The sequence below is a fragment of the Agrococcus sp. ARC_14 genome, from assembly GCF_022436485.1.
Lineage (GTDB): Bacteria > Actinomycetota > Actinomycetes > Actinomycetales > Microbacteriaceae > Agrococcus.
In genome coordinates this window covers 1,735,259-1,848,743 of record NZ_JAKUDO010000001.1, presented here as the reverse complement: position 1 = coordinate 1,848,743, position 113,485 = coordinate 1,735,259, and the positions used below count along the sequence as shown (strand labels likewise).

At 70.4% G+C, this 113,485-nt stretch carries 102 protein-coding genes and 4 tRNA genes (2 of these 106 cut by a window edge); 31 read left to right on the top strand and 75 right to left on the bottom strand.

Features of this window, described 5'->3' with window-relative positions:
- The 7 genes in view from carB to MKD51_RS09070 are tightly spaced (at most 56 nt apart) and all read right to left on the bottom strand, a layout consistent with a single transcriptional unit that may run on beyond the window.
- Positions 1–2,998 carry the 5' portion of a carbamoyl-phosphate synthase large subunit gene (gene carB / locus MKD51_RS09100; RefSeq protein WP_240239991.1) on the bottom strand. 290 nt of this gene lie to the left of the window's left edge, so only the first 2,998 of its 3,288 coding nucleotides appear in the window; its start codon is at positions 2,996–2,998; its stop codon lies off the left edge, out of view.
- Positions 2,998–4,137: a glutamine-hydrolyzing carbamoyl-phosphate synthase small subunit gene (carA, locus tag MKD51_RS09095; RefSeq protein ID WP_240239990.1), complete on the bottom strand. Its 1,140-nt coding sequence runs from the start codon at positions 4,135–4,137 to the stop codon at positions 2,998–3,000. The genes carB and carA overlap by 1 nt, the downstream gene beginning before the upstream one ends.
- Entirely contained in the window at positions 4,134–4,655 is a 522-nt protein-coding gene (locus MKD51_RS09090; protein WP_240239989.1) for a hypothetical protein, read from the bottom strand. The genes carA and MKD51_RS09090 overlap by 4 nt, the downstream gene beginning before the upstream one ends.
- The gene (locus tag MKD51_RS09085; RefSeq protein ID WP_240239988.1) at positions 4,652–6,013 is read right to left on the bottom strand and encodes a dihydroorotase; all 1,362 of its coding nucleotides are present in this window, start codon (positions 6,011–6,013) and stop codon (positions 4,652–4,654) included. Before MKD51_RS09085 ends, MKD51_RS09090 begins: the two co-directional genes overlap by 4 nt.
- Positions 6,010–6,960: an aspartate carbamoyltransferase catalytic subunit gene (locus tag MKD51_RS09080; protein ID WP_240239987.1), complete on the bottom strand. Its 951-nt coding sequence runs from the start codon at positions 6,958–6,960 to the stop codon at positions 6,010–6,012. The genes MKD51_RS09085 and MKD51_RS09080 overlap by 4 nt, the downstream gene beginning before the upstream one ends.
- On the bottom strand, positions 6,957–7,583 hold the full coding sequence (gene pyrR / locus MKD51_RS09075; protein WP_240239986.1) for a bifunctional pyr operon transcriptional regulator/uracil phosphoribosyltransferase PyrR: 627 nt from the start codon (positions 7,581–7,583) through the stop codon (positions 6,957–6,959). The genes MKD51_RS09080 and pyrR overlap by 4 nt, the downstream gene beginning before the upstream one ends.
- A gap of 56 nt (positions 7,584–7,639) precedes the next feature.
- On the bottom strand, positions 7,640–8,890 hold the full coding sequence (locus tag MKD51_RS09070; RefSeq protein WP_240239985.1) for an FAD-dependent oxidoreductase: 1,251 nt from the start codon (positions 8,888–8,890) through the stop codon (positions 7,640–7,642).
- A gap of 38 nt (positions 8,891–8,928) precedes the next feature.
- Between MKD51_RS09070 and MKD51_RS09065 the strand changes: the two genes are divergently transcribed.
- Positions 8,929–9,504 carry a TetR family transcriptional regulator gene (locus MKD51_RS09065; protein WP_240239984.1) on the top strand — a complete coding sequence of 192 codons (576 nt, stop codon included), beginning with the start codon at positions 8,929–8,931 and terminating at the stop codon, positions 9,502–9,504.
- A 28-nt stretch (positions 9,505–9,532) separates the two neighbouring features.
- Here the strand turns inward: MKD51_RS09065 and nusB are convergent, their stop codons facing one another.
- The 14 genes from nusB to MKD51_RS08995 form a co-directional block, all read right to left on the bottom strand.
- Positions 9,533–9,949 carry a transcription antitermination factor NusB gene (nusB, locus tag MKD51_RS09060; protein ID WP_240239983.1) on the bottom strand — a complete coding sequence of 139 codons (417 nt, stop codon included), beginning with the start codon at positions 9,947–9,949 and terminating at the stop codon, positions 9,533–9,535.
- A 4-nt stretch (positions 9,950–9,953) separates the two neighbouring features.
- Positions 9,954–10,514 carry an elongation factor P gene (gene efp / locus MKD51_RS09055; protein WP_240239982.1) on the bottom strand — a complete coding sequence of 187 codons (561 nt, stop codon included), beginning with the start codon at positions 10,512–10,514 and terminating at the stop codon, positions 9,954–9,956.
- 70 nt (positions 10,515–10,584) lie between these two features.
- Positions 10,585–11,019 carry a type II 3-dehydroquinate dehydratase gene (gene aroQ / locus MKD51_RS09050; protein WP_240239981.1) on the bottom strand — a complete coding sequence of 145 codons (435 nt, stop codon included), beginning with the start codon at positions 11,017–11,019 and terminating at the stop codon, positions 10,585–10,587.
- 162 nt (positions 11,020–11,181) lie between these two features.
- On the bottom strand, positions 11,182–11,538 hold the full coding sequence (locus MKD51_RS09045) for a VOC family protein (RefSeq protein WP_240239980.1): 357 nt from the start codon (positions 11,536–11,538) through the stop codon (positions 11,182–11,184).
- 343 nt (positions 11,539–11,881) lie between these two features.
- Positions 11,882–12,943 (bottom strand): 3-dehydroquinate synthase, encoded by a 1,062-nt coding sequence (gene aroB / locus MKD51_RS09040; protein WP_240239979.1) that lies wholly within the window; start codon positions 12,941–12,943, stop codon positions 11,882–11,884.
- A 49-nt stretch (positions 12,944–12,992) separates the two neighbouring features.
- Complete coding sequence (locus tag MKD51_RS09035) at positions 12,993–13,535, bottom strand: shikimate kinase (RefSeq protein ID WP_240239978.1); 543 nt, start codon at positions 13,533–13,535, stop codon at positions 12,993–12,995.
- 37 nt (positions 13,536–13,572) lie between these two features.
- Entirely contained in the window at positions 13,573–14,769 is a 1,197-nt protein-coding gene (aroC, locus tag MKD51_RS09030) for a chorismate synthase (protein WP_240239977.1), read from the bottom strand.
- Between the two features lie 2 nt (positions 14,770–14,771).
- Entirely contained in the window at positions 14,772–15,617 is an 846-nt protein-coding gene (locus MKD51_RS09025; RefSeq protein WP_240240905.1) for a shikimate dehydrogenase, read from the bottom strand.
- A 10-nt stretch (positions 15,618–15,627) separates the two neighbouring features.
- Complete coding sequence (gene mltG, locus MKD51_RS09020) at positions 15,628–16,713, bottom strand: endolytic transglycosylase MltG (protein ID WP_240239976.1); 1,086 nt, start codon at positions 16,711–16,713, stop codon at positions 15,628–15,630.
- A gap of 2 nt (positions 16,714–16,715) precedes the next feature.
- Positions 16,716–17,192, bottom strand: a complete 477-nt coding sequence (ruvX, locus tag MKD51_RS09015; protein ID WP_240239975.1) for a Holliday junction resolvase RuvX — start codon at positions 17,190–17,192, stop codon at positions 16,716–16,718.
- A 14-nt stretch (positions 17,193–17,206) separates the two neighbouring features.
- Positions 17,207–19,864: an alanine--tRNA ligase gene (gene alaS, locus MKD51_RS09010; RefSeq protein WP_240239974.1), complete on the bottom strand. Its 2,658-nt coding sequence runs from the start codon at positions 19,862–19,864 to the stop codon at positions 17,207–17,209.
- A 77-nt stretch (positions 19,865–19,941) separates the two neighbouring features.
- Entirely contained in the window at positions 19,942–20,121 is a 180-nt protein-coding gene (locus MKD51_RS09005) for a hypothetical protein (protein ID WP_240239973.1), read from the bottom strand.
- Between the two features lie 114 nt (positions 20,122–20,235).
- A complete protein-coding gene (gene rpsD / locus MKD51_RS09000) occupies positions 20,236–20,865 on the bottom strand; it encodes a 30S ribosomal protein S4 (protein ID WP_240239972.1) in 630 nt (209 codons plus the stop codon).
- 158 nt (positions 20,866–21,023) lie between these two features.
- Entirely contained in the window at positions 21,024–22,364 is a 1,341-nt protein-coding gene (locus MKD51_RS08995; RefSeq protein WP_240239971.1) for a replication-associated recombination protein A, read from the bottom strand.
- Between the two features lie 117 nt (positions 22,365–22,481).
- On the opposite strand from MKD51_RS08995, the gene MKD51_RS08990 reads away from it, so the two are divergent.
- Positions 22,482–23,240, top strand: coding sequence for a peptidylprolyl isomerase (locus MKD51_RS08990; protein ID WP_240239970.1), 759 nt, complete (start codon positions 22,482–22,484; stop codon positions 23,238–23,240).
- A gap of 76 nt (positions 23,241–23,316) precedes the next feature.
- On the top strand, positions 23,317–24,825 hold the full coding sequence (locus MKD51_RS08985; RefSeq protein WP_346986704.1) for a DUF349 domain-containing protein: 1,509 nt from the start codon (positions 23,317–23,319) through the stop codon (positions 24,823–24,825).
- A 12-nt stretch (positions 24,826–24,837) separates the two neighbouring features.
- On the opposite strand, the gene MKD51_RS08980 is transcribed toward MKD51_RS08985, so the two are convergent.
- The 7 genes from MKD51_RS08980 to MKD51_RS08950 form a co-directional block, all read right to left on the bottom strand.
- Positions 24,838–25,845, bottom strand: coding sequence for a sugar phosphate isomerase/epimerase (locus tag MKD51_RS08980; RefSeq protein WP_240239969.1), 1,008 nt, complete (start codon positions 25,843–25,845; stop codon positions 24,838–24,840).
- Positions 25,846–25,861: 16 nt separating this feature from the next.
- On the bottom strand, positions 25,862–26,983 hold the full coding sequence (locus MKD51_RS08975) for a Gfo/Idh/MocA family oxidoreductase (RefSeq protein WP_240239968.1): 1,122 nt from the start codon (positions 26,981–26,983) through the stop codon (positions 25,862–25,864).
- Positions 26,980–27,834 carry a sugar phosphate isomerase/epimerase family protein gene (locus tag MKD51_RS08970; protein WP_240239967.1) on the bottom strand — a complete coding sequence of 285 codons (855 nt, stop codon included), beginning with the start codon at positions 27,832–27,834 and terminating at the stop codon, positions 26,980–26,982. Before MKD51_RS08970 ends, MKD51_RS08975 begins: the two co-directional genes overlap by 4 nt.
- A gap of 73 nt (positions 27,835–27,907) precedes the next feature.
- The gene (locus MKD51_RS08965) at positions 27,908–29,125 is read right to left on the bottom strand and encodes a substrate-binding domain-containing protein (RefSeq protein WP_240239966.1); all 1,218 of its coding nucleotides are present in this window, start codon (positions 29,123–29,125) and stop codon (positions 27,908–27,910) included.
- Positions 29,122–30,177: an ABC transporter permease gene (locus tag MKD51_RS08960; RefSeq protein WP_240239965.1), complete on the bottom strand. Its 1,056-nt coding sequence runs from the start codon at positions 30,175–30,177 to the stop codon at positions 29,122–29,124. Before MKD51_RS08960 ends, MKD51_RS08965 begins: the two co-directional genes overlap by 4 nt.
- Positions 30,174–31,187 carry an ABC transporter permease gene (locus MKD51_RS08955; protein WP_240239964.1) on the bottom strand — a complete coding sequence of 338 codons (1,014 nt, stop codon included), beginning with the start codon at positions 31,185–31,187 and terminating at the stop codon, positions 30,174–30,176. The genes MKD51_RS08960 and MKD51_RS08955 overlap by 4 nt, the downstream gene beginning before the upstream one ends.
- Positions 31,184–32,695 carry a sugar ABC transporter ATP-binding protein gene (locus tag MKD51_RS08950; RefSeq protein WP_240239963.1) on the bottom strand — a complete coding sequence of 504 codons (1,512 nt, stop codon included), beginning with the start codon at positions 32,693–32,695 and terminating at the stop codon, positions 31,184–31,186. The genes MKD51_RS08955 and MKD51_RS08950 overlap by 4 nt, the downstream gene beginning before the upstream one ends.
- A gap of 106 nt (positions 32,696–32,801) precedes the next feature.
- On the opposite strand from MKD51_RS08950, the gene MKD51_RS08945 reads away from it, so the two are divergent.
- A complete protein-coding gene (locus MKD51_RS08945; protein WP_240239962.1) occupies positions 32,802–33,998 on the top strand; it encodes an ROK family transcriptional regulator in 1,197 nt (398 codons plus the stop codon).
- On the opposite strand, the gene MKD51_RS08940 is transcribed toward MKD51_RS08945, so the two are convergent.
- Genes MKD51_RS08940 through ruvA form a run of 6 tightly spaced genes read right to left on the bottom strand, consistent with a single transcriptional unit; the run spans position 33,968 to position 40,860 of the window.
- Positions 33,968–36,199, bottom strand: a complete 2,232-nt coding sequence (locus MKD51_RS08940; RefSeq protein WP_240239961.1) for a bifunctional (p)ppGpp synthetase/guanosine-3',5'-bis(diphosphate) 3'-pyrophosphohydrolase — start codon at positions 36,197–36,199, stop codon at positions 33,968–33,970. The two genes, MKD51_RS08945 and MKD51_RS08940, sit on opposite strands and share 31 nt — an antisense overlap.
- Before the next feature lie 35 nt (positions 36,200–36,234).
- On the bottom strand, positions 36,235–37,206 hold the full coding sequence (secF, locus tag MKD51_RS08935; RefSeq protein WP_240239960.1) for a protein translocase subunit SecF: 972 nt from the start codon (positions 37,204–37,206) through the stop codon (positions 36,235–36,237).
- On the bottom strand, positions 37,206–38,864 hold the full coding sequence (secD, locus tag MKD51_RS08930) for a protein translocase subunit SecD (protein WP_240239959.1): 1,659 nt from the start codon (positions 38,862–38,864) through the stop codon (positions 37,206–37,208). The genes secF and secD overlap by 1 nt, the downstream gene beginning before the upstream one ends.
- A 3-nt stretch (positions 38,865–38,867) precedes the next feature.
- Positions 38,868–39,197 (bottom strand): preprotein translocase subunit YajC, encoded by a 330-nt coding sequence (yajC, locus tag MKD51_RS08925; RefSeq protein ID WP_240239958.1) that lies wholly within the window; start codon positions 39,195–39,197, stop codon positions 38,868–38,870.
- A gap of 56 nt (positions 39,198–39,253) precedes the next feature.
- Positions 39,254–40,267, bottom strand: a complete 1,014-nt coding sequence (gene ruvB, locus MKD51_RS08920) for a Holliday junction branch migration DNA helicase RuvB (RefSeq protein WP_240239957.1) — start codon at positions 40,265–40,267, stop codon at positions 39,254–39,256.
- Entirely contained in the window at positions 40,264–40,860 is a 597-nt protein-coding gene (ruvA, locus tag MKD51_RS08915; protein WP_240239956.1) for a Holliday junction branch migration protein RuvA, read from the bottom strand. The genes ruvB and ruvA overlap by 4 nt, the downstream gene beginning before the upstream one ends.
- A gap of 70 nt (positions 40,861–40,930) precedes the next feature.
- Here ruvA and MKD51_RS08910 point away from each other — a divergent pair, with 70 nt between their 5' ends.
- The gene (locus tag MKD51_RS08910) at positions 40,931–41,125 is read left to right on the top strand and encodes a hypothetical protein (protein ID WP_240239955.1); all 195 of its coding nucleotides are present in this window, start codon (positions 40,931–40,933) and stop codon (positions 41,123–41,125) included.
- A 19-nt stretch (positions 41,126–41,144) separates the two neighbouring features.
- Here MKD51_RS08910 and ruvC read toward each other — a convergent pair whose 3' ends face one another.
- The 17 genes from ruvC to MKD51_RS08825 all read right to left on the bottom strand — a co-directional run bounded on the left by ruvC (position 41,145) and on the right by MKD51_RS08825 (position 56,676).
- On the bottom strand, positions 41,145–41,747 hold the full coding sequence (gene ruvC, locus MKD51_RS08905; protein ID WP_240239954.1) for a crossover junction endodeoxyribonuclease RuvC: 603 nt from the start codon (positions 41,745–41,747) through the stop codon (positions 41,145–41,147).
- Between the two features lie 4 nt (positions 41,748–41,751).
- Positions 41,752–42,516, bottom strand: a complete 765-nt coding sequence (locus MKD51_RS08900; RefSeq protein ID WP_240239953.1) for a YebC/PmpR family DNA-binding transcriptional regulator — start codon at positions 42,514–42,516, stop codon at positions 41,752–41,754.
- A 46-nt stretch (positions 42,517–42,562) separates the two neighbouring features.
- On the bottom strand, positions 42,563–43,171 hold the full coding sequence (locus MKD51_RS08895) for a hypothetical protein (protein WP_240239952.1): 609 nt from the start codon (positions 43,169–43,171) through the stop codon (positions 42,563–42,565).
- A gap of 23 nt (positions 43,172–43,194) precedes the next feature.
- The gene (locus MKD51_RS08890; protein ID WP_240239951.1) at positions 43,195–44,133 is read right to left on the bottom strand and encodes a DMT family transporter; all 939 of its coding nucleotides are present in this window, start codon (positions 44,131–44,133) and stop codon (positions 43,195–43,197) included.
- A 29-nt stretch (positions 44,134–44,162) separates the two neighbouring features.
- Entirely contained in the window at positions 44,163–44,771 is a 609-nt protein-coding gene (gene pdxT / locus MKD51_RS08885; protein WP_240239950.1) for a pyridoxal 5'-phosphate synthase glutaminase subunit PdxT, read from the bottom strand.
- A 2-nt stretch (positions 44,772–44,773) separates the two neighbouring features.
- Positions 44,774–45,664 carry a pyridoxal 5'-phosphate synthase lyase subunit PdxS gene (gene pdxS / locus MKD51_RS08880; protein WP_240239949.1) on the bottom strand — a complete coding sequence of 297 codons (891 nt, stop codon included), beginning with the start codon at positions 45,662–45,664 and terminating at the stop codon, positions 44,774–44,776.
- Between the two features lie 34 nt (positions 45,665–45,698).
- Positions 45,699–46,217, bottom strand: a complete 519-nt coding sequence (locus MKD51_RS08875) for an HIT domain-containing protein (RefSeq protein WP_240240900.1) — start codon at positions 46,215–46,217, stop codon at positions 45,699–45,701.
- Between the two features lie 152 nt (positions 46,218–46,369).
- The gene (gene thrS / locus MKD51_RS08870) at positions 46,370–48,295 is read right to left on the bottom strand and encodes a threonine--tRNA ligase (RefSeq protein ID WP_240240899.1); all 1,926 of its coding nucleotides are present in this window, start codon (positions 48,293–48,295) and stop codon (positions 46,370–46,372) included.
- 107 nt (positions 48,296–48,402) lie between these two features.
- Complete coding sequence (locus tag MKD51_RS08865) at positions 48,403–49,869, bottom strand: protein adenylyltransferase SelO family protein (RefSeq protein WP_240239948.1); 1,467 nt, start codon at positions 49,867–49,869, stop codon at positions 48,403–48,405.
- Positions 49,870–49,970: 101 nt separating this feature from the next.
- The gene (locus MKD51_RS08860) at positions 49,971–50,516 is read right to left on the bottom strand and encodes a Fic family protein (RefSeq protein ID WP_240239947.1); all 546 of its coding nucleotides are present in this window, start codon (positions 50,514–50,516) and stop codon (positions 49,971–49,973) included.
- A 32-nt stretch (positions 50,517–50,548) separates the two neighbouring features.
- On the bottom strand, positions 50,549–50,758 hold the full coding sequence (locus MKD51_RS08855) for a hypothetical protein (RefSeq protein ID WP_240239946.1): 210 nt from the start codon (positions 50,756–50,758) through the stop codon (positions 50,549–50,551).
- 66 nt (positions 50,759–50,824) lie between these two features.
- On the bottom strand, positions 50,825–52,339 hold the full coding sequence (locus MKD51_RS08850) for a class I SAM-dependent DNA methyltransferase (protein ID WP_240239945.1): 1,515 nt from the start codon (positions 52,337–52,339) through the stop codon (positions 50,825–50,827).
- Positions 52,317–53,555 (bottom strand): restriction endonuclease subunit S, encoded by a 1,239-nt coding sequence (locus MKD51_RS08845; RefSeq protein WP_240239944.1) that lies wholly within the window; start codon positions 53,553–53,555, stop codon positions 52,317–52,319. Before MKD51_RS08845 ends, MKD51_RS08850 begins: the two co-directional genes overlap by 23 nt.
- On the bottom strand, positions 53,555–56,353 hold the full coding sequence (locus MKD51_RS08840; RefSeq protein ID WP_240239943.1) for a DEAD/DEAH box helicase family protein: 2,799 nt from the start codon (positions 56,351–56,353) through the stop codon (positions 53,555–53,557). Before MKD51_RS08840 ends, MKD51_RS08845 begins: the two co-directional genes overlap by 1 nt.
- A gap of 53 nt (positions 56,354–56,406) precedes the next feature.
- A tRNA-Val gene (locus tag MKD51_RS08835) sits at positions 56,407–56,481 on the bottom strand.
- A 14-nt stretch (positions 56,482–56,495) separates the two neighbouring features.
- A tRNA-Cys gene (locus MKD51_RS08830) sits at positions 56,496–56,566 on the bottom strand.
- A gap of 38 nt (positions 56,567–56,604) precedes the next feature.
- A tRNA-Gly gene (locus tag MKD51_RS08825) sits at positions 56,605–56,676 on the bottom strand.
- A gap of 145 nt (positions 56,677–56,821) precedes the next feature.
- Between MKD51_RS08825 and MKD51_RS08820 the strand changes: the two genes are divergently transcribed.
- From MKD51_RS08820 to MKD51_RS08810, 3 genes are all read left to right on the top strand, one after another.
- A tRNA-Val gene (locus MKD51_RS08820) sits at positions 56,822–56,894 on the top strand.
- 97 nt (positions 56,895–56,991) lie between these two features.
- The gene (locus MKD51_RS08815) at positions 56,992–57,666 is read left to right on the top strand and encodes a Pr6Pr family membrane protein (protein ID WP_240239942.1); all 675 of its coding nucleotides are present in this window, start codon (positions 56,992–56,994) and stop codon (positions 57,664–57,666) included.
- Between the two features lie 9 nt (positions 57,667–57,675).
- A complete protein-coding gene (locus MKD51_RS08810; protein ID WP_240239941.1) occupies positions 57,676–58,353 on the top strand; it encodes an SDR family oxidoreductase in 678 nt (225 codons plus the stop codon).
- Positions 58,354–58,425: 72 nt separating this feature from the next.
- Here MKD51_RS08810 and MKD51_RS08805 read toward each other — a convergent pair whose 3' ends face one another.
- A complete protein-coding gene (locus MKD51_RS08805) occupies positions 58,426–59,652 on the bottom strand; it encodes an ammonium transporter (RefSeq protein WP_240239940.1) in 1,227 nt (408 codons plus the stop codon).
- Between the two features lie 144 nt (positions 59,653–59,796).
- Between MKD51_RS08805 and MKD51_RS08800 the strand changes: the two genes are divergently transcribed.
- The gene (locus MKD51_RS08800; RefSeq protein WP_240239939.1) at positions 59,797–61,029 is read left to right on the top strand and encodes a Na+/H+ antiporter NhaA; all 1,233 of its coding nucleotides are present in this window, start codon (positions 59,797–59,799) and stop codon (positions 61,027–61,029) included.
- 30 nt (positions 61,030–61,059) lie between these two features.
- Here the strand turns inward: MKD51_RS08800 and zapE are convergent, their stop codons facing one another.
- The gene (gene zapE / locus MKD51_RS08795; RefSeq protein ID WP_240239938.1) at positions 61,060–62,064 is read right to left on the bottom strand and encodes a cell division protein ZapE; all 1,005 of its coding nucleotides are present in this window, start codon (positions 62,062–62,064) and stop codon (positions 61,060–61,062) included.
- Between the two features lie 120 nt (positions 62,065–62,184).
- Here zapE and MKD51_RS08790 point away from each other — a divergent pair, with 120 nt between their 5' ends.
- Entirely contained in the window at positions 62,185–63,075 is an 891-nt protein-coding gene (locus MKD51_RS08790) for a sulfurtransferase (protein WP_240239937.1), read from the top strand.
- On the top strand, positions 63,072–63,497 hold the full coding sequence (locus MKD51_RS08785; protein WP_240239936.1) for a SufE family protein: 426 nt from the start codon (positions 63,072–63,074) through the stop codon (positions 63,495–63,497). The genes MKD51_RS08790 and MKD51_RS08785 overlap by 4 nt, the downstream gene beginning before the upstream one ends.
- Before the next feature lie 2 nt (positions 63,498–63,499).
- On the opposite strand, the gene MKD51_RS16335 is transcribed toward MKD51_RS08785, so the two are convergent.
- Positions 63,500–64,678, bottom strand: coding sequence for an alpha/beta fold hydrolase (locus MKD51_RS16335; RefSeq protein WP_240239935.1), 1,179 nt, complete (start codon positions 64,676–64,678; stop codon positions 63,500–63,502).
- A gap of 22 nt (positions 64,679–64,700) precedes the next feature.
- On the opposite strand from MKD51_RS16335, the gene MKD51_RS08775 reads away from it, so the two are divergent.
- The 5 genes from MKD51_RS08775 to MKD51_RS08755 all read left to right on the top strand — a co-directional run bounded on the left by MKD51_RS08775 (position 64,701) and on the right by MKD51_RS08755 (position 71,542).
- Positions 64,701–65,297, top strand: a complete 597-nt coding sequence (locus MKD51_RS08775) for a DUF3000 domain-containing protein (protein ID WP_240239934.1) — start codon at positions 64,701–64,703, stop codon at positions 65,295–65,297.
- 70 nt (positions 65,298–65,367) lie between these two features.
- The gene (locus MKD51_RS08770) at positions 65,368–66,561 is read left to right on the top strand and encodes a ribonuclease D (RefSeq protein ID WP_240240898.1); all 1,194 of its coding nucleotides are present in this window, start codon (positions 65,368–65,370) and stop codon (positions 66,559–66,561) included.
- A 72-nt stretch (positions 66,562–66,633) separates the two neighbouring features.
- Complete coding sequence (locus MKD51_RS08765; protein WP_240240897.1) at positions 66,634–67,839, top strand: thiolase family protein; 1,206 nt, start codon at positions 66,634–66,636, stop codon at positions 67,837–67,839.
- Positions 67,839–69,980 carry a 3-hydroxyacyl-CoA dehydrogenase NAD-binding domain-containing protein gene (locus MKD51_RS08760; protein WP_240239933.1) on the top strand — a complete coding sequence of 714 codons (2,142 nt, stop codon included), beginning with the start codon at positions 67,839–67,841 and terminating at the stop codon, positions 69,978–69,980. Before MKD51_RS08765 ends, MKD51_RS08760 begins: the two co-directional genes overlap by 1 nt.
- A 29-nt stretch (positions 69,981–70,009) precedes the next feature.
- Positions 70,010–71,542 (top strand): methyltransferase, encoded by a 1,533-nt coding sequence (locus tag MKD51_RS08755; protein WP_240239932.1) that lies wholly within the window; start codon positions 70,010–70,012, stop codon positions 71,540–71,542.
- A gap of 28 nt (positions 71,543–71,570) precedes the next feature.
- Here MKD51_RS08755 and MKD51_RS08750 read toward each other — a convergent pair whose 3' ends face one another.
- From MKD51_RS08750 to dut, 7 genes are all read right to left on the bottom strand, one after another.
- A complete protein-coding gene (locus MKD51_RS08750) occupies positions 71,571–72,380 on the bottom strand; it encodes an ADP/ATP-dependent (S)-NAD(P)H-hydrate dehydratase (protein ID WP_240239931.1) in 810 nt (269 codons plus the stop codon).
- A complete protein-coding gene (locus tag MKD51_RS08745; RefSeq protein WP_240239930.1) occupies positions 72,377–72,781 on the bottom strand; it encodes a hypothetical protein in 405 nt (134 codons plus the stop codon). The genes MKD51_RS08750 and MKD51_RS08745 overlap by 4 nt, the downstream gene beginning before the upstream one ends.
- Positions 72,782–72,844: 63 nt before the next feature.
- Positions 72,845–74,815 carry a 1-deoxy-D-xylulose-5-phosphate synthase gene (gene dxs / locus MKD51_RS08740; RefSeq protein ID WP_240239929.1) on the bottom strand — a complete coding sequence of 657 codons (1,971 nt, stop codon included), beginning with the start codon at positions 74,813–74,815 and terminating at the stop codon, positions 72,845–72,847.
- A 69-nt stretch (positions 74,816–74,884) separates the two neighbouring features.
- Complete coding sequence (gene acnA, locus MKD51_RS08735; protein ID WP_240239928.1) at positions 74,885–77,707, bottom strand: aconitate hydratase AcnA; 2,823 nt, start codon at positions 77,705–77,707, stop codon at positions 74,885–74,887.
- A gap of 107 nt (positions 77,708–77,814) precedes the next feature.
- Positions 77,815–78,597, bottom strand: a complete 783-nt coding sequence (locus tag MKD51_RS08730) for a DUF3159 domain-containing protein (protein WP_240239927.1) — start codon at positions 78,595–78,597, stop codon at positions 77,815–77,817.
- Positions 78,597–79,193 (bottom strand): DUF3710 domain-containing protein, encoded by a 597-nt coding sequence (locus MKD51_RS08725; protein ID WP_240239926.1) that lies wholly within the window; start codon positions 79,191–79,193, stop codon positions 78,597–78,599. Before MKD51_RS08725 ends, MKD51_RS08730 begins: the two co-directional genes overlap by 1 nt.
- Positions 79,190–79,642: a dUTP diphosphatase gene (gene dut / locus MKD51_RS08720; protein WP_240239925.1), complete on the bottom strand. Its 453-nt coding sequence runs from the start codon at positions 79,640–79,642 to the stop codon at positions 79,190–79,192. Before dut ends, MKD51_RS08725 begins: the two co-directional genes overlap by 4 nt.
- A gap of 69 nt (positions 79,643–79,711) precedes the next feature.
- Between dut and MKD51_RS08715 the strand changes: the two genes are divergently transcribed.
- Positions 79,712–80,167, top strand: a complete 456-nt coding sequence (locus tag MKD51_RS08715; RefSeq protein ID WP_240239924.1) for a DUF3093 family protein — start codon at positions 79,712–79,714, stop codon at positions 80,165–80,167.
- Positions 80,168–80,189: 22 nt separating this feature from the next.
- On the opposite strand, the gene MKD51_RS08710 is transcribed toward MKD51_RS08715, so the two are convergent.
- Complete coding sequence (locus tag MKD51_RS08710) at positions 80,190–80,477, bottom strand: DUF4193 domain-containing protein (protein WP_240239923.1); 288 nt, start codon at positions 80,475–80,477, stop codon at positions 80,190–80,192.
- Positions 80,478–80,711: 234 nt separating this feature from the next.
- Here MKD51_RS08710 and sepH point away from each other — a divergent pair, with 234 nt between their 5' ends.
- The 4 genes from sepH (at position 80,712) to MKD51_RS08690 (ending at position 85,670) form a co-directional block, all read left to right on the top strand.
- Positions 80,712–81,965 carry a septation protein SepH gene (sepH, locus tag MKD51_RS08705; protein ID WP_240239922.1) on the top strand — a complete coding sequence of 418 codons (1,254 nt, stop codon included), beginning with the start codon at positions 80,712–80,714 and terminating at the stop codon, positions 81,963–81,965.
- Between the two features lie 160 nt (positions 81,966–82,125).
- A complete protein-coding gene (locus MKD51_RS08700) occupies positions 82,126–83,508 on the top strand; it encodes an MFS transporter (protein ID WP_240239921.1) in 1,383 nt (460 codons plus the stop codon).
- Between the two features lie 105 nt (positions 83,509–83,613).
- Complete coding sequence (locus MKD51_RS08695; protein WP_240239920.1) at positions 83,614–84,528, top strand: NAD(P)-binding domain-containing protein; 915 nt, start codon at positions 83,614–83,616, stop codon at positions 84,526–84,528.
- Positions 84,528–85,670, top strand: coding sequence for an alcohol dehydrogenase catalytic domain-containing protein (locus MKD51_RS08690; protein ID WP_240239919.1), 1,143 nt, complete (start codon positions 84,528–84,530; stop codon positions 85,668–85,670). Before MKD51_RS08695 ends, MKD51_RS08690 begins: the two co-directional genes overlap by 1 nt.
- A gap of 87 nt (positions 85,671–85,757) precedes the next feature.
- Here MKD51_RS08690 and MKD51_RS08685 read toward each other — a convergent pair whose 3' ends face one another.
- Both MKD51_RS08685 and MKD51_RS08680 read right to left on the bottom strand, forming a co-directional pair.
- Positions 85,758–86,165: a hypothetical protein gene (locus MKD51_RS08685; RefSeq protein ID WP_240239918.1), complete on the bottom strand. Its 408-nt coding sequence runs from the start codon at positions 86,163–86,165 to the stop codon at positions 85,758–85,760.
- Positions 86,166–86,215: 50 nt separating this feature from the next.
- Positions 86,216–87,211: an alkaline phosphatase family protein gene (locus MKD51_RS08680; protein WP_240239917.1), complete on the bottom strand. Its 996-nt coding sequence runs from the start codon at positions 87,209–87,211 to the stop codon at positions 86,216–86,218.
- Positions 87,212–87,309: 98 nt separating this feature from the next.
- Here MKD51_RS08680 and MKD51_RS08675 point away from each other — a divergent pair, with 98 nt between their 5' ends.
- Entirely contained in the window at positions 87,310–89,775 is a 2,466-nt protein-coding gene (locus tag MKD51_RS08675; protein WP_240239916.1) for a DNA topoisomerase IV subunit A, read from the top strand.
- Between the two features lie 128 nt (positions 89,776–89,903).
- Here the strand turns inward: MKD51_RS08675 and MKD51_RS08670 are convergent, their stop codons facing one another.
- Positions 89,904–91,988 carry a DNA topoisomerase IV subunit B gene (locus MKD51_RS08670; RefSeq protein WP_240239915.1) on the bottom strand — a complete coding sequence of 695 codons (2,085 nt, stop codon included), beginning with the start codon at positions 91,986–91,988 and terminating at the stop codon, positions 89,904–89,906.
- 253 nt (positions 91,989–92,241) lie between these two features.
- Between MKD51_RS08670 and MKD51_RS08665 the strand changes: the two genes are divergently transcribed.
- Entirely contained in the window at positions 92,242–92,433 is a 192-nt protein-coding gene (locus MKD51_RS08665) for a hypothetical protein (RefSeq protein WP_240240896.1), read from the top strand.
- Positions 92,434–92,517: 84 nt separating this feature from the next.
- Here the strand turns inward: MKD51_RS08665 and MKD51_RS08660 are convergent, their stop codons facing one another.
- The 6 genes from MKD51_RS08660 to MKD51_RS08635 all read right to left on the bottom strand — a co-directional run bounded on the left by MKD51_RS08660 (position 92,518) and on the right by MKD51_RS08635 (position 98,829).
- Positions 92,518–93,315 carry an amino acid ABC transporter ATP-binding protein gene (locus tag MKD51_RS08660; protein ID WP_277603931.1) on the bottom strand — a complete coding sequence of 266 codons (798 nt, stop codon included), beginning with the start codon at positions 93,313–93,315 and terminating at the stop codon, positions 92,518–92,520.
- Complete coding sequence (locus MKD51_RS08655; RefSeq protein ID WP_240239914.1) at positions 93,305–93,961, bottom strand: amino acid ABC transporter permease; 657 nt, start codon at positions 93,959–93,961, stop codon at positions 93,305–93,307. The genes MKD51_RS08660 and MKD51_RS08655 overlap by 11 nt, the downstream gene beginning before the upstream one ends.
- An 83-nt stretch (positions 93,962–94,044) precedes the next feature.
- The gene (locus MKD51_RS08650; RefSeq protein ID WP_240239913.1) at positions 94,045–94,866 is read right to left on the bottom strand and encodes an amino acid ABC transporter substrate-binding protein; all 822 of its coding nucleotides are present in this window, start codon (positions 94,864–94,866) and stop codon (positions 94,045–94,047) included.
- 121 nt (positions 94,867–94,987) lie between these two features.
- Complete coding sequence (locus MKD51_RS08645; protein WP_240239912.1) at positions 94,988–96,418, bottom strand: RNA polymerase sigma factor; 1,431 nt, start codon at positions 96,416–96,418, stop codon at positions 94,988–94,990.
- Between the two features lie 165 nt (positions 96,419–96,583).
- Complete coding sequence (locus MKD51_RS08640) at positions 96,584–97,912, bottom strand: MFS transporter (RefSeq protein ID WP_240239911.1); 1,329 nt, start codon at positions 97,910–97,912, stop codon at positions 96,584–96,586.
- Positions 97,909–98,829 (bottom strand): PAC2 family protein, encoded by a 921-nt coding sequence (locus MKD51_RS08635; RefSeq protein ID WP_240239910.1) that lies wholly within the window; start codon positions 98,827–98,829, stop codon positions 97,909–97,911. Before MKD51_RS08635 ends, MKD51_RS08640 begins: the two co-directional genes overlap by 4 nt.
- A gap of 45 nt (positions 98,830–98,874) precedes the next feature.
- On the opposite strand from MKD51_RS08635, the gene MKD51_RS08630 reads away from it, so the two are divergent.
- The 3 genes from MKD51_RS08630 (at position 98,875) to sucB (ending at position 103,776) form a co-directional block, all read left to right on the top strand.
- On the top strand, positions 98,875–100,326 hold the full coding sequence (locus MKD51_RS08630) for a leucyl aminopeptidase (protein WP_240239909.1): 1,452 nt from the start codon (positions 98,875–98,877) through the stop codon (positions 100,324–100,326).
- A 103-nt stretch (positions 100,327–100,429) separates the two neighbouring features.
- Complete coding sequence (gene lpdA, locus MKD51_RS08625; protein ID WP_240239908.1) at positions 100,430–101,803, top strand: dihydrolipoyl dehydrogenase; 1,374 nt, start codon at positions 100,430–100,432, stop codon at positions 101,801–101,803.
- Between the two features lie 26 nt (positions 101,804–101,829).
- Positions 101,830–103,776, top strand: coding sequence for a 2-oxoglutarate dehydrogenase, E2 component, dihydrolipoamide succinyltransferase (sucB, locus tag MKD51_RS08620; RefSeq protein WP_240239907.1), 1,947 nt, complete (start codon positions 101,830–101,832; stop codon positions 103,774–103,776).
- On the opposite strand, the gene MKD51_RS08615 is transcribed toward sucB, so the two are convergent.
- Complete coding sequence (locus tag MKD51_RS08615) at positions 103,773–105,131, bottom strand: hypothetical protein (RefSeq protein WP_240239906.1); 1,359 nt, start codon at positions 105,129–105,131, stop codon at positions 103,773–103,775. The genes sucB and MKD51_RS08615 overlap by 4 nt on opposite strands.
- Positions 105,132–105,212: 81 nt before the next feature.
- On the opposite strand from MKD51_RS08615, the gene MKD51_RS08610 reads away from it, so the two are divergent.
- Complete coding sequence (locus MKD51_RS08610) at positions 105,213–105,902, top strand: DUF4191 domain-containing protein (RefSeq protein ID WP_240239905.1); 690 nt, start codon at positions 105,213–105,215, stop codon at positions 105,900–105,902.
- A gap of 103 nt (positions 105,903–106,005) precedes the next feature.
- Positions 106,006–107,430, top strand: coding sequence for a type I glutamate--ammonia ligase (gene glnA, locus MKD51_RS08605; protein WP_240239904.1), 1,425 nt, complete (start codon positions 106,006–106,008; stop codon positions 107,428–107,430).
- A gap of 70 nt (positions 107,431–107,500) precedes the next feature.
- Here the strand turns inward: glnA and MKD51_RS08600 are convergent, their stop codons facing one another.
- Positions 107,501–110,449, bottom strand: a complete 2,949-nt coding sequence (locus MKD51_RS08600) for a bifunctional [glutamine synthetase] adenylyltransferase/[glutamine synthetase]-adenylyl-L-tyrosine phosphorylase (RefSeq protein ID WP_240239903.1) — start codon at positions 110,447–110,449, stop codon at positions 107,501–107,503.
- A gap of 2 nt (positions 110,450–110,451) precedes the next feature.
- On the bottom strand, positions 110,452–111,783 hold the full coding sequence (locus MKD51_RS08595) for a glutamine synthetase family protein (RefSeq protein WP_240239902.1): 1,332 nt from the start codon (positions 111,781–111,783) through the stop codon (positions 110,452–110,454).
- A 62-nt stretch (positions 111,784–111,845) separates the two neighbouring features.
- On the opposite strand from MKD51_RS08595, the gene panB reads away from it, so the two are divergent.
- Positions 111,846–112,724 carry a 3-methyl-2-oxobutanoate hydroxymethyltransferase gene (gene panB / locus MKD51_RS08590; RefSeq protein ID WP_240239901.1) on the top strand — a complete coding sequence of 293 codons (879 nt, stop codon included), beginning with the start codon at positions 111,846–111,848 and terminating at the stop codon, positions 112,722–112,724.
- A gap of 1 nt (position 112,725) precedes the next feature.
- On the top strand, positions 112,726–113,235 hold the full coding sequence (locus tag MKD51_RS08585) for a DUF1697 domain-containing protein (RefSeq protein ID WP_240239900.1): 510 nt from the start codon (positions 112,726–112,728) through the stop codon (positions 113,233–113,235).
- Between the two features lie 8 nt (positions 113,236–113,243).
- Here MKD51_RS08585 and MKD51_RS08580 read toward each other — a convergent pair whose 3' ends face one another.
- Positions 113,244–113,417 carry an SPOR domain-containing protein gene (locus MKD51_RS08580; protein ID WP_240239899.1) on the bottom strand — a complete coding sequence of 58 codons (174 nt, stop codon included), beginning with the start codon at positions 113,415–113,417 and terminating at the stop codon, positions 113,244–113,246.
- Positions 113,418–113,464: 47 nt separating this feature from the next.
- On the opposite strand from MKD51_RS08580, the gene map reads away from it, so the two are divergent.
- Positions 113,465–113,485 carry the 5' portion of a type I methionyl aminopeptidase gene (gene map, locus MKD51_RS08575; RefSeq protein WP_240239898.1) on the top strand. It continues 849 nt past the right edge of the window, so only the first 21 of its 870 coding nucleotides appear in the window; it begins with the start codon at positions 113,465–113,467; its stop codon lies beyond the right edge, outside the window.

The following is a 113,485-nucleotide window of genomic DNA, read 5'->3' as shown; positions in this document are numbered from 1 at the left end:
CGAGCACCTCCGCGGTGCCCTGCGTGGCCACGATGCGGAAGCCCAGCTGCTGCAGGCGGTGCACCGGCAGCACGGCCTGGCGCTTGTCGCGATCCGAGAGCGAGACGAACACGGTGCCGCTGGTCGGCAGGCCACCGTAGGCCGCGGCCTGGCTCTTGGCGAACGCGGTCGGGAAGTCGCGGTCGATGCCCATCACCTCGCCGGTCGAGCGCATCTCCGGGCCCAGCAGGCTGTCGACCATGCGGCCGTCGGCGGTGCGGAAGCGTCGGAACGGCAGCACCGCCTCCTTCACCGCGATCGGGGTGTCGATCGGGAGGATCGTGCCGTCCTGCTCGGGCAGCAGCCCCTCGGCGCGCAGCTCTGCGATCGTCGCACCTGCCAGCACACGCGCATTGGCCTTGGCGATCGGGGTGCCGAGCGCCTTGGCGACGAAGGGCACGGTGCGGCTCGCGCGCGGGTTCGCCTCGATGACGTGCAGCACGCCCGTCGCGTAGGCGAACTGCACGTTGATGGGGCCGCGCACGTCGAGCCCCTGCGCGATGCGGAGCGTCGCGTCGCGGATCTCGAACAGCTGCGCGCGGCCGAGACCGACGGGCGGCAGCGTGCAGGAGGAGTCGCCGGAGTGGATGCCGGCCTCCTCGATGTGCTCGAGGATGCCGGCGACGAAGAGCTCCTGGCCGTCGTAGATGCCGTCGACGTCGATCTCGACGGCGTCATCGAGGAAGTGGTCGACGAGCAGCGGACGATCCGGCCCGACGATGCCGTGCGAGGCGATGCGATCGAAGTAGCCGTGCAGGCTCGCCGTGTCGTACACGATCTCCATGCCGCGGCCGCCGAGCACGTACGAGGGGCGCACGAGCACGGGGTAGCCGATGCGCTCGGCGATCTCGACCGCCTGGTCCTCGGTGGTGGCGGTGCCGTTGCGCGGCGCGACGAGGCCCGCCTCGTCGAGGATGCGCTGGAACAGCCCGCGCTCCTCGGCTGCGTCGATCGCGTCGGGCGTCGTGCCCAGGATCGGCACGCCGGCAGCCTGCAGTCCGCGGGCGAGGCCGAGCGGCGTCTGGCCGCCCAGCTGCACGATCACGCCGACGAGCTCGCCCGAGGCCGACTCCGCGTGCACGATCTCGAGCACGTCCTCGAGCGTGAGCGGCTCGAAGTAGAGCCGGTCGCTCGTGTCGTAGTCGGTCGAGACGGTCTCGGGGTTGCAGTTGACCATGATCGTCTCGAAGCCGGCGTCGGCGAGCGCGAAGGACGCGTGCACGCACGAGTAGTCGAACTCGATGCCCTGGCCGATGCGGTTGGGTCCGGAGCCCAGGATGATGATCTTGCGCCGGTCGCTCGGCTGCACCTCGGTCTCGAGGTCGTAGCTCGAGTAGTGGTACGGCGTCTCCGCCGGGAACTCGCCTGCGCAGGTGTCGACCGTCTTGTAGACCGGTCGCAGCCCCTTGGCCCAGCGCGACTCGCGCACCTCGGCCTCGGCGATGCCGCGCAGCTGCGCGATCTGGGCGTCCGAGAAGCCGTGCTCCTTGGCCAGCAGCAGATGCTCGGCGTCGAGGTCGCCGGTGCCGTCCCCGAACGCGCGGATCTCGTCGGCAACCTCGTTGATGAGCACCATCTGGTCGAGGAACCACGGGTCGATCCCGGTCGCCACATGCGCCTGCTCGACGGTCGCACCGGCGCGCAACGCCTGTTGCAGCGTGACGATGCGGCCGTCGGTGGGGATGCTCGCGGTCGCCAGCAGCGCGGCGGCGTCGCCGGGCTCTCCCTCCCAGTGGAAGGAGGAGCCCTTCTTCTCGAGCGAGCGGAGCGCCTTCTGCAGCGCCTGCGTGTAGGTGCGGCCGATGGCCATCGCCTCGCCGACCGACTTCATGGTCGTCGTGAGCGTCGCATCCGCCGCCGGGAACTTCTCGAAGTTGAAGCGCGGCACCTTCACCACGACGTAGTCGAGCGCGGGCTCGAAGGATGCCGGGGTCACCTTGGTGATGTCGTTGGGGATCTCATCGAGGCGGTAGCCGAGCGCGAGCTTCGCGGCGATCTTGGCGATCGGGAAGCCGGTGGCCTTGGACGCCAGCGCCGAGGAGCGCGAGACGCGCGGGTTCATCTCGATGACGATGATGCGGCCCGTGGTGGGCTCGACGGCGAACTGGATGTTGCAGCCGCCCGTGTCGACGCCCACGTCGCGGATGACGCGGATGGCGATGTCGCGCATCCGCTGGTACTCCTTGTCGGTGAGCGTGAGCGCTGGGGCGACCGTGATGGAGTCGCCCGTGTGCACGCCGACCGCGTCGACGTTCTCGATCGAGCAGATCACGACCGTGTTGTCGGCCGTGTCGCGCATGAGCTCGAGCTCGTACTCCTTCCAGCCGAGGATCGACTGCTCGAGGAGCACCTCGCCGATGGTGGACGAGTGGATGCCGTCGCCGACGAAGCGGCGCAGCTCCTTCTCGTCGTGCGCGAAGCCGGAGCCCAGGCCGCCCATCGTGAAGGACGGGCGCACGACCACCGGGTAGCCGTAGTCCTCGACGAACGCGAGTGCGTCGTCCATGTTCCTGGCGATGACGCTGGAGGCGACGTCGGCGCCCGCGTCGAGCACGAGCTGCTTGAAGATCTGGCGATCCTCCCCGCGCTGGATCGCCTCGACCTTCGCGCCGATGAGCTCGACGCCGTGGCGGGCGAGGATGCCCTGCTCGTGCAGCGCGATCGCGGCGTTGAGCGCCGTCTGGCCGCCCAGCGTCGGCAGGATCGCGTCGGGCCGCTCCTTGATGATGATCGTCTCGAGCACCTCTGGCGTGATCGGCTCGATGTAGGTCGCGTCGGCGAAGTCGGGGTCGGTCATGATCGTCGCCGGGTTCGAGTTCACGAGGATGACGCGGATGCCCTCCTCGCGCAGCACGCGGCAGGCCTGCGTGCCGGAGTAGTCGAACTCAGCGGCTTGGCCGATCACGATCGGCCCGGAGCCGATCACGAGGACGGAGTGGATGTCGTCGCGCTTGGGCATCAGGCCTTGGCCCCCTTCTGCGCCAGCACCAGCTGGCGGAACTGATCGAACAGGTGGCGGGCGTCGTTCGGGCCCGCAGCAGACTCCGGGTGGTACTGCACGCTGAACGCGGGGATGTCGAGCGCGCGCAGGCCCTCGACGACCCGGTCGTTGAGCGAGAAGTGGCTCACCTCGACGCGGCCGAAGCCTGCGGGGCTCGTGAGCTCCTCGCCGATCGCGGCGTCGACGGCGAAGCCGTGGTTCTGGCTGGTGATCTCGACGCGGCCGGTGGCGACGTCGAGCACCGGCTGGTTGATGCCGCGGTGGCCGAATGGCAGCTTGTAGGTCCCGAAGCCGAGCGCCCTGCCCAGCAGCTGATTGCCGAAGCAGATGCCGAAGAACGGCAGCTCGGCACGCAGCAGGCCCTGCAGCAGCGTGACCTGCGAGTCGGAGGCTGCGGGGTCGCCCGGCCCGTTGGAGTAGAAGGCGGCGACCGGCTGGTGCGCGAGCACCTGCTCGAGCGTGGAGTCCTGCGGCAGCACCACCAGGTCGAAGCCCCGCTCGCGCAGGTAGGTGAGCGTCGAGCTCTTCACGCCCAGGTCGAGCACCGCGAGCGTGCCGATCGAGTCGGTGAGCGCCTCGAGGCGGTAGGACTCCCGCGTGCTCACGGTCTCCGCGAGGCTGCGGCCCGCCATCTGCGGGCTCTCTCGCACCTCGGCGAGCATCGCCTCGTCGGTGGTGAGCGCGTCGCCCGAGAACACGCCGGCGCGCATCGCGCCCACATCGCGCAGCCGCCGGGTGATGGCACGCGTGTCGACGCCGGCGATGCCGACGACGCCGTCCCCGACGAGCTGGTCGTCGAGCGTGCGCTGCGAGCGCCAGTTGGAGGTCACGCGACTGGCGGCGCGCACGACGTAGCCCGAGGCCCACATGCGGGCCGACTCGTCGTCCTCGTCGGTCACGCCGGTGTTGCCGATGTGCGGCGACGTCTGGACGACGATCTGGCCCGCGTAGCTGGGGTCGGTCAGCGTCTCCTGGTAGCCGGTCATGCCGGTCGCGAAGACGGCCTCGCCGAGCGCTCGGCCGGTAGCGCCGTAGGCCGTGCCGCGGTAGATCGTGCCGTCCTCGAGGACGAGGGCAGCGGTTGCGGATGCGTTCATCGGGTCGTTCCTTCCCCTGCGGGAGTGGTCGTGGTGCGGTGCACGAGGCTGCTGAGCGCCTCGAACGCGGGGGCGTCATCGCCGATGACGCGGAGATAGGTGTCGACGTCGGCGCCGAGCTCATGCGCGATCACGATGATCCCGCCGGGCTCGACGACGCGGTCGATGGTCCAGGTGGCGCGCTCGACAGCGCGGATGCGCGCGGCCGGGATGCGCAGCTCGCGCCGATCGGCGAGCAGCTGCACACCGTCGGCGTCGATCGCGAGCTGCGTGCGGCCTCGGAAGCCCAGGCCGTGCGCGAAGATGCGGTCGTAGGGGTCGCCGGCGCGCGTCGTCGCGACGTAGAGCGCGTCGACGACCAGCACGGGGCCAGCAGCAGCCGCGGCGCCCTCGAGCCAGCCGAGCGGCTCGAGGATGTCGCGCTGGCGTCGTCGGCGCCCGCGGATCCCCAGCCAGACGAGCAGCGCCACCAGCACCACGAACGCCGCGCACAGCAGCGCGAAGGTCTCCTTCGTCATCGCGCAGCCTCCTCGAGCACGAGCTCGCCCTCGGCGACGGTGCGTCGTCCGCCGTGCCACACGTGCAGCACGCGGCCGGGCAGCTCGACGCCCAGGAACGGCGAGTTGGTCGAACGGCCCTTGAGGCTCGCGACCTCGACCGTGCTGCGGGCAGCGGGGTCGACGAGCACGACATGCGCAGGCGAGCCGATCTCGAGCGGCGCGTCGTAGCCGGGCTCCCGGCCGATGGCCGCGGGCGCCGTCGACATGACGCGCGCGACGCCGGCCCAGTCGAGCAGCCCGGTCTCGACCATCGCCTGCTGCACCACGCCCAGCGCGGTCTCCAGCCCGACCATGCCGAAGGCCGCATCCGCGAACGCCGTCTGCTTCGACTCGGGCGTGTGCGGGGCGTGATCGGTCGCCACGATGTCGATCGTGCCGTCGGCCAGCGCCTCGCGCAGCGCCTGCACGTCGCGGTCCGCGCGCAGCGGCGGGTTGACCTTGTAGCGGCCGTCGTAGCTGCGCACGAGCTCCTCGGTGAGCAGCAGGTGGTGCGGCGTCACCTCTGCCGTGATGGCGATGCCGCGCTCCTTGGCCGAGCGCACGACCTCGACGGTCTCGACGGTCGACACGTGGCAGACGTGCAGGCGGGCGCCGGCGGACTGGGCGAGCATCGCGTCGCGCGCGACGATCGAGGCCTCGGCGGCCGAGGGCCAGCCGGTGAGGCCGAGCTCTGCGGCGAGCGGGCTCTCGTGCATGACCGAGCCGCGGGTGAGCGCAGGATCCTGCGCGTGCTGCGCGATGACGGCATCGAGCGAGGCCGCGTGCTCGAGCGCGCGGCGCATGAGCTCGGCGTCGGCGACGCACTTCCCGTCGTCGCTGAAGACGGTGACGCGGGCGGCGCTGCCTGCCAGCATCCCCATGTCGGCCAGCCGCTCCCCCGCGAGGCCGACGGAGACCGCGCCGATCGGGCGCACGGTCGCGAGGCCCGCCTCGACGCCCAGCCGGTGCACCTGCTCGACGACGGCCTGCGTGTCGGCGACCGGAGTGGTGTTGGCCATGGCGAACACGCAGGTGTAGCCACCCGCAGCCGCCGCGCGCACGCCGCTCGCGATCGTCTCTGCCTGCTCCCCGCCCGGCTGGCGCAGGTGCGCGTGGAGGTCGACGAGCCCCGGCAGGGCGACGAGGCCGGATGCGTCGATGACGGTCGCGGCGTCGCGGTCGATGGTCTCGGGGTCGACGAGCAGCCCACCGTCGATCGCGATGTCACGCGGTGCGCCGCCCAGGATCGAGGCGCCGGTCAGGATCGTGACTCCGCGCTGCGGCGGAGCGCTCTGGGGCGAGCGGCTCTGCGGTGATCGGCTCTGCGGCGTGGTCATCGGGTGCCTCCCTGGTCGGATGCGAGCAGCGCGTAGAGCACGGCCATGCGCACCGAGACGCCGGCCGTGACCTGCTCCAGCACGGTCGAGGCGTCGCCATCGGCGGCACGGCTCGAGAGCTCGAGGCCGCGGTTCATGGGGCCCGGATGCATGATGCGGGTGTCGGGGATGCGCGCGAGCCGCTCGTCGGTGAGCGACCAGCCGGTGATGTACTCCGCGACGCTGGGCGCGACCTTGCCTGCCTGGCGCTCGAGCTGCACGCGCAGCAGCATGAGCGCGTCGGGCTGCTCGGCGAGCACGCGATCGAGGCTCGTCTCAGCACGGACGCCGAGCCGCGAGCCGTCGGCGGCGGCCAGCGGGAGGAGCGACGGCGGGCCGACGAGCGTCACCTCGGCGCCGAGGGCGGGCAGCAGCAGCGCGTTCGAGCGAGCGACGCGGGAGTGGGCGATGTCGCCGACGATCGCGACGCGCACGCCGTCGAGGCCCTTGCCGCGTGCCGCCTCGCCGTGGATGCGGCGGCGCAGCGCGAACGCGTCGAGCAGCGCCTGCGTGGGGTGCTCGTGCGTGCCGTCGCCGGCGTTGACGACCGGGAGGCCGATCCACTCGGCGAGCAGCGCGGGAGCCCCCGAGGCGCCGGAGCGCACGACGACGCCGTCGACGCCCATCGCGGCGATCGTCAGCCCCGTGTCGCGCAGCGACTCGCCCTTGGAGGCGCTCGAGCCCTTCCCGGAGACGTTGATGACGTCGGCGGAGAGCCACTTGCCGGCGATCTCGAAGGAGGAACGGGTGCGGGTGGAGTCCTCGAAGAACAGGTTGACCACGGTGCGGCCGCGGAGCGCCGGCAGCTTCTTCACCTCGCGGTCCTGGATCTGGTGCATGTCCTCGGCCAGATCGAGCAGCTCGATGGCCTCGTCGCGCGACATCGCGGCGGTGAGCAGGTGCTTCATGCTGCACCACCGTCGGTGGTGGGCTCTGCCGGCTCGATGGTCACGGCATCCTGCCCGTCGGTCTCCGAGAGCAGGATCGAGACGTGCTCGGTGCGCGCGCTCGGCAGGTTCTTGCCCACCGAGTCGGCGCGGATCGGCAGCTCGCGGTGGCCGCGGTCGACGAGCACCGCGAGGCGCACGGCGCGCGGGCGCCCGAGATCGGAGAGCGCGTCGAGCGCGGCGCGGATCGTGCGGCCGGAGAAGAGCACGTCATCGACCAGCACCACCACGCGGTCGTCGATGCCGTCAGCGGGGATGCGGGTGGGGTGCGAGGCGCGCGTGGGCCGGGCTCGCAGGTCATCCCTGTGCATCGTGATGTCGAGCGCACCGGTACGGACGCTGAAGTCCTCGCCGGTGATGTCGCTCAGGCGAGCCGCCAGCCGTTCTGCCAGATGCACGCCGCGGGTGGGGATGCCGAGAAGGACGAGATCGTCCGATCCCTGGTTCGCCTCGAGGATCTCGTGAGCGATGCGCGTGAGCGCCCTGGCGATCTCGTCCGGGCCGAGCACAGTGCGTGCCTGCCCGGGGATCGACTGACCGGCGGTGGATCGATCGTCGTTCGAATGCGCAGTGCGCTGAGTCATGCGACTCCCTTCTCCGCCTCACAGGACGGGCTTCAAGGTTGTCTGATCGCTCCACTCTACCGCCTCGGTGCCCTCGTCCGGGATGCGGCCGCAGGGTGATCGATGTGTTCGGGGCGCAGTCCGAGGCCGATGAAGCGACCCATCACGTGCCGCACGACGGGCAGATGCTGCACGATGCGCAGCGGCACGGGCACGGGAACCCGCTCGCCGGGCTCGGCGAGTCGCACGAGCACGGTCTCGAGCCGCCGCTGGAATGCCTGGGTGATGCGGGCGGGCGGCTCGCGCCGCTGCTGGATGCGGTGCAGCAGCGCCTCGGTGGGGCGCGCGTGCGCGAGCTGCGGGGCGAGCGCATTGGCGGCGGCCACGGCGTCCTGGATCGCGAGGTTGATGCCGACGCCGCCGGCTGGCGACATCGCGTGGGCGGCGTCGCCGATGGCCAGCAGCCCGTCGCGGTGCCAGCGCTCGAGATGCTCGATGCGCACGGAGAGCAGCCGGATGTCATCCAGGCGCAGTGGCGCCATTCGGTCATGGAACGCGGGCGCGAGCGCAGCGACCCGGCGCCGCAGCGCCTCCAGTGAAGCAGCGCTGCCGTCCCATGCGCCCTTGCGCACGATGTGCGCGCACTGGAAGAAGTCGCCGCGCGGGATCGACAGCAGCGCGCCATCGCCCGCCTGCATGAAGGGGATCTGCTCCCCCTCGCTCCGCGGCAGCCGGAACCAGAGCACGTCGATCGCGCTCGGCCCGCCCACTGGCCGCATGCCTGCCGCCGAGCGCAGCGCCGAGTCACGGCCGTCGGCCAGCACCGTCAGCTTCGCGCGGATCTCGACGCGCCCGACGGGGCCGTCGGCGACGACGCCGGCGATGCGCGAGCCGTCGCGCAGCAGCGCGGTGCCCGCCGTGCGCATCCGCAGCTCGTAGCCCGCGTGCTCGCGCCCCGCCGCTGCCAGCAGATCGAGGAAGTCCCACTGCGGCATGAAGGCGATGGCACGGCGCCGCGTGGGCAGTCGGGTGAAGTCGGCGAGCACGAGGCGGCGGCCGGAGAACGCCATGGTCACCTGTGGGAGGTCCTCGTGCGGCCTGGCGAGGAAGCGCTCGAGCAGCCCGAGCTCGTGCAGCAGCTCCTGCGTCGAGGGATGGATGGTGTCCCCGCGGAAGTCGCGCAGGAAGTCGGCGTGCTGCTCGAGCACCGTCACCCGCACACCGCGCCGGGCGAGCAGCAGGCCGAGCATGAGGCCGGCGGGACCGCCGCCGACGACGACGCAATCGGTGGTGACGACGGAGCTGGTGCCGGTCGGTGTCTCGCTCATGTCGCCCATCGTCCGCTCGCGGGTGCGAGGATGCGAGCGTGGTCGATTCCGGGCGTGGGCGACGCGGGCGACCGCCGGGTGGCGGCGATGCGCGCGAACGCCTGTTGACGGCCGCGCAGCGGCACCTGGAGGCCGGGGATCTGCGCGAGAGGTCGTCCCGGTCGCTCGCCACCGAGGCCGGCGTCAGCCACTCGTTGGTCAATTTCCACTTCGGCGGTCGCGACGGCCTGCTGGCCGCTGCGGCCGCCGTGCGCATCGCACCGCACGACGTGATCGCCGCGAGCACCCGCGATGATGGCACGCTCGACCTCGCCAGGCTCGCGACCGCGATCGTCGCCCTCTGGGAGCATCCGGAGCACGGCGAGACCCTGCGGCAGCTCGCCGTCGACGTCGCCTCCGGCGCGCCCCGCTCGAGCGCCTTCCACGACTACCTGCAGCACGCCGTCGTCGAGCGGCTGCAGGATGCGCTGGGCGCCGAGCGCGGGCGGGCGGTCGCGACCGCCGTCGTCGGCACGCTCTTCGCCCGCTACGTCATCCGGCTGCCGGCCTTCGCCGACCCGTCACCGCAGCAGGCGGTGCGGCATCTGCTCGTCGCCTTCGGCGAGCGGCGCTGAGCGCCGCAGGCCGATCGGCCGAAGCCGCTCAGCCCCGCTGCGCCGCGATCTTGCCGAGCACGCCGTTGATGAACGCACCGGAGCGGTCTGTCGAGAGCTCGTTGGCCAGGTGCACGGCCTCCGACACCACGACGCTCACGGGCGCGGTCTCGTGCTCGAGCTCCCACGTGCCGACTCGCAGGATCGCGAGGTCGGTGCGCGGCATGCGCTCGATCGGCCAGTGCTCGCTCGAGGAGGCGATCAGCTCGTCGAGCGCCTCGGTCTCGTCGGCGACGCCGGCCACGATCTCGCGGGAGAACTCGAACCAGCCGTGCTTCGCCCATCCGAGCCGGTCTGCAGTGTCGCGCAGAACGGTCGTGGGCGCCTCGTCGCGGGCATCGGCCGAATACAGCACCTCGACAGCGTGCTTGCGGGCCTTGCGGCGCGAGGGGTAGGTCTCGTCCACCACGTCAGTTGACGCGGCCCAGGTAGCTGCCGTCGCGCGTGTCGACCTTGACGCGCGTGCCCTGCTCGACGAACAGCGGCACCTGGATCTCGGCGCCGGTCTCGACGGTGGCGGACTTCGTGCCAGCGCTCGATCGGTCGCCCTGCAGGCCGGGCTCGGTGTACGTGATCTCGAGCACGACGGACGCCGGCAGCTCGACCTGGAGCGCCTCCCCCTCGTGCATGGAGATGGTCGCGGTGCCGTTCTCGAGCAGGAACCTGGCGCCATCGCCGACCGTCTCTGCAGGCACCGGCAGCTGCTCGTACGTGTCGTTGTCCATGAACACGAAGTCGGTGCCGTCGTTGTAGAGGAACTGGTAGTCACGGCGATCGACGGTCGCGAACTCGATCTTGGTGCCGGCGTTGAAGGTCTTGTCGACGAGCTTCTGGCTGCGCGCGTTGCGCAGCTTGGTCCGCACGAACGCGCCGCCCTTGCCGGGCTTGACGTGCTGGAACTCGACGACGGTCCAGAGCTGGCCGTCGAGGTTGAGCACCGCGCCGTTCTTGATGTCGTTCGTGGTTGCCATGTGGCGATTCCGTTCCGTGGGAGCTTTCGGGGGCCGCGGACTGTGACCAGTCCTGTGCCGACAGGAGAGTCTAGCGGGCGACGATCGCCGCAGCGGCGAGCGCATAGCCGCGCAGGCCGAAGCCCGCGATCACGCCAGTGGCGACGCCGGAGATGACAGAGGTGTGGCGGAAGGTCTCGCGCGCGTGCGGGTTGGAGATGTGCACCTCGATGAGCGGCGCGACGCCCTGCAGCTGCGCGCAGGCGTCGCGCAGCGCGTAGGAGTAGTGCGTGAAGGCTGCCGGGTTGAGGATCACCGGCGTCTGCGCGTCGACGGCCTCGTGGATCCAGCCGACCAGCTCGGCTTCGTCGTCGGTCTGGCGCACATCCGCCTCGATCGGCTGCTCTGCCGTGCTGACGGCCTCGACGAGCGGCGCGATGTCGTCGATGGTCGCGCTGCCGTAGACGTCGGGCTCGCGGCTGCCGAGCCTGCCGAGGTTGGGGCCGTTGAGGACGAGGATGCGCATGCGGCCAGTCTGCCGCATCGGCGTGGTCCAGTCAGGACGAGGCCGCTCGATCGGGCGGAGCCGACGACCGACGAGCACTGCGGGTTCCATCGCCGCTGTGCCCGATCGAACGTCGGGGTCGGACGGCCGGCCCGGCCGGCACCGCCGTGCGGCGCCCCGACGCTACATCGTGCCTTCGAAGAGCCCCACCTGGTTGCCGTCGGGATCGGCGAAGAGCGCCCACCAGCTCGTCGGCGTGATCTCGGTCTTCCCGGTCACCACCGTTGCGCCCTGCGCCGTCGCCTTGGCGAGCACGTCGTCGATCGAGTCGACCTCGACCATGCTGCGGGGCTGGGTGAAGCCCTCCTCGCGCGCAGTCAGGGCGCCGCCCGAGACGCCGTTGGGCGCCTGGAACATGGGGTAGCCCTCGAAGCCCTCCATCTCGGCGATCTGCCAGCCGAAGAGGTCGGAGTAGAAGGCCGTGGCCTTCGCGAGGTCGTTGACAGGAATCTCGATGTGCGTGATGTCGCCATGTGCCATGCCTCGGATTCTGCTCCCCGCACAACCGACACGCCAGGCCGCGGTCGCCCATCCGAGCGGCCCGCGCAGCTCAGCCACTCTGTCGCGCCCCGCAACTCCGGGACCCCACAACCGAATGGCGCCTCCCAGCATCCAGTGGCGCCTCCCAGCATCCAGTGGCGCCTCCCAGCGCCGAATGGCGCCTTCAGCTGACCCAGCACGTCAAGCGCTCAGGAGACGCCACTCGATCGCACAAGGCGCCACTCACTCCCCAAGCACGTCGCTCGATCGCTGGAGGCGCCACTCGATCGCTGGAGGCGCCGCTCGATCGCTGGAGGCGCCACTCGATCACGGGAGGTGGCGATCAGTCGGCGAGCGACTGGTACGCCATGAATAGCAGGCCCTCGTCGGGCCCCTCGAGGATGCGGGGCTTCGCCACATCGTCGAGCACCACGAAGCGCAGCATCGATCCGCGCGTCTTCTTGTCCTTGCGCATCGAGGCCAGCAGCGACTGCCAGCGGCCCACCGGGTAGGTCATCGGCAGCTCGAGCGAGCCGAGGATCTCGCGGTGGCGGTCGACGACGCGCTCCGGCAGCCGACCGGCGAGCCGCGACAGCTCTGCGGCGAAGACCATGCCGATCGACACGGCGGCCCCGTGGCGCCAGCGATACCGCTCGTTGTGCTCGATCGCGTGGCCGAGCGTGTGGCCGTAGTTGAGGAACTCGCGCTCCCCCGCCTCACGGAAGTCGTTCGCGACCACGCGAGCCTTCACATCGATCGATCGGGCGACCACCTCGGCGAACTCGGGCGTCGTCGGGTCTGTGGATGCGTCGCGGTGGTGCTCGAGCAGGTCCAGGATGCGCGGGTCGGCGATGAAGCCGGCCTTCACGATCTCCGCGAAGCCCGTGAGCAGCTCGTTGCGCGGCAGCGAGTCGACCAGCTCGAGGTCGGCGATGACCGCGGCGGGGTGGTGGAAGGCGCCGACCAGGTTCTTGCCCTGCTCGGTGTTGATGCCCGTCTTGCCGCCGACGGCGGCGTCGACCATCCCGAGCACGCTCGTCGGCACCTGCAACACGCGCACGCCACGCAGCCAGGTGGCAGCGACGAAGCCGGCGAGATCCGTGACGGCGCCGCCCCCGAGGCCCAGCACCGCATCCGTCCTCGTGAAGTCGGCCTGCCCCATGATCTGCCACAGGAACTGCGCGACCTCGATGCGCTTGCCGGCCTCGGCATCCGGCACCTCGGCGAGCAGCACCTCGACGTCGAGCGACTCCTTCAGGTGATCGGCGATGCGCGCCATGGCGGGCTGGTGCACGACCAGCAGGCGCTGCACGCCGCCGAGCGACTCCTGCAGCCGATCCACCAGGATGCCCCTGCCGACGTGGACGTCGTACGGCGCGTCGGTCTCGACGTGGATGGTGGTCATGCGCGTGCTCTCCCTCTGGATGCGGTGGTGCGGTGCTCGGCGACGGGGCTCACAGCCCGTGCTCCCCGAGCCAGGCCGTGAGCTCGTCGACGAGTCGCGACATGGGCGTGCGCGAGCTGTCGACGACGGTGTCGGCGAGCTCGCGGTAGATCGGTTCGCGCTCTGCGGCGATGCGGCGCCAGGATGCGATGCCGTCATCCACGAGGGGGCGTCCGCCGCCGCTGATGCGGCGCCCGGCTGCCACCTCGTCGACCGTGACGAGCACCACGGTGGCCTGCTCGCGCAGCAGCACGCGCGTGCCGTGGTCGAGCACCGCGCCGCCGCCCAGGGCGACGACGGTGCCCGGAGTCAGCGCCTGCTGCACCGCAGCCGCCTCCCAGCGGCGGAAGGCGGGCTCGCCGTGCGTCGCGAAGATCTCGGGGATCGGGCCGTGCTCGAGCACCACGAGCCGGTCGGTGTCGGCGAAGGTGCGGCCCAGTCGGGCAGCGAGCTTGCGCCCGAGCGAGGTCTTGCCCGCCGCCATCGGGCCGATGATCACGACCGGCGGCGTCGCGCTCGCCTCGTCGCCGGGGCGCGGGCCATCAGCGGTCACGAGCCTGCGCTCGTCACCGGGCGGCGAGTGCTCGCCATCAGTGCGCCTCCGGCACCGTGCGCAGCTGCTCGGGGATCGACGCGACGTAGGCGTCGAGGTTCCTGCGGGTCTCGGTCACCGAGTCGCCGCCGAACTTCTCGACCACGGCGTCGGCCAGCACGAGCGCGACCATCGCCTCCGCGACGACGCCGGCGGCCGGCACGGCGCAGACGTCGCTGCGCTGGTGGTGGGCCTGCGTCGCCTCGCCCGTGGTGACGTCGATCGTGCGCAGCGCCCGCGGCACCGTCGCGATCGGCTTCATGCCCGCGCGCACGCGCAGCACGTCGCCCGTCGACATGCCGCCCTCGATGCCACCGGCGCGGCCGGTCTCGCGGTGCACGCCGCCCTCGCCGACGAGCAGCTCGTCGTGCGCGACGCTGCCGCGGCGGCGGGTGGTCTCGAAGCCGTCGCCGACCTCCACGCCCTTGATGGCCTGTATGCCCATGAGCGCCTGCGCGAGGCGGCCATCGAGCCGACGATCCCAGTGCACGTAGGAGCCGAGGCCAGCCGGCAGGCCGTAGGCGAGCACCTCGACGATGCCGCCGAGCGTGTCGCCTGCGCGGCGGGCGTCCTCGACCTCCGCGAGCATCGCGGCGCTCGTCGCCGGGTCGTTGCAGCGCAGCTCGTCGGCGTCCAGGCGGTCGACGTCCTCCGGCAGCGGCAGCGGTGCGCCCTCCGGCACGCGCACGGGGCCGATCGAGAGCGTGTGACTGACCAGCCGCACGCCGAGCTCGCCGAGGAAGGCGCGCGCGACGGCGCCCAGCGCCACCCTTGCTGCGGTCTCTCGGGCGCTCGCCCGCTCGAGCACCGGACGTGCCTCGTCGAAGCCGTGCTTCTGCATGCCCACCAGGTCTGCGTGGCCGGGCCGCGGGCGGGTCAGCTTGGCGGCGCGCGCGCCGGTCAGCTCGCCCTCGAGCGGGGCCGCCGACATGACCTCTGCCCACTTCGGCCACTCGGTGTTGCCGACCCGCAGCGCGACCGGGCCGCCCTGCGACAGCCCATGGCGCACGCCGCCGGAGATCGACAGCGCGTCCTGCTCGAACTTCATACGGGCGCCACGGCCGGCGCCGAGCTTGCGGCGCTGCAGGTCAGCCTGGATCTGCTCGGCGGTGATGGGCACGCCAGCAGGCAGCCCCTCGAGGATCGCGATCAGTTCGGGGCCGTGGGATTCCCCGGCAGTCAGCCAGCGCAGCATGCCTACGATTCTTCCAGACGCAGCCGTGCCTGCTCGACCAGTGCTGCGCGCATGGCGGCCTGCACCCGCTGCTCGTTCGGCAGCACGGCGTCGACGTCGCCGAGCGCGAAGATGCGCACCTGCAGCACCGCCTGCCCCAGCAGCATCTCGCGGCCGTCGATCACGGATGCGGCAGGCAGGCTCGCGAGGTAGCGGGAGCCGCCGGGGCGGGCGTAGTCGGCGTCGAGCAGCCCGGCAGGCGGGGCGGCGAACGCCGGCACCGCGTCGGCAGATGCCGGCAGCGTCGAGACGGCGGCGTCGACGGCCGGCAGCAGCGCGTCGAGCGGCTGCAGCACGACCTGCACGCCGCGCCGCTCCCCCAGCTCGACGAGGCGCGCGCCCTTCGCCGGGGTGCGGAGCCCCACAGTCACCGTCTCGGCGCCCAGCTCGGCCAGCGCCAGCAGCGCGGCCTGCGCCGTCGCCCCGGCGCCCACGATCGCACCGGTCGTGACCGAGCCGAGCCCCGCATCCGCGAACGCCCGGACCGTGCCGCCCACGTCGGTGTTCCAGCCGCGCACGCGCCGACCGAGCAGCAGCGTGTTCACCGCGCCGGTGAGCTCGGCCAGCGCATCGACCTCGGCGGCGAGCGCCATGGCCTCTTCCTTCAGCGGCGCCGTCACCGACAGTCCGAGCCAGCCGCCGTCGAGCACGTCGACGAAGCCGGTCAGCTCTCCGGCGGCGACCTGCCGCCGCTCATACCGCCAGTCGAGCCCGAGCTCGCGTGCCGCAGCGGCGTGCAGCAGCGGCGAGAGCGAGTGGGCGATCGGCGAGCCGACGACGGCCAGCCTGCGCGCGCCCGTCGCCCTCACCTCGAGCAACTCAGCCGCCCCATCCCGGGTTGTCGCGCAGGAACTGCTGGAACTCCTGCACCGCCACCTGGTGCTCGGCGTACGTCTCCGAGAACACGGTCTCGCCGGTCTCCGGGTTGATCGTGACGAAGTAGAGCCACGGTCCGTCGGTGGGTGACAGGACCGCCTGGATCGCCTGGTCGCCCGGTGCGCCGATCGGCCCGACCGGCAGGCCGGTGTGCTGGTAGGTGTTGTAGGGATTGGATGCGTCGGCGCGCTCGTCGGCGGTCGTCGTCACGACGTGCAGGTTGCCCGTGCCGTAGGCGACCGTGGCATCCGACTGCAGCGGCATGTTGATGTCCAGGCGGTTCTGGAACACCTGCGCGACGCGGCCGAAGTCGTCGGCGAAGCGCGCCTCGCGCTGCACGAGTGCGGCGAACGTGAGCACGCGCTGGGCGTCCTCCGGTGCGACTCCGTGCTGCTCGAGCGCCTGGTGCTGGCGGGCGATCATCGTCTCGAGCACGCTCTGCGCGGTCGCGCCGTCGTCGAACGTGTAGGTGGCGGGGAACAGCCAGCCCTCGATCGTGAGCGCACCGTCGGGAACGTCGAACTGGGAGGGATCGCCCGCGAGCTGCAGGAACTCGGCCTGCGGGATCCCCAGGTCGCGCTCCAGCCGCTCGAAGACCTGCGGCAGCGTGTAGCCCTCCGGCACGGTCACGCGCAGCTCGACCTTGTTCGCGGGGTCGAGGATCGCGTCGAGCGCGCCCTGCGCCGACATCTGCTGCTGCACCCGGTAGGCGCCGGGGTGCAGCTGGATCGTGGGGTCGGCGACGAGGATGTCGGTGAACGCCTCGGCGCTTGCGATGACATCCTCCTCGACGAGCGTCGCGGCGACGTCGTAGCCGTTCTCGCCCGATTGCACCTGCACGACGACCTCGCCGGTGCCCGGGCCCGGGTAGTCCTCCGCGGCCGCGAAGCGCTCCTGCAGCTGACCGATGCCCCAGGCTGCGGCGATGCCGAGCCCGATGAGCACGACCAGGGCGATGCCCCAGCCGATCAGCCGTCTGCGACCCCGTCGCTTGCGCTCGGCCTGCACGCGTGCGCGTCGTCCAGCCATGATCAGTCCTCTTCTCGCTGTGCGGCCACGCCGCCGTCCGTGAGCAGCTCGCCGGGCGTGCGCCCGGACGCGCGCTCGCTGTCGAGCGCGTGCTGCAGGATGACGACCGCTGCCGCCTGATCGATCGTGGCGCGCTGCTGGCGCGATGACTTGCCGGATGCGCGCATGCCGGCGGATGCGGTCACGGTCGAGAGCCGCTCGTCCACGAGCCGCACGGGCATCACGGCGGCGAGTTGCGCCGCCATCTCTCGCGCATCCTGTGTGCTCGGCGTGTCTCCTCCGGAGAGCGAGATCGGCAGGCCGACGACGGCTTCGATCGCGCCGAGCTCCTCCGCGATCGCGCGCAGGCGCGCGACCGGCTCGACGCTCGCCCGCTGGATGGTCTCCACCGGGGTCGCGAGCAGCCCGTCCCGGTCGCAGCGGGCGACGCCGACGCGGACCCTGCCCACGTCGACCCCGATTCGCACGCCCGGTCGCATCGAGCTGGCCCCGTTCAGCGGCTCAGCCCGTCGCGCACGGCTGCCAGCGCAGCCGGCATCGCGCTCGCGTCCTGACCGCCGCCCTGCGCCATGTCGGGCTTGCCGCCGCCGCCACCGCCGAGCGCCGAGGCCGCGGCCTTGGCGAGCGGTCCCGCGGCGATGCCCGCGTCGCGCGCTGCCTGGTTCGTGGCGACCACGACCGCGGGACGCCCGTCGATGAGGCCGCCGATCGCGACCACGGCCGTGTCGGAGCCGAGGCGTTCGCGCACCTGGCCCGCGAGCGAGCGCAGATCGTCCTGTGAGCCGACGGCGCCCAGGTCGACGGACGCCAGGAGCGTCTCGCCCACCCGCGTCGCCGCATCCGCGATCGGCTGCACGCGCCCGGCGAGCTGCTTCGACTCGAACTCGGCGATCCGCTTCTCGGCGGTCTTGAGCGAGGCGACGATCTCCTGGATGCGGCCCGGGAGCTGCTCCTTCGGCGTCTTCAGCATCGAGGTGAGCTCGCTCACCAGCGTGCGCTCCGCGACCAGCTGCTCGAACGCATCCGCGCCCACCGCAGCCTCGACGCGGCGCGCCGTCGAGCCGACGCTCGACTCGCTCGTGATCGAGATCAGGCCGATCTGGCTCGAGGCGGCGACGTGCGTGCCGCCGCACAGCTCACGCGACCACGGCCCGCCGATGTCGACCATGCGCACCGTCGAGCCGTACTTCTCGCCGAACAGCGACATCGCGCCGAGCGCCTTCGCCTCGTCGATCGGCATGACGCGGGTCTCGACCGGCAGGTCGTCGCGGATGGCGTTGTTGGCGATGCCTTCGAGCTCCTGCCGCATGTCGGCGGAGAGCGGGCTCGACCACGAGAAGTCGAGGCGCATGTAGCCGGCCTTGTTGTAGGAGCCGGCCTGCATGGCGTCCGGACCGAGCAGCTGGCGCAGCGCCGCGTGCACGAGGTGCGTCGCCGAGTGCGCCTTGTTCGCGCCGCGACGGTAGAGCGGGTCGACCACGGCGTGCGCGACGTCGCCGACGGCGATCTCACCGGAGGTGACGCGCACGGTGTGGCTGACGAGGCCGGACACAGGTCGCTGCACGTCGAGCACCTCGGCCTCGAAGCCCTGGCCGATGAGCCGCCCCTGGTCGCTGTCCTGACCGCCGGACTCCGCATAGAGCGGCGTGGCGGTGAGGACGATCTCGACCTCCTGATCGACCGTGGCGGAGGAGACCTGCGCGCCGTCGGCGATGATGCCGATGACCTCGCCGTCGGCCTCGAGCTCGTCGTAGCCGAGGAAGGCGGTCTCGCCCTTGCCGCGCAGGTCGGAGTACACCGAGAGGTCGGCGAGCTGGCGGCGGCGCGACTTGGCATCCGCCTTCGCGCGCGTGCGCTGCTCGCTCATGAGCGTCTCGAAGGTCGAGCGGTCGACCTCGAGGCCCGCCTCGTCGGCGATCTCCATCGTCAAGTCGATCGGGAAGCCGTAGGTGTCGTGCAGCAGGAAGGCTGTCTTGCCAGGCACGACCTGGCCGGCGTCCTTGCGCACGTCTGCCATCGCGAGGTCGAGCACGGTCGAGCCCGACTCGAGCGTCTTGAGGAAGGTCTCCTCCTCGGCGATCGCCATCCGCTCGATGCGGCCGAACGAGTCCTGCAGCTCCGGGTAGGCGACCGACATGGCGTCGTAGCTCGCACGGAAGAGCGTCGGGAACGTCGTCTCGTGCACGCCGAGCAGGCGCATCGCGCGCACGGAGCGGCGCATCAGGCGGCGCAGGATGTAGCCGCGCCCCTCGTTGCCGGGGGTGACGCCGTCGCCCATGAGCATGAGCGACGAGCGCACGTGGTCGGAGACCACGCGCATCCGCACATCGTCCTCATGGTCGGCGCCGTAGCGGCGGCCGGAGAGCTCGCTCGCGAGGTCGAGCACGGGGCGCACCTGGTCGATCTCGTACATGTTCGGCACGCCCTGCTTGAGGAAGGCGATGCGCTCGAGCCCCATGCCGGTGTCGATGTTCTTGCTCGGCAGCTCGCGCACGATCGTGAACTCGGTCTTCGAGCGCACATCGGCGATCTCGTCCTGCATGAAGACGAGGTTCCAGATCTCGACGTACCGGTCGCTGCCCGTCGCGGGGCCGCCGTCGGGGCCATACTCCGGGCCCAGGTCGTAGAAGATCTCGGAGTCGGGACCCGCTGGGCCGGGCTGCCCGGTCATCCAGTAGTTGTCCTCGAGGCCGAGGCGCTGGATCTGCGCCGCGTCGACATCGGTGACCTCGAGCCAGAGGCGCTCGGCCTCGTCGTCGGTCTCGAAGACCGTGACCCAGAGCTTCGCAGGATCGAACGCATAGCCGCCGTCGGCCTCCGAGCCGGTGAGCAGCGCCCACGCGTACTCGATCGCCTCGCGCTTGAAGTAGTCGCCGAACGACCAGTTGCCGGCCATCTGGAAGAAGGTGCCGTGCCGCGGCGTGCGGCCGACCTCTTCGATGTCATTGGTGCGGATGCACTTCTGCACGTCGACGACGCGGGGCCAGGGGGCGGGCACCCGACCAGACAGGTACGGGATGAACGGCACCATGCCGGCGATCGTGAACATGATCGCCGGGTCGTCGCTCACGAGCGAGGCCGAGGGCACGACGGTGTGGCCTCGCTCCTCGAAGTGCGAGAGGAAGCGGCGGTGGATCTCTGCGGTCTGCATCTAGGTCAGGTCTCTCTCGCCCCACGCGGGGCCTGACGAGCCCGGACGCAGCGCGCCCGGGCTCGAGTCGGGTGTCGTCACTCGCCTCGCAGCTCGCGGTCGCGAGCCTGGTAGCCGTCCTTGACGGCATCCGTGAACTCGCGCGAGCGCTCGTCGACGTTGTCGAGCAGCGCCTTGCCCTTCTCGGTCTGCTCGATGCGGCGGGCGGCGAAGACGCCGATGACGACGCCGACGGCCAGGAACAGGAGCTTCTTCACAGCGGATCCCCCTCGTGTCTCACTTGCCCCACGCCGGATCGGTGGCGGGGCGGTTGCCCAGTCTAACGACGAAGAGGGGCCGCCACCTGGCGACCCCTCCTCACACGCGCTGGATCAGCGAGCTGCGTAGTACTCGACGACGAGCTGCACGTCGGCGACGACGGGCACCTCTGCGCGCTTGGGGCGGCGCACGAGGCGCGCCTGCAGGCGGTCGAGCTGCACGTCGAGGTACGGCGGCACCGGCGACAGCACCGAGGCGTGGCCGCCGGCGGCTGCGACCTGGAAGGGCTCCATGCCCTCGCTGCGCTCGTGGACGTGGATGAGCTGGCCCTCCTTCACGCGGAAGGACGGGCGGTCGACGCGCTGGCCGTCGACCATGATGTGGCGGTGCACGACGAGCTGGCGAGCCTGCGAGGTGGTGCGGGCGAAGCCTGCACGCAGCACGAGCGCGTCGAGACGCATCTCGAGCAGCTCGACCAGGTTCTCACCGGTCAGGCCGTACTGGCGGCGCGCCTCGTTGAAGACGATGCGCAGCTGTGCCTCGCGGATGCCGTACTGGGCCCGGAGGCGCTGCTTCTCGCGCAGACGGACGGCGTAGTCGCTGTCGGCCTTGCGCTTGGTGCGACCGTGCTGGCCGGGGCCATAGGGACGCTTCTCGAGGTAACGGGCCGCCTTCGGGGTGAGGGCGACGCCGAGGGCGCGCGAGAGGCGCACCTTCGAACGGGAACGGGACTTCGTGGACATGACTTCCTTCGCTGAGTCGCTGCCGCGTGAGCGGCTGTCCCGGCCGAGCGCCGAGACTTAAGGAGGGTTGCGGGCCCTGGGGGAAGCTGCCGTGGCATGCTGCCGCCCGGTGGGCCGTCGTCAAGACTAGCAGATGGACGCGCTGGGCCTGGGCTCCGTCAGGACTCCGCCGACAGGATCTTCCGGATGCGCTCCAGGCGAGCAGCGACGTCGCGCTCGAAGCCGTGAGCGCCGGCCTCGTAATAGCGCCGGCCGACGAGCGGGTCCGGCAGGTACTGCTGCGTGGCGACGCCGTGCGGGGCGTCGTGGGCGTAGCGGTAGCCCTTCCCGTGCCCGAGGCGCTTCGCCCCCGGGTAATGGGCGTCGCGCAAGTGGGTCGGCACGCGCCCGAAGTCACCGGCGCGCACGTCGGCGATCGCCGCGTCGATCCCCTTGTAGGAGCGGTTCGACTTCGGTGCGGTCGCGAGGTAGACGGTCGCCTCTGCGAGCGGGATGCGCCCCTCCGGCATGCCGATCATCTGCACGGCCGTCGCGGCGGCGGTGGCGATCACGAGGCCCTGGGGGTCGGCCATCCCGATGTCTTCGCTCGCGAGCACGATGATGCGGCGGGCGATGAAGCGCGGGTCCTCCCCCGCCTCGATCATGCGCGCGAGGTAGTGCAGCGAGGCGTCGGGGTCGGAGCCGCGCACCGACTTGATGAAGGCGGAGATGACGTCGTAGTGCTCGTCGCCCTGCCTGTCGTAGCGCAGCAGCGCCCGGTCGACCGCGCTCGCCAGCGCCTCCGCCGTGACCGTCGCCGGCGCATCCGCCCCCGGATCCTGCCCCTGCTCGAGCGCTGCCGCCTCGAGCGCGTGCGCGCCCGCGGCCTCGAGCGCGGTGAGCGCACGCCGGGCGTCGCCGGAGGACATGCGGATGAGCTGCGCCCTCGCCTCATCGTCGAGCACGATGCCGGCGCCGAAGCCGCGCGGATCGGCGATCGCCCGATCGACGAGCTCGGCGATGTCGGTGTCGTCGAGCGGCTCGAGCGTGAGCAGCAGCGAGCGCGACAGCAGCGGGCTGATGATGCTGAACGAGGGGTTCTCGGTGGTCGCGGCGATCAGCGTCACCCAGCCCTGCTCGACGCCGGGCAGCAGCGCATCCTGCTGCGCCTTGGAGAAGCGGTGGATCTCGTCGAGGAAGAGCACGGTCGACTGACCGAAGAGGTCGCGCTGATTGAGCGAGTCCTCCATCACCTGCCGCACGTCCTTCACGCCGGCAGTGACGGCGCTCAGCTCGACGAAGCGGCGGTCGGAGGTGTGGGCGATCGACTGCGCGAGCGTCGTCTTGCCGGTGCCGGGAGGGCCCCACAGGATGACGCTCTGCCCGCTCACGCCTTCGCTGGGCGCCGCGAGCCTGCGGAGCGGCGAGCCAGGCCCGAGCAGGTGCCGCTGACCGACGACGTCGTCCAGGCTCGTCGGGCGCATGCGCACGGCGAGCGGCGCTGTCGTCCCCCTGGCCATGCCTCCATGCTAGGTGCGACGACTGACGCGCCCCACCCGTTGACCGGCCAGGAGCGCGCGAGCCGGTAGCCTGAACGGCGGTCGCGCGGATGCGCGGCGGGCATGCGAGGAGAGCACGTGGTCACGAAGCAGGAGCAGGAGCGGCGCGTCCGCGACTACCGGGCGCGGCAGACCGTGCACGAGCGCAGGCAGCGCAGGCAGACCCGAGACTCCATCGTGGGCAGCGTGCTCGCCGGAGTCGTGCTGCTCGGCGGCATCGGCCTCGTCGCGATGCTCCAGCCCACGCCTCCCGCCGCCGAGGAGACCGCACCGCCCACCGCGAGCGAGACCGAGGCCCCGGCGTCAGAGGTGCCGGAGCCCACGCTGGCCGAGGAGCGCAGCTGGACCGGCACGATGACGGTCAACGGCGTCGAGCTCGGCGTCGAGCTCGACGGCGCGGCAGCGCCGCAGGCCGTCTCCTCCGTGTTGTTCGACACGCAGCGCGACTACTACGACGGCAAGACGTGCCACCGCCTCACCACGGCGGAGGGCTTCAGCGTGCTGCAGTGCGGCTCGGCCGACGGCGCCGGCAGCGGTGACCCGTCCTACATGTACGGCCCGATCGAGAACGCCCCGGCGGACGACGTCTATCCAGAGGGCACCATCGCGATGGCACGACAGGGCAACAACGCCGACTCGAACGGCCACCAGTTCTTCATCGTCTACGGCGACACCACCATCCCCGCAGACTCCGCCGGCGGCTACACCGTCATCGGCCAGGTCACCGAGGGCCTCGACCAGCTGCAGGAGCAGGTGATCGCCAACGGGACGGCGGACGGCGCGCAGGACGGCGCACCCGCAGAGCCCGTGACGATCGAGGACTTCGTGTTGCAGTGACCATCACGAGTCGCGGCGCCCCGGCTCCACCGCGATAGGCTCATCCCGCCCGTTCCCTCGTACGAGAGACTCCGTCATGCCCGAGCACACCCAGCCCACCGACTCCGACACGCAGCAGCAGTCTGCTGAGGCCGTCGCGCCAGAAGCCGCTCAGGCCCCGACCGAGGTGCAGCCGGAGGCCACCGAGGTCGCTGAGCCCGCCGTCGCGCCCAGCGCCCCCGCCGACGAGGCACCGGCCGCTGTCGCCGAGGAGCCTGCCGCCGAGGAGACCGCCGCCGTCGAGAAGACGGACGCGGAAGAGCCCGCCGTTGAGGCGCCCGCAGCCGAGGCCGCAGCTCCCACCGGGCCCACGATGGGCGAGCACGTCATCGAGCGCGGCGTCGGCCGCGTCGACTCCGCGGGCACGGTCGCTGTCCAGGAGGGTGACGCCTGGCGCGTCGTCGGACAGTTCCCCGACGCGACGCCCGAGGAGGCGCTCGCCTACTTCGAGCGCAAGTTCGCCGAGCTCGAGGGCCAGGTCCGCCTGCTCGAGCAGCGCATCCGCGGCGGCGCCAACGCCAAGGACGTCGCGAAGGCCGCGAACCATCTGCACGACAACGTCCTCACGGCCAGCGCCGTCGGCGACATCCCCTCACTGCTCTCCCGGCTCGACGCCCTGCGTGGCGAGCTCGGCCAGCTCGAGGCGAAGCAGCAGGCAGCGAGCAAGGCAGAGGTCGAGGCCGCGCTCGCCGAGCGCACCGTGGTCGTCGAGTCGATGGAGCAGCTGGCGCTCGGCGATCTCGCCGACGTGCAGTGGAAGCAGACCATGCAGAAGGTCGATCTGCTCTTCGCCGACTGGCAGCGCCTGCAGAAGGACGGCCCGCGCCTGTCGAAGAGCCAGGCCGACACGCTCTGGAAGCGGTTCCGCGACGCCCGCAGCACCCTCGAGACCGCGCGCCGCAAGTTCTTCGCAGAGCTCGACGCCTCGCACAAGGATGTGCGTGCTCGCAAGCAGGCGCTCGTCGAGCAGGCCCAGGCGCTCGCGCCCAAGGGCGTCGACGGCATCACCGCCTACCGCGCGCTGCTCGACCAGTGGAAGGCTGCCGGCCGCGCAGGTCGCAAGATCGACGACGCGCTCTGGGCCCAGTTCAAGGAGGCGGGCGACGTGCTGTTCGCCGCCAAAGCCGAGCAGGCTGCGGTCGACAACGAGGAGTACGCCGAGAACCTGGTCGCGAAGCGCGCCCTGCTCGACGAGGCTGCCCCGATCCTGAAGATCACCGAGCGCACCGCCGCCCGTGACGCGCTCATCAGCATTCAGCAGCGCTGGGACGAGATCGGCCGCGTGCCGCGCGAGTCGCTGCGCGAGGTCGAGGATCGCATGCGCACGATCGAGACGCATGTGCGCGAGCTCGACGAGCAGCATTGGAAGAGCCACAACCCGGAGCGCAAGGCGCGCTCCGAGGGCCTCGCCGGTCAGCTCGAGGACGCCATCGAGAAGCTCGAGGCAGAGCTTGCCGCCGAGCAGGACGCGAAGCGCAAGGCCGAGCTCGAGGCAGAGCTCGCCACGAAGCGCTCCTGGCTCGAGGTCGTGGCGGCCGCAGGCTGAGCCGGCGCGGGCTCAGTCGCGGTCGGCCGAGAATGCCGCGTCGAAGCGCGCGGTGGAGGGTTCGAACTCGTGGCGCCGCAGTGCTTCGAGCGCCTCGGGTGCTCCCTGCAGACGATCCATGCCCGCATCCTCCCACTCGATCGAGATCGGGCCCGAGTAGCCGATCGCGGTGAGCGTGCGGAACGCGTCGCCCCACGCGACATCGCCGCGGCCCGCTGAGACGAAGTCCCAACCGCGGCGCGGATGCCCCCACGGCAGGTGCGAGGACAGGATGCCGTTGCGGCCGTCGCCCATGCGCATCCGCGTGTCCTTGCAGTCGACGTGGTAGATCCGCTCGGCGAAGTCCGACAGGAAGCCCACCGGGTCGATGCCCTGCCACACCATGTGGCTCGGGTCCCAGTTCAGCCCGAAGGACTCGCGGTGGCCGATCGCCTCGAGCGTGCGCACGGTCGACCAGTGGTCGTAGGCGATCTCGCTCGGGTGCACCTCGTGCGCGAACCGCACCCCGTGCTCCTCGAAGACGTCGAGGATGGGGTGCCAGCGGTCGGCGAAGTCGCGGTAGCCCGCGTCGATCACGCTGTCGGGAACCGGTGGGAACTGTGCCACGTACGGCCAGATCGAGGAGCCGGTGAAGCCGACGACCGTGTCGACGCCGAGCGCCCGCGCCATGCGCGCGGTGTCCATCAGCTCTGCAGCAGCCCGCTGACGCACGCCCTCCGGGTCGCCGTCACCCCAGACCCGCGGATGCACGATCGCCTCGTGCCGGAAGTCGATCGGGTCGTCGCACACCGCCTGTCCGTGCAGGTGGTTCGAGATCGCCCAGACCCCCAGGCCATGCCGGTCGAGGATCTCCTTGCGCGACGCGACGTATGCGTCGTCGTCCCATCGCGCGGCGTCGAGATGGTCGCCGGAGCAGGCGATCTCCAACCCGTCGTAGCCCCAGGATGCTGCCAGGCGCGCGACCTCCTCGAAGGGCAGATCGGCCCACTGGCCGGTGAACAGCGTGAACGGGCGGGTCATGGCATCCTCATCTCGATCATCGGGCGTCCCCGAGCGGCATCATCGCACCCTGCGCCGCGTCGCTGCGCTCGATCGCGTCCAGCACCCGCTGCACCGCAAGGCCGTCAGCGAACGACGGCTCGGGGGCCTGCCCTGCCGCGATGCTGCGCAGCAGCGCTGCCGCCTGCATGACGAAGGTCGAGTCCCAGCCCAGCACGTGGCCCGGCGGCCACCAGGCCTCGAGGTCTGGATGCGTCGGCTCGGTCACGAGCACCCGCGCTGGCCAGCCCGCGCGCCCCTCGGTCACGACCAGCTCGTTGAGCCGCTCGAGGTCGAACGAGAGGGCGCCGTCGCTGCCGTGCACCTCGATGGTGAGGGCGTTCTTGCTGCCGGTCGCGACTCGAGACACCTCGAGCGATGCGACGGTGCCACCATCCAGCTCGAGCTGCGCCCAGGCGGCGTCGTCGACCGTGACCTGCTCGGGCCCGTCCGGCCCGGGACGCTGCTGCTGGAAGGTGCGCAGCGCGCCTCGCGCGCCGGTGACGTGCTGGCCGGTGATGGCCAGGATCTGGTCGACGACGTGCGAGCCGAGGTCGCCCAGCGCGCCGTTGCCCGCTGTCTCGGCGCGCAGCCGCCACGTCATCGGCGCCTCCGGATCCACGAGCCAGTCCTGCAGGTAGGCGGCGCGGACGGTGCGCACCCGCCCGATCCGGCCCTCGTGCACGAGCTGGCGCGCGAGCGCGAGCGCCGGCACGCGCCGGTAGTTGAAGCCCAGCATCGAGGCTCCCGCCGCCCGCTGCGCTGCTGCGGCCATGCGCTCGGCCTCTGCCAGGCTCGTGGCCAGCGGCTTCTCGACCAGCACGTGCTTGCCGGCTGCCAGCGCGGCCGTCGCCATCTCGGCGTGCAGGTGCCCGGGGGTGCAGATGTCGACGATCTGCACGTCATCGCGCGTCACGACCTCACGCCAGTCGGTGGCGGCCTCCTGCCAGCCGAGGATCCGGGCGGATGCGGCGGTGCGCTCGGGATCGGACCCGCACAGCACGCGCATGGCCGTGGCAGGCGCATCCGGGAACATCGCGCCGACGTTGCGCCATGCCGCAGAGTGCGCCTTGCCCATGAATGCCGTGCCGAGCACGGCGACGCCGAGCGGCGCGCTCATGCGCGCTCCAGCTGGCGGAGGAATGCAAGGCCGTCTCGCGCCAGGTCGTCCTGGGTGGTGGCCAGCGGCCGCCAGATCGATGCGGCGACCGCGATCGCGGCATTGTCGGCGGTGAAGCTCTCGATCACGAGCGGGCCGCGGTAGTCGACCGCGTCGAGCGCGGCACGGATGCCCGCCCAGTCGGTCTGGTCGCCGCCGGGCGCGCCGCGGTCGTTGCCGCACACCTGCACGTGCACGAGCGCATCCCCCGCTGCTCGGATGGCAGCTGCGCTCGATCGCTCCTCGATGCCGAGGTGGTAGGTGTCGAGGGCGAGGCCGAGGTGGTCGCCCAGCAATGGTTCCAGGGCGTCGAGCGCCTGCTCGACGGTGCAGATGATCGAGGTCTCGTAGCGGTTGAGAGGTTCGAGCCCCAAGGCGACGCCGCGCTCGGCCGCGTGCTCGACCACCGGCGCCAGGCGCTCCCGCAGCTGCGCGACGATCGTGGTGCGCTCGCCGGCGTCCATGCGCCAGGTGCGCCCGGTCTCGGCAGTGAAGGGTCCGCAGACGCTCGGGGCTCCGACATCCGCTGCGAAGTCGATGCACGCGCGCAGATAGCGCTGGGTCGCAGCCACGGTCTCATCATCGGTCGCGACCAGCGCGCGGCCCGGACCCATCGCACCCACGACGGTCGCGGCGAGCCCGTTCGCCTCGAGCAGCGGGCGCACCGCCGCGGCGCTGAGATCGCCCTCCCGCTCGAGCGGCAGCTCGACGAGGTCGAAGCCGAGTCCGGCGACGTGCGCCAGCATCGTCGGCGCGATCGCGTCGCGCAGCGGCGACTGCCACACCCAGGTGTTGATGCCGATCTGGCGCATCGTTCCTCCGTTCAGCGTCGGGTCGTGGTGATGGCCGGCCGCAGCGCAGCGCGCCACGGCCGGCCGGTCAGTGCTAGCGGTCCTGCCAGGGACCGGGGTAGCTGGGCAGGTCGGCGCCGCCGAACAGCGCGTAGTGCCCGTCAGGCATCCCCTCGTTCGCCGCGATCGCCTCGTCGCGCGCCTCCGCGTCGAGCGGGGTCTGCGGCAGCACCCACTCGGTCGGCACGGGCTCGCCGTTCGCGATCATCTCGGCCGCCAGCAGCGGCGTGCGCCACTGGAAGTTCGAGTACGCGGGTGCGAGCGCCGTCATGTCGCGCTCCTGCCATGCACGCAGGAAGCTCATCTCGTCCTCGCCCGTCATGACGGGGAGGTCGGCGCCGGCGTCCTCGAAGGCCTCGATGGCGGCGACGGCGCCGTCACCAGCATCCATCCACACACCCTGCACGTCACCGCGCGAGAGGGCATCGGAGATGATGCTCTTGATCTCGGTCGGATCTGCACCGGTGAAGTAGTCCTCGACGGTGATCCCCGCCTCCGTCAGCAGCTGCTCGGCGGCTGCCCAGCGGTGCTCGAGGACGTCGACGCCCGGGAGGATGCGGAGCGCGACGACCGTGTCGCCCTCCTCGAGGTTCTCGATGAGGAACTCAGCGGTGTCGATGCCCCACGCGTAGCCCCCGATGGGGTGGATGAAGGTCGTCGCGCAATCGGTGTCGACGCCGCGGTCGAACACGATCACGGGGCGGCCGGTCTCACATGCGCGCTCGACGGCCGGCGTCAGCGCTGCCGTCGAGTTGGGCGAGATGATGAAGATGTCGCAGTCGCCCTGGCTGATGAAGTAGTCGATGTCGGCGATCTGGGTGTTGTCGTCGTCGCCGGCGTCACGCACCTCCATCGACTCGATGACGCCCTCGTCCTGCAGCACGGCGAGCTGTTCCTGCATCGTGATGAAGCCGGTCTGGCGCCAGGGGTTCGAGATCGACGCGTTCGCGAAGCACGCGCGCATCGGCTCGTCCGTCTGCCATTCGGCGGTGTCCGTCATCGGCCCGTCGATGTACTGCAGCCACGGGGTGGCCGGATCGCCCTCGAAGGTGGCGGAGCGCTGCTCGAACTGCTCGTCGAAGACGGCCTGGTCGAACCACTCCCCTCCTGAATCGGTGGTCTCGGCCGGCGCTTCGGTGCTGGCCTCGGGAGCCGCCGAGGGATCGACGCTCCCGTCTGTGCTGCAGGCCGCGAGGGTCATCGCGGCGCCGAGGGCCACGACGATGAGGCCCTTCCTGTGCTTGCGCATCATGCTTCTCCTGGTGTTCGGGATGGTGTGGGAATCGGGTCTGGGTCGGCGTCGGCTGCGACGGCCGGGGTGCCGGATGCGGGTCGTCGGGCCGTGCGCCATGCGACGGCGCCGAAGGCCACGGCGAGGATGATGATGATGCCCTGCACGCTCGGCCGCCAGGTGGACTCGATGCCGACCTGGTTGAGCACCGTGAACAGCATCTCGAGCGCGATCGCGCCGGCTGCGGCTGAGAGCACCCATCCGCGGCCGCCGCCGAGCACGGCGCCGCCGAGCACGACTGCGGTGATCGCCTGGAACTCATAGCCGGCGCCGACGCTCGGGTGCACGCCGGCGTAGCCGACGAGCAGGATGCCCGCGACGGTGGCGGCCAGCGACGAGAGCACGAAGGCCGTCAGCTTCACGCGCGTCGTGGGCGTCCCGGAGAGCCGCGCGGCAACCGGGTTGTCGCCGACCGCGAGCAGCGTGTGGCCGAACGGAGCACGCATGAGCAGCCACGCTCCGACCGCGACCACGACGAGGATGATCACGGGGTAGGGCAGCACGTCGAAGAGCGCGCCGCGACCGATCTCGCGGAAGCTGTCGATCGGGTTTCCGGTCGCGGCGCCGCCCGTGAGGAAGCGCACGAACCCGTAGAGCGCCAGCATCGTGCCGAGCGTGACGATGAAGCTGGGCACCTTCGCGAGCGTCGTGAGGAGTCCGTTGACGAGCCCGACGACGACGCCGACGAGCAGCATGAGGGCGATGCCCGGCAGGATCATCGCCTCGTCCTGACCGATGACGTTGCCCGCGATCACGACCTGCGCCGCGATCACCGCGCCCATCGAGAGGTCGAACTCGCCCGAGACGATGACGAAGAACTGGCCGATGGCTGCGATCGCGATGGGCGCGGTGCGGGCGAGGAAGCGCACGAGCTGGTCGGGCTCCGCGAAGCGCGGGTTGGAGAGCGAGGCGACGATGAGCAGCACCACGAGCAGCACGAACACGGCACCACCGGGGGTGGCCAGGGCTGCGAGGAAGCGCTGCGGCCGCGAGCGCTGGGCGACGGCGGTCATGCGCTTGCCCCCTTTCCTTGGAACCGCGGTGGTCGACGCTGCACGCTGCGCCAGGCGTAGAGCGCCACGGCGATGATGATCACGGCGCCTCGCACGAAGTCCTTGAAGAAGGGGTTGACCTCGAGCACGCCCATGACGTGGTCGAGGACCGCGAAGATCGCCACGCCGCCGACGGTGCCGAGCACGCCGCCGGAGCCGCCCGCGAGCAGCGTGCCGCCCAGCACCACTGCCGCGATGGACATCAGGTCGTAGCCGCCCTGCGAACCGATGGTGGGGCTGCCGACCGAGGTGCGCGCGAGCAGCAGCAGTCCCGCGAGCCCGGCGAGCATCGAGCAGAGGATGTGCGCGAGCACCACGGGCACCTGGGTGCGCACGCCCGAGAGTCGGGCGACGTGCGCGTTGCCGCCGACGGCGTAGATGTGATGGCCGAGCCGCGTGCGGTGCAGCAGCAGTGCCACGAGTCCAGCGCACACCACCATGATGATGGTCGACAGCGGCACGCCCGCGATGAGCGTGGCGCCGATCAGCCGGAACTCCGCCGGCGCCGAGCCGAACGAGCCCTGGAAGCTCGTCCCGAGCCATCCCGAGATGATGAGGCCGACGCCGAGCGTGGCGATGAAGCCGTGCACTCGCAGCTTCGTGACGATGAGCCCGTTCGCGGCGCCGATCGCGGCGCAGACCAGCAGCGCGACGACCACGCCGGGCACGATCCAGGCGGCGCCCTGCGCCATGATCCCGGCGCCGACGATGGATGCCGTGCTCACCACGTACGGCACAGACAGATCGAGGCTGCCAGCGATGATCACGAGCGTCTGCCCGATGGCCACGAAGCCCAGGATCGACATGAGGGTCAGCACGCTCGTGAGGGTGCTGACGGTGAAGAACGACTTGCCCGCCGCCGTGACGAGCAGCGCGCTGAGCGCGATCACGCCGACGAGCACGATGAAGACGATCGCGGTGGTCGAGATCCGCGCTCTGCGGACAGGTCGTGTGCCGGTGACGGTGCTCATGCCGCGACCCCCTCATCTGCGCCGGTCGCCAGCGCCAGCACGTCCTCTTCGGTCGACGCGCTCGGCAGCTCGCCCACCAGCTGGCCGTCGCGCATCACCACGATGCGATCGCTCATGCCGAGCACCTCCGGCAGCTCGCTCGAGACCATCAGGATGGCGACCCCGGAGGCAGCGAGTCGGCGCATCACCTCGTACACCCCGTGCTTCGCGCCCACGTCGATGCCCCGGGTGGGCTCGTCGAGCAGCACGACGCGCGGCGCCACGGCGAGCCACCTGGCGAGCACGACCTTCTGCTGGTTGCCGCCAGAGAGGAACTGCACCTCCTGGTCGAGTCCGCGCGCGACGAGCTCGAGCTCTGCGAGCGCGCTGGGCATGGCGCTGCGCGCCGCAGCGGTGCGCGAGGGGAAGACCGCCCGCACCACGCCGAGGGCGTTCTGCAGCACGGTGAGATTGAGCGAGAGGCCCTGCGTCTTGCGATCCTCGGTGATGAGCGCGAGCCCCGCACGCACCGCCTGGCGCGGCGACCGTGTGCGGAGTGCTCGAGCATCGACGCGCATCGTGCCGCGCGTGAACGGGTCGGCGCCGAAGATGCCGTGCAGCAGCTCGGTCCTGCCTGCTCCCTGCAGGCCCGCGATGCCCACGATCTCGCCCGCGCGCACCGTGAGGGAGACGTCGTCGACGAAGTCGTTGCCTGCGCCCTCGAGCTCGAGCAGCGGCTCGCCCGGCTCGGTGCCTGCCACCCGATGGGGGAACAATGCCGAGAGCTCCCGGCCGACCATGCGGCGCACCAGCGTGCGCTCATCGAGATCGGCCGTCGGCCAGCTGCCGACCAGCGCCCCGTCCTTGAGCACCGTGACGGTGGTGCAGAGATCGAAGATCTCGCGCAGGCGGTGCGAGACGTACAGGATCGCGATGCCGCGAGCGGTCAGCTCGCCGATGATGCGGGTGAGCAGCGCGACCTCGTGATCGGCGAGCGCTGCGGTCGGCTCATCCATCGAGATCACCCGTGCGTCGAGGCTCACCGCCTTCGCGATCTCCACCACCTGCTGCTCCGCGACTGAGAGCTGGCGCACGGGCAGGGCGGGGTCGAGCCCCGGCACACCGATGGCGGCGAGCAGCTCGCGCGTCTCGCGCAGCATGCGCGCGCGGTCGACGAACGGGCCCCGGCGCGGCTCGCGCCCGAGCCAGATGTTCTCGGCGATCGTGCGATCCACCAGCAGCGTGAACTCCTGGTACACGGTTGCGATGCCGGCCCGCTGGGCGTGCAGCGGTGAGGAGAACGACACGCTGCGACCGTCGAGCTCGAGCGTGCCCTCGTCCGGCTGGTGCACGCCGGCGAGGATCTTCATGAGCGTCGACTTGCCGGCACCGTTCTCGCCGACGAGTCCGTGCACCTCACCGCGACGCAGCTCGAGGTCCACGCCGTGCAGCACCTGCGTGCCCAGGAACGACTGCACGATGCCGCGTGCGCGCAGCACGACCTCGCGGTTCACTGCCGGAGGTGTCATGACATCGTCGTCCACGCGCTCACTGTTGCACACCGCGACCACTTCTGTCGAGATCTGTCATAAGTTGCGCGCGGCGTGTCGGAAGTGTCCGTCGTGTGCTTCACTGATGCTCATGCGCACGAGCGAGATCTTCGACCTGCTCCGGGACGGTCGCGGTCGCACGCGCTCAGAGCTCTCGCGAGAGTCGGGCCTGGCGCGCTCCTCCGTGGCGCTGCACATCGAGACCCTCATACAGGTCGGCTATGTCACTCCGGTGGGCGACGCGGCCTCCACCGGAGGCCGCCCCGCCTCGCTCTTCGCGTTCAATCCGGGCGCGCGACTCGTCATCGGTGTCGACGTCGGTGCGACACATGTCATCGTCGAGCTCGCTGACCTCAGCGGAGAGGGCATCGCCGCCTCCCGCGCCGACATCGACGTGGCGGAGGGCCCGGAGGCGGTGCTCGGCTGGGTCGAGCAGGCGATCCGGGGCCTCGTCGGCCAGCAGGACCGCGCGCTCGAGGATGTCGTCGCCGTCGGCATCGGCCTGCCCGGCCCGGTCGAGCACGCGACCGGCATGCCCATCAGCCCCCCGATCATGCCCGGCTGGCATCGCTTCGACGTCGCCGGATGGCTGCGGCAACGGCTCGGATGCCCGGTGCTCGTCGACAACGACGTGAACATCATGGCGCTGGGAGAGCAGCGCACCGCGTGGCCCGACACCGACGATCTGGTGCTCGTCAAGATCGCCACCGGCATCGGTGCAGGCATCATCTCGGGCGGGCGCCTGCAGCGCGGCGCCCGCGGCACTGCAGGCGACCTCGGCCACGTGCGGGTGCCTGGCTCGAGCGCACCGTGCCGCTGCGGCAACGAGGGCTGCCTGGAGGCGGTCGCCGCCGGGCCCGCGATCGCGGCGAAGCTGCGCGCGCTGGGGGTCGAGGTCTCCGGCACCGCCGACGTCGTGGCGCTGGCCGCCCAGGGCTCCGTCGATGCCGCGCAGGTGCTGCGGGCTGCAGGGCGCGACATCGGCGAGGTGCTCGCCACCGTCGTCAATCTCGTCAACCCATCCGTGATCGTCGTCGCGGGCAGGCTCGCGGGCGCCGCGAAGGAGCTCCACGCCGGGATCAGCGAGGTGGTCTACCGCCGCTCGCTGCCGCTGGCCACCGAGCACCTGCAGATCGCTGCCAGTGCCACCAAGGGCGACGCTGGCGTGCGAGGCGCGGTCGTGCTGGCGATCGAGCACGCGCTCTCCCCCGAGGTGCTCGACGCAGAGCTGCCCTCGCGCAGCCGCTCGGGTCAGCCGGTGGTGATGCGGTACACGTCGTAGACGCCGTCGATGCGGCGTGCGGCGTTCAGCACGTTGTCGAGGTGGGTGATGTCGCCCATCTCGAACGAGAAGCGGCTGATCGCGAGCCGATCGGAGCCCGTGTGGACGCTCGCGGAGAGGATGTTCACGTGGTGCTCGCTGAGCACGCGGGTGATGTCGCTCAGCAGCGCAGATCGATCGAGCGCCTCGACCTGGATGTTCACGAGGAACAGGCCCTTCGACACCGCGGCCCACGAGACCTCGATCATGCGCTCCGGCTCCGTGAGCAGGCTCTGCACGTTGGGGCAGTTGCGCTGATGCACGCTGACGCCCTGGCCGCGTGTGACGAAGCCGACGATGTCGTCGCCCGGCACCGGGGTGCAGCACTTCGAGAGCTTGACGAGGATGTCGTCGGCGCCGCGCACCAGCACGCCGGAAGAGCTCGAGGCAGGACGCGAGGGACGAGACGTGGGGAGCATGGGCTCCGGCTCGTCGTCGGCCGTGCCCTCCTCGGCGCGGATGAAGGCCACGACCTTCTCGAGCACTGACTGCGTCGAGACGTGCCCCTCTCCGACCGCCGCGTAGAGCGCCGTGACGTCCTCGTGCTTGAGCTGCGCGGCGACCTGGGCGAAGGCATCCCGCCCCATGAGCTTCTGCATCGGCAGGTCGTGCCGGCGCATCGCCTTCGCGATCGCCTCCTTGCCGACCTCGACCGCCTCATCGCGGCGCTCGCGCTGGAACCACTGGCGGATCTTGCTGCGCGCGCGGGGCGAGGTGACGAACGACTGCCAGTCCTGGCTGGGCCCGGCATCCGGGTTCTTCGAGGTCAGCACCTCGACGACGTCGCCGGTGGCGAGCTTCGTGTCGAGCGGCACCAGCCGGCCGTTGACCTTCGCGCCCATCGTCCGATGGCCGACCTCGGTGTGGACGGCGTAGGCGAAGTCGACCGGCGTCGCGCCCGCAGGCAGGCCGACCACCTTGCCCTTCGGCGAGAAGACGTAGAGCTCCTTCGCTCCGATCTCGAAGCGCAGGGAGTCGAGGAACTCGCCGGGGTCGGTGGTCTCCTCCTGCCAGTCGTTGATGTGCTGCAGCCACGCCATGTCGGTCGACGACACCTGGCCGCCAGCGCCCTGCTTGTACTTCCAGTGGGCCGCGACGCCGAACTCGGCCCGCCGGTGCATCTCCTCCGTGCGGATCTGGATCTCGACGTGGTGGCCGCGCGGGCCGATCACGGTCGTGTGCAGCGACTGGTAGAGGTTGAACTTCGGAGTGGCGATGTAGTCCTTGAGGCGACCGGGCATCGGCTGCCAGCGGGCGTGGATGGCGCCCAGCACCGCGTAGCAGTCGCGCACCGAGGCGACGATGACGCGCACGCCGACGAGGTCGTAGATGTCGGTGAACTCGTGACCGCGGACCTGCATCTTCGTGTAGATCGAGTAGTACTGCTTCGGTCGGCCGGCGATGCGACCGCGGATCCTGCCGGCCTTCATGTCCTCGCTGAGCGCCGTCACGACCTCGTCGAGGTAGCGCTCGCGCTCCGGTGCCCTGGCGTCGACGAGGTTCTTGATCTCGAGGTAGACCTTCGGCTGCAGCACCGCGAACGAGAGGTCCTCGAGCTCGACCTTCATCGTCTGGATGCCGAGCCGATGTGCGAGCGGCGCGTAGATCTCGATCGTCTCGCGAGCCTTGCGCTGCGCCGACTCGTCGGAGACGAATCCCCAGGTGCGGGCGTTGTGCAGCCGGTCGGCGAGCTTGATCACGAGCACCCGGATGTCCTTGGACATCGCCACGACCATCTTGCGCACCGTCTCGGCCTGCGCGCTCTGGCCGTACTTCAGCTTGTCCAGCTTCGTGACGCCGTCGACGAGCATCGCGATCTCGTCGCCGAAGTCAGCCCTGCACTGCTCGAGCGTGTAGGTGGTGTCCTCCACCGTGTCGTGGAGCAGCGCTGCAGCGACCGTGATCGCACCGATGCCGAGGTCGGCGAGGATCTGGGCGACCGCGACCGGATGCGTGATGTAGGGCTCGCCCGACTTTCGGTACTGCCCTCGGTGCGCTTCCTCGGCGATGATGTAGGCCCGCTGGATGAGGCCGGTGTCGGCCTTCGGATGCTGTGACTTGACGGAGCGGATCAGCTCGTCGACGGCACCGGCGCGGTGCGAGCGCGAGAACAGGAACGGCAGGAGCGTGCGGAAGCCACCGGAGGGCTGCACCTCGCTCATGTGACGCTCCTCTCCCGGGCTCGTCGCCTACTGGCTCAGACCACTGCCCCCTGGTCGCGCTTCTGCTTGAGCTGCACGTCGCCGATGTCGTCGTTCTGCCTCAGCTGAGCATAGACAGGCGCGGCGACGAAGATGGACGACCAGGTGCCGACGATCGTGCCGATGAACAGTGCGAGCGCGATGTCGCGCAGGGTGCCGGCTCCGAGCGCGAACGCACCGATGAACAGGATCGACGCGATCGGCAGCGTGGCGACGATCGAGGTGTTGATCGAGCGCACGATCGTCTGGTTGACCGCCAGGTTGATCTGGCCGAGCATCGTGCCGCTGGAGCCGGGCGCGGTGTTCTCGCGCACCTTGTCGAACACGACGACCGTGTCATAGAGCGAGTAGCCGAGGATGGTCAGGAAGCCGATCACCGCGGCAGGGGTCACCTCGAAGCCGATGATGCCGTAGACGCCCGCGGTCACCAGCAGGTCGAAGGCGAGCGACGCGAGCGCGGCGATCGACATCTTCCAGGTGCGGAAGTACACGGCCAGCACCACGGAGACGAGCCCGAGGAAGACGACGAGGGCGAGGAGCGCCTGACGCGAGACGTCCTGACCCCACGAGGGCCCGATGAACGAGAAGGCGACGTCGCCGGTCTCGACGCCGTACTGCTCGGCGAGCGCGCCGCGGATCTCTGCAGCCTGCTCCTCGGTGACCGCATCCGTCTGCACGCGCAGGGTGTCGGGGCCGATCGTCGCGACGCGCGCCTCCGTGTCCGGCACGATGGCCTCGACGGTCTCTGCGGCGCCCTCGGTCGTGGCCTGCTCGAGCCCGGAGACCCGGAACTCGCTGCCGCCGGTGAACTCGATGCCGAAGACGAAGCCGCCGCGGACGACGGTGCCGAGCGCGAGCACGATGAGGATGGTCGCGGTGACCATGAACCACAGCTTGCGTCGCGGCACGACGGGCACCGAGCGCTCGCCGGTGTAGAGCTCGTTGCCGATGGTGGTGAGCGATGCCATCAGGACTCCTTGCCGGTCGTCGCGTCAGCGGCCTTGCGCTCCGCGATGGTCTGGCGCCGCTGCGCCTCCTTGGCCGACGTGGCGCCCTTGCCTGCGAACGCGGGCTCGCGGAACTTGGCACGGCCGCGGTAGACCGCGCCGAGCGCCTGGGGGTCGAGCCCCGACAGCGGATGGCCGGAGGAGAAGAACCGCGTGCGCGAGAGCACACGGAGCAGCGGATGCGTGAACAGGGCGACCACGATGATGTCGATGAAGGTCGTGATGCCGAGCGTGTAGGCGAAGCCGCGCACATTGCCGACCGAGAGCAGGAACAGGATCACGGCGGCGAGGAAGCTCACCGCATCCGAGACCAGGATCGTGCGGAAGGCGCGCTTCCAGCCCGTCTCGAGGGCTGTCGTGAGGTGCTTGCCCTCGCGCAGCTCGTCTCGGATGCGCTCGAAGTAGACGATGAACGAGTCGGCGGTGATGCCGATCGATATCACGAGGCCCGCGATGCCGGCGAGCGAGAGGCGGTAGCCCTCGGTGCTCGAGAGGAACGTCACCACCAGGTAGCTGAGCACCGCGGCCACTGCAAGCGAGAAGATCACGACGACACCGAGCGCGCGGTACTGGAACACCGAGTAGCCGATGACGAGCAGGAGTCCGATGAGGCCCGCGATGAGGCCCGCCTGCAGCTGGCTGGCGCCGAGCGTCGGAGAGATCGTCTCGTTGGACTGCACCTGGAAGCTCACCGGCAGGGCGCCGAAGCGCAGCTGGTCTGCGAGGCTCTGCGCGTCCTCCTGGCCGAAGCCGCCGGTGATCTGCGCGTTGCCGTCGGTGATGATGGCGTTCGATGTGATGGGCATGAGCACGGCGGCGTCCAGCACCACCGCGAACTGGTTCTGCGGCTCAGGCAGGTTGGTGATGGCACGGGTGACGGCCTCGAAGTTCGCGGGGCCCTCGCCGTTCAGCTCGAGGTTGACGCCCCAGCCGCCGGTCGCCTGGCCCTGCGAGTTGGTCGCGGCCGAGACCGTCGCGTCGTCGATGTTCGCGCCGTCGACGGACACGGGGCCGAGGATGTAGCGCGCGCTGTCGTCAGCGCTGCACGTGATCAGGGGCTGGTCCGGGTCGGCGACCACCGTCGGGTCGACGTTCTCGCACATGAAGGCGTCGAACTCGGCCTGCAGCTCCGGCGTGATCCACGCCTGATCCCAGGGGTTCTCGGGGGTGCCGGGCGCCTCAGCCTCCGGGTCGATCGGTGTCGGCGTGGGCGTCGTGCCCGGCGCGTTCGCGGCGGCGGCGGCCAGCACGGGCCGGAACTCCATCTTGGCGCTGGCCTGGATGCGCTGCATCGTGGCCGCGTCGGGCTCGCCGGGGAGGGCGACGACGATGTTGCTGCCGCCCTGTGTCGTGATCTCGGTCTCGGAGATGCCGGAGGCATCGACGCGCTGGCGGATGATCGCCACGGCCTGATCGAGCTGCTCCTGCGAGACGGATGCGCCCTCAGCCAGTCGCGGCTCGAGGACGATCTGCGTGCCGCCCTCGAGGTCGAGCGCCAGCTGTGGCGCCCAAGAGCCGCCGCCCCACTGCACGGCAGCGAAGTTTGCGCCGGTCAGGCCGGCGATGAGCACGACCAGCCAGACGAGGGCGCGCGCGCCCCGAGTACGAGCCTTTGCCACGGATCAGGCGCGGTCGCGCTGCTCGTCAGCGTCGCCAGCCTCGTCGGCAGTCGAGTCCTCCACGAGCTCCTGCTGGTCGTCGACCACGCGCGCCAGCGTCTGGCGGTGGACGCGCACGATCGTGCCCGGGGCGATCTCGATGAGAGCCTCGTTGCGCTCCTCGTCGATCTCGCGCAGCTCGCCGTAGAGGCCGAAGTTCGTCATCACCTCAGCACCGGGGACCATCTGGTCCTGCAGCTCGGCTGCCTGAGCCTTGCGCTTCTTGTTGCTGCGGAACATGAAGAAGATCATCGCTGCCAGGACGAGCAGCATGATGATTGTCAGCGGGTCCATCGTGACCTTTCAAGAGTCGGCTGCCCCGCGCGGCTGCGCGCAGGACCAATTGCCCATCATACCCCGTCGAGCGTGGCGTCCTGACTGTCCGCCCGCACGTGACGCATCCCCGACGGCGTCGCGATGCGACCGCGGGGGGTACGGCCGATGAGCCCTTCGCGCACCAGGAAGGGCTCCACGACCGACTCGATCGTGTCGGCCTCCTCCCCCACCGCCGCTGCGAGGGTCGACAGCCCGACGGGGCCGCCGCTGAAGCGGTGCGCGATCGCGTGGAGCACGGCGCGGTCGATGCGGTCGAGGCCTGCCTCGTCGACGTCGTAGAGCTCGAGCGCCGCGCGGACGCCTTCGAGGTCGCTCGAGCCGGCGTGCACGAGCAGCCAGTCGCGCACGCGCCGCAGCAGCCGGTTGGCGATGCGCGGGGTGCCGCGCGAGCGCCCGGCGAGCTCCGCCAGCGCGGCAGGCTCGATGCCGAGCTCCATGAGCCGGGATGAGCGCCTCAGCACGAGCTCGAGGTCGTCGGTCTCGTAGAACTCGAGATGCGCCGTGAACCCGAAGCGATCGCGCAGGGGAGCTGGCAGCATGCCGGAGCGCGTGGTCGCGCCAACGAGCGTGAACGGAGCGAGCTCGAGCGGGATCGAGGCGGCGCCCGCGCCCTTGCCCACCATGATGTCGATCCGGAAGTCCTCCATCGCGAGGTAGAGCATCTCCTCGGCGGAGCGCGACATCCGGTGGATCTCGTCGATGAAGAGCACCTCGCCGGGCACGAGCGCCGAGAGCACGGCCGCGAGATCGCCTGCGTGCTGGATGGCGGGGCCCGAGGAGTAGCGGATGGGCCGCCCGGTCTCGTTGCCGATGATCGTCGCGAGGGTGGTCTTGCCGAGTCCCGGAGGGCCGGCGAGCAGGATGTGGTCGGGTGCGCGGTCCTGCAGCCTGGCGGCCTGCAGCAGCACTGCGAGCTGCCCCTTGACCTTGGGCTGGCCCACGAAGTCGGCGAGGGTGGTCGGGCGCAGCGCACCCTCGAACGCCAGCTCGTCAGGGGTCGCTGCCGGGTCGACCAGCGGATCGCTCACGTGCGCGCCGCCGGCCCCAGGATCGCCAGCGCGGCGCGCAGCAGCGAGCCCGTCGACCCGACGGCCTCCGGTGCCGCGATGGCCGCGCGCTCGATGGCGTCGGCAGCGGTGCGCTCCTGCCACCCGAGCCCCGTGAGGGCCGTGAGCACGTCGGCCCTGGCATCCGACCCCTTCGCCGTCGACTGCGCAGCGGGCGCGGCGAGCTTGCCGCTCAGCTGCAGGATGAGCAGCTTCGCCGTCTTGGGGCCGATGCCGCTGACGGCCTTGAACGCCTGCTCCTGCTCCGCCTCGACGGCGCGGGCGAGATCGTCGGGCGAGAGGTGGGCGAGCACGCCGAGCGCCGACTTCGGGCCGACGCCGGAGACCCCGATGAGCAGCTCGAACGCCGCGAGCTCTGCCTCGGTCTCGAAGCCGTAGAGCGAGAGCTCGTCCTCGCGGACGACGAGGTGCGTGTGCAGCGCGATCTGCGTGCCGACGCTGGCCGCGAGTGAGCACTGGGGCGTGACGGCGACGGCGTAGCCGATGCCGGCCACGCCGATGACGAGCCGCTGTCCGCGAGCGGAGAGCACGGTGCCGTCGAGCCTGGAGATCACCCCGTCAGCCTAGGCGGCGGGCAGGCGATACGGTGGTCTCCGACACCCCTGCACCGCGAAACGGAGTCCCATGAACGTCACGACCGTGCTGAGCTTCCTGCTCTCGATCGTCTTCATCATCGCCGGACTGCTGCTCATGGGCTACGCGTTCGAGGCCCCGGGCTTCGAGCTGATCCTCTTCGCTGCCGGAGCGATCGCCGAGTTCATCGGCATCGCGATTCCCGCCGTCCTCTGGCGCCTCGAGGATCGCAAGGTCCACCAGTAGGCCTGCCCGGCTGACGACGTCAGCGCCGCCCTGTGCGGCCGGAGCGCGCCGCCGACTCAGCGGCTGCCCAGGCTCGCTGCGCCGGAGTGACGGCGCTCGCCGCACCCGACGACGGCCCGGACGTGGCACCCGCGCGCGGGATGTGTGCCCTCCAGCCCTCCGCGATCGCGATCGCGAGCGCGTCGGCGGCGTCCGCGGGCTTCGGGGCGGCCTCGAGCCGCAGCAGCCGGCGCACCATCTCACCCACCTGCCGCTTGTCGGCGGCGCCGTAGCCCGTCACCGCCGCCTTCACCTCCGTGGGAGTCAGCAGCGAGATCGGGATGCCGCGCTCGGCCGCGGCGCGCAGCACGATGCCGGAGATCTGCGCGACACCCATGACGCTCCGCAGGTTCGACTGCGCGAACACGCGCTCGAGCGCGATCGCGTCGGGGCGGTGTGCGTCGATCGCGGCCTCGACGCCGCGCGCGATCCGCAGCAGCCGCTGCTCGATGGGCTCCTGGGCGTCGGAGCGCAGCACCTCGACGTGCACGAGGGTCGGCGTGCGGTGCACGACATCGACCACGCCGACGCCACAGCGGGTCAGACCGGGATCGACGCCGAGCACGCGCACCGACGCCGCCATGCGACTACTCGTCGTCCTCGTCGAGCTGCGCCTGCACCTCTGGAGAGATGTCGAAGTTGGCGTAGATGTTCTGCACGTCGTCGCTGTCCTCGAGCGCGTCGATGAGTCGGAAGACCTTGCGAGCGGTCTCGGCGTCGACCTCGACCTTGAGGTTCGGCACGAACTCGACGTCAGCGGCGTCGTAGTCGATGCCGGCCTCCTGCAGCGCCGTGCGGACCGCGACCAGGTCGGTCGCCTCCGAGATGATCTCGAAGCCACCACCCTGGTCGGTGACCTCCTCCGCGCCCGCGTCGAGCACGGCGAGCAGGATGTCGTCCTCGGTGACCTCGTCGGTCTTCGTGACCGAGACGACGCCCTTGCGGTTGAAGTTGTAGGCCACCGAGCCCGGGTCGGCCAGGGTGCCGCCATTGCGAGACATGACCGTGCGCACCTCAGCGGCGGCACGGTTCTTGTTGTCCGTGAGGCACTCGACCATCAGCGCGACGCCGTTCGCCGCGTAGCCCTCGTAGACGATCGTGGCGTAGTCGATCGACTCGCCCGTGAGCCCCGCACCGCGCTTGATGGCGCGGTCGATGTTGTCGTTGGGGACGCTCGTCTTCTTCGCCTTCTGCACGGCGTCGACGAGGGTCGGGTTGCCGCTCATGTCGGCCCCGCCGACCTTGGCTGCGACCTCGATGTTCTTGATGAGCTTCGCGAACGACTTGGCACGCCTGCCGTCGATGACGGCCTTCTTGTGCTTCGTCGTCGCCCACTTGGAGTGTCCGGACATGGTGCTTCCTGATCGTGGGAGGTGGACGACCCATCTTAGAGGCTCGCTAGGAGGTCGCCCCTGCGACACCCGAGGCGCGGAGCTCGAGCGCCGCGAGCGCGTCGAGGGATGCGGCATCGGCGCTGCGGAAGGCTGCGATCGGGTCGGGCACGGTCGCGAGCACGCGGGCCGCCGGCTGGCCGACGAGCGCGCGCAGGGCGAGCAGCTCCCTGCCCTCGCGGGTGAGCGCGAGCCGCTTGGTGGCGCCGGCGCGGGTCGCGAAGCGCAGCCGCGGGACGAGCCAGAGGAGCACCACGAACAGCACCGGCAGCAGCCAGAGCGCGGTGCTCACCGTGGTGGCGAGCGCATCGACCGTGCCGCGCAGCGCCGTGCCGGCCGCGGCCAGGTCGTCCGCGGAGCCGGAGGCGTCGACGAACGGCTGCGCGATCCCCTCGCCCACGAGCGGCACCTGCGCGAGTGCCTGTCCCGCATCCGTCAGCGTGGTCGAGAAGCCCGCCCCGGCATCCTCGATCTGCGTGCCGAAGGCACCGAGCGAGGCGATGGCGTCGCGCACCTGCTGCGAGATCCAGATGGCGGCGACGATCGTGCCGATGGCGACGAGATCGCCCACGACCTGCCAGAAGGCGCGGATGGGTCTGCTGGAGTAGAGCTGCACGGCTCGATTCAAGCAGTCCTGCCTCAGGCCGGTGCGCCGACCTTCGCCTTCGGACGCTGACCGACCAGGATGCCTGCGCCGATGACGATAGCGGCGCCGACGATCTGCCAGACGCCGAGCTCCTCCCCCAGCACGAGCACGCCGAGCGAGACCGCGACCACCGGGATGAGGTATGTCACCGTGGCAGAGACGGTCGGGCCGACCGCGCGCACCACCTCGAACTGCAGGATGTAGGCCACGCCCGTGCCGACGGCGCCGAGCGCCACGACGGCCAGCAGCGACAGCCAGAGCGTGCTCGGATCACCGTGCACGCCGACCGGCGACCAGCCCTCGATGAGGCTCCACGCGATGAGCGCGACCAGCGCCATCGGGAAGCCCGTGATCATGATCGCCGTCGGGTGCGCGAGCCCCGGCACCTCGGTGCCGGCCAGCAGTCGGCGGTTCAGCGTCCAGCCGATGCCGTAGGAGACGCCGCCGAGCACGGCGATGCCGAAGCCGATGAGGTCGGGGCCGGTGCCGGCGCCCCAGGGCTGGGCGATGAGCACGACACCCACGAGGCCCAGCAGCACGGCCGCGAGCTTGCGCGGCGTGAGCCGGTCGCTCGGCAGCAGCAGCAGCGCGAAGAGCACGGTCGCGACCGGCGTGATCGCATTGCCGAGCCCCGCAGCGGCCGACGAGATGCGCGTCTCGGCCACCACGAAGGCCGTGAACGGCAGCGCGGTGAGGAAGAACGAGCAGATCGCCAGCAGCCCCCACGTCCTGCGGTCGCTCGGCAGCCGGGTGCGGCTCGCCGCCGCGAGGATCATGAGCGTGACGGCGGCGATGCCGATCCGCATCGTGGCGACCTGCATCGGGTGCAGGGCGTCGAGGCCGAGCTTCATGAGCAGGAACGAGGAACCCCAGATGAGGGCGAGCGCGATCCACATCGCCTGCCACGGGATCCTGCTGAGCGCGTTGGTCACTGCTGCATCCGCTTCACCGGATCATCCGATCACACGCCACTGACACGGTCGACGTGCGCGAGGAATCTGCGGTGGAACCGCAGCTCGCCCTCGACCTCCGGGTGGAAGGCCGTGCCCAGCAGCGCACCCTGCTCGACCGCCACCACCCGCTCGCCGACGCGCGCGAGCACCTCGACCCCTGTGCCGACGCGCTCGACGACGGGCGCGCGGATGAACGTCGCGTGCACGGGCTCCTCCCCCAGCGCCGGCACCTCGAGCGCCGTCTCGAAGGAGTCGACCTGGCTGCCGAAGGCGTTGCGCCGCACGTCGACGTCGATGCCGCCGAACGGCAGCTGGCTCGGCAGGCCGTCCAGGATGCGGTCGGCGAGCAGGATGAGGCCCGCGCACGTGCCGTACACGGGCATGCCGTCCGCGATGCGGTCGATGATCGGCTCCCGCAGCCCGAACAGGCGCGCGAGCTTGTCGATCACGCTCGACTCACCGCCCGGCAGCACGAGGCCGTCGACGGCCTCGAGCTGTGCGGGGGTGCGCACGAGCGACACCTCGGCGCCCAGCGTCGTGAGCACCGAGACGTGCTCGCGCACGTCCCCCTGCAGCGCGAGGACGCCGACGCGGGCGGTGCCGCGCCGGTCGGCCACGTTTACCAGCCGCGCTCAGCGAGGCGGTGCGGCGCGGGCAGGTCGGCCACGTTGATGCCGACCATCGCCTCGCCGAGTCCCCTGGAGGCATCCGCGATCGCCTTGGGGTCCTCAAACGCGGCGGTCGCCTTGACGATCGCCGCCGCGCGCAGCTCTGGCTGCCCCGCCTTGAAGATGCCCGAGCCGACGAAGACGCCGTCGGCACCCAGCTGCATCATCATCGCCGCGTCGGCGGGGGTCGCGACGCCGCCGGCCACGAACAGCACGACGGGCAGCGAACCGCGCTCGGCGACCTCGGCGACCAGCTCGTAGGGCGCCTGCAGCTCCTTGGCGGCGACGAACAGCTCGTCCTTCGACAGCGACTGCAAGCGGCGGATCTCGCCGCTGATGGTGCGGATGTGCTTGGTCGCCTCCGAGACGTCGCCGGTGCCGGCCTCGCCCTTGGAGCGGATCATCGCCGCGCCCTCGTTGATGCGACGCAGCGCCTCGCCCAGGTTGGTCGCGCCGCACACGAAGGGCACCGTGAAGGGCCACTTGTCGATGTGGTTGACGTAGTCGGCGGGGCTCAGCACCTCGGACTCGTCGATGTAGTCGACCTCGAGCGCCTCGAGCACCTGCGCCTCGACGAAGTGCCCGATGCGGGCCTTGGCCATCACCGGGATCGAGACCTCCGCTTTGATGGCATCGATCAGGTCGGGGTCGGACATGCGCGCGACGCCGCCCTGGGCGCGGATGTCGGCGGGCACGCGCTCGAGGGCCATGACGGCGACGGCGCCGGCATCCTCGGCGATGCGCGCCTGCTCGGGGGTGACGACGTCCATGATGACGCCGCCCTTCAGCATCTCGGCGAGCCCGCGCTTCACGCGTGCGGAGCCGGTGGTGGATTCGGTCATGATGTGTCCTTCTTGGGGGTGGATGGCTGGCTGTTCAGGCCGGCCAGGCCGCCTGGATGTCCTGGCGCATGTCCTCCAGCAGGATGGGCAGCGCCTTCGTCTTCGCGATGATCGGGAAGAAGTTCGAGTCGAGGCTCCAGCGCGGCACGATGTGCTGGTGCAGGTGGTCGGCGATGCCGGCGCCGGCGATGCGGCCCTGGTTCATGCCGATGTTGAAGCCCTGGCAGCGCGTCACCTGCGAGAGCACGCGCATCGCGGTCTGGGTGAGCACCGCCATCTCGGCCACCTCCTCGGTGGTCGCCTGGTCGTACATGCCGACGTGGCGGTACGGGCAGACCATCATGTGGCCGGTGTTGTAGGGGTAGAGGTTGAGCAGCACGAAGCAGGTCTCGCCGCGCGCGACGATGAGGCCCTCGTCGTCCTTGAGCTCTGGTGCCCGGCAGAACGGGCAGGCATGCTCCTCGGGCATCTGGCCCTGCTGGATGTAGACCATCCGGTAGGGCGTCCAGAGGCGCTGGAAGTGGTCGGGCACGCCGGGCAGCTCGCTCGACATCTGGGTCGGAGCGCCCCACGCGTGCTCGGCGACGAGCGGCGGCTCCTGCTCGGGCGAGGGCTCGAAGCTCGGGAGCGAGTCGCGGTGCACGGCTGCGCGCTCCGCGGGCTCGTCCATGGCCGGGTCGTCGCCGTGCCGGTGACTGTCCTCGGTCACACGTGTGCCTTCGTCTCGATGGCCTCCACGATGCGGGCGATGGCCTCGTCGACCGGCACGCCGTTGTCCTGCGTGCCGTCGCGGAACCGGAACGAGACGCTGCCGGCCTCCTGATCCGTCGCTCCCGCGATGAGCTGGAACGGCACCTTCATGAGCGTGTGGCTGCGGATCTTCTTCTGCATCCGCTCATCCGAGCGGTCGACCTCGACGCGTACGCCCTTGGCGCGCAGCTGGGCCGCGACGCCGTCGAGGTAGTCGGCGAAGTCCTCGGCGACAGGCACGCCCACGACCTGCACGGGCGCCAGCCATACCGGGAAGGCCCCGGCGTAGTGCTCCAGCAGGATGGCGAAGAAGCGCTCGATCGAGCCGAACAGCGCGCGGTGGATCATGATCGGGCGCTGCTTCGAGCCGTCGGCGGCGGTGTACTCGAGCTCGAAGCGCTCGGGCAGGTTGAAGTCGAGCTGCACCGTCGAGAGCTGCCAGGAGCGGCCGATGGCGTCGGTCACCTTCAGGTCGATCTTGGGGCCGTAGAAGGCGGCCTCGCCCGGCTCCTCCACGACGTCGAGCCCCGATCGCTTCGCGACGCGACGCAGCGCATCCGTGGCCGTCTCCCAGATGGCCTCGTCGCCGATCCACTTCTCCTTCTCGTCGTCGCGCATCGAGAGCTCGAGGCGGAAGTCGGTCAGGCCGAAGTCGCTCAGCAGCGACAGCACGAACTCGAGGACCTTGGTCGTCTCCTCCTCGAGCTGGTCGGGGGTGACGAACAGGTGCGCGTCGTCCTGCGTGAAGCCGCGCACGCGGGTGAGGCCGTGCAACGCGCCAGAGAGCTCGTTGCGGTAGACCGTGCCGTTCTCGGCGAGCCGCAGCGGCAGGTCGCGGTAGCTGCGGGCGCGCTCCTTGTAGATGAGGATGTGCATCGGGCAGTTCATGGGCTTCAGGTAGTAGTCGACGCCCTGCTTGGTGACGTTGCCCGCCTCGTCGCGCTCCTCATCCATGTGGATGGGCGGCCAGATGCCCTCCGCGTAGGTCTCCAGGTGTCCAGAGGTGGCGAAGAGATCCTGCTTGGTGATGTGCGGCGTGTAGACGTAGCTGTAGCCCTGCTCGATGTGGCGCTTGCGCGCGTGCTGCTCCATCTCGCCGCGGGCGATCGAGCCGCGCGGGTGCCAGAGCGAGAGGCCGGAGCCGACCTCCTCGGGGAACGAGAACAGATCGAGCTCGCGGCCGAGCTTGCGGTGGTCGCGCTTGGCGGCCTCCTCGAGGCGCTGCTGGTGGGCGCGCAGCTCGTCCTTCGAGGGCCAGGCGGTGCCGTAGATGCGCTGCAGCTGCGGCAGGTCGGTCTTGCCGCGCCAGTAGGCGCCGGCGACCCGCGTGAGGGCGAAGCCGTTGGCGATCAGCCGGGTGGAGGGCAGGTGCGGGCCGCGGCAGAGATCCTTCCACTGCACTTCGCCCGTCTTCGGGTCGACGTTGTCGTAGATGGTGAGCTCGCCGGCACCGACCTCGACGGATGCGCCCTCCGCGGCGCTCGCGGCGCCGCCCTTCAGCCCGATCAGCTCGAGCTTGTAGGGCTCGTCGGCGAGCTCGGCCCGTGCCTCGTCGTCGGTGACGACGCGACGCACGAAGCGCTGGCCGGCCTTGACGATGCGCTGCATCTCCTTCTCGAGCGCCTTCAGCTCGTCGCTGGAGAACGCCTCGGCGACGTCGAAGTCGTAGTAGAAGCCGTCCTGCACGGGCGGGCCGATGCCGAGCTTCGCCTCTGGGTTGACCCGCTGCACCGCCTGGGCGAGCACGTGGGCCGCGGAGTGCCGGAGGATGTCGAGACCGTCGGGACTGTCGATCGTGACCGGCTCGACCGATCCCGACTCGACCGTCTGCGTCTCGGTCAGCTCGCGCGCGAGGTCCTGCAGCTCGCCGTCGACGCGCATGGCGACGATGGCACGGTCGGTGAAGAGATCGAATCCGGTGGTCACCACACCATCGTAGATCGCGCGGCGTGCTCTGGCTCGCCGCGGTCCACCGGCCCGCCGCCCCGTCAGGTGCCGCAGTAGGTGCGGTAGGCCCGGAAGCTGCGCTCCGGGCCCGGCGCCGCGAACCGCTCGAGCCCGGCTCGCTCGTCGAAGGGGCGTCTCAGCACCTCGAGCAAGCGGGACATGGGATCGAGGTCGCCCTGGGTCGCGGCGGCGAGCGACTCCTCGACCAGGCGGTTGCGTGGCACGTAGACAGGGTTCACCCGATCCATCGCGTCGGCATCCGGGCCCAGTGCCAGCCACCGCTTCGCCCAGGCGTCGAAGGCATCGCGATGCGTGAACAGGTCGCGGGTCGAGTCGGCGCGGCCACGGGCGACGGCGCTGAGCCCGCGGAAGCAGGTGGTCAGGTCGACCCGGCCCGACTCCAGCAGCGCGAGCAGCTCGTCGATCACGAGCCTCGCGGCCGCGTCGTCGACATCCTCCGAGAGTCCGAACTTCCCCCGCATGCCGGACGACCAGGCGGCGACGTACGCCTTCTGGAAGCCCCCGAGCGTCTCGACCGCCAGCTGCAGCGCCTGCTCCTGCTGCTCGGCGAGCAGCGGCAGCAGTGCCTCCGCGAGCCGAGCGAGGTTCCACTCGGTGATGGCCGGCTGGTTGCCGTAGGCGTAGCGCCCGCGCTCGTCGATCGAGCTGAAGACGGTCGCCGGGTCGAAGCCCTCCATGAACGCGCACGGACCGTAGTCGATGGTCGCGCCCGAGATCGTCACGTTGTCGGTGTTCATCACCCCGTGCACGAACCCGACCAGCATCCAGCGAGCCACGAGATGCGCCTGCGCGGTGATGACCGCCTGCAGCAGCGCGAGGTACGGCTGCGCCGACTCGGCCGCTTCCGGTGCGTGGCGCAGGATCGCGTGGTCGGCGAGGCGTCGCAGCAGGTCGATGTCGCCGGTGGCGCGCGCGTACTGGAAGGTGCCGACGCGCAGATGGCTGCTCGCAACCCGTGCGAGCACGGCGCCCGGCAGCCAGTCGTCGCGGCGGACGAAGCGCCCCGTCGCGACCACCGCCAGCGCGCGCGTCGTCGGGATTCCGAGCGCGTGCATCGCCTCGCTGATGATGTACTCGCGCAGCATCGGGCCGACGGCGGCAAGCCCGTCACCGCCGCGAGCGAACGGTGTGCGTCCGGAGCCCTTCAGGTGCAGATCGCGCACCCGGCCCTGCGCGTCCTCGAGCTCGCCGAGCAGCAGGGCGCGCCCGTCACCCAGACGCGGCGAGTACCCGCCGAACTGGTGCCCGGCGTAGACCTGAGCGACCGGCGTCGCGCCGTCGGGGACGGCACTCCCGGTCAGCAGCCGGACGCCTGCATCGGTGCGCAGCGTCGCGGGATCGAGGCCGAGCTCGGTCGCGAGCTGCACGTTGAGGACGAGCAGGCGCGGCTCCGCGGCGTCCACCGCGCGCCACGGCACTGCCAGCTCGGGGAGCTCACGGGCGAAGCTGCCGGCCAGCGCGATGGTCGTTGCGGGGAGCGCGGTCACGCAGTGAGGCTACTCTTGTACCCCGATCGGCGCCCAGGCGTGAGCGCATCGTTCGCCGGGAGCACGAAAGCCACCGATGTCCGGATCGCTGAGCGCTAATGCTAAATGAGGATCCGGTTGAGCATCGTGCGCAGACTTGCTCGATCACCGTCCATGGAGTCCTTGAACGCTTCGTTGTTCTCGTCGGCACTGACGCGGCTCCAATCAAGCGTCCGACCGTGGCGCTCGACGAGTTGCGTCCCATACATTCGCTGCACTCGCCCATTGCCTTCCCGGAACGGGTGAATGTAGTTGAGCCTCGCGTACGTGTCGACGAGGAAACCGATCGCATCGGTGGCGAGGTCCGACGCCGCGCGCTCAGCGATCGCGCCGACCAAGTCTACGACCAGTTCGTCGATAATGTCCGGAGATGCGAAGTGCTGATCGAGCCCCTTGGCGATACCGACGGTGCGGTACTCCCCGGCCCAAGCGTAGACATCCTGGAACAGGTACCGGTGGATCGCTCGGAGTCGATCGGCGCCGAAGCTGTCGCCGACACGGAGAACAGACGGTTCCTCGAAAATCTCGAGCGACCGGGTGTCAGACCGATCGGTTTCGGCGATGACAAGTAGCTCCCGGTCGGTGATGCCGAGCTTGTTGCGCAGCACCCAGTTCGACTGGAGGTATGGGTCTGTGCTCGTCACCGGGAGAGGTCGCGGAGCTCCGCGGGCGTGATCTCGCCCTCGACGTAGCGGCCAAGGTTCTTCGTGAACCGGTCGCTGTGCACGCCGCGTTCCAACTTGGATGAGGCGAGAGTCTGAGTGACCGCCTTCTCACGGAGTGCCCGACTTGCCAGGCCAGACTCCGATGAGACTGGAGCCTTCCTCGCCTTGCCGCTGGGGTTTGCCATAGCTAGATCGTACTCGCGCGTTCCGTGACGACGTAGGAGGGAGTTCGCAAGCTCTGAGCTTGCCAACTACGAGTCGAGCTGCTGGTTCGCTCCGATCTCGAGCGCAGCCGCGACGGCCTCGAACTCTGCCAGGGCCGCAGTCAGGTCCTCGACGATCTCGCGGGCGATGATCTCGGGGGCAGGGAGGTCATCGAGGTTCTCAAGCGACTCGTCGCGGAGCCAGGTGATGTCGAGATTCACCCTGTCACGGGCGACCAGGTCGTCGTACCCGAACGCACGGAACCGCTCGGACTCCCTCCGTTCACTGCGGGGCCGGTCAGCGGCGAACGCTGCGACGAAGTCGTCCAGGCGAGCGCGCGTGAGCGGGTTCTGCCGCAGCGTGAAGTGCTTGTTGGTGCGGAAGTCGTAGACCCAGAGCCTCTCGGTCCAGGGCTCGCCCTTCGGATGCGCTGGTCTCTTATCGAAGAACAGCACGTTGGCCTTCACTCCGTTCGCATAGAAGAGCCCCGTCGGCAGACGCAGCATGGTGTGCAGGTCGAAGTCCCGCAGCAAGCGCCGACGGAGCGTTTCGCCCGCGCCGCCCTCGAAGAGCACGTTGTCGGGGAGAACGACTGCGGCGCGGCCGTGGGTGTCGAGAATCGTTAGGATGTGCTGGAGGAAATTGAGCTGCTTGTTCGAGCTCGTGACCACGAAGTCCTGCCGCTCGATGGCAATATCGTCGCGAGACTCGCGCCCGACTGCGCCGATCATGGTGATCGATGACTTGCGCCCAAAGGGCGGGTTCGAAAGCACGACGCTCCAACGCTCCCGAGGCGCGGCGACCAGCGAGTCCTTCACCTCGATGAGGCTGTTGCCACGCGGATCGCCAGCGCCATGCAGCAGCAGATTCATGGCCGCGAGCCGCGCGGTGCCGTCCACCAGCTCAACGCCGTGCACGAGCGAGCTGCGCAGCTTCTCGCGCTGCGGCGGCGTGAAGCTACTGGCCTGCTCGGCGACCTTCGCGTGAGCGGCGAGCAGGAATCCGGCCGTACCCGCCGCGGGATCCATCACCCGGTCGTCGATCGTGGGCCGGATGCAGTCGACGATCGCATCGATCAGGGGACGCGGCGTGAAGTACTGTCCCGCTCCGGACTTGACGTCCTCGGCGCCCTTCGACAGCAGGGATTCGTACGCGTCGCCCTTTATGTCGGTCCCGGTTGCGAGCCACGACTCCTGGTCGATGAGGTCACGCACGAGTCGCTTCAGCTTGGCGGGATCCTGGATGCGGTTCTGCGCCTTACGGAAGATCACGCCGAGCGTGCCGGGCTCCTTGCCGAGTCCGGTGAGGATGCGGGTGTACTGGGTCTCCAGTTCCTCGCCATCCGCATCGAGCAGACGCTGCCAGGAGTAGCGCTCTGGCACGATTGGAGATTCATCGCCGAAGGGAAGGATCGCGCGCTCGTGTGCCATCTTGAGGAACAGGAGATAGGTGAGCTGCTCCGTGTAGTCGATCGTGCCCACGCCGTCGTCGCGGAGCACGTTCGCGTAGGCCCACAACTTGTCGACGAGACGCTTCGCATCAGCTGGCGTGGGCGGAGGCATCAGTCATCTCCTCAATGCGGTCGGTGTCGGACGCGTGCCCGGTCAACTGGCCGGAGAATGCGGCTGCAAGTAGGGCACGACGCAACTGCTTTGATCGAGCACGACCATCGTTGACCGAGATCTGACCCATCCGAACAACCGACCTGAGCTTGTCAAGCCGTTGAACAACCTCCTCTTGAGCTTCGGAGGGCGCCGTCGGAACTGAAAGTGACCGGATCTGACGCGCATTGATTTGCGGGACGTTAGATCCGTCGGCGATCGCGCCCAGGTCGATGCCGTCCAACCAGTGCCAAATGAACTCCACCGAGTATCCGTCCCTGGGCCGTAGACCCATGGTGTTCATGTCCCAGCTGGCACGCGTCGAAACGATGCGCTTCTTGTTTGTGGCTATCGCACCACCGCGCTTTGGGATCAGCACCGACCCCGGATCCCGGACGTGCAACTTTAACGACTGAGCGTCGCGTTCCGAAATATAGCTCCGTGCCATCGACATCTGCCGGTCTGGCGCGAGATTCATGTCTCCGACCTTGTAGTACGGGACACGCCCGCTGCCGTCCGCGCTGAGGGCGTCAGCAAGCCCGGCCACGGTGGCGCCGTTTTCGATCTCGATGGCCTCAAGCGCCGGTCCAACTCCGTAGACGTGCTCCAGCTTCCCAATGACCGCTCGGTTAGCTGCGATCGAAAGCCGCCGCATCCTCGCCTCCGCATCAGCCAACCAACTCTCGCCTGCGTCGAGTCTGCTCAGGTGGGCTTCGAGGATGTCGACGATCCGCCGCTGCGCGCTGAGGCTCGGGAGTCCAAAGCGGAACGGGCGAATCTGGTTCCACTTCACCCTGGGCCGATCGCCGGCGTTCAGCGACGTAGCGAACGATACGAATTCGTGCGAGGCGAGCAGCCACCTCAAGTACGAAGCCTCGACGTGCTCATTCGGTTTGAACACGATGAACTCGCCTGACGCGTAGGCGTCGAACGGCGCGATCGTCACCTTGTTGAGATACGGCCGGAGTCGGCCGTAGAGCACATCGCCACGGTCCACGAGTGGGCTCGAGCTCTTGATACTCGAGGCGACCCCATGAGCAGCGATTGCTCCGGAGCCGGATGCCACGTGCTCCAACCCGATGTAAGGCAGGCTCGTAGTGGGGCTTGGGATCTCGCGACGGTTGAAGGGTTCGACGACCTGTCCGAGTTCGACTGCCCGCCATTCGCTTGCGGCCATCACCCCGCCAGCACCTCGTTCAGCTCTCGCACGTACACCGCTGCCTTGTCTCCGAGCGCCTGCACGGCGCCTGCCTGTCCGCCGCGCTCCGAGAAGGGCGCGAGATCGAGATCATCCGGCGTGACCTCGGCAGAGGACGCGACGACCTCCGCCATACGATCCAACCACCATCTCTGTGGCTCGCTGAACACGACGCCGGCCTGTTCCTGCTGCGCGAGCCAGCCCGCGTAGCGCTCGCGCACCGCATCCGAGTACGGCACCAGCTCAGTGTCTGCGCCCAGTGTGAAGCGCAGCAGCGACACGAGGTCGGTCAGCTGCCGATGACCCGATCCACGCACGCGGCTGCGATCGACTGCCTCGTACGCCGACCACAGCAGATCGGTGGTCCAGTTGTACGGCGGTCGCCGGATGCGGTCCGCGAGCTCTTGGATCGCGTCGAAGCCGATGCGCACGTGTCCAAGCCGTTGAGCCTCGTCGGCCAGCTGGATCGCCGCAATCTCGTCCCGATGCTCCGCCAGATAGGCACGCCAGGAATCGACGATGTGGCGCGCCCGATCAACATCGACCACTCCCCCGGCGTGCACCAGCTCGTCGACGCTGACCTCGTCGATCACCTGGTCGTGGCTGCGCCGGAGTTCCAAGATCCGTCGCCGAAGCTCAGGATTGGCCGCGAGCGGTTCAATAGCCGTCTCGATCAGCCGGTCGACGATCTCGATCCGCGTCGGTTCTGAGACCGATTCCGGCTCGAGCCCAGCGGCACGCATCGCCTCGACCTGCGCGTCAACAGAGATGGCGTGGACGATTCCCTGGACGATGCCGCGCAGCGACCGCCCAGCGACGGCGTCGAGTTCCGCGCGCTCCTGAGATGTCACCTGCAGCTCGAGTGCCGAGAGGCGCGATGCGAGTGTCGCCGCTTCATCCTCAGTGATGGTCAGGTTCGCCGCTTTCTGCAGCAGCTGCTCGAGGGAGACGTTCTTGACGCGGTTGAGCGGCGGTTCCACGAAGTCATGCTCGGTGACGCCGACCGCGTCGATGATCACGAAGCGCGTCTTCTCCGCTGCATCCGGTGTCACCGCTCGGAAGTCGGCGCCGGGGATGGTGCGAGCACCGCGCCCCTTCATCTGCTCGAAGTAGTGGGCGCTGCGCACGTCGCGCAGGAAGAAGACGCACTCCAGCGGCTTCACGTCGGTGCCGGTCGCGATCATATCGACTGTGACAGCGATGCGCAGGCTCGAGGAGGTGCGGAACTGCTGAAGCGCACCCTTCGGATCCTTCGCGTTGTAGGTAATCTTCGCCGCGAAGTCGTTGCCCTTGCCGAACACCTGCCGTGCGGTCGTCACCACCTCTTCGGCGTGATTGTCGTCCTTGCAGAAGATCAGCGTCTTCGGCACGGCCGACCGGCGAGGGAAGATCTCGGTGAAGAGTCGGTCGCGGAACGTCTCGAGCACGAGCCTGATCTGCGAAGTCGACGTGACCGCCCTGTCGAGTTGACCGGGCGTGTAGATCAGATCGTCATCGAGCGACTCGATGCGCTTCTCGCGGGTGCGGCGGTCGACCTTTGGCACGAAGGTGCCCGCCTCGATCGATCCGCCCTCCTCGGTGATCCTGGTCTGGATGCGGTAGATGTCGAAGTCGACGTTGACGTTGTCCGCCACCGATTCCGGGTAGGTGTACTCGCTCACCAGATTCGACTGGAAGAAGCCGAAGGTCTGCTTCGTCGGTGTCGCGGTGAGGCCGACGATGTGCGCGTCGAAGTACTCGAGCACCCCGCGCCAGACGCCGTAGATCGACCGATGCGCCTCGTCGACGATGACCAGGTCGAACGCTTCGGGCGGCAGTTCGGCGTTGTACGAGACCGTGACCGGGGCGGCGGGCACGAAGCTGTCCACGCCGGGATCATCGACATCGGCCACCTCGCCGCCTTGCAGCACGCGGTGCACTCGCTGGATCGTCGAGATGACGACGCTCGATGAGGCGAGCATCCCCGCACCGGAGAGCTTCTGCACGTTGTACATCTCGGTGAAGCGGCGGCCGTCGTCGGGTGTGCGGTAGTTCTGGAACTCAGCGAGCGTCTGATCACCGAGGTTATTGCGGTCCACCAAGAAGAGGATGCGGCCGAAGCCGCCTGCCTTGAGCAGACGATAGCTCTCGGTGACCGCGGTGAACGTTTTTCCGGCGCCGGTCGCCATCTGCACCAGCGACCGATCGAACCGCTGCTCGCGGAGCGATCGCTCGATGCCTTCGATCGCAGTGATCTGGGCGGGGCGCAGCGACTCAGCGAGCAGCGGAGGCAGCTGCTGAACCTTGCCCCGCCATGTGGCGGGCTTCCCCTGCCGTGCCGCTCTGCCGTCACGCACAAGCCGACCCAGGGCTGCTGGGCGCGGGAAGTGGAAGAGCCGACGCGCGCGGGGCGATGGATCCATGCCGTTGGTGAAGTGGGTCTCCGTGCCCGACGCTTCGAAGACGAACGGTAAGCGACCCTCGTGCTGGATCGCACGCTTGCGATGACTCTCGGGCAGACCGTTCGCGTACATCGCCGACTGCCACTCGACGCCCGAGAGCGTGGTGCCCACCGGCTTGGCCTCGATCACGCCGACCACTTCACGTTCGACATAGAGCAGGTAGTCCACCCGCCCATGACCGGGGGCCATGACGACCTCACGAACGGCGATGCCCGGGCCCGCGAAGAGGTTCAGATCCTTCACGTTCTGCACGTGCCAGCCCGCGGCCGAGAGCTGCGCGTCTATAAGCACACGTGCACGCTGCTCCGCTGCGAGCTGCACGTCGGTGTCGGTCACATCCTCAGCCTATTGGGCGCATGAGAAAGACCCCCGACTGCTCGGGGGTCTCGTGGTGGGCGATACTGGGATCGAACCAGTGACCTCTTCCGTGTCAGGGAAGCGCGCTACCGCTGCGCCAATCGCCCTTGGTGGGGACTCGAGGTGGAGACGGGATTCGAACCCGCGTAGACGGCTTTGCAGGCCGTTGCCTCACCACTCGGCCACCCCACCAGGTGGTGTGAGATTGCTCTCCATTGACATTGCTGTCGAGCGGATGACGAGATTCGAACTCGCGACCCTCACCTTGGCAAGGTGATGCGCTACCACTGCGCCACATCCGCGGGGCTCATCGCTGAGCACTTGGACGACTATACCGACCGATCCTGTGCGCACCAAATCGAGCCGCGCCGAGTCGATGCCCGCCCGAACCCGTCACCAAGTGGATGCCGGATGTGGCAGACTTGTGCGGTCTGCTCCGGCGGGCACGGGCGATTGGCGCAGTTGGTAGCGCGCTTCGTTCACACCGAAGAGGTCATCAGTTCGAGTCTGGTATCGCCCACCGTCAGCACCCCGGAAGACAGCGATCTTCCGGGGTCTGTTCTTTTTCGCCGCCGCGCCGAGGCAGGCTGATCCGCCCGCGCCGCTAGGTTGACGACGTGAACACGCGCACCGCAGCCATCGCCTTCCGTCTCGCCTTCGCCGCTCTCGCGCTGACCGCCGTTGGGGTGCAGTTCTTCGCCGTCACGATCGCCCAGGGTCACAGCATCCTGAACTTCTTCAGCTACTTCACGAACCTGTCGAACATCATGATCTCGATCGTGTTCATCGTGAGCGCGCTGCGGCTGCTCCCCGGCCGCAAGGACCCATCCGACTCCGACGTCGCGATTCGTGGCGGCGCGGTCGTCTACATCGCCTTCGTCGGCATCGTGTTCAACACGATCCTCGCCGACGTCGCCCTCGGCCCGCTCATCCCGTGGGTCAACGTCGTCCTGCACATGATCGTGCCGATCGCCGGCGTGGTCGACTGGCTCCTCTGGGCGCCGCGCCGGCGTCTGCCGTTCAGGGTCGTCCCCTGGTGGATGATCTGGCCCGCCGTGTACTCCGTCTACTCCGTCACCCGCGGAGCGATCGACGGCTTCTACCCCTACCCGTTCTTCAACCCCGAGGCGTCCGGCGGCTACGGCGGTGTCGCCCTCTGGTGCCTCGTGCTGATCCTGGCGTTCTTCATCCTCGCGGTCCTGGTCCGCTGGGCGGGAAATCTGCGGCACCGCTCCCTCACCTCCCCCGCAGCCCAGAGCGACGGCCTCCCTGAGCGCGCGCCACGCGGCTAGCGTGGCGACATGGATCTCCACCTCAACGACCACGTCATCCTCGTCGTCGGCGGCACCGGCCTCATTGGCAGCGCCGTCTCCGAATCGGCTCGCGCAGAGGGCGCGACCGTCGTCACCGCAGCGCGCGGAGACGACGCAGAGATCCGGCTCGACGGGACCGACGACGGCTCCGTCACCGCCGCGATCGCCGCCGTGCTCGCCGAGCACGGGCGGATCGACGCGCTCGTCGTGACTGCTGCGCCACCGGCGCACACGCTCGACCCGGCGCGCGCGAGCGACCCGGAGCAGGTTGCGCAGGCGGTCGACGACAAGGCCATGGCGTTCCTCCGGCTCGCGAACGCGGTCATCCCGTCGATGCGCGAAGCGGGCTCCGGCCGCATCGTCGGCGTCAGCGGCCAGAACGCGCTCATCACCGGCAACATCACCGGCGCCGTGCGCAATGCCGCGCTCATCATCGCCGCGCAGAGCCTCGCCGATGAGCTCGCTGGCACAGGCGTCGCCGTCAACGTCGTCAACCCGGGCCTTGTCAGCGCATCTGCTCGCCTCGAGGTCGCGCAGGGCAAGCCGGGCGAGTCGACGCCGCAGCAGGTCGCCGATCTCATCGTCATGCTGCTGTCGCCGCGACTGGCTGTCTCGAGCGAGTCGATCGCCTCCGGCCACCGCGTGCGCGGTGTCGTGGCGCTCTAGCGAGAACGACAGGGGGAGGGCCGGCAGCCGCCGACCCTCCCCCGCTGCACCTCCTGGTGCGGGCTCAGCCCGTCAGACGCGCTCGAGCTCGTAGCCGTATGCCTCTTCGCCGTGCACGGTCTGGTCGACACCGGCGAGCTCGTCCTCGTTCCTGACGCGGAAGCCGATCGTCTTCTCGATCGCGAAGCCGATCACGAACGCGATCACGAAGGCGTAGACCATGACGCCCACCGCCGCGATCAGCTGCACGAGCAGCTGACCGGCGCCGCCGCCGAGGAACAGGCCGGTGTCGGTCGCGAAGAAGCCGAGGTAGAGCGTGCCGATGAGGCCGCCGACGAGGTGGATGCCGACCACGTCGAGCGAGTCGTCGAAGCCGAGCTTCCACTTGAGCTCGACCGCGAGGGCGCACACCGCGCCGGCGATGACGCCGAGCAGCAGGGCCCAGCCGGGCGTCAGGTTGGCGCAGGCCGGCGTGATGGCGACGAGGCCCGCGACGGCACCGGAGGCGGCGCCCACCGAGGTCGGCTTGCCGTCCTTGAGCTTCTCGACGATCATCCAGGCGACGATCGACGCCGCGGTCGCGCCGATCGTGTTGAGCGTGATGAGACCCGCGTTGCCGAGGCCGTTCAACCACTCGGCGCCGACGTTGAAGCCGAACCAGCCGAACCACAGGATGCTCGCGCCCAGGATCACGAAGGGCACGTTGTGCGGCTTGTGCGCGCCCTTCGTGAAGCCGATGCGCTTGCCGAGCACGAAGGTCAGCGCGAGCGCTGCCGCACCGGCGTTGATGTGCACCGCAGTGCCGCCGGCGTAGTCGATGACGGCCGGCAGGCCCAGCAGGTCGCCGAGCGAGTACACCCAGCCGCCGCCCCACACCCACGCGGCGATCGGGAAGTAGCCCAGCGTGGCGAAGACGCCCGCGAAGAGCATCCACGCGCCGAATTTCGCGCGGTCGGCGATCGAGCCCGAGATGAGCGCGATGGTGATGATGGCGAACGTCGAGCCGTAGGCGACGCCGATGAAGTCGGTGTTCGCGCTCTCGCCGGCAGCCATGGCCGCGAGTCCGATGTCGCTGAACGGGTTGCCCGAGAAGGCGAAGGGCGAGTCGACGGCCGACATGCTGTACCCGTAGAGGATCCAGAGCACGCCGACGAGCCCGAGGGCTCCGAACGACATCATCATCATGCTGATCACGCTCTTGGAGCGCACGAGGCCTCCGTAGAAGAACGCGAGTCCGGGGGTCATGAACAGCACGAGCGCTGTCGCGATGACCCCGAAGGCCATGCTTCCTGCATCCATTGGGGGTACTCCTTGGGTGTGAACCTGACGGGATAGCCCGAGCATCCCCCGCGCTCGTTTCGCCACCCGTGCTGCGTGGGTTTCCAGACGGTTACGGATGCGCGCTCGGTGTTTCGGTCGTGTTGCCGCGACGTCGGAACCGGCATGGAAGCTGGTGGGAAGATGATGGGCATGCAGCTCTCCTGGATCCGGAACCCGCAGGTCTCGGCAATGCTCCTGCTGGCCGCGGCGATCCTGGGACTCGTGATCGCGAACACGGGGCTCGGCCCCGGCCTCGATGCGCTCAAGCACGCGCACCTGCCCTTCACGGTGTTCGGGCTCGACCTGTCGGCAGCGCATTGGGTGACCGACGGGCTGCTCGTCGTCTTCTTCTTCGTGGTCGCCGTCGAGCTGCGCTATGAGTTCACGCAGGGCGACCTCAACTCGGTCTCCAAGGCCGCCGTGCCGACCATCGCCGCGCTCGGCGGCGTCGCGCTGCCCGCCATCATCTACTTCAACGTCGCCGGCGCCGACGGCGCGCAGGGCTGGCCGATCCCGACAGCCACCGACATCGCCTTCGCACTCGGCGTGCTCGCGCTGTTCGGCCGCCGCCTGCCGACGACGGTGCGCGCGCTGCTGCTGGCGCTCGCCGTCATCGATGACCTCATCGGCATCTTCTTCATCGCGGTGTTCTTCACCGAGTCGGTCTCGCTGCCGCACCTGGGGCTCGCCGCCGTCGGGATCGTCGCCTTCTGGATGCTAGGCCGCATCTATCGCGGCAAGCGCGGCAGCTGGCCGCTCCGGATCGCGCTGCTCGCGGTGGCGCTCATCACCTGGTGGCTCGTCGCGATGAGCGGCATCCACGCCACCATCGCCGGCGTGCTCCTGGGCCTCGTGCTCTCCCCCGCACCTGCGGAGTCGGCGCGCGAGCGACTCGAGCCCTTCACGAACGGCATCGTGCTGCCCCTGTTCGCCTTCACCAGCGCATCCGTCATCATCCCCCAGGTGCCGCTGAGCGAGCTCAGCCCGGTCTTCTGGGCGATCGTCATCGCGCTGCCGGTGGGCAAGCTCTTCGGCGTCACGATCGCCGGCCTCGTCGGCCAGGCGGCGCTGCGGGTGCCCAAGCCCGACCGCATGAAGCTGTCGGAGCTCATCGGCATCGCCCTGTTGGCGGGCATCGGCTTCACCGTCGCGCTGCTCATGAACGAGCTCGCGCATCGCTCGGCCGAGGATCTCATCGTGGAGGGCACGCTCGGCGTGCTGGCCGGCTCGCTGATCTCCGCGGTGCTGGGCGCCGTCTACATCGCCCTGCTCAGTCGCCGGTACCCAGCGGTCGACTCCACCGAGAGGACGGCACGCGACTCCGAGGAGTACCTGCGCCGCACGGACAGCGAGTAGCGGTGTCCGATTCAGCGCAGCGGGCGCCGTCTAGACCTGGTTGGCCAGGGCGACCAGGCGCGAGGTCGCACGCAGATACTTCTTGCGGTAGCCGCCATCCAGCATCTCCTCGCTGAAGACCGAGGAGAGCGACGTGCCGCTCGAGCGGATCGCCACCTGCGCGTCGTAGAGACGATCGACGAGCGCCACGAAGCGCAGCGCGTCGTTCTGGTCGGTCAGCACCCGCACGTCACGCAGGCCGAGGGCATCCACACCCCTGACGAGCCCGACGTAGCGCGAGGGATGCACCTTCGCGAGATGCGCGACGAGGGCGTCGAAGTCGTCGAGCGCCACCGTGCCCTCGATCGCCGCGAGCTCCGGCTCGAGCCGGTCGGACTCCACGGTCGGCGCGCTGCCGGTGATGTCGCGCTGGCGGTAGTCGTCGCCGTCGATCCGCATGATCTGGAAGCGGTCGGCGATCGCCTGGATCTCGCGCAGGAAGTCGGAGGCGGCGAAGCGCCCCTCGCCGAGCGCGTTCGGCGGCGTGTTGCTCGTGGCTGCGAGCTTCGTGCCACCGGCGACCAGCTCGCCGAGCAGGCGCGTCATCACCATCGTGTCGCCCGGGTCGTCGAGCTCGAACTCGTCGATGCAGATGATGCGCGAGCCCTGCAGCTGCCGCACCGTCTCGGCGTAGCCGAGGGCTCCGACGAGCGCCGTGTACTCGATGAAGGTGCCGAAGTGCTTCGGCGCGGGCATCGCCTTCCAGAGCGATGCCAGCAGGTGCGTCTTGCCGACACCGAAGCCGCCATCGAGGTAGATGCCCTGCTTGACCTCTGGCGCCTTCTTCCTGAACAGCCCGCCGCGCTTCGGCGACGTCCACGCCGTCACCAGCTCCTGCATCCGCTCGAGCGCCTCTGTCTGTGACGGATGCGCGGGGTCGGGTCGGTAGGACTCGAACGTCGCCCCGTCGAACTGCGGCGGCGGTGCGAGGCTCGCGACGATCTGCTCGGCGCTGACCTCTGGGCTGCGCTCGGCGAGCGAGATCGGTGCTGGCATGCGGACTCCTTGGTGCGCGCGGTCGGACCGCGCGGAAGATTCGGTGGGAGGATGGCGTTTGCCTCGTACGAGCCTACTTCAGGCCAGAGTTGCAGCCGCAGTCGCGCAGAAGGAGCCCCCGTGTCCGAGTCCGAAGCTCGCATCCAGCAGTACGCCGCCCCCGAGCGCGTCGTGTCCACCGAATGGGTGGCAGCACACCTGGACGACCCGGATGTGGTGATCGTGGAGTCCGACGAGGACGTGCTGCTGTACGAGGTCGGGCACATCCCCGGCGCCGTCAAGATCGACTGGCACACCGACCTCAACGACCCCGTGCTGCGCGACTACGTCTCGCCAGAGGCATTCGCAGCGCTGCTCGGCAGCAAGGGCATCGGGCGCGACACCACGGTCGTCTTCTACGGCGACAAGGCCAACTGGTGGGCGACGTATGCCCTCTGGGTGTTCGCGCTCTACGGTCACGAGAGCACGCGCATCATGGATGGCGGTCGCGATGCCTGGATCGCCCAGGGTCGCGAGATCACGCGCGAGGCGACGAGCCGCGCCGCCGTCGCGTACCCGGTCGTCGAGCGCGACGACGCGACGCTGCGTGCGTTCCGCGATGACGTGCTCGACCACTTCGGCAAGCCGCTCGTCGACGTGCGCAGCCCCGAGGAGTACTCGGGAGAGCGCACCACCGCGCCCGCCTACCCGGAGGAGGGTGCGCTGCGCGCCGGCCACATCCCGACGGCCGCGAGCGTGCCGTGGGGCCGCGCCGTCGCCGAGGACGGCACCTTCCGCTCGCGAGCGGAGCTCGAGGAGATCTACCTCGACGGCGCAGGGCTGCGCGACGCCGACGACGTCATCGCCTACTGCCGCATCGGCGAGCGCTCGAGCCACACCTGGTTCGTGCTCACCCACCTGCTGGGGCTGCCGGGCGTCCGCAACTACGACGGCTCCTGGACGGAGTGGGGCTCGCTCGTCGGCGTGCCGATCGCCGTCGGCGCAGAGCCTGGGGAGGCGCCGCGCCGATGACGCTTACCCCCGCGCTGCAGCAGACGGTCGCCGACTTCCACGCGATGCAGGAGCAGGACCGCCTGCAGCTGCTGCTCGAGTTCGCCGATGAGTTGCCGGCGCTCCCCCAGCACTACGCCGACCACCCGGATCTGCTCGAGCGGGTCGCCGAGTGCCAGTCCCCCGTCTTCCTCTTCGTCGAGGTGACTGACGGCATCGTGCACGTGCACGCGACCGCGCCAGAAGAGGCGCCGACCACCCGGGGCTTCGCGTCGATCCTCGCGCAGGGTCTCGAGGGCGTCACCGTCGACGCAGCGCTCGCCGTGCCGAGCGACTTCCCGCGCGCCCTCGGCCTCGACCGGGTCGTGTCGCCGCTGCGGCTGCGCGGCATGGTGGGGATGCTGGGCCGCATCCAGCGGCAGCTCCGCAGTCGAGAGACCTGACCTCAGCCGAACGCCGCGATGCCGCGCTCGTCGAGCCAGGCGCCGATCTCGTGCTCGTAGCGCGCGCGGTCGAGGTTCCACAGCTTGGTGTGCCGGGCGGTGCGCCACTCGTGGTACTCGACCAGATCCGGCCGCGCCGCCGCCAGCGCCCTCGAGGCATCCGGCGGCACGTAGCCGTCGTCGGCCGAGTGCAGCAGCAGCACGGGCTGCGACAGTGCGTCGGCGTGCAGCACGTTGTCGAGCTCGTCGAAGTCGAGGCTGCGGCTGCCGCTCAACGCCGCTGCGGGTGACTCCAGCAGGCCGACCGCTGTGTCGACGAGCCACGCCGGCATCTTCACCAGCGCCACCTGCAGCTGCAGCGTCGGCCGCCAGCCGACCACGGGAGAGTCGAGCACCACGCCCACGATGCGGCGGCGATGCCGTGAGCGGCGGGCGACCTGCAGCGCGATCTGCCCGCCCATCGACCAGCCCTGCAGCACGATGCGCTCGGCGCCACGGGCGACGGCGAAGTCGATCGCATCCTCCACGTCGCGCCACTCGTCGAGCCCCAGGCGGTACTTGCCGTGGCTGCTGGGCGGTGCCTCCGTGTCGTTGCGGTAGGAGACGGCCATCACCGGGATGCCGCGCTGCAGATAGATGGGAGCGGCGCGCACCGTCTCGCGCCGGGTGACGCCGCGGCCGTGCACCTGCACGCACCATGTCGTGGCCCCCTGGTCGCCCATGATCCACGCGGGTGCGAGCCCGACCTCGGTCGCGACGTCGACGCGCTCCACCGCATCCGTCACCTGTCGCGGCTTGTAGAGCGCATAGCCCGACCAGCGCGCGGTGCCGACGCCCGCGAGCAGCTCGCGCGACCGTTCGTCGATCGCGCGCGTCACGCCGACAGGATCCTGCGAGACGACGCCGCCGAGCACGGCGAGCCGCTCGCCCACCCAGAGCGCGTAGATGCCGGGCAGCACGGTGTCGGGCGTGCGACCCAGGCGCACGCCTCGCTCATCGATGCCCAGGATCCGGATGTCGTCGATCTGCTTGCGAGGCGGTGTCACCAGCATCGAGGCCAGCAGTGCAGACGCCCCCGTGACCGCCAGAGCCGCTCCCGCGACGACCACACCGCCCGCGATCAGCGCCAGCCGTCCCCCGTGCCGCTCGACGGCGGCGGCGCGCCTCGCTCCTCGTGTCACGGGGGAATCGTAGTCTTGCGAGGTGGACACGAGCAGTGCAGCACCCGCCCCCGAGCCGGAGGCGTTCCGCGCTGCCGTCGAACAGCTGCGGCGAGCTGAGCTCCGCAGCGAGCTCTCGGTGCGCGAGATCCCCGCGCCCGGGCGCATCTCACCGCATTCGTTCGCGATCGCGGCCGACGTCGGCGTGCCCTCGCACGGCCGCGACTCCGACATCGGCACCGGCCGCTTCATCCTCATGCACGACCCGGAGGAGCCAGAGGCCTGGGGCGGCGACTTCCGCATCGTGAGCTTCACGCAGGCATCGCAGGACACCGAGATCGGCGTCGACCCGTTCCTCGCCGAGGTCACCTGGACGTACCTGCTCGAGGCGCTCGAGCAGCGCGGCGCCGAGCACCACTCCGAGTCGGGCACTGCCACCCGGATCCTCTCGAGCGGCTTCGGCGAGCTCGCCGCACAGGGCGACGGTGCACAGATCGAGCTGCGCGCCTCGTGGACGCCGACGGGGCACGACTTCGGCGCGCACCTGACCGCCTGGACCGACCTGCTGTGCGCGATCGCCGGCCTCTCGGTGCAGCCCGGCGCGACCGGGCTCGATGCGCATCGGCGCACGCGTGGCTGACGCCGAGGCTTCCGAGGCCGGGCAGTCGGAGGCACAGCAGCCAGCGCTCGAGCTGCCCGAGGCGAAGGCGATGGGCCCGCTCGACGTCATCGCCGACGCGGATGCGCTGCGTGCAGCGGCCGAGCGCCTCGCCGCCGGCACCGGGCCCGTTGCCGTCGACGCCGAGCGCGCGAACGGCTTCCGCTACTCCGCCCGCGCCTACCTGGTGCAGCTCTATCGACGCGGCTCGGGCACGGTGCTCGTCGACCCGACCGCGATCGACGACCTGTCGGTGCTGCAGGAGGCGATCGGTGGCGAGGAGTGGATCATCCACGCCGCCAGCCAGGATCTCCCCTGCCTGCGCGAGGTCGGCCTCGAGCCCACGCGACTGTTCGACACCGAGCTCGGCGCGCGCCTGGCCGGCTTCGAGCGCGTCGGCCTCGCCGCCGTGACCGAGCGCCTCGTCGGCCTGCGGCTGCGCAAGGAGCACGGCGCGAGCGACTGGTCGACCCGGCCGATCCCGCACGCCTGGCTGGAGTACGCGGCGCTCGACGTCGAGGTGCTCCCGGATGCGCGCGATGCGCTGGCAGCGGAGCTCGCGGAGCAGGGCAAGCAGGAGCTCGCCGAGCAGGAGTTCGCCTACGCGCTCGAGCGCAGGCCGAAGCCGCCGCCCGCGGAGCCCTGGCGTCGACTCTCCGGCATCCACACCATCCGCGACCGCACCCAGCTCGCCGTGGCCCGCGAGCTCTGGCTGGCCCGCGACGAGCTCGCGAGCTCGACCGACACGGCACCCGGGCGGCTGGTGCCCGACCGCTCGCTGCTGGCGGCCGCGACTGCGGATCTCGTGGCGAAGGGCAAGCTCGCCGCGCGCAAGGACTTCAGCGGCCGGGCCAGCCGCAGCGAGCTCGACCGCTGGTGGGCGGCCATCGAGCGCGGTCGCAGCAGCGAGGAGCCGCCGCAGCTGCGGGTGCGCTCGGACGAGCCGCCGCCCCCGCGCTTCTGGAAGGGTCGTCGACCCGGAGCCGATGCGCGCCTGAAGGCCGCGCGCACCGCTGTGCAGCAGGTCGCCGACGAGCTGTCGATGCCTGCGGAGAACCTGCTGATGCCCGACACCTTGCGGCGTGTCGCGTGGGAGCCGACCGAGGCGACGCCGGAAGGTGTCGCCGAAGTGCTGCGCGATCGCGAGGCACGGCCGTGGCAGGTTGCCGCGACTGCACAGAGGATCGCGGCTGCATTTGTAGAGGCGGACCAAGCGCCGCCCGAGGCCCCCGACACCGACTCGTAGGAAGCGGCAACCGCAGGGCGAGCCCATCGCCGCGCTTCCTACACTGGTGCCGCAATCACCCAATCAGGAGGCATCGTGGCCAACGACGACGTCGTGTTCGTGGACGGCGTCCGCACCCCATTCGGGCGTGCGGGCGAAAAGGGCATGTACTGGAGCACCCGTGCTGACGACCTTGCGGTCAAGGCGCTCACAGGACTGCTCGAGCGGAATCCGAGCCTGCCGCTCGACCGCATCGATGACGTGGCGATCGCAGCCACCACACAGACGGGCGACCAGGGCCTGACGCTCGGCCGCACGGTCGGCATGCTCGCCGGCCTGCCCGTGACCGTGCCCGGCTACGCGATCGACCGCATGTGCGCCGGCGCGATGACCGCGGTCGCCGCGGTCGGCGGCGGCATCGCCTTCGGCGCCTACGACGTCGCCATCGCCGGCGGCGTCGAGCACATGGGCCGCCACCCGATGGGTCTGGACGCCGATCCGAACCCGCGCTTCGTGAGCGAGAAGCTCGTCTCGATGGATGCGCTCAACATGGGCAAGACGGCCGAGCGCATCCACGACCGCTTCCCGCAGCTCACCAAGGAGCGTGCGGACCGCTACGCGATGCGCTCGCAGCAGAAGTATGCAGCGGCGCTCGCTGCCGGCAACATCCAGCCCGACCTCATCCCCGTCGCGACGCCCTCGGCAGCGGGCTGGGGCCTGGCGAGCGCCGACGAGGCGCCGCGTCCGGAGACGACGCTGGAAGGCCTCGCGGGCCTGAAGACCCCGTTCCGCGAGCACGGCCGCGTCACCGCGGGCAACGCATCCGGCCTCAACGACGGCGCGACCATGTCGATCATGGCGTCGTCCTCCGCGGCCAAGGAGCTGGGCCTGACCACCAAGATGCGCATGGTCTCGTTCGCCTTCGCCGGTGTCGAGCCCGACATCATGGGCATCGGCCCGGTGCCGTCGACCGAGAAGGCGCTGCGCAAGGCCGGGCTGGCGATCGATGACATCGGCCTGTTCGAGCTCAACGAGGCCTTCGCGGTCCAGATCCTCTCGTTCACCGATCACTTCGGCATCGACGACGACGACGCTCGCATCAACCCGTGGGGCGGCGCGATCGCCATCGGCCACCCGCTCGCCTCCTCCGGCGTGCGCCTGATGCTGCAGCTGGCCCGCCAGTTCGAGCAGCGCCCCGACGTGCGCTACGGCGTCACCGCCATGTGCGTCGGTCTCGGCCAGGGCGGCACCGTCATCTGGGAGAACCCCAACCACAAGCGCTACGGAAAGGGCAACTGATGGCCATCCGCGACGAGTTCCCGCTGCTCGCAGCAGCCGAGTTCGACGAGGTCGTCACGCACAGCTACGTGCGCGACGTGCGTCTCGCCTCCGGCAAGACCCTCGCCCTCCTGACCCTCGACAACGGCCGTGACCACACGCGTCCGTCGACGCTGGGGCCCGAGACGCTGTTCGAGCTCGGCGACGCGCTCGAGACGCAGCGCTCCCGTGCCTCGAAGGGTGAGATCGACGCGATCGCCGTCACCGGCAAGCCCTACTTCCTGGCCGCAGGCGCCGACCTCTCGAACGTCACCAAGCTCCCCGACCGCGCGACGGCCGCCGAGCTGCCGAAGCTCGGCCACCGCGTGCTGGGCCTGCTCCACAAGGCGCCGGTGCCGACCTTCGTGTTCATCAACGGGCTCGCCCTCGGCGGCGGCCTCGAGATCGGCCTCAACGCCGACTACCGCACGATCAATGCCGCCGCACCCGCGGTCGCGCTGCCGGAGACCTTCCTCGGCCTCCTCCCCGGCTGGGGCGGCGCGACGATCCTGCCGAACCTCATCGGCATCGAGCGCGCCCTCAAGGTCGTGATCGAGAACCCGCTGAAGCAGAACCGGGTGCTGAAGCCGCAGGAGGCGTTCGAGCTCGGGATCGCCGACGCGATCTTCGGCTCGGCGAACTACCTCGAGGCCTCGATCCAGTGGGCCGACGCGGTGCTCGGCGGCAAGAAGGTCGACCGCCAGCACGCGCCCGGCACGCTCGAGCGCACCGTCAAGTGGCCGATCGCACTGAAGATCGCCCGCGAGACGCTCGAGAAGCGACTCGGCACCGTGGCGCTCGCGCCCTACCGCGCGCTCGACATCATGGAGCTGGCGAAGAAGAACGACCGCGAGGCCGGCTTCGCCGCGGAGGACGCGGCGCTGGCCGAGCTCATCGCCGGCGACCAGTTCGTCGCATCGATCTACGCCTTCGACCTGGTGCAGAAGCGGGCGAAGCGCCCCGCTGGCGCCCCCGACAAGGCGCTGGCGAAGCGCGTCAGCAAGGTCGGCATCATCGGCGCCGGACTCATGGCCAGCCAGTTCGCGCTGCTGTTCGTGCGCCGCCTGCAGGTGCCGGTGATCATCACCGACCTCGACCAGGCCCGCGTCGACAAGGCCGTCGCCGGCATCCACGGCGAGATCGACACGCTGGCCGAGAAGGGCCGCATCTCGGGCGATGAGAAGCACCGCCTGCGCGCGCTCATCACCGGCACGGTCGACAAGGCCGACTTCGCCGACTGCGACTGGGTCATCGAGGCGGTGTTCGAGGAGCTGAGCGTCAAGCAGCAGGTGTTCGCCGAGGTCGAGCCGCACCTGTCGGAGACCGCGGTCATGGCGACGAACACCTCGAGCCTCTCGGTCGAGCAGATCGGTGCGAACCTCGCGCACCCCGAGCGCCTGGTGGGCTTCCACTTCTTCAACCCGGTCGCGGTCATGCCGCTCATCGAGGTCGTCAAGACCCCGTCGACGGACGACGCGACCCTCGCGACCGCGATGCGCGTCGCGAAGGATCTGAAGAAGAACGCCGTCATCACGCGGGACACCCCCGGGTTCGTGGTCAACCGGGTGCTCGCGAAGCTCCTGGGCGAGGCGATGCACGCCGTCGAGCAGGGCTCGTCCTTCGAGGATGTCGTCGCCGCGCAGCGCGCGTTCGGCTTCCCGATGGACCCCTTCGTGCTGCTCGACCTCGTGGGCCTCAAGGTCGGCGCGCACGTGCTCGACACGCATCACGGCGCGTTCCCCGACCGCTTCTTCGAGTCGAAGGCGCTCCACGAGCTCGCCGAGCAGGGCATCCTGCTCGAGAAGGACTCGAAGGGCGAGTCCAAGGGCATCGACAAGCGCGCTCGCAAGATCGTCGCGAAGCACACACCCGCCGGCGCCAAGCCGCTCTCGGTCGAGGAGCTGCGTCTGCGCATCGAGGACGGCCTCGCAGACGAGATCAAGCGGATGCTCGACGACGAGGTGGTCGAGGCAGCTGAGGACATCGACCTGTGCATGATCCTCGGCGCAGGCTGGCCGTTCCAGATGGGCGGCATCACGCCGTTCCTCGACCGCTCCGGCGCCTCGCAGCGCGCCTTCGGCGGCACCTTCCACGACCCGCAGATCGCGGGCCCGAAGGCCTGAGCCGGCCCGGCATCCGACAGACTGGCACGATGGATCGTGCACTCGTCGACGCCCTCGCCCGAGATCTCGCAGCAGCGAGCTTCACGGGCGGGGGCGTCCTCGCGTCCATCGGTGCCGATGCCGACGCAGCGCTGACCCGCACGGTGGCGCAGCCGGCTCGCCGGGCTGCGCTCGACAACCCCGGGCCGCTCTCGACGCTGCTGCGGGCGTTCTGGCTCGGAGACACGGTCACCGAGCAGGAGATGGCGGATGCGCTGCCGGCGCTCGGCGTTGCAGGTGCGGTCGCGCTCGGCGTCGCCGAGCGCCGCGGCGAGACCGTCGCGCCGCTCGTGGCCATCCGGCCGCACGCCTACCGCGACGCGCGGGGCGAGGGCTCCTGGTGGATCGCGAGCGACCTCGATGAGCTGGCGGGCGTCTGGCCGCTGCGGCCCGATCATGTGCTGGGCGTCGGCGGGGCCGCCAGGACGCTCACCGCACTGCTGCCGCAGCGGACGCTCGGGTCAGCGCTCGACCTCGGCACCGGCTGCGGCGTGCTGGCGCTGCACCTTCGGCGCACCGCCTCGCGGGTCGTCGCGACCGACATCTCGGAGCGCGCCCTCTGGTTCACCGAGCTGAACGCTGCCCTGAACGGCATCGACGGCATCGAGACGCGCCACGGCTCCCTGTTCGAGCCCGTCGCCGGCGAGCGCTTCGACCTCATCGCCTCGAACCCGCCGTTCGTCATCACCCCGCGCACGGCAGGGGTCCCGGAGTACGAGTACCGCGACGGCGGCGCCGCGGGGGATGCGCTCATGGCCTCGGTCGTCGGCGGGCTCGCCGAGCACCTGCATCCCGGTGGGGACGCGCGGCTGCTCGGCAACTGGGAGACGATCGGCGCTGAGGACGGCCTCGATCGCGTGCGAGGGTGGCTTGGCGGAGCGCTCGCCGTCTGGGCGATCGAGCGGGAGTCGCTCGACCCCGTGCGGTACGCAGCGCTGTGGCTGCGCGACGGCGGCACGCTCCCCCGCGATGCGGACCACGATCACCTGCTGGACGCCTGGCTCGACGACTTCGAGGACCGTCGCGTCACCGCGATCGGCATGGGCTGGCTCGCGCTGCGCGCGCCCGACAGCGCGGCCGGCGCGCGCGCCGTCACCGACATGGCACGGTTCGAGCGGGTGCCGCAGGCCGTGCAGCTCGAACACGCGGGGGCGCACCTCGCCGCCGCGTTCGACGATGCGGCCTGGCTCGCGACGCTCGACGACGCGGCGCTCGCCGACGAGCACCTGATGACCGCTGCGGATGTCACGGAGGCGCGCCATCAGCTGCCGGGCGCGGCCGGCCCGAACGTGATCGAGCTGCGGCAGGGCGGTGCGCTCGCACGCACGCTGTCGGTCGACACCGCGCTCGCTGCGCTCGTGGGCGCCTGTGACGGGGAGCTCTCGATCGGCGCGCTGATCGGCGCGCTGATCGGCGCGATCGCGGGCCTGCTGGAGGTCGATGAGGCGATCCTGGCTGCCGACCTGCTGCCGCGCGTGCGCGAGCTCGTCGTGACCGGCTTCCTGCGGCCGCTCACCGCGTAGTCGGCGGATCGGTGCGGACGCCGGCCGCTCAGCCAGCCGTCGACGCCGCGATCCGCGCGGCCACCGCCTGCGGCAGTCGCTCTGCGACGTCGAGCGCTGTGATCGGTCGGTTGTCTGCGGCTGCCAGCGCTGCCGCCTCGCCGTGCAGTCGAACGCCCTCTGCGGCGATCCGCGCGAGCACGCCGGGCTCGGCCAACGCGGTCGCGTTGCCCGCCAGCATCGCCCCCAGCAGGCCGGCCAGCACGTCGCCCGTGCCCGCCGTCGCCAGTCGATGCGTCGCGGCCTCGACCGAGACGGCGGCGCCCAGCGCGTCCACGATGTGCGTCGGCGCGCCCTTCGCGACCACGACCGCGCGAAGCCTTGCGGCTGCCCGCGCGGCCTGGCCTGCGAGATCGCTGCCCGCGGCATCGCCATCGCCGAGCAGCCGCGCGAGCTCGCCGGCATGCGGCGTCAGCACCACGGGGCCCGCGTGCGCGGTGGCCAGATCGAGGGCACCGGCATCGATCACGCACGGCGCACCGCTTCCGAGCACCGCCAGCAGCAGCGACCGCAGCGCCGAGTCGCGCTCTCGGGCGTCCTGACCGGAGCCGAGCAGCCAGGCGTCCACGCCCGTCGGAGCCTCGTCGAGCGCGTGGCACACGGTCTCCGGCCTGCGTGCCAGGACGAGATCCTGCACGCGTCGGGGTGCCCAGAGCCGCACCATGCCGGCACCCGTGCGCCACGCCGCCTCGACGCCGAGCACGGCGGCGCCCGGGTAGCGCACCGAGCCCGTGACGACGCCCAGCACGCCCATCGAGCGCTTGTCGTCATCAGCACCTGGAGTGCGCAGCCACGTCATGCCGCCACGATACGCGGCGCCATCGGGTCGACGCCGGAGCCGTGCGCGAGCAGCACGCCGCGCAGCGGCACCGAGATGCCCTCCGCCGCGCGCACGATCGCGTCGTGCCAGGCCCAGTCGTCGGGCGTGGGCTCAGGCCTGCCGGGCCGCTCGATCGCGAACGCGACCTCGTTCTCGGGCTCGAGCACGTGGCCGAGGATCCCGCGCACCGCCAGCACCGCATACGCATCGGGCGTGACCGGGATGCCGTCGACCTGCTGCAGCTCTCGTCGCAGCCGACCGCGGGGATCGATCAGGAAGATCCAGAGCCTGCGCACGATGCCCTGCTGCACGAGCGCCGCGGCGGCGGCGAGCGGGTCGGCTTCGGCGAACGGCGAGGGAGGGGGTGTCGTGTCGTCCATGCCGGGCAGGGAACCGCATCCGAGCCCGCGTGCGAGCGAGTGACCTCGCCCGCTGTGGAGAACTCAGTCGAGGGGGTGCTGCGCCGGATCAGCGTCGGCGGGAGCGTCGAGCCGCAGCTCCTGCTCCCCCGGCAGCGGTCGCGCGATCGGCACGCGGCCGGTGCCGAGCACCTGCTGCACGATGTTGCGGGCGATCGTCTGGGCAGAGAGCCCGGCGTCCTCGAGGATCTCGCCGCGCTCCGCGTGGTCGATGAACGCATCCGGCAGGCCCAGCTCGTCCACTGCCGTGTCGACGCCGGCGGCCCGCAGCTCCTGACGGATGCGCGTGCCGATGCCGCCGACGCGGACGCCGTCCTCGAGCGTGATGACGATGCGGTGATCGCGCGCGAGCTCGACGATCGAGGACGCGACCGGCACGACCCAGCGCGGGTCGACCACGGTCACCCCGATGCCCTGCGCCTGCACCCGCTGGGCGACGTCCATCGCCAGGTGCGCGAACGGGCCGATCGCGATGATGAGCACGTCGCGGTGCGGTGCCTCGAGCAGCACATCGACGCCGTCGTCCGTGCGGCGCACGGCGTCGAGCTGATTGGGCACGGAGCCCTTGGGGTAGCGGATGACGGTCGGCGCGTCGTCGACGGCCACGGCCTCGCGCAGCTCCTCCTCGAGGCGCGCCGCGTCGCGCGGCGCGGCCAGGCGGATGCCGGGCACGAACTGCAGCAGCGCCAGATCCCACATGCCGTGGTGACTGGGGCCGTCTGGGCCCGTGACGCCGGCGCGGTCGAGCACGAACGTGACGCCCGCCTTGTGCAGCGCGACATCCATGAGCACCTGGTCGAAGGCGCGGTTGATGAAGGTCGCGTAGATCGCGACGACCGGATGCAGCCCGCCGTAAGCGAGTCCGGCGGCAGTCGTGACGGCATGCTGCTCGGCGATGCCGACATCGAGCACGCGAGAGGCATCGAGCGCGGCGAGCCGGTCGAGCCCCGTCGGGCGCAGCATGGCGGCCGTGATGCCGACGATGCGCTCGTCCTTGCGCGCGAGCGAGACGAGCTCTTCGGCGAACACCGAGGTCCAGGACGGACGGCCCGCGCTGGCGATCGCCTCGCCGGTCTCCGGATCGATCTGGCCGACGGCGTGGAACTGGTCGGCCTCGTCGTTGATGGCAGGGTCGAAGCCCTGGCCCTTCTGCGTGATGACGTGCACGATGACGGGCGCGCCGAAGTCGCGCGCCTGCGTCAGCGCCTCCTCGAGCGCCTCGACGTCGTGCCCGTCGATGGGGCCGAGGTACTTGATGTCGAGGTTGGAGTAGAGCACCTCGTTGTTCACGAAGCGGGTGAGGAAGCCGTGGGTGGCGCCGCGCACACCGCGGTAGACGGCGCGGCCGGGGTGGCCGAAGCGCGAGAACAGCCGCTCGGAGGTGCCGCGCAGCGTGCGGTAGGAGCGCTGCGTGCGCACGCCGTTGAGGAACCGCGCCATGCCGCCGATCGTGGGCGCGTACGAGCGGCCGTTGTCGTTCACGACGATCACGAGCCTGCGGCGGTTGTCGTCGGAGATGTTGTTGAGCGCCTCCCACGTCATGCCGCCCGTCAGGGCGCCGTCGCCGACCACCGCGACCACGGAGCGGTCATGCTGGCCGGTGATGTCGAAGGCACGGCTGATGCCGTCTGCCCACGACAGGGAGGAGGATGCGTGGCTCGACTCGACGATGTCGTGCTCGCTCTCGGAGCGCTGCGGGTAGCCAGCGAGGCCACCGCGCTGCCGCAGTCGTGAGAAGTCCTGGCGCCCCGTGAGCAGCTTGTGCACGTAGGACTGGTGGCCGGTGTCGAAGACGAAGGCGTCCCGCGGCGAGTGGAAGACCCGATGCATCGCGACCGTCAGCTCGACGACACCGAGGTTCGGCCCGAGATGCCCGCCGGTGCGAGCGACTTCACGGATCAGGAACGACCGGATCTCAGCAGCCAGCTCGACCAGCTGGGCCTGCGAGAGCCGGTCGAGGTCCCGGGGCCCTGTGATCTGTTCGAGGATCGCCATAGCGCTCCATGGTACTCGGCGCCACGCAGAAGACCCCCTGCGCTGCAGGGGGTCTTCTGGGGGATGCGCTCAGACCAGCGAGCGCAGGACGTACTGGAGGATGCCGCCGTTTCGGTAGTAGTCGGCCTCTCCGGGGGTGTCGATGCGCACGACAGCGTCGAACTCGACGGTCTGCTTGCCCTCCGGGCTGTGCGCGGTCGGCTCGGCGACCACGCGCACCGTCTTGGGGGTGCGGCCCTCGTTGAGCTCCGTGAGCCCGGAGATCGAGACGCTCTCGGTGCCGTCGAGGCCCAGCGACGCCCACGACTCGCCAGCAGGGAACTGCAGCGGCACGACGCCCATGCCGATCAGGTTGGAGCGATGGATGCGCTCGAACGACTCGGTGATGACGGCCTGCACGCCCAGCAGGTTGGTGCCCTTGGCCGCCCAGTCGCGGCTCGAGCCGGAGCCGTACTCCTTGCCACCGAAGACGACGAGCGGGGTGCCCTGCGCCTGGTAGTTGACGGATGCGTCGTAGATCGCCGACTGCGCGCCATCGGCCGTCGTGAAGTCGCGCGTGAAGCCGCCCTCGACGCCGTCGAGGAGCTGGTTCTTCAGGCGGATGTTCGCGAACGTGCCGCGGATCATGATCTCGTGGTTGCCGCGGCGGGAGCCGTAGGAGTTGAAGTCGGGGCGAGCGACGCCGTGCTCGGTCAGGTACTTGCCTGCCGGGCTGTCGGCCTTGATCGCGCCGGCCGGGGAGATGTGGTCGGTGGTGACGGAGTCGCCCAGGGCGGCCAGGACGCGAGCGCCCTGGATGTCCACGACCGGCGTGAGCTCCATGGTCATGCCGTCGAAGTACGGAGGCTTGCGCACGTACGTCGACTCCGCATCCCACTCGAAGACATCGCCGTCGGGCGTCGGAAGGCTCTGCCAGCGCTCGTCGCCGTCGAACACGGCGGCGTACTGCGTGGTGAACATCTCGGTGTCGATCGACGAGTCGATCGTCGCCTGCACCTCTTCGGCGGAGGGCCAGATGTCGGCGAGGAAGACATCCTGGCCGTCCTTGCCCTTGCCGAGCGGCTGGTTCGCGAAGTCGAAGTCCATCGTGCCCGCGAGCGAGTATGCGATCACCAGCGGCGGCGACGCAAGGTAGTTCATCTTCACGTCGGGGTTGATGCGGCCCTCGAAGTTGCGGTTGCCCGAGAGCACTGCGGTGACGGCGAGGTCGTGCTCGTTGATCGCAGCCGAGACCTCCTCGATGAGGGGGCCCGAGTTGCCGATGCACGTCGTGCAGCCGTAGCCGACGGTGTAGAAGCCGAGCTCGTCGAGGTCCTTGGTGAGGCCCGACTTGTCGTAGTAGTCGGTGACCACCTTCGAGCCGGGAGCCAGGGTCGTCTTGACCCACGGCTTCGCCTTGAGGCCGTGCTCGATCGCCTTCCGGGCGAGCAGACCGGCCGCGAGCATCACCGAGGGGTTCGACGTGTTCGTGCACGACGTGATGGCGGCGATCGTGACCGCGCCGTTGTCGAGCGTGTACGTCTGGCCGTCAGGGCCGGTCACCTCGACGGGCTTCGACAGTTCGGCGGGGATGCCGCTGCCGCTGTTGATGTGCACCTCGCGCGTGTCCTCATCCTCCTGACCGGGCACGGCGCCCGGGTCCGAAGCCGGGAACGAGTGCTTCGATTCGAGGTCGACCATCGAGGTCGAGGTCGAGGCGCTCGCGTAGTTCACGATGTCCTTCGAGAACTGCGACTTCGCCCGCGAGAGCTCGATGCGATCCTGCGGACGCTTCGGTCCGGCGATCGAGGGCACGACCGTGCCGAGGTCGAGCTCGAGGTACTCGGAGAACACGGGCTCCACCGAAGGGTCATGCCAGAGGCCCTGCTGCTTGGCGTAGGCCTCGACGAGCGCGACCTGCTGCTCGTCACGACCCGTCAGGCGCAGGTAGTCGAGCGTGACGTCGTCGACGGGGAAGATCGCGGCCGTCGAGCCGAACTCGGGGCTCATGTTGCCGATCGTGGCACGGTTGGCCAGCGGAACGGCGCCGACGCCGACGCCGTAGAACTCGACGAACTTGCCGACCACACCGTGCTTGCGAAGCATCTCTGTGATCGTGAGCACGACATCCGTCGCCGTCACACCCGTGGCGATCTGGCCGGACAGCTTGAAGCCGACGACGCGCGGGATGAGCATCGAGACGGACTGGCCGAGCATGGCCGCCTCTGCCTCGATGCCGCCGACGCCCCAGCCCAGCACGCCGAGGCCGTTGACCATCGTGGTGTGCGAGTCGGTGCCGACGACCGTGTCGGGGTATGCCGTCAGCTCGCCGCCGAACTCGCGGGCGTAGGTGACCTTCGCCAGGTTCTCGATGTTGACCTGGTGGACGATGCCGGTGCCCGGCGGGACGACCTTGAAGTCGTCGAACGCCGTCTGGCCCCAGCGCAGGAACTGGTAGCGCTCACCGTTGCGCTGGTACTCGATCTCGACGTTGCGCTCGAAGGCGTCGGGGGTGCCGAAGAGGTCGGCGATGACCGAGTGGTCGATCACGAGCTCGACGGGGGCGAGCGGGTTGATCTTGGTGGCGTCGCCGCCGAGCTCGGCCACGGCCTCGCGCATGGTGGCGAGGTCGACGATGCAGGGCACGCCGGTGAAATCCTGGAGCACGACGCGCGCGGGCGTGAACTGGATCTCGACGCTGGGCTCAGCCGTGGCGTCCCAGGAGCCGAGCGCCTCGATCTGCTGCTTGGTGACGTTCGCGCCGTCCTCGGTGCGGAGCAGGTTCTCGAGCAGCACCTTGAGGCTGAACGGCAGGCGCTCGTGGCCCGCGACCTTGTCGATTCGGTAGAGCGTGTAGTCGGTGCCGCCCACCGACAGCGAGCTCTTGCTGTCGAAGCTGTTCGGGTTCGCCATCGTGACTCCTTCAGGTCTCACGGGATGCGCTGGCTGCGCCTCGAGTGTATGCCTCGAGCCGTCGTGCGTGACGGCTTCGAGACGAGATATCTTGACGTCAAGATACCTTACCGCTTCCCGGAGCCCTCCGGGTCGGCAGGCGTGTCGGCATCGGGCGACTCGAGCACCGTGCGCACCATCAGCCACGTCACCCACAGCGCGGCGAGGTAGAGCGGAACGCCCATCAGCAGCTTGGCGCCGGCGAGCAGCTCGATCGCCCCCGGCAGCCCCTCTGTCTCAGCGAAGTAGAGCGGCACCTGCACGGCGAGCCGGGCACCGATGACGATCAGCCACAGGATGGTCGCCCGCCACGCGACCGCCCGCTTGGCCCTCTCGGTGCGCCAGGCATGCGGCGTGCCCGTGAGCGCGCCGGCGATGACGCCGACGAGCGGCTTGCGCATGAGCATGCTGATGACGAGCACGAGGATCACGATCGTGTTGACCGTGAAGCCCCAGAGGAAGTTGTCCTCGCCCTGGCCGGTGATGAGCGCGACCGCCGCAGAGATGCCGACGCCGATGAGGCCGGCGAAGGCCAGCACCGGCTGGCCCTTCTGCAGCACGCGCCAGGCGACGAACCCGATGGAGACGGCCAGCGGCACGAGCACCGAGATCCAGACGCTCTTCGTGGTCGCGTAGAGCACCAGGAAGAGGATGCCCGGCAGCAGCGACTCGATCAGCCCGCGGACGCCGCCCATCGCACCCAGCAGCGCGTTCGCAGAGGGCTTCGCCGCCGGATCCAGCTGGCCGAGCTTCGAGCCGCGGATGGCCGCGCCGACCTGGTCGGAGAACGACGGCTCGTCCTGCGCCGAGGGCTCCTGCCGCTCGCGGTCCCCGGGCTCATCCGCCGCCATCAGGCCGACTTCGGTGCGCGCAGCGGGATGAGCTCTCGCGGCGGCATGGGGTCCACGCCGCGGCACACGACAGTCGAGCGGAACAGCTCGATGGCCGCGGCGGCCTTCGCGTCGTCGACGGCCGCCGGCCCGCCGATCAGCCCCTGCAGCATCCAGCGCGGACCATCGACGCCGATGATCCGCACGGCGCGCGGCGAGCCGTCCGGCCCGGTCTGCAGCCGTGCTCGCAGCTCGGGGCCGAGCAGGCCGTCTGCGTCGTCGACGGTCGCGCCCTGGCGCTCGAGCTGCGTGCGCAGCACCTCGCGCACGGGCGCCCAGATCCCCTCGCTGCGCGGTGCGGCGAAGGGCTGCAGCTGCACGGTCGAGCCCTCGTGCTCGAGGGTGACGGCGACGATGCGCTTGGTCTTCTCCTCGACCTCGAGACGCATCTGCATGCCGGGGCGCGGCACGATGCGGAGCCCGCCGAGATCGACGTAGGGGCGCACGGGGGCCTCTGCCTCGTCGAGCGGGCCGACCTCCGCGCGGTCGCTCGGAGCGCTCTTCTCGATCAGCTCCTCCTCGTCGGGCAGCTGCTGGTCGTCAGTGGTGTCGGTCATCGTGCGATCCCCTCCGGTGCAGCGCCGAGGCCGGTGGATCCGTGCCCGCGCTCGCCTCGATCCGAACCCGGCAGGCGCTCCACCTCGATGAAGCGCACGCGTTCGACGCGCTGCACGATGAGCTGCGCGATGCGATCGCCCACCTCGATGCGGTGCGGCTCGCTGCCGGTGTTGAGCAGGTTCACCTTGATCTCGCCGCGGTAGCCGGCGTCGACCGTGCCCGGTGCGTTCACGATCGTGATGCCGTGCTTGGCGGCCAGGCCGCTGCGCGGGTGGATGAACGCCGCGAAGCCCTCCGGCAGCGCGATTGCGATGCCGGTGGCGACGAGCGCTCGTCGGCCGGGTTCGAGCGTCAGGCTCTCGGCGGCATGGATGTCGGCACCTGCGTCTCCCGGGTGCGCATAGGCGGGCACCGGCGATCCGGTGATGAGGACTTCTACCTGCTCCATCGCACACGAGGCTAGCCGAGGCTGGCGCGCGCGGCGAACCGGAGCGCGCGGAGGCGCGATGATGGAGGCATGGATTCCGCCCCCTCGTACCGCGAGCGGCTCGTGCCGCCGTGGTGGCTGCTGCTCGTCCTGCTGCTCGTCGTCCCCGCATCGCTGCTGGTGTTCCTGCCGGTGAGCATCGAGGTCGGCATCGTCGTCGCCATCGTGCTGTACGCCGGGATCGCGCTCGTCCTGTGGCTGACCGCGCCGGTCGTCGAGCTGCGCGACGGGCATCTTCGCGCAGGCAGGGCTCGCATCGGCGTCGGGTTCCTCGGCACGGCGGATGCGCTGGAGGGCGCGGCGGCGCGAGCGGCGCTGCGCTCTGGCTGGGACCCGGCGGACCACCACGTGATCTCGCCGTGGACGAGGGCGGTCGTGCGCGTGCCCGTGACCGACGAGGCGGACTCCACACCCGCCTGGGTCATCAGCTCACGTCGGGCGGGCGAGCTGGCCGCAGCGATCGCCGCGGCGCAGCAGCGCGCCTAGCGCAAGCTCCGAGCTCCTGGGATCAGGAGGCGCACTCCTGGCAGATCGGGCCGAGCTTCGTCTCGTGGTCGAACTGCAGGCGGTCCTTCACCAGGAAGCAGTTCACGCAGGTGAACTCGTGCTCCTGCGGGGGCAGCACGACGACGTCGAGCTCGACGTCGGCGAGGTCTGCGGCTGAGAGGTCGAAGCTGCCCGGGTTGTCGGCGTCGTCATCCGTCGCGACGCTCTTCGCCGGCACGCGCTCCTTGAGCGCCTCGATCGACTCGTTCTCATCGTCGGTCTTGCGCGGGGCGTCGTAATCGGTGGCCATCTGACATTCCTTGCTGGGCTGGGGGTGAGCGTCGTCGGCGCACATTCTGCACGAAAGTGACACCTGAGGCAAATCAGATATCTGCGTGAAGACCATACCCCGGACGACCGGTGAGCACTGCGGGCAGTGCACCCAACGGAACGCGCGGCGCGCCCGTCCCATTCCCGGCCCCGACTGCGCCTCCGTGGGATGCTGACGAGACCCGACATCCACGCCAGGAAGGACCGACGAATCATGCAGCAGCTGAGCGTCATCGGCGTCGAGGACGACGTCCTCATCCTCGAGTCAGAGTCTGGCGAGCGCTTCCGCGTGCCCGTCGATGCCCTGCCGGAGCACCGCAAGCCGGCAGTCGCGATCCCCCACCGGGAGCGCAAGGCCACGCCGCGCGATATCCAGTCCCTGATCCGCGGCGGCATGACCGCCGAGGAGGTCGCCTCGTCGACCGGCGAGGAGCTCGCCTACATCGAGCGCTTCGAGGGCCCAGTCGTGGCAGAGCGCAACCACGTGCTCGCCTCCGCGCTGTCGATCCCGGTCGCGACCGGCGACATCGATCCGCTCGCGGGCGAGACGACCTTCGGCGCTGCGATCGACGAGCGCCTCGATGACCTCCGTGCGTCCGAGCGATCCTGGGCGGCCTGGAAAGACGGTGACAGCGGCGTCTGGACCGTGCGCCTGCGCTTCACCACCGAGGCCATCCAGCACGAGGCCACGTGGGGCTACGAGCCCAAGAAGGCCACGTTGACGCCGCGCAGCAAGGAGGCGACCTCGCTCAGCCAGACGGGCGACGCGTCGAGCGTGCTCGTGCCTCGACTGCGCGCGATCGACCGCCAGAGCCGGCCGTCGACGCCCGACGCGGCATCCACCGCCCCGAGCGCAGCCCCCGCGCCCGTCGACGAGGCCGGTCCGCCACCCATCTCGCAGCGCGCGGCTGCGCGCGAGCGGGCCAGCGTCGATGCCGCGCGCACCGACACCGGCCGCTTCGACTCCGACGCCTTCCGCATCCAGCGCGGCACAGCCCGCTCCGCGCCCGAGCCGGTCGAGCCCGGGGTCGGGCTCGAAGAGGCCATCGAGTCGTCCGCGTCGACGGAGGCCCCCGTCGACGATCGCGCCAAGGAGCCGACGAAGGCCGACAACCCGTGGCTGCGCATCCGCGGCGGCGAGGTCGGAAGCCAACCCGAGAACGTCCAGGCGGCCGCGATCAACCGTCCCGCCGCATCCGCGCAGCCCAATCACACGGCAGAGCTGCTCGACGCGCTGCGGCGCCGACGCACGGAGCGCGAGGCCGCACTGCGCACCGCAGAGGCAGAGCCCAGCCTGTTCGAGGTGGAGCCCGAGGCGCCCGCGACACCCGTGGCAGAGCCTGCCGCCGAGGAGCAGCGACCCCAGCGCGCCAACGGCACGGGCCCGGTCGGCAGCCGCAAGCGCGGCTCGCGCGCGTCGATGCCCAGCTGGGACGAGATCGTCTTCGGCTCCCGCACCGACGACTAGCACCGCACAGCAGCAGCACCACGGGGAGCGCGTCCAACCGGACGCCCTCCCCGTTCCTGCGTCGGACCGACGACCGGCTCTGGTGTGTCGTCCCACCTGAACCGGGCGTCATGTTAGGTTGCCCGGTGGCACAGCCCCGTGCACCTACAAGGAGGTAGGCATGACACAGTCATCCGACGGCACGGCCGTCAACGACGCGTCGAGAGACAACACGCGCAGCGGTCTCGGCAAGGTCGTCACCGCATCCATGGCCGGCACCGTCGTCGAGTGGTACGAGTTCTTCCTCTACGCCACCGCGTCGACGATCGTCTTCAACCTGATCATGTTCCCGCCCTCGGACGATCCGTACGCGGCCATCATCAACGCGTTCCTGATCTACGGCGTCGGCTTCGTCGCCCGGCCGCTCGGCGGCATCGTCTTCGGTCACTTCGGCGACAAGTACGGTCGCAAGAAGCTGCTCCAGGTCGCGATCATCCTGGTCGGCGTCGCGACCTTCCTGATGGGTTGCCTGCCCACCTTCGACGTCATCGGCTACTGGGCACCCGCGCTCCTCGTCATCCTGCGCTTCTTCCAGGGCTTCGCGGTCGGCGGCGAATGGGGCGGCGGCGTGCTGCTCGTCGCGGAGCACTCCCCCAACAAGGAGCGCGGCTTCTGGTCGTCGTTCCCGCAGGCGGCCGTGCCGATCGGCAACCTGCTCGCCACGATCGTGCTGCTCGTGCTGCAGTGGACGCTCTCCGACGAGCAGTTCCTCAGCTGGGGCTGGCGCATCGCCTTCTGGCTCTCGGTCGTCATCGTCGCGGTCGGCTACTACATCCGCACTCGTATCGAGGACGCTCCCATCTTCCAGGAGGTGCGCCAGGAGGTCGCGCAGTCGAAGGCGCAGGGCTACGGCGTGCTCGAGGTGCTCAAGCGCTACCCCAAGGGCGTGCTGACGGCCATGGGTCTGCGCTTCGCGGAGAACATCCTCTACTACCTGGTGGTCACCTTCTCGATCACCTACCTGGGGGTGTTCCTGGAGTACGAGGTCAGCCGCATCCTCGGCCTGCTGGCGATCGCCCACGTCGCGCACATGATCTTCGTGCCGATCGTCGGTCGATTCGTCGACGCGGTCGGGCGCAAGCCGATGTACATCGCGGGCGCGATCCTGGGTGCGACCTGGGGCTTCATCGCGTTCCCGATGTTCAACACCGGCAACGACGTCGTGATCCTGCTCGGCATCATCCTGGGGCTGGCGTTCCACGCCCTCATGTACGCGGGGCAGCCGGCGATCATGGCCGAGATCTTCCCGACGCGCATGCGCTACTCGGGCGTCTCGCTCGGCTACCAGGTCACCTCGATCGTCGCGGGCTCTCTCGCACCAGTCATCGCGACAGCGCTGCTGCGCGAGTACGAGAGCCACATCCCGGTCGCCCTCTACCTACTGGCTGCCTGCGTCATCACCCTGATCGCCGCGCTGGCGCTCAAGGAGACGAAGGGCATCTCGCTGCACGACGTCGACGACGAGGACCGTCGCCGTCTGCTGGAGGAGAAGGGCACGATCTGATCACCGATCAGCACCCCTCATGAGACGGGCGGCGGGGCTTCCTCGCCGCCCGTCCTCCTGCGTGCACCGCTAGCGTGGGCACCACACCTTCGGAAGGAATCGACGATGACGTCAATCGCCTGGATCGGGCTCGGCAACATGGGCAGCCGGATGTCCGCCCACCTCGTCTCTGCTGGTCACACCGTGAAGGGCTACGACGTCGTCGAGGCCTTCCTCGCTGCCGCCGCCGACCACGGCATCACGCCCGTCGGCTCGATCGCGGAGGCCGTCGAGGGCGCGGAGGTCGTGATCCTCAGCCTGCCGAAGGGCGAGCACGTGCGATCGGTGCTCGCCGACGCCGACGGCGTCTTCGACCACGCAGCCCCGGGCACGCTCATCCTCGACACCTCGACCGTCGACCTCGAGACCTCGCGCTGGTGCCACGGCGAGGCCGGCTCGCGCGGCTTCCGCTTCGTCGACTCCCCCGTCTCCGGCGGCACGCAGGGCGCGGAGGCCGGCACGCTCGCGTTCATGCTCGGCGGCACCGAGGCCGACGTCGCCGACGCGAAGGTGATCGTCACGCCGATGGCCGGCAACGTGCTCGCGGTCGGCGAGGCGACGCACGGCATCGCCGCGAAGCTCGTCAACAACATGATGCTCGGCGTCTCAATCCTGGCGATGTCCGAGGGCTCGCAGCTCGCGCAGCAGCTGGGCCTGGACCCCAAGGCCTTCTTCGACGTCGCACGGGTCTCCTCCGGCGACTCGTGGGCCGTGCGCACCTGGTACCCGGTGCCCGGGGTCGTGCCGGGCGCCGCCTCGAACAACAACTTCGACGCATCCTTCTCGGCCATGCTGTGCCACAAGGACGTCACGCTCGCCGTCGCGGGTGCTGAGTCCGCCGGCGTCAACGTGCCGGCAGCGACGCTCATCCGCGACCAGCTGCAGCGGCTGCTCGACGACGGCTTCGGTGGCAAGGACTGCACGCTCGTGGTCCGCGAGGCGAGCCCGGATGGATCCGTCGAGGGCTGGGACGGCCGCTGATGCGGATCCGGGGCGCGGTGCTGCGGGCTCTCGGTGCTGAGCGGCCGTTCGCCCAGTCGCGCCCCCTCGAGCTCGTGGAGCTCGAGCTCGACGGGCCTGGACCCGGCGAGCTGCTGGTGCGCATCGAAGCCGCGGGCCTCTGCCACAGCGACCTCTCGGTGGTCGACGGCGCCAGGCTGCGACCCCTGCCGATGCTGCTCGGCCACGAGGCCGCCGGCATCGTCGAGGCGATCGGCGACGGCGTCGACGACATCGCGGTCGGCACGCGCATCGTGACCACGTTCCTGCCGCGCTGCGGCGAGTGCGCCGCCTGCGCGACCGACGGCAGACTGCCATGCGAGCGCGGCAGCGCGTCGAACGCGGCCGGCGAGCTGCTCGGCGGCGGTCGCAGGCTGCACGAGGTCAGTGAGGTCGGTGCGGTCGGGCAGAGCGCGGACGGGCGGGGAGCCGAGGTGCACCACCACCTGGGCGTCTCGGCATTCGCGACGCACGCGGTGGTCGACCGTCGGTCTGTCGTGCCGGTCGGCGACGATGTACCTCCCCAGGTGGCCGCCGTGCTGGGCTGTGCGATACTCACGGGCGGCGGCGCCGTCATCAACGCCGGCAAGCCGGTCGAGGGCGACGACATCGTGATCGTCGGGCTCGGCGGGGTCGGCATGGCCGCGCTGCTGGCCGCCGCCTCGCTCGGCCTCGGCCGCGTGATCGGCGTGGATGCGGTGCCGGACAAGCTGGAGACGGCCAGGCGGCTGGGCGCGCACCTCGCGCTCTCCCCCGACGAGGCGATCGAGCAGGGCCTCCGCGCGCCGGTCGTGATCGAGGCCGCCGGCCACCCGAAGGCGTTCGAGACGGCGTTCGCCCTCACGGCACCGGGCGGGACCACCGTGACCGTCGGCCTGCCGCATCCGGATGCCCGCTCGTCGTTGTCACCGCTGACGTTCACGACGGAGGCGCGCACGGTGATCGGCTCGTACCTGGGCTCGGCGGTGCCGGCGCGCGACATCCCTCGCTACGAGCAGCTGTGGCGCGAGGGGAAGCTGCCGGTGGAAGCGCTCGTCACGAGCGAGATCGGGCTCGACGACCTCAACGAGGCGCTCGACACGCTCGCCGACGGCAAGGCCATCCGGCAGGTCGTGCTGCTGTGATGCTGGAGCGCTCGCCCTTGCGGGCGGCGCGGAGAACGCAAGGCTGAGGAGCGCGCCCGCACAGCGGGCACGCGTCACGAAGTCGAGTCACTGCGTGAGATCGCAGCTGGTGCCCCAGGGCGCTGCAAGGTAGGCATCGGCCTCCTCTGCCGGCAGCGCGACCAGCAGGATCGACGGCACAGCGCCGGCGGAGCCACAGGTCGAGACCACCACCCAGTCAGCCTGCTCGGCGCCGGGCGACGGGATCGGCGCCGCTGGAGGATTCGCGTCGAGCGTGGCCTCTCGCGCGTCGAGCACCCCGATGGTGCCCATCGGCGACAGGCGCAACGCCTCGGCGACGGTGGAACGATCCGGAGACTCGAGCTCGATCTGCTCCATGATCTCCTCGATCTGCATCGAGTCGAGCGCGGCCGGGCCAGCTGAACAGCCCGCGAGCAGCCCGGCGAGGGCCGCAGTCAACGCCAGCAGCGGCGCTCTGCCGTGTCGTGTCCGCATCCCCGCCTCCATCCGAGCACCATCGCTCTCGACCGCACTCTATCCACGGCTCAGGCGAAGGCCCCGAAGCGGCGCAGCGGCACGCGCAGCTCATCGGGCGTGAGCGAGCCGTGCTGGCCGATCATGCCGCGGCCGGGGTCGGCCTCGTCGACGTAGATCGCCCGCCTGCCGCGCGCGGCGACGAACACGTCGCCGAGGCGAGGCTCGACCTCCGGGTGCACCGCGCCGAGCCAGCCACTTGCGATGACCTCCTGCCGCGTCGCGACCCACGCCGCATCGCCGAGCCATGCGCGCCAGGCCGCGGCCAGCGCATCCGCCGTCTCGCCCTCCGCCGCGTGCAGCTGCAGGCAGCGCGGCTCCCCCGCCACGTGCGCGACCGAGGAGAGCAGCTCCTGCGGCGCGATGAGGTGACCGGATGGGTCGACGTCGACCATGCCGTGATCGGCGGTGACGACGAGGCCCACGCCGCGCGGCAGCCCGGCGACGAGCTCGGAGACGTGGCCGTCGAGCCGCTCGAGCGTGTCGATCCAGCGATCGCTCTGCCAACCGCGCTCGTGGCCGATGCGGTCGAGCTCCGGCACGTACAGGTAGACGAGCGAGCGCTCGCGCGCTGCCTGCTCGGCGACGGCGAACCGGTCGGCCAACGTCGCGCCGCCGCGGAACTCCGCACCGCGCAGCACCGCCTTCGTGAAGCCGCTCGCGGCATGCTTCGGCTCGCCGATCACGATCGAGGGTTCCTGCTCGAGGATGGTCGGCGCGCGCTGCCAGGTGGCGGGATCCATCGCCCCGCCCCAGTCGCGCAGCTGGTTGCGCACGCCCTCACCCGGCACGAGCGCGTCGTAGCCCACCATGCCGTGCTCGCCGGCCAGCACTCCGGTCGTGAGGCTCGCCAGCGCCACCGCGGTCGTCGACGGGAAGCCCGCGTCGAGCGAGCCGCCGGGCGCGCCGGCGAGCGTGCGGGCGTGCCCGGCGCGCTGACCCAGCTGCGCAGCCCCCAAGCCGTCGACGAGCAGCACGATGGCGCCCGTGACCTGCGGCAGCGCCAACGCGTTCGGCTCGCCGCGAAGCGCGCGCGACGAGCTGCGCAGAACGTCGGCAAGGCTCCGTGATCCGGGCGCTCGCGTCGGTAGCATTCCTTCAGCCTATGACTGCCACACCCGCCCCAGACTCATCCAGCAGCACCGTGTCCGCCGAGCGCATCGACGACATCGACGTCGCTGCCGAGATGCAGGACTCGTTCCTCGAGTACGCGTACTCCGTCATCTACGCACGCGCGCTGCCTGACGCCCGCGACGGGCTCAAGCCCGTGCAGCGGCGCATCCTCTTCCAGATGTCCGAGATGGGGCTGCGCCCCGAGAAGTCGCACGTGAAGAGCGCTCGCGTCGTCGGCGACGTGATGGGCAAGCTGCACCCGCACGGCGACACCGCGATCTACGACGCGCTCGTGCGCCTCGCCCAGCCGTTCACCCTGCGCCTGCCGCTCGTCGACGGGCACGGCAACTTCGGCTCGCTCGACGACGGCCCTGCGGCCGCCCGCTACACGGAGGCGCGGCTGGCCTCGGCGGGGCTGTCGCTCACGGAGGGCCTCGACGAGGACGTCGTCGACTTCGTGCCGAACTACGACAACTCCTACCAACAGCCCGACGTGCTGCCGGCCTCCTACCCGAACCTGCTGGTCAACGGCGCGAGCGGCATCGCAGTCGGCATGGCGACGAACATGGCGCCGCACAACCTCGTCGAGGTCATCCAGGCTGCCAAGCACCTGCTCGCGCACCCCGACGCATCCACCGCCGACCTCATGCGGCACGTGCCTGGCCCCGACCTGCCGGGTGGCGGCGTGATCGTCGGCCTCGACGGCATCAGGGATGCCTACGAGACGGGCCGTGGGTCGTTCAAGACCCGCGCGCGCGCCTCGATCGAGCGCGAGGGCCGCAAGACGCAGATCGTCGTCACCGAGCTGCCGCACCAGGTGGGGCCCGAACGCCTGATCGAGAAGATCAAGGACGGCGTGCTGTCGAAGAAGCTGCAGGGTCTGAGCGACGTGCAGGACCTCACCGATCGCAAGCACGGCCTGCGGCTCGTGATCGGCATCAAGACGGGCTTCGACCCGGATGCGGTGCTGCAGCAGCTCTACCGCTACACGCCGCTCGAAGACGGCTTCTCGATGAACAACGTGGCGCTCGTCGGCGGCAAGCCCGAGACGCTCGGCCTCAAGGCTCTGCTGCGGGTCTACATCGACCACCGCGTCTCGGTCGTGCGCCGTCGCAGCGAGTTCAGGCTCGCGAAGCGGCGCGACCGCCTGCACCTCGTGGAGGGGCTGCTGGTCGCGATCCTCGACATCGACGAGGTCATCCAGGTGATCCGCGCCTCGGACGACAGCGAGCAGGCGCGCACGCGGCTGCAGAGCATCTTCGACCTCTCGGAGGCGCAGGCCGAGTACATCCTCGAGCTGCGGCTGCGCAGGCTGACGAAGTTCAGCCGGGTCGAGCTGGAGGCCGAGCGCGACGAGCTGCAGGCGCAGATCGCCGAGCTCGAGCGCATCCTCGGCACCGAAGCCGCGCTGCATCGGGTGGTCGCGGACGAGCTCGACGAGGTTGCCGAGCGCTTCGGCACGCCGCGGCGCACCCTGCTGACCGAGGGCAACGGGCAGGCGACGACCGGCCGTGCCTCCGCGGCGAAGGTCGCCGCGAGCCTCGAGATCGCGAATGCGCCCACCCGCGTGCTGCTGTCGGCCACCGGCCGGGTGGTGCGCGTCGACGGTGAGGAGCCGATCCCGCAGCCGGCGCGCCGCAGTCGCCACGACGCCATCCGCTCGAGCATCACGACCACCACCCGCGGCGCGTTCGGCCTCGTCACCTCCTCGGGTGCCGTGCTGCGCCTGACGCCCGCCGAGCTGCCCTCGGTGCCCCCCGCATCCGTGGGCCTCACCGCCGGCATCAAGGTGAAGGAGCTCGGCGCGTTCGAGCGCGGCGAGGAGCCGATCGGGCTCATCGACCTCGTCGACTCGACCGACGGCGACGCCGTGCCGTGGCTGGTGGCCACCGCGAACGGCATCGTGAAGCGTGTGCTGCCGAGCGAGCTGCGCGATCGCGACCGCGAGCCGCTCATCACGCTCAAGGCCGGCGACCGGGTCGTCGGCGTCGCACCTGCACCCGACGACGCGTGGATCGTGCTCGTCACGAGCGATGCGCAGCTGCTGCGCTTCTCGGCTGGGCAGGTCAACCCGCAGGGGCCCGGCGCCGCGGGCATGAAGGGCATCTCGCTGAAGGGCGACGCGACCGTGCGGTTCGCCGGCGCCGCGGAGGAGACCGCCGAGGTCGTGACGGTGACCGAGGCGGCCGAGACGCTCGCAGGGCTCGACGAGCCGCGCGTGAAGGTGTCGGAGCTCACGGAGTTCCCGCCGAAGGGCCGCGGCACCGGCGGCGTGCAGGCGCACCGGCTGCTCAAGGGCGAGGTGGGGCTCTCGCTCGCGTGGACCGGCCCGGCGCCGATGGCGGTCGGCGCTGACGGCTCGCAGCGCCAGCTGCCGCCGGGCGGCTCACCGCGCGCAGGATCCGGCGTGGCGATCGACGGCGCTATCGGCGCGATCGGCTCGAAGCTCGGCGCGTAGCGCCACCGTTGGCCCGCGACTGGGGCGGCTGCGCCCGAGTGGGGACCGCATGCCGGCCCCAGTCGGGCGCATCAGCCCCAGTCGGCGTCACGATGGGGCGCCACCCGGCTCGGCTGCGCGCCCGCGACTCAGGCGTCGATGCGGTCGCGGTCGACCTGCGAGGTGACGATGAGCTCGCGGCGCGGGGCGACCTCGTTGCCCATCAGCAGCTCGAAGATCTCGATCGCCCGCTCGGCATCGCTGATGGTGACGCGACGCAGCGTGCGGCGCGAGCGATCCATCGTCGTCTCGGCCAGCTGGTCGGCATCCATCTCGCCCAGGCCCTTGTAGCGCTGAGGCGGCTCGTGCCAGGTCTTGCCGGCCTTCTTCAGCCGCGCGAGCGTGCGATGCAGCTCGGCGTCCGAGTAGGTGTAGACCGCCTCGTCGGGCTTCCCGCGGTGCTTGACGAGCACGCGGTGCAGCGGCGGCACGGCGACGAAGACGCGCCCTTCGTCGATGAGGGGACGCATGTAGCGGTGGATGAGCGTGAGCAGCAGGGTGCGGATGTGCGCGCCGTCGACGTCGGCGTCGGCGAGCATGATGACCTTGCCGTAGCGCGCCTGGCTGAGGTCGAACGAGCGGCCGGAGCCCGCGCCGATCGACTGGATGATCGCGGCGCACTCCGCGTTGCCGAGCATGTCGGCGATCGAGGCCTTCTGCACGTTGAGGATCTTGCCGCGGATGGGCAGGATCGCCTGGAACTCGCTGTCGCGCGCGGGCTTGGCGGTGCCGAGCGCGCTGTCGCCCTCGACGATGAACAGCTCGGTCTGCGCGACGTCGTTCGAGCGGCAGTCGACGAGCTTCACCGGCAGCGACGACGATTCCAGCGCGCTCTTGCGCCGCGCCGTCTCCTTGAGCGAGCGCGCCGAGATGCGCGCCTTCATCTCGCTCACGACCTTCTCGAGCAGCTGCCCCGCCTGCGCCTTCTCGTCGCGCTTCGACGAGGTGAGGATGCCGCCGAGCTCGCGCTGCACGACCTGCGCCACGATCTGGCGCACGGCGGGCGTGCCGAGCACCTCCTTCGTCTGGCCCTCGAACTGCGGCTCCGGCAGTCGCACGGTCACGACCGCGGTGAGTCCTGCGAGCGCATCATCCTTCTCGACCTTGTCGCCGCCGACCTTCAGCTTGCGCGCGTTGGCAGCCACCTGGTCGCGGATGAGCTTCAGCAGCGACTGCTCGAAGCCCGCGAGGTGCGAGCCGCCCTTGGGCGTCGCGATGATGTTCACGAACGTCTGCACGACCGTGTCGTAGCCGGTGCCCCAGCGCAGCGCGATGTCGACCTCGCACGTGCGGTCGACCTCGCGGGTGACCATGTGACCGGTCTCCTCGTCGAGCACCGGGATGGTCTCCTTGAAGTCGCCATCGCCTGTCAGACGCCACGTGCCGGTCAGCGCAGGGTCGGGCGCCAGGTACTCGGCGAACTCGCTGATGCCGCCGTCGTAGCGGAAGTCGTGGACGACGCGCTCCTCGCCGCGGTCGTCGTTGATCTGAATGCCGAGGCCCGGCACCAGGAACGCGGTCTGCCGCGCGCGGCGGGCGAGCTCGTCGGCGAGGAACTCGGCGCCCTTCGTGAACACCTGCGGGTCGGCCCAGTAGCGCACGCGCGTGCCGGTGACCCCCTTGCCGACCTTGCCGATCTTCCGCAGCTTCGACGCATCCGTGAACGGCAGGAACGTCGCGTCGGGCGAGGGCTCGTCCCCGCGATCGAGGAACTCCCCGGGCTCCCCGCGGTGGAACGACATCGCCCAGGTGGCGCCTTCGCGGTCGACCTCGACGTCGAGGCGCGCGGAGAGGGCGTTGACGACGGATGCGCCGACGCCGTGGAGCCCGCCGGAGGACTGGTAGGCGCCGCCGCCGAACTTTCCGCCCGCGTGCAGCTTCGTGAAGATCACCTCGACGCCGGTCAGGCCCGTGCGCGGCTCGACGTCGATCGGCAGACCGCGCGCGACGTCCTTCACCTCGACGGAGCCGTCCTTGTGCAGGATGATGCTGATCTCTGTGCCGTGGCCGCCGAGCGCCTCGTCGACCGAGTTGTCGATGATCTCCCAGAGGCAGTGCATGAGGCCGCGCGAGTCGGTCGAGCCGATGTACATGCCCGGGCGCTTGCGCACCGCCTCGAGTCCCTCGAGGACGGTCAGGTGCCGTGCCGAGTAGTCGGATGCCGCGCGTGCCAACCGATCCCCCAATGTCGTGCGTCGGACGCGCCCGGGATGCTCGCGCCGTGATCCGGCGCCGTTGCGAGCGCGCCTGCCAGCCTACGGCCGAGGACGCCTGCGTCGCCGCAGGCCACGCGGCTCGGCACGGGGTTGCGCCGCTGGCGAACCGCCAGGCGATCGGCGCCGAACCACCGGTGAGACATGCGACGATAGACGCAATGCAAGAAGCGAGGAGGGCACCGTGAACGACATCCAGACCACGACGCTCGAGATGGACGACGCGAGCGCGCCGCTCGGCGGGCTCGACCGCTGCGACAGCTGCGGAGCACAGGCGTATGTCCGCGCCACGATGGAGAGCGGCACGCTGCTCTTCTGCGCCCACCACGCAGCGAAGCACCGCGACGCGCTGCAGCCGCTCGCGAAGGTGTGGCACGACGAGTCCGAGCGGCTCAACGAGCGCTGACCCGAGCGTCCCACCGAGACCGACAGCGAGAGCGGCCCACCCCACCGAGGGGCGGGCCGCTTTCGCGTCTGCCCGAGCGCGCCGTCAGCGCCCGAACGGCCCCTGCAGCCGCTGCAGGAAGCGCTTCGTGCGCTCGTGCTGCGGGTCACCGAACACCTGCTCGGGAGCGCCGCGCTCTACGACCACGCCCTCGGCGAAGAACGACACCTGGTCGGCGACCTCGCGCGCGAAGCGCAGCTCGTGGGTGACGACCGCCATCGTCCAGCCCTCCTGCGCGAGCTCGGTCATGACCGCGAGCACCTCGCCCACGAGCTCGGGATCGAGCGACGAGGTGGGCTCGTCGAACAGCAGCATCGACGGCGCGAGCGCGAGCGCCCTCACGATGCCGACGCGCTGCTGCTGGCCGCCGGAGAGCGACGACGGGTAGGCATCCGCCTTCTCCCGCAGGCCGACGCGGTCGAGCAGCGCCAGCGCATCCGCCATCACCTCGTCGCGGGGCCTGCCCTGCACCCGCAGCGGGCCGATCGTGACGTTGCCGAGCACCGTCAGGTGCGGGAAGAGCTGGTGCTGCTGGAAGACCATGGCGGATGCGCGGTGCAGCTCGGCGCGCTCCCTGCGGCTGCGGGGTCGCGAGCAGTCGAGCTCGAGCTCGCCGATGCGCAGCGTGCCGGAGTCGGGCGTCTCGAGGCCGTTGAGCGAGCGCAGCACCGTCGTCTTGCCGGAGCCTGAGGGCCCGACGAGCGCGTGCACGGTGCCAGGGGCGATGTCGAGGTCGACGCCCCGCAGCACGTGGTTGTCGCCGAACGACTTGTGCAGCGCGCGGGCGGAGAGCAGCAGGCCGGAGGGCTGGATCCCCGGTGGAGTGACGGCATCAGACGGCATAGCGTTCGAGCCTCCTCTCGAGGCGGTCCTGGCCGAACGCGAGCACGAGGCAGATCACCCAGTAGACCGCCGCGGCGAGCGAGTAGATCACGATGAACTCGCCGCTCGGCGCTGCGATGCGCTGCGCGACCCGGAAGAGCTCGGTGACGAGGATGAGCGAGGCGAGCGAGGAGTCCTTCACGAGCGAGATGAGCGTGTTGGACAGCGGCGGCACCGAGACCCGCGCCGCCTGCGGCAGCACGATGCGCCAGAGCGCCTGACCACGCGACATGCCGACCATCGCGGCGGCCTCCCACTGCCCGCGCGGGATCGAGAGGATCGCGGCACGGATGATCTCGGCCGCGTAGCCGCCCACGTTCATCGACAGCACGATGATGGCGCTCGGCCACGGGTCGAGCGTGATGCCGATCTGCGGCATGCCGTAGAAGATCACGAAGAGCTGCACGAGCAGCGGCGTGCCCCGGATGATCGAGATGTAGACGCGGGCGATGCCGGAGAGCCACGCGATGCCCGAGATCCGAGCCAGCGCCATCGCGACCGCGATGACGATGCCTAGGACGAACGAGGCGGCGGTCAGCGGGATCGTGGCCTGGATCGCGCCCAGCACGATCGGGCCGACCGATGACCCGATGAGCTCCCAGTCCACGGGTCGACCCTACGCGCCCGCGCCGGCAGCGAACGCCGATGCGGCCCGAGCTGCTGCCCGGGCCGCATGCGGTGCGATGCGCGTCACGGCTGCGAGACGTCCTCGCCGAAGTACGACGCCGAGATGTCGGCGAGCGTGCCATCGGCAGCGAGCGACGCGAGCGCCTCGTCGACGGCCTCGACGAGCGTGTCGCTGCCGGCGCGGAAGGCGAGCGCGTTCTCGCTCGTCTCCTCGGTCTCGGCAACCACCCGCAGGCCCGTCTCGCCGCCCTGCGACTGCTCGTAGTCGAGGAAGGTGAGGCTGTCGTTGACCGTGGCGTCGACGCGGCCGGCGCGCAGCAGCTCTGCGGCCTGCGCGAAGCCCTCGACCTCTTCGATCTGTGCACCGGCGCCCTCGGCGACATCGGCCCAGTTGCTCGTGAGCGACTGCGCGCTCGTGCGGCCGGCGAGGTCGTCGAACGACTGGATGTCGCTGTCCTCGGCGACCACCAGGACACCGGGCGAGAAGGTGTAGGGCGAAGAGAACCGATACCGCTCGAGGCGTTCCGGGGTGATCGAGACCTGGTTGGCGATGACGTCGACGCGACCGGAGTCGAGCGCGGCGAACAGGGCGTCCCACTGCGCCTCCTGGAACTCCACCTCGACACCGAGCTGCTCGGCGACCGCCGTGATGATCTCGACGTCGTAGCCCGTCAGCTCGCCCGCGCCGTCCTCGTGGAACGAGAACGGCGAGTAGGTGCCCTCGGTGCCCACGACGAGCACACCCGCCTCCTGCACCTGCTCGAGCGTCAGGCCAGCGGCCTCCTCGCCGGAGTCAGCAGTGGTCGAGCATCCGGCCAGTGCGACGGATGCGGCTGCGACGCCGGCGACGACGGCAAGACGGGCGGTGGTGCGGGCGCGAGACATGAGCTCTCCTTCTTGGGGGTAACACTCCATCTTAGAACGAGTCGAGGAGGCAAAGAAACAGGCCGGCCCGGCATTCCGGGTCGGCCTGTCTCCTCTCGTGACGCTGGTCACGTGCAGCGGATCACTCCAGGTAGTCGCGCAGCTGCTGCGAGCGCGAGGGGTGGCGCAGCTTGGCCATCGTCTTCGACTCGATCTGGCGGATGCGCTCGCGCGTGACGCCGAACGTGTCGCCGATCTGGTCGAGCGTCTTCGGCATGCCGTCGCCCAGGCCGAAGCGCATGCGGATCACGCCCGCCTCGCGCTCCGAGAGCGAGTCGAGCAGCGACTCGAGCTGGCGCTGCAGCATCGTGAAGCCGACGGCGTCGGCAGGCACGACCGCCTCGGTGTCCTCGATCAGGTCGCCGAACTCGCTGTCGCCGTCCTCACCGAGAGGCGTGTGCAGCGAGATGGGCTCGCGGCCGTACTTCTGCACCTCGATGACCTTCTCAGGGGTCATGTCGAGCTCGCGCGCCAGCTCCTCGGGGCTCGGCTCGCGGCCGAGATCCTGCAGCATCTGGCGCTGCACGCGGGCCAGCTTGTTGATGACCTCGACCATGTGGACGGGGATGCGGATCGTGCGTGCCTGGTCGGCCATCGCACGCGTGATCGCCTGGCGGATCCACCAGGTGGCGTAGGTCGAGAACTTGAAGCCCTTGGTGTAGTCGAACTTCTCGACCGCACGGATGAGACCGAGGTTGCCTTCCTGGATGAGATCCAGGAACTGCATGCCGCGGCCGGTGTAGCGCTTCGCGAGCGAGACCACCAGGCGCAGGTTGGCGCCCAGCAGGTGGCTCTTGGCGCGCTGCCCGTCACGGGCGATGCGGGTGAGGTCGCGCTTGAGCTGCCACTCGAGGCCTTCGCCGTCGATCGAGAGCTTCTCCTCGGCGAACAGACCGGCCTCGATGCGCATGGCGAGATCGACCTCCTGCTCGGCGTTCAGGAGCGCGACCTTGCCGATCTGCTTCAGGTAGTCCTTGACCGGGTCGGCTGTCGCACCCGTGATCTGGGTGGGAGCGGGCTCGTCGTCGTCGCCCGAGAGGCGCAGCGCGCCGGTCGGGAGCTTCTCGACGTGGACCTTCTCCTCGTCGTCCTCGGTGTCGGTCTCCTCGGTCGACTCGTCGGCCACCGCCTCCGCCACCGGGTCAGCGGCCTTGCGGCGCGTGGCGGTGCGCTTGACGGGAGCCTTCTTGGCAGGTGCCTCGACGGTCTCAGCAGCCTCTGCAGCGGCCTTGGCGGCCGCTGCCTTGGTCTTCGCGGCGGTGGCCTTCGCGGGAGCCTTGACAGCAGTCGTCTTCGCCGGTGCCTTGGCCGCGGTGGCCTTCGCCGTCGTCGCCTTCGCTGCGGGCGCCTTGGCGGTCGCGGGCTTCGCAGCAGCCTTCGTCGTGGTCGTAGCGGCCGCCTTCGTGGCGGGCGCCTTCTTCGCAGGAGCCTTCGTGGCGGGCGCCTGCGTCGTGTCGGTCGCAGCCTTGGCGGAGCTGCGGCTCGCGGTCGTTGTGGTGTCCTTGGCTGGCATGCGGCCTCCGGTCGGTCTCGGGCGCCCAGACCCAGTGCAGGCAACTGAGGGCAGTCGAAGGACCCATGTCAAGTCCCGCGGCGGGCGCCGGTCTCGACTGGGTCGGTCTTGACAGTATAGCGCTGCGTATGGCATAGGCATTCCCAGCCAGGGTGATTCGCGCGCTCAGGCCTTCCGATCGCGCATCCAGCGCGCGACGGCCCGCCAGATCGGCCCGACCTCGATGCCCTCCTCGCGCAGCTTCGAGCGCGTGATGCGACGCATACGCACGACCATGCCGAAGCCCAGCAGCAGGATGACCAGCTGCGCGGCGAGCGCGATCCGGAAGCCCTCCCAGTCATAGAGGGCCACCTGCTCCCCCGCAGCTGTGCGCACCGAGTGGACCACGTCGAGCACGATGCCGATCACCGGCATGAGCGCGAAGGAGGCGAGGAAGCCGCCGATGTTCACGATGCCGTTCGCGGAGCCCAGCACGCGCAGCGGGTTGAACGTGCGCGCGAAGTCGAACCCGACGGTCGAGCCGGGGCCTGCGATGCCCAGCACCACCACGAGGGTGACCACGAGCCACGCCGGCGGGTGCCCCGGCCAGAGCAGCACGACGCTCCAGGTCACGATCACGAGAGCGACGATGGCCAGCACGAGCGTGGAGCGCCGCAACGGGAAGCGTGCGGTGGTGATGCCCACGATGGGGCCGACGATCATGCCGGTCAGGACGACGACGGACATGAGGCCTGCGGCGGCGGCAGTGCTGTAGCCCAGACCCTCGACGAGCAGCGGGAACCCCCACAGGAGCATGAAGACGTTCGTCGAGGCCAGCAGCGAGAAGTGCGTCCAGAAGCCGAGCCGGGTGCCCGGTTGCCGGAACGCGCCCTTCAGCCGTGGCCACCATCCCTCCGGCACATCGATCGAGCCGGTCATCGGCGCACCGCCGGGTGGCGCGTCGAACACGAGCAGCAGCACGAGCACGAACGCCACGACGCCGAGGACAGCGAGGGTGCCGAACGAGAGCGTCCAGCCCGCCTCGTGCAGGAACCACGCGAACGGCACCGCCGACGCGAGCTGGCCGAGCTGGCCGCTCACGGCGGTCCACTGCGACATCTGCGCGACGATCCGGCCGGTGAACCACCCGGACTGCAGCCGGATGACGGAGATGAAGGTCGCCGCGTCGCCGAGGCCGACCAGGACACGGCCGACGACGGCGAGCGGCAGCTCTTCCGAGAAGGCGACGAGCACCTGTCCGCTCGCCATGATGAGCGCGCCGGAGGCGATGAGCACCCGGGGGCCGAAGCGATCGACCAGCACGCCCACCGGGATCTGCATCGCTGCGTAGACGCCGATCTGCACGGCGCCGAGGGTCGACAGCAGTGTCGCCTGCACCTCGAAGCGCTCTGCGGCGGCCGGGCCTGCGACGCCGAGCGATGAGCGGTGCAGGATCGCGATCATGTAGGCGACCGCGCCGATGCCCCAGACGAGCCAGGAACGAGCGCTGTTCATCCGCGCGGATCCGCTCCCGGACGGCCGCGCCCCTTCAGGTAGCGCTCGAGCTCCTCGGCGATCTCGTCGGCGCTCGGCAGCGTGCCGTCCTCGTCGGTGAGCGGCGAGCGCACGGGCGACTGCGCCATGAACGCGTCGTAGCGCGCCTCGAGGGTGTGCACGATGCGTCGCAGCTCCTCGTTGGTCTCCATCTGCTGCGCCACGAGCTGCTGGAACTCTCGGTCGGCCTGCCGCAGCTCCTCCGTGCGGAACGCGAGCGAGGTCGCGCTCGTGACGCCCTCGAGCGCGGCCAGCGCGGGCCCGGATGAGCCGGACTCCCCGACGTAGTGCGGCACCAGCACCGTGAAGGTCGCGACCGGTGCTACGGGGTGCAGGCGGTGCTCGATGCGGTGGATGATCGAGGCGGGCACCGACGAGACCGGGCGCCACGCGGAGTACTGCTCGATGAGCTCAGCCCGGTTGCCGGAGACGGTCGAGACCAGCGGCCTGGTGTGCGGCACGGGCATGCCGATCGACGTGATGATCGTGGTCGTGGCGACCTCGAGCCGCTCGTGCAGCTCGAGCAGCGCATCCGTGAACCGCTCCCACATCCAGTCGGGCTCCGGGCCGGTCAGCAGCAGGAACGGGGCGCCGGCGTCGTCCTCGACCTGCAGCAGCGTGAGCGAGTGCGGCAGATACTCGTCGATCCGATCCTCGTTGAAGTGGATGCGCGGCCTGCGCGAGCGGTGATCGATCAGCAGATCGGTGTCGAACTCGACGATGCCGCGGAACGGGAGCGTGTCCAGGATCGCGGCCGCCGCAGACTCCGCTGCGGAGCCCGCATCGACGAATCCATGGATGGCGATGACGAGATCGAGACCGTGCGGCACCGTCTCGAGGTCCTCGAGGGGCAGCGTCAGCTCGTGGGGATCGAACACCCTCCCAGCCTAGTGAGCCTCCGGGCGCCGGTATCCTCGTGACCCATGCCCTTCCCCGCACTCTCCATCATCGCCAGGTCAGAGGACGCCACCGCCGAGCTCGTCGTGCACGGCGTGCTCGCAGGCGAGACGCCCACCGTCCCCGGCTTCGACTCCGAGCTGCTCACCGCGCTCGGCATCACCGGCAAGCGCGAGCAGCTCACGCGCGCCGTCGTCGACGGCCGCGCGATCGCCTTCGTCGGACTCGGTGACACCGTCACCGCAGACCGCCTGCGCGAGGTCGCCGGCGCCGCGGTGCGCGCGCTGCGCGAGGTGTCGTCGATCGCGCTCGCGCTGCCGGTCACCTCGGGCGAAGAGGTGCAGGCCGTGCTCGAGGGCGCCGCGATGGGCGCCTACCGCTACGAGCAGCGCCAGCCGGCCGCCGACGCGCCCGCCGTGTGCGAGATCGCGGTCGTCGCCGGCGAGGCCGAGTGCTCGGCCTACTCCGTGCAGAGCGCGGGCATCGCCGCGCAGGCCGTCTGGACCACGCGCGACCTCGCGAACACGCCCCCGAACCTGCTGAGCCCCGTCGACTTCGCCGACCGCGTCGTCGCCGAGGCCGCGGGCACCAGCCTGAGCGTCGTCGTGCGCGACGAGGATCGCCTGCGCCGGGAGGGCTTCGGCGGCATCGTCGCGGTCGGCCAGGGCTCGAGCCGCCCGCCGCGCCTCGTCACCGTCGAGCACGCGCCGGAGAACGCGACGCGCCACGTCGTGCTGGTCGGCAAGGGCATCACCTTCGACTCGGGCGGCCTCTCGCTGAAGCCGGCGGCGTCGATGCAGCACATGAAGTACGACATGACCGGCGCGGCCACCGTCTACGCCGTCACGGTCGCAGCCGCCGCGCTGCAGCTGCCGATCCGCATCACCGCGCACCTCTGCCTGGCGGAGAACCTCGTCTCATCGACCGCGACGCGGCCGGACGACGTCATCACCATGCGCGGCGGCACGACCGTCGAGGTCACCAACACCGACGCAGAGGGACGCCTCGTGATGGCCGACGCGCTCGTGCTCGCCAGCGAGGCGCAGCCGGACGCGATCATCGACGTCGCGACCCTCACGGGCGCGCAGGTGATCGCGCTCGGCGACCGCGTGAGCGGCGTCATGGGCAACGACGCGGCCTTCGTCGACGCGGTCGTCCGCGCCTCGCGAGAGGTGGGCGAGCAGGTCTGGCCGATGCCGATCCCCGAGGAGATGATCGGGATGCTCGACTCCGACGTCGCGGATCTCGCGAACGCGAAGGTCGGCAACCGCGCGGGCGGCATGCTGCTGGCCGCTGCCTTCCTCAACGAGTTCGTGGGCGAGCGCGACGGCGCGCCCATCCCCTGGGCGCACATCGACATCGCCGGACCGTCGACGAACAACGGCTCGCCCTTCGGCTTCATGCCCTCCGGCGCGACGGGCGTCGCGGTGCGCGGATTGCTCCGCACGCTCTCGAAGATGTCGCGTTCGGCCGAGTGACCCCACCCGGGCCTGCGCATCGGGCTAGGCTGGTACGGGCAAGAACTGCCGTGCACCGCTGCGTCCACCGGCGCGGCAACGAAGACTCATAAGGAGCAAGTGCGTGTCCGATCAGAGCTTTGACATCGTCGTCCTGGGTGGAGGCAGCGCGGGCTACGCCGTGGCGCTGCGCGCCGTGCAGCTCGGCAAGACCGTCGCGATCGTCGAGAAGGACAAGCTCGGTGGCACCTGCCTGCACCGCGGCTGCGTGCCCACGAAGGCGATGCTGCACTCGGCAGAGGTCGCGGACGTCGTGCGCGACTCCGGCAAGTCCGGCGTGACCGCCGAGCTCCAGGGCATCGACATGGCTGGCGTCTCCGGCTTCCGCGACGGCATCGTCGCATCGAAGTTCAAGGGCCTGCAGGGCCTGATCGCCTCGAAGAAGATCCCCGTGATCGCTGGCGAGGGCAAGCTCACCTCCCCCACCACGGTGCAGGTCGGCGACCAGACGCTGACGGGCAAGAGCATCGTGCTCGCCACCGGCTCGTTCTCGAAGACGCTCCCGGGCCTCGAGATCACCGGCAACGTCATCACGAGCGAGCAGGCGCTGCAGCTCGACTGGCTGCCGCAGCGCGTGGCCGTGCTCGGCGGCGGCGTCATCGGCGTCGAGTTCGCCAGCGTCTGGCGCTCCTTCGGCGCCGAGGTGACGATCATCGAGGGCCTGCCCCACCTCGTCCCGAACGAGGAGGAGTCGGTCTCGAAGCAGCTCGAGCGTGCGTTCAAGAAGCGCGGCATCGGGCTCAAGCTGGGCGCCCGCTTCTCGGGCGTGACGCAGGACGACTCGGGCGTGCACGTCGCGCTCGAGACCGGCGAGACCGTCGACGCCGACCTGCTGCTCGTCGCAGTCGGCCGCGGGCCGGTGACGGCGAACCTCGGCTACGAGGAGGTCGGCATCGAGATGGATCGCGGCTTCGTGCTCGTGAACGACCGGCTCGAGACCAACGTCAAGGGCGTCTACGCCGTCGGCGACATCACGCCTGGCCTGCAGCTCGCGCACCGCAGCTACCAGCACGGCATCTTCGTCGCCGAGGAGATCGGCGGCCTGAGCCCGCGCATGGTCGAGGACATCAACGTCCCCAAGATCACCTACTGCGACCCGGAGGTGGCCTCCGTCGGCTACACCGAGGCGAGGGCCAAGGAGAAGTTCGGCGAGGACAAGGTCGAGAGCTACGAGTACTCGCTGGCCGGCAACGCCAAGAGCGCGATCGTCGGCACCGCGGGCTCCGTGAAGGCCGTGCGCGTCAAGGACGGCCCCGTCGTGGGCGTCCACATGATCGGCGCCCGGATGGGCGAGCTGATCGGCGAGGCGCAGCTGATCGTCAACTGGGAGGCCTACCCGGAGGACGTCTCGCAGCTCATCCACGCACACCCGACCCAGGGCGAGACGCTCGGCGAGACCATGCTGAAGCTCGCCGGCACGCCGCTGCACGCCGTCTGATCGATCGCCACAGGAGAGAAGAACCCATGACTGACATCAAGCTCCCTGAGCTCGGCGAGAGCGTCACCGAGGGCACGATCACCCGCTGGCTGAAGGCCGTGGGCGACGAGATCGCGGTCGACGAGCCCATCGTCGAGATCTCCACCGACAAGGTCGACACCGAGGTGCCGTCCCCCATCGCCGGAACGCTCTCCGAGATCCTGGCCCAGGAGGACGACACCGTCGAGGTCGGCGCCGTCATCGCCCGCGTCGGCGATGCAGGCGCAGCGCCCGAGGAGGCAGCGCCGGCCGAGGCAGCACCGGCTGAGGCGGCACCGGCTGCAGCTGCGCCCGCCGAGGCAGCGCCCGCCGAGGCATCCGCCTCCGAGACCGCAGCCGCCGGCACGGACAGCGAGCCCGAGCAGGAGGCGGACGAGGAGTCGGCCGCCGAGGCCCAGGAGTCGCCCTCCAAGGAGGCGGACGAGCAGGCAGAGGCCGCACCGCAGGCAGAGGCACCCGCATCAGGGGGCCAGGACATCAAGCTCCCTGAGCTCGGCGAGAGCGTCACCGAGGGCACGATCACCCGCTGGCTGAAGGCCGTGGGCGACGAGATCGCGGTCGACGAGCCCATCGTCGAGATCTCCACCGACAAGGTCGACACCGAGGTGCCGTCCCCCATCGCCGGAACGCTCTCCGAGATCCTGGCCCAGGAGGACGACACCGTCGAGGTCGGCGCCGTCATCGCCCGCGTCGGCGGCTCCGCCGCCGCGGCTCCGGCTGCAGAGGCAGCACCCGCCGCTGACGCTGCGCCTGCTGCGGAGGCAGCTCCGGCAGCCGAGGCAGCGCCCGCCGCAGAGGCGGCCCCGGCAGCCGAGGCACCTGCTGCTGCAGAGGGTTCCGCCGAGGCGCAGGACGCCGCACCGGCACCCCAGGCAGCGCCAGCTGCACCGTCGACCGAGCAGCCTGAGCCCGCGAAGGCACCGGAAGCCGAGGCACCGGCTGCGGAGGCACCGAGGGCCGCGGAGCCCAAGGCCGCCGCACCGGCCGCACCCGCACCTGCCGCACCGCCTGCGCCTGCCGCTCCCGCGGCATCCGCCTCGAGCTCGAGCTACGTCACGCCCATCGTGCGCAAGCTCGCGAACGAGCGCGGCGTCGACCTGAGCGCCCTCACGGGCACGGGTGTCGGTGGCCGGATCCGCAAGGAGGACGTGCTGTCGGCCGCTGAGGCCGCACCGGCCGCTTCGGCATCGGCCGCTCCGGCTGCCGCACCGGCCGAGGTCGAGGTCTCTGAGCTGCGCGGCACCACCGCACCGCTCACGCGCCTGCGGAAGGTCGTCGCCAAGCGCGCAGTCGAGTCGATGCAGACGCTCGCTCAGCTCACGACGGTGGTCGAGGTCGACGTGACGAAGGTCGCGCAGCTGCGCGAGGCGAAGAAGGCCTCGTTCCAGCAGGAGACCGGCAACAAGCTCACCTTCCTGCCCTTCTTCACGCAGGCTGCAGTGCAGGCGCTCAAGTCGCATCCGCTCATCAATGCCACGGACGACGGCGAGACGATCACCTACCCCGAGACCGAGAACCTCTCGATGGCGGTCGACACCGAGCGCGGCCTGCTCACGCCGGTCATCCGCGACGCGGGCTCCAAGAGCATCAGGGAGCTCACGGCGTCGATCGCCGACCTCGCGCAGCGCACCCGCGACAACCAGCTCAAGCCCGACGAGCTGGCGGGCGGCACGTTCACGCTGACCAACACCGGTTCGCGCGGCGCGCTGTTCGACACGCCCGTGGTCTTCCAGCCGCAGCGCGCCATCCTCGGTGTCGGCACGGTCGTGAAGCGCCCGGTCGTCGTCTCGGTCGACGGCCAGGACTCGATCGCCATCCGCTCGATGGTGTTCCTCGCCCTGTCGTACGACCACCGCATCATCGACGGCGCCGACGCGGCACGCTACCTGGGTCAGGTGAAGGCCCAGCTCGAGTCTGGTGCCTTCGAGGTCTAGCCAGACCAGGCGTCGCGCAGCGTCCAACCGGCCTCGGTGCTCATCATGAGCACCGAGGCCGGTGGTCGTTCTGAGGCGACGCGCAGCAGCCAGGCGTCCCCGATCCGCTGGACGACCTCGAGCGTGCCGTCGTCGGGCATCCTCCACGGGTCCTCGGCGCGCAGCAGCGGGCTGTCGGGCTCGTGCAGCGCGACGAGGCACGCGGCGTCATCCGCATCGAGACAGGCCTCCCGCTCGGCGAGCAGCGCTGCTGCCGCCGCGACCGGATCTTCGTCGGCCTCTGTCCCCTCCGAGGCATCGCTCTCGGTGGAAGCCGGCGCCTCCGACGACGGCTCGGATGCGGTCGGCACGGGAGACGCGGCCGGCTCGTCCGTGGCGCTCGGGCTCGCTGTCGGCGTCGGCGCGCCGTCGGTGCCTCCACCTGCTGGCCCACCCGCATCCGCGGCTCCGGCAGGCCACAGCAGCACAGCCGTGACGACGAGCGCGGCCGCGCCTCCCCCGGCGATCGCCCAGAAGCGTGGGCGCACGGCCGCGGCGGCCGCCACGAACCGCTGCACCGACGGCCCGCCGAGCGCCACGAGCCGCTCGGTCAGCAGCGCGAGCCGGGCCCAGACGGCCTCGACTCCGACCGCCCGCTCGCGCCGACGCATCCGCACCCGCTCGGTCGACGGCAGGGCGGCAGCCGGCGCATCCAGCTCGAGCGGCAGCCCGGGCCAGGCGGCGAGCAGCGCATCGCCGGCCGCGGCGAGGTCGCGCTGCTCGAGCGCGCGCTCGACCCCCACCGGCAGTGCCGACCCGCCCGCCTCGAGCAGCGCGACCGCGAGCTGCCGCCACCCCGCGGTGTCGGCGGCGACCCCGGCGCTGCCCTCGCGCCACGCAGCGGTGGGCCGCGCCGTCTCGATCTGCGCGCCCGCCCCCACGAGCAGCGGCGCGCCGTCGGCATCGACCCGCACGTCGTGCGCCGCGCAGCCGCCTGCGCTCGCCCCGCCCGCATGCAGCGCGCCCAGCGCCGCCGCGATCGGAGCGAGCGCCGTCACGGCCTCCCCCGGCTCCGGCGCCCGGCGCTGCACGAGCCAGTCGGCGAGGCTGCGCGGCAGCAGCGGGCGCACGAGCACGGCGCCGCCATCGGTCGCGACGTCGAGGATCGGCACCAGATGCGGGTGATCGACTGCCAGCAGCGCCTCGCACTCCCGCGCCAGCGCGGCCTCCGAGCCCGGGAGGCTGCGATGCACCTCGACGCCGACACCCGACGCATCCGCCGCCACCCAGACCTCGCGCTCGCCGTCGCGCCGCAGCGCCCGCACGAGCGGGTAGCCCGCGATCTCCGCACCGTCATCCGTCACGAGCGCGACCATGCCATCGCATCCGCCGATCCCGCGCCAGCGGCGCTCGCATCTGTGGAGAGCGCGGGCATCCCGCCCCGGTATCCTGGTCGCATGGCACGTGACACCGAGAAGGAGCCTGGCAGGCTCAAGACGATGTGGTCGATCTTCAAGATGACCCGCGAGAACGACAAGCTGGCGCTACCACTGATGCTGCTGGCCTTCTTCGGCCCCATCATCGTCGTCACGGTGCTCGCGATCGTGTTCCGCCAGGACACGCTCTTCCTGGTGCTCTGGATCATCTCCGGGGTGCTCATCGGCCTGATGCTGATGATGATGACGCTCACGTGGCGCGCCGAGAAGATCGCCTTCGCACAGATCGAGGGCCGCCCCGGCGCTGTCGGCGCCGTGCTGAAGAACGGCCTGCGCGGCAACTGGAACACGAGCGAGATGCCGACGGGCGTCAACCCGAAGACGCAGGATGCGGTGTACCGCGCCGTCGGAAAGCCCGGCGTCGTGCTGATCGCGGAGGGCCCGAGGGAGCGCGTCGCGCGCATCCTCGGCGAGGAGCAGCGCAAGGTCAAGCGCATCGTGCCGAACGTGCCGGTCCACGTGCTCGAGGTGGGCCCCGACTCGACGCTCGAGCTGCGCAAGCTGACGCGCTCGATGCGCAGGCTGAAGAAGACGCTCACCCGCGCCGAGGTCATGGCCGTGGCCAATCGCCTCACCTCGCTCGGCCAGGCCAACCTGCCGATCCCCAAGGGCATCGATCCTCGCCGCGTGCGACCCGGCCGCCCGCGCTGACGTAACACTGCCGAAACATCGGCGTCACCGACGGGCAACGGCTCCCGCGTAGCGTCGAGGTCACGGCATCCGCCTACCCCCAACACGCTAGTCAAGGAGCACCATGTTCAAGGATTCCTCCGAGGTCCTCGCCTATATCAAGGACGAGGGGGTGCAGTTCCTCGACATCCGCTTCACCGACCTTCCCGGCGTGCAGCAGCACTTCAACATCCCCGCCTCGACGGTCGACGAGGAGTTCTTCAGCGTCGGGCAGCTCTTCGACGGCTCGTCGATCCGCGGCTTCGCGAGCATCCACGAGTCGGACATGCAGCTCATCCCCGACGTCACGACCGCCTACCTCGACCCGTTCCGCGACGCGAAGACGCTCGTGATGATCTTCGACATCTACAACCCGCGCACGGGTGAGATCTACCACCGCGACCCGCGCCAGGTCGCGCACAAGGCCGAGCAGTACCTCGCCTCGACCGGCATCGCCGACACCGCGTTCTTCGCCCCGGAGGCCGAGTTCTACATCTTCGACGACGTGCGCTACGACGTGAAGGCGAACACCTCGTTCTACTCCGTCGACTCCGAGGAGGGCGCCTGGAACACCGGCCGCGTCGAAGAGGGCGGCAACCTCGCCAACAAGACGCCCTACAAGGGTGGCTACTTCCCCGTCTCCCCCGTCGACAAGCAGGCCGACCTGCGCGACGACATCGTGCTGAAGCTCGAGGCGATCGGCCTGCAGGTCGAGCGCAGCCACCACGAGGTCGGCACGGGCGGCCAGGCCGAGATCAACTACCGCTTCAACACGATGGTGAAGGCGGCGGATGAGATCCTCGCCTTCAAGTACATCGTCAAGAACACGGCGGAGCAGTGGGGCCAGACGGCCACCTTCATGCCCAAGCCGCTCTACGGCGACAACGGCTCCGGCATGCACACGCACCAGTCGCTGTGGCTCGAGGGCACGCCGCTCTTCTTCGACGAGAACGGCTACGGCAACCTGTCCGACCTGGCCCGCTGGTACATCGGCGGCCTGCTCGCGCACGCCCCCGCGGTGCTGGCGTTCACGAACCCGTCGATCAACTCGTACCGTCGCCTCGTGAAGGGCTTCGAGGCGCCGGTGAACCTCGCCTACTCGGCCGGCAACCGCTCCGCCGCCGTCCGCATCCCGGTCACGGGCTCCAACCCGAAGGCCAAGCGCATCGAGTTCCGCGTGCCGGACGCCGCCTCGAACCCCTACCTGGCGTTCGCCGCGCAGATGATGGCGGGCCTCGACGGCATCAAGAACCGCATCGAGCCCCTGGACCCGATCGACAAGGACCTCTACGAGCTGCCGCCCGAGGAGGCCAAGAACATCCCGCAGGTGCCCGGCACCCTCGAGGAGGCGCTCGTGGCGCTCGAGCAGGACCACGAGTTCCTGCTCGAGGGCAACGTCTTCACGAAGGACCTCATCGACACGTGGATCGCGTACAAGCGCGAGAACGAGATCCTGCCGATGGCGCTGCGTCCGCACCCGTACGAGTTCGAGCTCTACTACGGCGTCTGACGCTCACACACGGCGGGGCCGGATCTCTTGGGGGGATCCGGCCCCGCTCTTCTCTGCGCAACGGGCGTCGCTAGTCCTCGTAGAAGCGCAGGTCGAAGACGCGCCGGGCACGGCGCGTGGTCGCGAGGTACTGCTCCTCGAGCGCCGCGGCCGAGCCTGCGGGAAGCCCGACGAGCCGGGCGATCGCCTCCAGCTCGGCCCTGTCCTCCGGCAGCACATCGATCGAGCGTGCGCGGGCCAGCGCCAGCGCGTTGCGGATGCGGGTGGCGAGCAGCCAGGCCTCTCGCAGCACCGCCGCGTCGCGCTCGTCGATCAGGTCGGCGCGTGCCGCGGCGGCGAGCGCCTCGAGCGTCGACGGCGTGCGCAGGCTCTGGATGCGACCGGCGTGCCGCAGCTGCAGCAGCTGCACGAGCCACTCGATGTCGCTGAGCGCGCCGTCGCCGAGCTTCAGATGCCTGCTGCGGTCGGCGGCCCGCGGGAGCCGCTCGGCCTCGACGCGCGCCTTGATGCGGCGCACCTCGCGCACCGATGACGACGGGAACTCCGCCGGGTAGCGCCGCTCGTCGATCACCGCCATGAGCTCGGCGGCGAGCTGCGCGTCGCCGGCGAACGGGCGCGCGCGCAGCAGCGCCTGTGCCTCCCACGGCTCCGACCAGCGGTCGTAGTAGGTGCGGTAGCTCTCGAGCGTGCGCACGAGCGGACCCTGGCGGCCCTCCGGCCGCAGCCCCGCATCCAGCTCGAACGGCAGCGAGGGGTCGGCGAGCGTCTCCTGCACCTTGCGCACGACGACCGTGGCGACCGCCACCGGATCCTCGCCGCCGCGCGCGACGTGCATCACGTCGATGTCGCTGCCGAAGCCGATCTCGCGGCCGCCGGTGCGGCCCATCGTGATGATCGCGAGCTCGAGCGTCGCAGGCGTGTGCAGCGTGACGGCCGCATCGACGAGCGCTGCCGCGATCGCCGTGAGCGCCACCCCGACGGCCGTCTCGTCGATGCGCTGCAGCGCGCTCGCCGTGGCGACCCGCAGGTGCTCGCGGCGGCGCAGGCCCCGCAGCGCCCGCTGCACCGCCTCGGTGTCGTCGCCGTGTCGGGCGAGGATCGCCGCGGTCTCCTCGCGCAGCGCCTCCTCCGAGCGAGGGCGCAGCTGCTCGTCGCCGTCGAGCCACCAGGCGGCCTCCGGGAGGCGCTCCATGAGCGAGCCGATCAGCCGTGACGACGAGAGCAGGCTCGTCAGGCGCCGGGCGGCGACCGGCGAGTCGCGCAGCATCCGCAGGAACCAGGGGCTGTCGCCGAGCGCTTCGCTCAGCCGCCGGAAGGCCAGCAGCCCCATGTCGGGATCCGCGCCCTCCGCGAACCAGCCGAGCAGCACCGGCAGCAGCAGTCGCTGGATCTGCGCGCGCCGCGAGACCCCCTCGGTCAGCTCGCCGATGTGGGCCAGCGCGCCCTTGGGATCGATGTAGCCGGATGCCAGCAGCCGTCGCTGCGCGGCCTCCGGCGTGAGGTGCACGTCGTCACGGTCGAGCGAGGCGACCGCCCCCAGCAGCGGACGATAGAAGATGCGCTCATGCAGCGTGCGCACGGCACGGCGCACGGCTTGCCACTGCTTCGTCAGCTCGGCTGCGGTGCCGACGCGGGCCGTGCGGGCGAGCCTGCGCAGCGCATCCTCCTCGAGCGGCATGAGGTGGGTGCGGCGCATGCGCCAGAACTGGATGCGGTGCTCGAGCACGCGCAGGAACCGGTAGTGGTCGCTGAACTCGTCACGGTCGGTGCGGCCGACGATGCCGCGTGCCGCGAGGGCGTCGAGCGCCTCGAGCGTGCCGCGCTGCCGCAGCGAGGGGTCGTCGGCGCCGTGCACGAGCTGCAGCAGCTGCACCGTGAACTCGATGTCGCGCAGGCCGCCGGGCCCGAGCTTCAGCTGGCGGTCGACCTCGTCGGCCGGGATGTGCTCCGTGACCCGTTCGCGCATCCGCTGCACCGAGTCGACGAAGCCCTCGCGTCCGGACGACTCCCACACCTTGGCGCGCACCGCGGCGTCGTAGGCGGCGCCGAGGTCTGCGTCGCCGGCGATCGGGCGCGCCTTCAGCAGGGCCTGGAACTCCCACGACTTCGCCCATCGCTCGTAGTAGGCGATGTGCGAGGCGAGCGTGCGGGTGAGCGGGCCGTCCTTGCCCTCCGGCCGCAGGTTGGCGTCGACCTCCCACAGCGGCGGTGCCGCCTGGAACTGCGAGCACGCCGCGGTCGTCTCGCGGGCGAGCAGGGTCGCGATCTGCGTCGCGCGGGCATCGTCGAGCGCGCTGGCCTCGTCGACGCCGCTGTGGCCGACGCTGCTGTCATCGACGCCGTGCACCCAGATCACATCGACGTCGCTGACATAGTTCAGCTCGCGCGCGCCGGTCTTGCCCATGCCGATCACGGCGAGCCGCACCCGATCGGCGTCGGCGCCGAATCGCTCGCGGGCCGCGGCGCGGGCGATCGCGATGCCGGCCTCGAGGGCGGCGGAGGCGAGGTCGGCGAGTGCGGCGGAGACCGTGTCGACGCGCGCCTTCGGATCCTCCAGCGCGAGATCCCACGCCACGAGCTCTGCCACGTGCCGGCGGTAGCGGTCCCGCATCGCGCCGACCGCGTGGGTCTGCGGCAGCGTCGATGCACCGGCCTCCGCAGCCACAGACTCGAGCAGGCTGCTGCGATACTCCTCGGCGGTCTTCGGCGTGTGCGGGCGCAGCACGACGTCGAGGTCCTCCGCGTGCCGCTCGAGGTGCTCGGCGATGCCGAGCGAACCCCCGAGCACGCGCAGCAGCGACGCCCGTCCCTCGTCGTCGGCCAGCGCATCCGACAGATCGATCTCCGCGCGCGAGAACCGCACGAGCATCTGCAGCGCGGCGTCAGGGTCAGCGGTCTGGGCGCACTCCTCGACCAAGCCGTGCAGCGCCTCCGGCAGCTCTGCCAGGCACGCCTCTGCCCTGCTCGGCTCTCGGTACCCCAGTCGCGCCAGACGCGACCGGGGTGACGGGGTGCGCATCGCTAGAGCGAGAGCAGGTTCGACTCGAGCTCGACCCGCGTGACCTGGTCGCGGTACTCGCGCCAGTCCTCGCGCTTGTTGCGCAGGAAGTAGGAGAAGACCTGCTCGCCCAGCGTCTCGGCGACGAGCTCGGACTCCTCCATCGCGCGGATCGCGGCATCGAGGCTGGTCGGCAGCGGCGTGTAGCCGAGCGCCTTGCGCTCGCGGTCGGAGAGCTGCCAGATGTCCTCGACAGCCTCGTCGGGCAGCTCGTAGCCCTCTTCGATGCCCTTGAGCCCTGCGGCCAGCAGCACGGAGAACGCGAGGTACGGGTTGGCCGCCGAGTCGAGGCCGCGGTACTCCACGCGCGCCGACTGCGCCTTGTTCGGCTTCGAGAGCGGCACGCGCACGAGCGCCGAGCGGTTGTTGTGCCCCCAGCTGACGAAGCTGGGCGCCTCGTCACCGGCCCACAGTCGCTTGTAGGAGTTGACGAATTGGTTCGTCACCGCCGTGAACTCGGGCGCATGATGCAGCAGGCCCGCGACGAACTGACGGCCGATCTTCGACAGCTGGTACTTGCCGCTCGGGTCGTGGAAGGCGTTGCGCTCCCCCTCGAACAGCGACATGTGCGTGTGCATGCCGCTGCCAGGGTGCCCTTCGAAGGGCTTGGGCATGAAGGTGGCGAAGACGCCCTCCGAGATCGCGACCTCCTTGACGATCGTGCGGAACGTCATGATGTTGTCGGCGGTCGAGAGCGCATCGGCGTAGCGCAGATCGATCTCGTTCTGGCCCGGTCCCGCCTCGTGGTGGCTGAACTCCACCGAGATACCGATGTCCTCGAGCATCCGCACGCTCGCGCGCCGGAAGTCGTGCGCGGTGCCGCCCGGGACGTTGTCGAAGTAGCCGGCGCGATCCACGGGCTCCGGGCTGTGCACGTCGTCTGACTTCAGCAGGTAGAACTCGCACTCGGGATGCGTGTAGAAGCTGAAGCCGCGGTCGGCTGCCTTCGCGAGCGTGCGCTTGAGCACGTGGCGCGGGTCGGCGGCGGCGGGCTCGCCGTCGGGCGTGAAGATGTCGCAGAACATGCGGGCGGTCGGATCGGTCTCGCCCCGCCACGGCAGCACCTGGAACGTCGAGGGGTCTGCCTTGGCGATCACGTCGGCCTCGGAGGAGCGCGAGAGCCCCTCGATCGAGGAGCCGTCGATGCCCATGCCCTCCAGGAAGGCGCCTTCGACCTCTGCCGGCGCGATCGCGACCGACTTCAGCTTGCCGAGCACATCCGTGAACCACAGCCTGACGAACTTGACGCCGCGCTCCTCAATCGTGCGAAGCACGAAGTCCTGCTGCTTGTCCATCCCGGCCCCTCTCTTGCCTTCCCTCAGGCTAGTGGGCGCGAGGCGCGGGTTAGGCTCGGGACATGGCATTCGAACAGAGCGGTCCGACCGCGTCCGGTGAGCCCCAGGAGGTCGCCGCGCCCTACGGCGGAGCGGCCGGCGGCCAGAAGCGGGTGCGCACCCGGCACTTCGAGAAGGCGAAGCAGGATGGCGTCAAGATCGTCGGCCTGACGAGCTATGACTACCTCTCGGCGCAGGTCTTCGACGCGGCGGGCATCGACTTCCTGCTGGTGGGCGACTCGGCCGGCAACACGGTCTTCGGCTACGACACGACCCTGCCGGTGACGGTCGACGAGCTCATCCCGCTCACGCGTGCCGTGGCGCGTGCCGCGAAGCGCGCGCTCGTGGTCGCCGACATGCCGTTCGGCTCCTATGAGGTCAACGCTCGCGAGGCGCTGCACACCGCGATCCGCTTCATGAAGGAGACGGGTGCGCACGCGGTCAAGCTCGAGGGCGGCGTGCGCTCCGCCGAGCAGATCCGCAGGGTCGTCGAGGCGGGCATCCCCGTGATGGGGCACGTGGGCTACACACCGCAGTCTGAGCACGGCCTGGGCGGCCACGTGATCCAGGGTCGCGGCGAGGATGGCGCAGACCAGCTGCTGCGCGACGCGCTCGCGGTGCAGGAGGCAGGCGCGTTCGCCGTCGTGCTCGAGATGGTGCCCTCCGAAGCTGCGAAGGCCGTCACCGAGGCGCTGACGATCCCGACGCTCTCCGTCGGCGCCGGCCCGCACTGCGACGGTCAGCTGCTCGTGTGGAGCGACTGGGCCGGCATGACGACGGGCCGCATCCCGAAGTTCGTGAAGCAGTACGCGCAGCTCGCCAAGACCCTGGAGGAGGCCGCCGTGTCGTTCCGCGAGGATGTCGCGAGCGGCGCCTACCCCGCCCCCGAGCACGAGTACTGAGATGCGCGTCGCGCTGCTGCTGCGGGGCGTCAACGTCGGTGGCGTGACGGTGCGCTCAGCCGATCTGCGGGCACTGCTCGCTGAGGCCGGCCTGGGCGACGTCGCCACCGTGCTCGCGAGCGGCAACGCCGTGGTCACGGCGACGGATGCCTCGGCCGCGGCCCAGGCAGCGGAGGCTGCCTTGGAGGCGCGGTACGGCAGGCGCATCCGCGTGCTCGGCATCGCGATCGACGCGCTCGCCGCGATCGTCGCGGACTACCCGCACGCCGAGGATGACGAGCACACCCCCTATGTGGTGTTCGAGCTCGAGCGCGGTCTGGCTGCGGAGCTCGCGGAGCTCGAGCCCGGCGATGGCGAGACGATCGCCACGGGCGACGCCGTCGTGCACTGGTCGAACCCGAAGGGCACGACGCTCACGAGCCCGTTCGCCAAGGCGCTCGAGCGCACCGCGAAGGATCGCGTCACGACGCGCAACCTGCGCACGCTGCGAAAGGTCCTCGCGGCGAGCTGAAGCGCCGCCTACTTGTCCTCGGCCGCGTCCTCTTCGGCCCACGCGCGCGAGCGCTCCTTGATGATCTCCGGCGCTCGTGCCGCCTCTTCACGCGAGGTGAAGGGCCCTGCACGGTCGTAGCCGGGCGAGACCATGCCCTCCTCGACGACGCCGGTCTCCAGGTTGTACCAGTACTCGGCCATGCGTTCCTCCCGGGGTTGCTCGGTGCGGTCTGCTTAGGATGGAGCCTATGCCGAAGGACGCCGCAGGT

What these genes read in the sequence shown, in the direction of transcription:
- carA (WP_240239990.1), bottom strand. Translation starts at nt 4,137, where the DNA reads ATGAACGCATCCGCAACCGCTGCCCTCGTCCTCGAGGACGGCACGATC.
- MKD51_RS09090 (WP_240239989.1), bottom strand. Translation starts at nt 4,655, where the DNA reads ATGACGAAGGAGACCTTCGCGCTGCTGTGCGCGGCGTTCGTGGTGCTG.
- MKD51_RS09085 (WP_240239988.1), bottom strand. Translation starts at nt 6,013, where the DNA reads ATGACCACGCCGCAGAGCCGATCACCGCAGAGCCGCTCGCCCCAGAGC.
- MKD51_RS09080 (WP_240239987.1), bottom strand. Translation starts at nt 6,960, where the DNA reads ATGAAGCACCTGCTCACCGCCGCGATGTCGCGCGACGAGGCCATCGAG.
- pyrR (WP_240239986.1), bottom strand. Translation starts at nt 7,583, where the DNA reads ATGACTCAGCGCACTGCGCATTCGAACGACGATCGATCCACCGCCGGT.
- MKD51_RS09070 (WP_240239985.1), bottom strand. Translation starts at nt 8,890, where the DNA reads ATGAGCGAGACACCGACCGGCACCAGCTCCGTCGTCACCACCGATTGC.
- efp (WP_240239982.1), bottom strand. Translation starts at nt 10,514, where the DNA reads ATGGCAACCACGAACGACATCAAGAACGGCGCGGTGCTCAACCTCGAC.
- aroQ (WP_240239981.1), bottom strand. Translation starts at nt 11,019, where the DNA reads ATGCGCATCCTCGTCCTCAACGGCCCCAACCTCGGCAGGCTCGGCAGC.
- MKD51_RS09045 (WP_240239980.1), bottom strand. Translation starts at nt 11,538, where the DNA reads ATGGCACATGGCGACATCACGCACATCGAGATTCCTGTCAACGACCTC.
- aroB (WP_240239979.1), bottom strand. Translation starts at nt 12,943, where the DNA reads ATGACCACCATCCACGTCGAGACCGACGCGCCGTACGACGTCCACGTC.
- aroC (WP_240239977.1), bottom strand. Translation starts at nt 14,769, where the DNA reads ATGCTGCGCTGGCTGACTGCCGGGGAATCCCACGGCCCCGAACTGATC.
- mltG (WP_240239976.1), bottom strand. Translation starts at nt 16,713, where the DNA reads ATGGCTGGACGACGCGCACGCGTGCAGGCCGAGCGCAAGCGACGGGGT.
- ruvX (WP_240239975.1), bottom strand. Translation starts at nt 17,192, where the DNA reads ATGCGACCGGGCGTGCGAATCGGGGTCGACGTGGGCAGGGTCCGCGTC.
- alaS (WP_240239974.1), bottom strand. Translation starts at nt 19,864, where the DNA reads ATGCAGACCGCAGAGATCCACCGCCGCTTCCTCTCGCACTTCGAGGAG.
- rpsD (WP_240239972.1), bottom strand. Translation starts at nt 20,865, where the DNA reads ATGTCCACGAAGTCCCGTTCCCGTTCGAAGGTGCGCCTCTCGCGCGCC.
- MKD51_RS08995 (WP_240239971.1), bottom strand. Translation starts at nt 22,364, where the DNA reads ATGGCCAGGGGGACGACAGCGCCGCTCGCCGTGCGCATGCGCCCGACG.
- MKD51_RS08985 (WP_346986704.1), top strand. Translation starts at nt 23,317, where the DNA reads ATGCCCGAGCACACCCAGCCCACCGACTCCGACACGCAGCAGCAGTCT.
- MKD51_RS08980 (WP_240239969.1), bottom strand. Translation starts at nt 25,845, where the DNA reads ATGACCCGCCCGTTCACGCTGTTCACCGGCCAGTGGGCCGATCTGCCC.
- MKD51_RS08975 (WP_240239968.1), bottom strand. Translation starts at nt 26,983, where the DNA reads ATGAGCGCGCCGCTCGGCGTCGCCGTGCTCGGCACGGCATTCATGGGC.
- MKD51_RS08970 (WP_240239967.1), bottom strand. Translation starts at nt 27,834, where the DNA reads ATGCGCCAGATCGGCATCAACACCTGGGTGTGGCAGTCGCCGCTGCGC.
- MKD51_RS08965 (WP_240239966.1), bottom strand. Translation starts at nt 29,125, where the DNA reads ATGATGCGCAAGCACAGGAAGGGCCTCATCGTCGTGGCCCTCGGCGCC.
- MKD51_RS08960 (WP_240239965.1), bottom strand. Translation starts at nt 30,177, where the DNA reads ATGACCGCCGTCGCCCAGCGCTCGCGGCCGCAGCGCTTCCTCGCAGCC.
- MKD51_RS08955 (WP_240239964.1), bottom strand. Translation starts at nt 31,187, where the DNA reads ATGAGCACCGTCACCGGCACACGACCTGTCCGCAGAGCGCGGATCTCG.
- MKD51_RS08950 (WP_240239963.1), bottom strand. Translation starts at nt 32,695, where the DNA reads ATGACACCTCCGGCAGTGAACCGCGAGGTCGTGCTGCGCGCACGCGGC.
- MKD51_RS08945 (WP_240239962.1), top strand. Translation starts at nt 32,802, where the DNA reads ATGCTCATGCGCACGAGCGAGATCTTCGACCTGCTCCGGGACGGTCGC.
- MKD51_RS08940 (WP_240239961.1), bottom strand. Translation starts at nt 36,199, where the DNA reads ATGAGCGAGGTGCAGCCCTCCGGTGGCTTCCGCACGCTCCTGCCGTTC.
- secF (WP_240239960.1), bottom strand. Translation starts at nt 37,206, where the DNA reads ATGGCATCGCTCACCACCATCGGCAACGAGCTCTACACCGGCGAGCGC.
- yajC (WP_240239958.1), bottom strand. Translation starts at nt 39,197, where the DNA reads ATGGACCCGCTGACAATCATCATGCTGCTCGTCCTGGCAGCGATGATC.
- MKD51_RS08910 (WP_240239955.1), top strand. Translation starts at nt 40,931, where the DNA reads ATGAACGTCACGACCGTGCTGAGCTTCCTGCTCTCGATCGTCTTCATC.
- ruvC (WP_240239954.1), bottom strand. Translation starts at nt 41,747, where the DNA reads ATGGCGGCGTCGGTGCGCGTGCTCGGCGTCGATCCCGGTCTGACCCGC.
- MKD51_RS08900 (WP_240239953.1), bottom strand. Translation starts at nt 42,516, where the DNA reads ATGTCCGGACACTCCAAGTGGGCGACGACGAAGCACAAGAAGGCCGTC.
- pdxS (WP_240239949.1), bottom strand. Translation starts at nt 45,664, where the DNA reads ATGACCGAATCCACCACCGGCTCCGCACGCGTGAAGCGCGGGCTCGCC.
- MKD51_RS08875 (WP_240240900.1), bottom strand. Translation starts at nt 46,217, where the DNA reads ATGTCGAGCGAGCTGCCCGGCGTGCCCGACCACTTCCAGCGCCTCTGG.
- thrS (WP_240240899.1), bottom strand. Translation starts at nt 48,295, where the DNA reads ATGCGCGTCGACGGCGAGCTGCAGGACCTCGCGCGCGAGCTGACCGAG.
- MKD51_RS08855 (WP_240239946.1), bottom strand. Translation starts at nt 50,758, where the DNA reads ATGGCAAACCCCAGCGGCAAGGCGAGGAAGGCTCCAGTCTCATCGGAG.
- MKD51_RS08850 (WP_240239945.1), bottom strand. Translation starts at nt 52,339, where the DNA reads ATGCCTCCGCCCACGCCAGCTGATGCGAAGCGTCTCGTCGACAAGTTG.
- MKD51_RS08845 (WP_240239944.1), bottom strand. Translation starts at nt 53,555, where the DNA reads ATGGCCGCAAGCGAATGGCGGGCAGTCGAACTCGGACAGGTCGTCGAA.
- MKD51_RS08810 (WP_240239941.1), top strand. Translation starts at nt 57,676, where the DNA reads ATGGATCTCCACCTCAACGACCACGTCATCCTCGTCGTCGGCGGCACC.
- MKD51_RS08805 (WP_240239940.1), bottom strand. Translation starts at nt 59,652, where the DNA reads ATGGATGCAGGAAGCATGGCCTTCGGGGTCATCGCGACAGCGCTCGTG.
- MKD51_RS08800 (WP_240239939.1), top strand. Translation starts at nt 59,797, where the DNA reads ATGGAAGCTGGTGGGAAGATGATGGGCATGCAGCTCTCCTGGATCCGG.
- zapE (WP_240239938.1), bottom strand. Translation starts at nt 62,064, where the DNA reads ATGCCAGCACCGATCTCGCTCGCCGAGCGCAGCCCAGAGGTCAGCGCC.
- MKD51_RS08785 (WP_240239936.1), top strand. Translation starts at nt 63,072, where the DNA reads ATGACGCTTACCCCCGCGCTGCAGCAGACGGTCGCCGACTTCCACGCG.
- MKD51_RS08770 (WP_240240898.1), top strand. Translation starts at nt 65,368, where the DNA reads ATGGGCCCGCTCGACGTCATCGCCGACGCGGATGCGCTGCGTGCAGCG.
- MKD51_RS08760 (WP_240239933.1), top strand. Translation starts at nt 67,839, where the DNA reads ATGGCCATCCGCGACGAGTTCCCGCTGCTCGCAGCAGCCGAGTTCGAC.
- MKD51_RS08755 (WP_240239932.1), top strand. Translation starts at nt 70,010, where the DNA reads ATGGATCGTGCACTCGTCGACGCCCTCGCCCGAGATCTCGCAGCAGCG.
- MKD51_RS08750 (WP_240239931.1), bottom strand. Translation starts at nt 72,380, where the DNA reads ATGACGTGGCTGCGCACTCCAGGTGCTGATGACGACAAGCGCTCGATG.
- MKD51_RS08745 (WP_240239930.1), bottom strand. Translation starts at nt 72,781, where the DNA reads ATGGACGACACGACACCCCCTCCCTCGCCGTTCGCCGAAGCCGACCCG.
- dxs (WP_240239929.1), bottom strand. Translation starts at nt 74,815, where the DNA reads ATGGCGATCCTCGAACAGATCACAGGGCCCCGGGACCTCGACCGGCTC.
- acnA (WP_240239928.1), bottom strand. Translation starts at nt 77,707, where the DNA reads ATGGCGAACCCGAACAGCTTCGACAGCAAGAGCTCGCTGTCGGTGGGC.
- MKD51_RS08730 (WP_240239927.1), bottom strand. Translation starts at nt 78,597, where the DNA reads ATGGCGGCGGATGAGCCCGGGGACCGCGAGCGGCAGGAGCCCTCGGCG.
- MKD51_RS08725 (WP_240239926.1), bottom strand. Translation starts at nt 79,193, where the DNA reads ATGACCGACACCACTGACGACCAGCAGCTGCCCGACGAGGAGGAGCTG.
- dut (WP_240239925.1), bottom strand. Translation starts at nt 79,642, where the DNA reads ATGGAGCAGGTAGAAGTCCTCATCACCGGATCGCCGGTGCCCGCCTAT.
- MKD51_RS08715 (WP_240239924.1), top strand. Translation starts at nt 79,712, where the DNA reads ATGGATTCCGCCCCCTCGTACCGCGAGCGGCTCGTGCCGCCGTGGTGG.
- MKD51_RS08710 (WP_240239923.1), bottom strand. Translation starts at nt 80,477, where the DNA reads ATGGCCACCGATTACGACGCCCCGCGCAAGACCGACGATGAGAACGAG.
- sepH (WP_240239922.1), top strand. Translation starts at nt 80,712, where the DNA reads ATGCAGCAGCTGAGCGTCATCGGCGTCGAGGACGACGTCCTCATCCTC.
- MKD51_RS08700 (WP_240239921.1), top strand. Translation starts at nt 82,126, where the DNA reads ATGACACAGTCATCCGACGGCACGGCCGTCAACGACGCGTCGAGAGAC.
- MKD51_RS08695 (WP_240239920.1), top strand. Translation starts at nt 83,614, where the DNA reads ATGACGTCAATCGCCTGGATCGGGCTCGGCAACATGGGCAGCCGGATG.
- MKD51_RS08690 (WP_240239919.1), top strand. Translation starts at nt 84,528, where the DNA reads ATGCGGATCCGGGGCGCGGTGCTGCGGGCTCTCGGTGCTGAGCGGCCG.
- MKD51_RS08685 (WP_240239918.1), bottom strand. Translation starts at nt 86,165, where the DNA reads ATGCGGACACGACACGGCAGAGCGCCGCTGCTGGCGTTGACTGCGGCC.
- MKD51_RS08675 (WP_240239916.1), top strand. Translation starts at nt 87,310, where the DNA reads ATGACTGCCACACCCGCCCCAGACTCATCCAGCAGCACCGTGTCCGCC.
- MKD51_RS08665 (WP_240240896.1), top strand. Translation starts at nt 92,242, where the DNA reads ATGGACGACGCGAGCGCGCCGCTCGGCGGGCTCGACCGCTGCGACAGC.
- MKD51_RS08660 (WP_277603931.1), bottom strand. Translation starts at nt 93,315, where the DNA reads ATGCCGTCTGATGCCGTCACTCCACCGGGGATCCAGCCCTCCGGCCTG.
- MKD51_RS08650 (WP_240239913.1), bottom strand. Translation starts at nt 94,866, where the DNA reads ATGTCTCGCGCCCGCACCACCGCCCGTCTTGCCGTCGTCGCCGGCGTC.
- MKD51_RS08645 (WP_240239912.1), bottom strand. Translation starts at nt 96,418, where the DNA reads ATGCCAGCCAAGGACACCACAACGACCGCGAGCCGCAGCTCCGCCAAG.
- MKD51_RS08640 (WP_240239911.1), bottom strand. Translation starts at nt 97,912, where the DNA reads ATGAACAGCGCTCGTTCCTGGCTCGTCTGGGGCATCGGCGCGGTCGCC.
- MKD51_RS08630 (WP_240239909.1), top strand. Translation starts at nt 98,875, where the DNA reads ATGCCCTTCCCCGCACTCTCCATCATCGCCAGGTCAGAGGACGCCACC.
- sucB (WP_240239907.1), top strand. Translation starts at nt 101,830, where the DNA reads ATGACTGACATCAAGCTCCCTGAGCTCGGCGAGAGCGTCACCGAGGGC.
- MKD51_RS08615 (WP_240239906.1), bottom strand. Translation starts at nt 105,131, where the DNA reads ATGGTCGCGCTCGTGACGGATGACGGTGCGGAGATCGCGGGCTACCCG.
- MKD51_RS08610 (WP_240239905.1), top strand. Translation starts at nt 105,213, where the DNA reads ATGGCACGTGACACCGAGAAGGAGCCTGGCAGGCTCAAGACGATGTGG.
- glnA (WP_240239904.1), top strand. Translation starts at nt 106,006, where the DNA reads ATGTTCAAGGATTCCTCCGAGGTCCTCGCCTATATCAAGGACGAGGGG.
- MKD51_RS08600 (WP_240239903.1), bottom strand. Translation starts at nt 110,449, where the DNA reads ATGCGCACCCCGTCACCCCGGTCGCGTCTGGCGCGACTGGGGTACCGA.
- MKD51_RS08595 (WP_240239902.1), bottom strand. Translation starts at nt 111,783, where the DNA reads ATGGACAAGCAGCAGGACTTCGTGCTTCGCACGATTGAGGAGCGCGGC.
- panB (WP_240239901.1), top strand. Translation starts at nt 111,846, where the DNA reads ATGGCATTCGAACAGAGCGGTCCGACCGCGTCCGGTGAGCCCCAGGAG.
- MKD51_RS08585 (WP_240239900.1), top strand. Translation starts at nt 112,726, where the DNA reads ATGCGCGTCGCGCTGCTGCTGCGGGGCGTCAACGTCGGTGGCGTGACG.
- MKD51_RS08580 (WP_240239899.1), bottom strand. Translation starts at nt 113,417, where the DNA reads ATGGCCGAGTACTGGTACAACCTGGAGACCGGCGTCGTCGAGGAGGGC.